Below are 114,472 nucleotides of genomic sequence, written 5' to 3' on the forward strand. Positions count from 1 at the left end.
TATGCATTTTCCATACGTAAACGTTCATTTTCCGCTTGTAAGGCTTCGATTGATCCTTCAACTACTGGTTTTATATTTTTATCTTTCATGGTTGGACGCCCCTTTTTCTTTGATTGTAGGGCATCCAATCCTCCTGTTTCATACGCTATTTTCCATTTCCGAAGTGTTTCATAAGACGGAATATTGAAAAGTGCCGCTGTTTCTCTGATAGATGTCCCGTGTTCATTCATATAATAAAGTACATCTAGTTTATACTGAGCTGAGTAGAATGTATAGCGCTTTTCAAAGGCCTTTTCACCTGAAGATTCATATCGTCTAATCCACTCGCGAAGTAAAACAGGAGTAACTCCTATAGATTTAGCAATTGTTTCTCCACTTTCTGAACCATCTAAATATCGTTTCACCGCTTGGATTTTTTCTTTTGAAGAAAATTTAGCCATAAAAAATGCACCTCCAATTGTTAGACCGTGTCTAACAATTGGGGTGCACTTCAGGGTGGCATAAGGCTTGTTCTTATTTCAATTTAAATACCATTGCTTCATATGGTCGTAATGTAATGTTTTCTATCGATACATTTTCTACATCATAATTGTATATTAATAACTCTAATTCACTATAAATAATGTCCTTAGGTAATTCGAATACACATTCATCTGCAGTGAAGTTTGCAATTACCAGAAGCTTTTCTTCTCCATATGTTCTTACATAAGCAAAAATAGAAGGGTTATTTTCTAGTATTAAATCATATGTTCCATACACAACTATTTCATTGTTTTTACGTAATTCAATCAATTTTTTATAGTAATAAAAAATTGATTCTTCATCTTGAATCGCCTGTTTCACGTTAATCTCTTTGTAGTTAGGATTTACCGCAATCCAAGGCTTACCCGTTGTGAATCCAGCATGTTCTCTATCATCCCACTGCATCGGAGTTCTAGCATTATCTCGGCCCTTTATATATATAGACTGCATCACTTTATCTATATCTTCGCCGCGCTCTATAACTTTTTCTTTATACATATTTAGTGTTTCAATATCTCGATATTCATCAATTGATTCAAATCGAACATTGGTCATTCCGATTTCTTCTCCTTGATAAATATATGGTGTTCCTTTCATCATATGAAGTACTGTCGCTAACATTTTTGCTGATTCAGTATGATAAGCCCCATCATTACCAAAACGAGATACAACGCGAGGCTGATCATGGTTATTCCAATAAAGGCTATTCCATCCTGTTTGTTCTAATGCTTTTTGCCACTTTGTTAAATTTTGTTTCAAAGTAAGGAGTGAGCATGGTTTTACATCCCATTTTCCACCTTCTCCTGAATCTAAATCCATATGTTCAAATTGGAATACCATTTGTAATTCTTCTCGTTCTTCTCCAGTATACAATTTAGCCTCTTCTGTCGTTACACCAGGCATCTCACCAACCGTCATAATATCATAATGAGACAATACTTCTTCATTCATTTCATGCAGATATTTATGAATGTTTGGGCCGTTCATAAAATGTTTATGACCTGAAACGTATCCCTCTTCATCCGTTTCAACAGCTGGTAAGCCTTCTTCTTTAGAAATAAAATTAATAACATCCATACGGAACCCATCAATTCCTTTTTCTAACCAAAACTTCATCATGTCATAAACATCTTGTCTTACCTTTTCATTATCCCAGTTTAAATCTGGCTGTTTTTTAGAAAATAGATGTAAATAATATTCATCTGTCATTTCATCATACTGCCATGCAGATCCACTAAAAGCGGCTCCCCAGTTATTCGGCTCTTTTCCTTCTTTTCCAGGACGCCATATATAATAGTCTCTATATTTATTATCTTGCGATTTACGTGATTCAATAAACCAATTATGTTCATCGGAAGTATGATTAACAACTAAGTCCATCATAAGTTTCATATTACGTTTATGCATTTCATGTAATAGTTCATCCCAATCTTCCATTGTTCCGAACTCGTTCATAATTTTACAATAATCACTTATATCGTAACCATTATCATCATTTGGAGATTCATAGACTGGCGATAACCAAATTACATCAATACCTAATTCTTTTAAGTAGTCTAGCTTCGCAAGAATACCACGAAGATCACCTATACCATCACCGTTACTATCCATAAAGCTACGAGGATAAATTTGATATACTACACTTTCTTTCCACCATTGTTTTTCCATTATGCTACCCCATTTCATCTATACTATTGATTCTTTTGTCTTTTTAAGGCGCAAACGTTTTCATTACTGAATGATAACAGATTCCATCCGAATTTAAAATAGCGCTTACAATATTTATTTTCTTTTTCTAATAAAACATGTGAAACTTATTATATATTCATAGGAATAATGAAAACGTTTTATTTTTTTATAGTGTTTTTATTTCTTTTTTGAATCTATTCGTTTATAATAAATTCAAAGAAAACGTTTGCATAAACTTTCTAGGGGGAAATATCATGGCAGAACTTAAATTAGAAAATATTTATAAAATATATGATAATAACGTAACAGCCGTAACAGATTTTAACTTACACATTCAAGATAAAGAATTTATCGTATTCGTTGGTCCTTCTGGCTGTGGAAAATCTACAACACTACGAATGGTAGCTGGACTTGAAGATATTTCAAAAGGAGAATTTTCAATTGATGGTAAGCTAATGAACGATGTTCCTCCAAAAGATCGAGATATCGCAATGGTCTTCCAAAACTACGCTCTTTATCCACATATGAGTGTGTACGATAATATGGCATTTGGATTAAAACTTCGAAAAATACCGAAAGATGAAATCGACCGTCGAGTGAAACATGCAGCTCAAATTTTAGGGCTTGAACAATATTTAGATAGAAAACCGAAAGCTTTATCAGGTGGACAACGTCAACGTGTTGCATTAGGTAGAGCAATCGTTCGAGACGCAAAAGTCTTCTTAATGGATGAACCCTTATCAAACTTAGACGCTAAACTACGTGTTGCAATGCGATCAGAAATTTCTAAATTACACCACCGCCTTGGCACAACAACAATTTATGTAACACATGATCAAACTGAGGCAATGACAATGGCCTCACGTCTTGTTGTTATGAAAGACGGAAAGATTCAACAAATCGGAACTCCGAAGGAAGTATATGAAACACCCGAAAACATTTTCGTTGGTGGATTTATCGGCTCACCAGCAATGAACTTCTTCCGTGGTACATTAACTGAAACCGATTTCGTTATAGATAATTCGTTAAAAATCAAAGTATCTGAAGGAAAAATGAAATTATTACGTGAACAAGGTTATGTAAATAAAGAAATCGTTTTAGGCATTCGCCCTGAAGATATTCATGATGAACTATTATTTTTAGAAGCTTCACAATCTACTACTTTCACAACAAAAATTGAAGTTGCTGAGTTATTAGGTGCTGAATCTATTTTATATATGAAACTCGGAAATCAAGATTTTGCAGCACGTGTGGATGCAAGACATACGTTTTCACCTGGTGATCAAATTAATCTTGCATTTGATATGAATAAAGCACATTTCTTTGACACTCAAACCGAACAACGTATTCGCTAATAAAATTATCTTTAATATAACATACAAAAAAACCGTCCACATATATTGAGGGCGGTTTTCATTATTATACTAGGGCTTCTACTGTATGAAATGATTGTCCTTTCGTGCCAATAATGCCGAAAATCGGTAAATCACTAAGCACCACTTCTTCTTGCTGTTTCATAAAAGATGACGTTAATTGTTTTATCTCTATCCAAACGTCATTAATACAAAGTACATTGGAATCGTTCTCTTGTTGGTGGGAAAAAATAGAATCTATTTTATACAAACCAGCATTTTGAAAAAGCATATCAATGCGACTGAATGCATTCAAAGTAACACTGATAACTCGTTGCCAATCTCCTTGCCTTTCCATATCATAGGATACAAAAAGCGCTTCTCCGCCTAGATTCGTAATTTCTTCCACTGTTGCTTGTCCACTTTCTTGATCAATGTCCGTCACAATTAATTTTGCGCCTTGTTTAGCCAACAAAAGAGCTGTATTACGTCCAATACCGATGCCACCGCCAGTTACGATAGCAACTTTTCCTGCAAGCTTCATGTTCATTACCCCTTCTATAAGTCTTACCGTCATTCAGTATACTCTTTTATTAGATTAGTCCGCAAGCAGGAAAAGTTCACTCCACAACTTGTAAGCGGTTACTTTTTTGTTTCTTTTTTTTTCTTACTATTATATTGATCAAAGGTTAAACCAATAAAAATAAGAATTCCCCAAAATATTAAGCTACCTCCAGTCATTCTAAATCCCCCTTTGTTATATAACGATATTATTTATATCTATTATATCATTCTCTTAATTTTCAATCTATTTAAAACGAAAATAGGATGTTTGAATTAGCTACCGCTTCTTTAAACATCCATCAATAATATGGAGGGTATTATATAGGAAATATCCGCCCTATATCAATTCCATTTATCTAATTTTCCAAAAAATAAGATAATGATGGAATTTTTCATGAAATTAAAAATAAGACTTTTTATATACAAACAATAAAAAGTCTTATTTCATTAGTAGCACGTATACTCTAAATATTAATTATACAAGACTCATCACTTTTGTCTTTGCAATTAAATCATGGAAGCCATAATTATCTTTGCGGAATAACATCATATATACATTGCATATTAATGGAACTCCAAGTAATAATATGCTTGGTAATAATAATACCAAAAATCGTATTATTAATGTTTGTAACGTTAGTTTTTCACTTGTTAACGAGATTATTTTTGTTCTTGTTACCTTTTTACCAAGTGTAGAACCGTTCCAAAGAAAAGGTAACAGAATAAAATTTATAGCCATTAATACGAAAACAAGTGTAAGGTCATATCTATAGTCACCTAAACTTATATTAAAACGATTAAAAATAGCACTATAGTTTCCTGTAATAATAGCTACTACTGCACCGTACGTAACCGAGATTAAAAACATGTCAATAAGGGAAGCACCTATGCGATTCATTACAAGCGCTGGACGATGCATCTTTAACTTCATTTTGTGTCGACTCCTTCATATCCTTCTTTACCCGTTTCATCGTACCACTTCTAAAAAACATTGTAAACTAGCGTTTCGCTTACTTTTCTTGTACAATGTGTTACAACAGCATTATAAAGGAGGTTCCCATATTGAAAAGATGGATAATCCTATTTGCCGCACTCTTATTAACAGGTTGCACAGGCAATACAAACCATTTAACCTATACAATTAACGATGAATATGAACTCATACATACTTCTGGAGATGCATTTGAACTTTTCCCATCGCAGGATGCTGTATATGCTACACAATACATCCCTGCAAAAATTACAGAAATTGCTTGGGACGATAAATACATTATCACAAAGCAAATTGAGGAAAAATTAGATCCAAATAATCCTGACGCAGCAATTACAAATAAAAAAAGTGAACATTATTGGATTATCGATGTAAAGCATAATAAACGATTTGGTCCTTATAATGAAAAACAATTTAACGAGCAAAAAGATGCTTTTAAAATTACAGTGCCTTTTCAAAGTGTAGATTCATATGTGAAAGAGCTAAAAAAACAGTCAGCATAACTTTTTATGCTGACTGTTTTTACTTAAATTATTATAAAGACACTTTATTTAGAGAGTGAAATATTAAAAGTTTGCGGTTCTTTAACAGCTTCATTTGTGTCTCCTGCTGCTAAATCATCTGTCGTAAACTTAATATCCTTTACTTTTTCTTTTCCATCATCAAGTATTAAACCGATAATTCCTTCTCGTGTCTCACCAGGCCTATAATCTTCCCTTGAAACACTCTTTGTACCAACGAGCGTATCTTCATCATATAAAAAGTTTTGAGTCGCTACATTAAAATGTTGTTTGTCATTTATAGCAACATCATTCATAGAGAAAAATTGCATGTTCTTATCTCCACTATTCTCTACCTTATATGTAATTTCAACATACCGAATCGTATCGCTAATCTCTGTTCCACTTAACGATGCATATAATTCAGCATCTTCTTGACTCACTTTATCTCCCAATCTACGCTTTACTTCTTCAGGAGTTAATGCAGTATACACTTTCAATGTATTTTTTGCCTCTTTGCTCATTTGTGATAATGAGATAACTTTAACATCTTGTACGTGAATTTTCATTGGGGCTACTTCAAATGTCTGATTCACAGAATGAATCTGTTCTAATTCAAATGTCCCCCACCCTTTTTCTTTCACTTTTTGTCCTACTTTTTTAAGCTCACGCCCACCATACTCTTTTGTTTCTGGAATAGATTCTTTCTTTTTAGGTTCTGCCTTCTTTTCTTCTTGCTGGAAGCAACCACTTAACATAAGAAGAAAACTGCATAAAACAAAAATACTTTTCCATGCTTTCATCATTTAATTTCTCCTAACACTATCATTCATTAATATAAATTAGTCCCTTGATTTGTAAACTATAGAAACAATAAGAAGTCCACAAAACGAACTTGTCAGTCCAGATACTATTATACCTCCTATTTGGAAAATATGAAAATAGGGGTCTAATAACGCGTGAACGATAAATATAATGGCCGCCACAACGATAGATGAAGCCCAATATTTCTTTTTTTCCGCAGTTAAACTAGTATCTTGATCAGTTTCCCTCCTATATTTCCATAGTACATATATTAGTAATAGTAGACCAAAACATGTACTCCCATGCTGTAAAAATTTATAAATTGGAATACTATATACTTCTTGCTGTAACAGCGGCATTTCCATAACAAAATAGCCTGTCTTATGAGTAAAAGCATCCCAAACGACATGCGTCACCATACCGAATAAAGCAGAATAGCAAAATACAAAAAAATTCTTCCAAGTATACAGCCCCCACTTCGCATCTACTACATATTTATAGTAACTAGCAAAAGGCTTAGGTAAATGTGTTATAAACGGTCCTTTTAAAATACGATGATATGCATATGCTAATAAAAAAACGAGTGGTAAATTCAAATAGAAGAAACCAGCCCATGTATGGCCAATAATACCGTATGGCCTAAAATATAAAAAATATTCAAAATCAGGTGCCATACTACCTAATATAAGAGCCGTCACCGAAATATAACTAGAATGTTTCTTAGCAAAAGGGAGCACAGCTGCTGGATGTGCGAATGTAAACGGCATATTAATACTCCTCTTCATATTTCCAATAGAATACATACTATCATAACGACATGAATAATCTCTATGCAATATTTATTTTCACATTGGAATATGATAGTTTAAATGTTATAATTCACATAAAATATTCAGAAAATAAGGGGGATCACGTGTCGTTAACACTTGTATTTTTTCTTGTTCTGTCTACCTTGTTTTTAAGTACATACATTGGCTTCTTTCTATGGAAGCACTTGAAAATTATAAAATATATGCCTGCCCTCTTTGGTTTTATGAGCGTTCTTTTCATTTTCATATGGAAGAGAATGACTTTCGGCTGGGAAGGTCTCGGTTTTGGCGCACTTCAATATACAGTACTATTAGCAAGTTGTATTACATTAGTATTTGCCGCTTTTTTAGAATCAAAATCCGTTATGAATTGAGGTTTATATATTGATTGACGTACCCTTTTTAAAAAATGTCACATTAAAAAAAGAAAATATCCCTAGCTTTTCCGCATATCCTTACTGTCTACCCGCTATTCGAACTTTGCAAACACTAGCTTTCCACCCAAATGTAACATTCATTATTGGAGAGAATGGGACAGGTAAATCAACATTACTGGAAGCAATTGCAATTGCTTTAGGTTTTAATGCAGAAGGTGGAACGAAGAATTTCCGTTTTAGCACAAACGATTCCCATTCATCTTTACATGAATATCTTCGAATTTCAAAAAGTTTCAATACACCAAACGACGGTTTCTTTCTTCGCGCTGAATCATTTTATAACGTTGCTTCTTATATCGATGAAATAGATGCTATAAAATCTTATGGCGGCGTTTCACTTCACGAACAATCACACGGCGAATCCTTCTTCTCATTATTTATGAATCGTTTTTCAGGACAAGGTTTATACATTTTAGATGAGCCTGAGGCAGCTTTATCCCCAATGAGACAACTTTCAATGCTCATTCGCATGCACGAACTAGCTGAACAAGGTTCACAATTTGTTATCGCAACGCATTCTCCCATTTTAATGGCTTATCCTGAATCTACTATATACTCTTTAACTCAAGAAGGAATTCACGAATCGACATTAGAAGAAACGGAGCATTACCAAACGACGAAACTTTTCTTTGAAAATCGCGATCGATTATTTCATCACTTATTTGAGTCATAAAAAAAGAGGCAGCAATCGCTGCCTCTTTTTTATAATGCTTCTATAAATAAAGCTACTCCAATACCGCCTCCAACGCATAGAGAGGCAATACCTTTCTCTAATCCACGTCTTTTTAATTCGTGAATTAAACTTACCGTAATACGAGCTCCCGTACAACCAATTGGATGTCCAAGTCCTACACCACTACCGTTTACATTCACTTTTTCACGGTCTAACCCTAACTCTTTCTCTACAGCTAGGTATTGTGCAGCGAAAGCTTCATTAATTTCAAGTAAATCTGCATCTTCTAATGACCAATCTACTTTTTCTAATCCTTTGCGAATTGCTGGTGCTGGTCCAATACCCATAATTTTTGGATCTACTCCCGCTACTGAATATCCAACAATTCGAGCTAACGGTTGTAAGCCTTTTTCTTTTGCTTTTTCTTCGCTCATTAATACTAGAACTGCACTTCCGTCATTAAGACCAGATGAATTCCCTGCAGTTACTGATCCGTCTTTACGGAAAGCTGGTTTTAATCCTGCTAATTTTTCAGCTGTAATATCTGCACGTGGATGTTCATCCTTCGCAAATACAACTTCTTTTCTACGTTCTTTTATTGTAATAGGAACAATTTGATCGTCAAAGTATCCAGACTCCATCGCTTGCAGCGCTAATGTATGACTACGAAGCGCAACTTCATCTTGTTCCTCTCTTGTAATTTCATATTGTTCAACTAAATTTTCCGCTGTTTCACCCATCATAATATGGTGAATCGGATCTTCTAAAACTTCCCACACCGTATCACGAATTTCTCCGTGCTGTAGACGTTGTCCCCAGCGGTGTTGTTTCAATGCATAAGGGCTCGAGCTCATTGCTTCTACTCCACCTGCAACAACAATATCACTTACACCTAATTGGATTTGCATTGCAGCAGACATAATTGCTTGCATACCTGAAGAACATTGACGTTGAATTGTATAACCAGTAACTGTGTCAGGAAATCCTGCCGCTAATGCAGCTGTTCTTGCCGTATTTGCTTCATCAGTTCTTTGAATACAATGACCTAAAATTACTTCATCAACTTCATGTGGCTCTACTCCGCCTCTTTTTACAGCTTCCTGAAGTACAGGAACAGCTAATTCTACTGGTGTTATATTTTTTAGTGCTCCTCCGAAAGTTCCAATTGGTGAACGAACTGCAGCTGTAATGACAACATTATGCATTTTGTACTTGCCCCTCTCTTATGTACCCTAGTAAGTTTTTAGGTGAAATTCCATAAGTTGTATGTCTAAAATTATCATACTATAAACATACCAAAAAATCAAAATATTTAATATAATAAAAATAGAAGGAATTAACCTTCTATTCTGTCAATGCGTATAAGAATTTTTGTAATATCTTCTCTGTCGTTTCATTCAATTTTGGTAACTTATCTACTGGAAAATATTGAAGTTCTAACCCTTCATGATCGAGCTTTAATTCTCCGCTTACATGATGTGCCTGATACAGATGAATCACATTAAAAATTTCATCTCCATTTGGATAACGGAAATAAACTTCCTTTCCTGAAAGAACGCCAAGAAATTGCATAATTTTCGCGTTTAGTCCCGTCTCCTCGAATAATTCTCTACGAGCAGTTTCTTCTGTCGTTTCTCCCAGTTCCATTGCCCCACCAGGTACGCCCCAATCATATGTATCTGAACGATATTGAAGCAATACTTCTTGATTATCATTTAATATAATAATTGCTGATCCTACTAAAATAAGTGGTCTCGTACCAACTACTTTGCGTAACTCTTCAATATACCCCAATATGTAAACTCCCCTTTCCTCACCCTTCCTTATCATAACAAAATTCTCTTTCTTTTGTTGCTGTAATTTTCAATAAAAAAGGAAGCTTCCACTTCCTTTTTTTACCGTTATCCTGCTATTTGCGGGCGGTAAGACCCCTACCTCAAAATTCAGCGAAAGTAAAGAAGTTAGGTGGGGATCGGGCTGCCCATAAAAGCCCGATTGGTGAGGGCTGATAATCAGTGGGGGATGAACAAAACCCCCACTGATTAAAGTTTCACTTTATTTCTTAAAGCTTTCGTATTTTACAACTTCAAAAGCTTCTTCAATTTCCTCATTATGATAATGGACATATGTAAAACGTCCTAATTCTACTAATCTAGCTATTTCTTGCAATGCTTTATGCTGATCATATGTTTCTTCAATTGTAATATGTACATAAAACTTCATTAATGGATGTTCATATAAAGGTTCTCCCACCTCTACATATACATCTTCAACCCCTTGCACAACTCTTACATAGCTCGCAAATTGATACAGAGCTTCTCTGTCTGAAACGATTTTTAATGTATACATATATTCTCCCCCTTTTCTTTACTATATCAAAAAGATGACCATACTACGTTATAGAACTATGAAATTTTTTCGACTTATAGTCTATATATTCGTGTAATAAACAAGGCGTTTATCCATACATAGGACCTTTCCCCCACATATATTATAGAAAGAATTTTTTCATTTGAGGTGTTCCTTATGAATTCATACGTTAATATATGTGTTTGCATTACTCCAGGCGCCGATATTTCTGACGACCGTATTGCAAAAGATTTAGCAGTTGCAGAATCAATTTGGCATCCCATTACATTTAAAATTAAAGAAGTAATTGTACTAAACGAGCTTTTCCGTTTTTCTAATCGGGAAATTAGTTATAAAAACTCCATTCAAAGTCAGGAAAAATTATCATCTTTTTTTCAAACTTGTGTTAACGAAGCTCCTGAATGCGACCTTTATATTTGTTATATTGGTAGTGATTATTTCAAAGAAACCGCAGTAATCGCTTGCGCTTACTCTCTAGCGAAACAACAACAACTTACTGGTTACATCGTTTTAACAAACTCAGCTGCTCCAATGAAAAATATATACACCCTCGCTCACGAAATTGGTCATATTTTATTTACAAGACGAATTCATGGAAAACTTACGCACGCAGATCCCCACTCTCCAACCGGTTCTGAACATCACCATTCACCATCGAACCTTATGTACCCTATAGTCCCTAGCCCTAATAACGTTCACATCAATTCATTATTAACAAATGAACAAAAAGCGCTCTCTTTACAAAGTCCTTTATTACAAAGAAAAAAACAGTAACGATATTGTTACTGTTTAAAACAATATATTCAAATCAACAAACCAGATTTCGGCTGCTAGAAATAAAGTGAAACTATAATCAGTGGGGGTTTTGTTCATCCCCCACTGATTATTAGTTGAACCAATCGGGCGTTTACGGGCAGTTGATCTCCCACCTAACTTCTTTGCTCCATCCGAATTTTGAGATGGGAGTTTTACTGCCCGTTAATGCGGGATAAAAACATACAACTAAAGATAAACGTAATCCCTCTAAAAATCCCTATATAATATTTCTTTGGAAATACTTTTTTGCATATCCAGAGCAGCCCTTTTCCTATTAAACCGAAGAACAAAACATAACCCGATGTGTCATCTAGTAAAGTATCGAAATAGTCATCATGTACCTTTTTCGAAAAGGTAGTATATAGCCCAAAAATCGTTAAACCTAAAAATACAATAGACAATATACCTAGAAATATACTTTGCATATTTGTTCCCCCCTTAATAAAAAATTCAGTTCGTGCACTATTAATATAAAGCTAGCTTACAGTTTTTTTCTCCTCATTTTGCAAAGACCATCGCATTAATACATACAAACTTCCGTACAGAAGTAAAGGCTCTAATATTCCCCAATATGGGTTTTGCTTCCCTAATTCTTTAAATACAAACATAATTAATAGCGGTACGATAACAGCTAATATTCCAATCCATCCAAGTATAAAAACTTCACCAATTAACAACATTAATAAGACAATTCCAGCTAGTATATAACTTTGCATAGTAGTTAATTGCAATACAGGTGTCCCATACCATTTATTCATAAACATTAATAATACTAGTAATAAAATTGGTAGCAAAGCTGCTACATAAATAATGCTAAATTCTTTTATTTTGCTTTTAAATGATGACATCTTAAAAGCAAAAATAATACACACAATAGTAATCATTAAAACAATTGGATACCCAATCAATTGTACATTCGTTAATGTAAATTCATGATTCGGACTTTCAAATAAAATATTTGTAAGTAACCAATATCCACCTATCCCAATTATCATTCCTAAAATAGTCTTTATACTCCCGCTTTTATCCTTCTCCATCTCTTTTGCCAATTCTTCCGCATACGCTTTTGGCGAATCACCAAATATATCACTTACCGTCTTTCCTTTTTTCTCACCTTCTATTAAATGTAGCTCTGCATCCTCTAAAAAAGCATCTACATCTCCTTCTTTAATTCCCTTCGTAATTAAATACACTTTCGTATCAATTAAAAACTTTTCTCCCTCTTTAGAAACTTGCATTAAAACCCCTCCCTTAATTAACCGTTTCTCTTCTATTCGCCTTCATCATAATTTCAAGGAAGATTAAAATAAACAAACTTCCGTATAAACATATAATTTGAAATAACATTGGCACGAGATCTTCCGATGTGAACGTTTTAAACACTAACATAATAGAAAGCGGAATAATTAAATATAAATTTTTAAACCATCCTTCAAAATATATATTTATAGCTACCGTGAGGATAAAGATCCCTCCAGCTAATATATAACTTTGGACTAGAGTCAACGTAAACATCGTTGTAGGATATATCATATCTAATATCGGAACTGCTCCTAATAAAAACATTGGCGCTATCATGACTAAAAACCACATTGAAAACCACGTTTTTGTAAAGCTTGTTACAAAGGTCATTTTACGAAGTAGAAAATTAGGACCCATTACAGCTACGATCAATGTAAAACTATAGCCAATACACTGAATAAGTGAAATCTGTAGAATTCCGTTATTCACTATTAAGATAGAAGCAATAATCCAAAACGATACGATATTCATTACCGTAAAACCAATTTGCTTCCACGTTTCCTGTCTATCCCTTTCCATTACTTTTACAAGTTCATTTGCATATTCTTTCGGTGAGCTTCCGAAAATATCTTCTACACTTTTTCCGTCACCCTCACCTTCTATTAAATGCAACTCTGCATCTTCTAAAAAGCTTTCAATATCGCTTTCTTTCACACTCTTTGCAGTTAAAAATAATCTCATATCTAATAAAAAATTTCGCGCTTCATTTGATAACATTATTTTTTTCTCCCCTTCCCTTCAAGTAGACGCTCTACACTACTTTGCATCGCTTCCCAGCGATCCATAAATTCATCCAGTGCTTCCTCGCCTTTTTCTGTTAATGTATAATATTTTCGCTTTGGACCAGATGGAGATTCCTTCATTACACTTGTTATTAATCCTTCCTTTTGTATTCGTATTAATAACGGATAAATACTTCCCTCACTCGCCATTGTGAAACCATACTTCGCTAATCTTTCACTCATTTCATAACCGTATATTTCACCTTCAGAAATAATAGCAAGTAAGCATCCTTCTAAAATCCCTTTCAGCATTTGACTTGTCGACATATTTCAAATCCTCCCACTATCTTGTTTTACAAGATAGATAAGCGTAAGTATCTTGCTTTACAAAATAGTATAGCAAACGCTACTTTGCAAAACAAGATAGCTAGCAATATTTTTCCAAATGTTTGCAGGAATTTTATTATCACCTCTCTAAATAGAGCAATAAGAGAACTTTTATTATGAAGGAGTGTTTTTCATCATGGTTACAAATCGAGTTGTCTTTTTAACAGGTGCTGCGAGCGGTATTGGTTATGAAATGGGAAGTGCTTTTGCCAAAGAGGGTGCTAAAGTTGTCATTAGTGATCGTCTTGAAGAACGTGCGAAAGAAGCTGCTGAACAATTGCAAAAAGAAGGCTATCAAGCCATTGGTTTAAAATGTGACGTTACATCTGAAGAAGAAATTACAGCAGCAATTTCTCAAACAATTACTCACTTCGGCTCATTAGATGTATTAATTAACAACGCAGGAATGCAACATGTTTCACCGATTGAAGATTTTCCAACTGATAAATTCGAGCTTCTTATTAAAATTATGCAAATCGCTCCATTTATCGCCATCAAACATGCCTTTCCGATTATGAAAAAGCAAAAATATGGTCGTATTATTAATGTTGCTTCGATTAACGGACTTGTTGGATTCGCTGGAAAAGCTGCCTATAATAGTGCGAAACATGGTGTAATTGGATTAACAAAAGTTGCTGCTTTAGAGGGAGCAACTCATGGAATTACTGTAAATGCTCTTTGTCCCGGATATGTTGATACCCCTCTTGTACGAAATCAACTACAAGACTTAGCAACTACGCGAAATGTACCACTTGAAAATGTTTTAGAAGATGTCATTTATCCTCTTGTACCACAGAAACGTTTGCTACAAGTACAAGAAATTGCTGATTATGCTATGTTTTTAGCGAGTGAAAAAGCAAAAGGTATAACTGGTCAAGCCGTCGTTATCGATGGTGGTTATACTGCTCAATAAAGTGAAACTTTAATCAGTGGGGGTTTTGTTCATCCCACTAATTATTAGCCTTCACCAATCGGGCTTTTACGGGCAGTTAATGCGGGATAAAAAATAAAGTTTGCTCTTCGCGAGCAAACTTTATTTTACTTTCTATCGCGAGGATCTTTCTACTTTAGTAATTGTTTAGGGAGTTTCTCAATTGCAACAATCACTCCGTCTAATTTATTTTCAATCCGATGGAGTAAATATAATGTTACAACAATTGGAAAGCCCACATTACCTATCATCCCGATCCACTCTTCCATCTTTCTCTCCTCCCTTCATTACATAAATAAGAGGAAACGAAGACTTAAGGCATAAAAAACAAGCTATTTTTTATTAGCTTGTTTTTTAACTACTCAGCCATACATTTCATTTTTCAGCATATAGATTGCTACCATGAAGATACAAATGGTCCTACACCTTGCTACCTTTCTTTGTTTTAAAACGTTGCGCGTGGTAGGAACAGGCACTTACCGCTCCTATACATAGCCAGTCCCTCTCGACCATTTAAAAACATGCTTTTCTACCGTTTTTTTATATAGCGACTGAGCAGTTAGCTTATTTTTTTAAATAATGATGTAATTTTTTGCTTATAATCTCCACGTAAAATACCTTTCTCAGTAATAATCCACGTAATTAATTCATGCGGTGTTACATCAAATGCAGGGTTAAATACAGGCGTTCCAAGTGGCGCCACTTGTTTCCCAAAAATTTTCGTAACTTCTGTTTCATCTCTTTCTTCAATGACAATTTCAGCACCTGTTTGTTTCGTAGTATCAAATGTAGATAACGGTGCTGCAACGTAAAATGGGATACCGAAATACTTTGCTAATATAGCTAAATTTAATGTTCCTATTTTATTAGCAGTATCACCGTTTTCAACGATTCGATCTGCCCCTACGATAATCGCATTAATTTCTTTCGTTCGAATTGCATGTGCTGCAGTATTATCCGTAATAAGCGTTACATCAATGTCTGCTTGTTTCAATTCCCATGTCGTTAAACGGCCACCTTGTAAAACCGGCCTCGTTTCACACGCATACGCATGTAAACGCACACCCTTCTCTTTCCCAATATAAAATGGGGCTAATGCTGTTCCATATCTAGCAGTTGCAATACTTCCAGCGTTACAAATTGTTAAAATTTTATCACCGTCTTTAAAACATGTTAAAGCATGTTCTCCAATACTTCGGCACACCATTTCATCCTCTTGCTGAATATGAAGCGCTTCTTCTTCTAATATTTTTTGAGCTTCTTTTATTGTAGTAATCTCTCGAATAGATTCTCTCATACGATCGATTGCCCAAAATAAATTGACTGCTGTCGGGCGTGATGTTCCTAAATAGTTACAATCTCTATTAAACTTCTTCTGAAACTCATAGATATTTATAGCATCGTATTTCTTTGCCGCAAGCGCCAAACCAAACGCAGCTACAATTCCAATTGCAGGCGCTCCTCGTACTTCTAACATAATGATACTTTTCCATACATCTTCAATATTCGTTAATGTTTTGTATTCAGTGAAATGCGGCAACTTTGTTTGATTTAATACTGCAATTGCATCGCCTTTCCAACTTACAGATCTCGGAATAGTAATAATTGTACTCATGCTTTTACGCCTCCAACTGTCTGTTGAAATAATGTTCGAAACAGTTGAATATCAGCACCCTTGGCTTCATATTTTATTAGTTCTCTACCTAAGGATAACGCTTGTTTTTTAGCTTGAATTCTATTTTCTTTATTTGCTATCCCATCTAAATCCGCTACATGAGCTAAGCCAATTGTTCTACGAATCAGTTCACATCCGGCAAATCCGACGGCATCAGTAAAGATATTTTGCAAAATAATTGGTAACCATTGTTTTTCTTTCGTATATGCTTCTACACCTTCGCCAATCCATAACTTCGTAAAGTTTTCTACAAAATAACTCCATGTCTTTTCTATATGGAAAAATAGTACACTTCTCTTTTCTTCTTCTCTAGATAAAGCATTTAATAATAGATTTGCAATAAATTGACCGATATCAAATCCAAATGGACCGTACGTTGCAAATTCTGGATCGATCACTTTCGTTTCAGAAGGTGATGAAAAAATACTACCAGTATGTAAATCACCATGAATAAGCGCTTCTTTTCTCGTTAAAAACTTATATTTATATTGTGCTACTTTTAGTTTTAAAGTTTTGTCACTCCAAAGTTCATCAATCACTGACTGTAAATCTGACTCATAATCATTCGTATCATAATGTCCAAACGGATCCGTAAAAACTAAATCTTCTGTAATTTTACTAAGGTCTGGATTTACAAATGTACCTTCTAGTACCCTTTTCTCTTCTGACTGTAAACCGAAATCTGAAGTATAAAACAAAACATGTGCTAGAAAACGACCGATATGCTGGGATAAAAGTGGATATCCTTCTCCATCTATTAATCCTTTTCTTGTAATTGTTAGTCTTGATAAGTCTTCTATTACTGTAACTGCTAACTCTTCATCATGACTGTACACTACCGGAACATAATCTGGCACATACTTCGCAAAAATTTGTAATGCTTTACTTTCAATCGTCGCTCTTTTTATAGACAGTGGCCAGCTCTCACCAACTACTTTCGCATATGGCAGTGCTTGTTTTATTATAATAGACTTCTCTCCATCATCTAATTTGAACACGTAATTTAAATTTCCATCTCCAATTTCATGACAAACTACATTTGCTTTCTTTTCAAAATAACCGTGTTCTTTCGCATATTGTATAGCTGTTGTTTCAGTTAATGAATAATATCCCATCGTCTTCTCCTCCTTTTCATTCAGAGGTTTTTCTAAAATAGAAAAACCCCTTTCCACAAAGAAAGAGGTTTGAAGTTTATCTTCTCCCCTCTTATCTGCCAGAAAGTTTACTTTCTGCTGGAATTAGCACCGTGCCTTTTGGCGTCATAAACGCCCCATTTCACAATGGTATTACGGTCGGTTGCTGGGCTTCATCGGGCCAAATCCCTCCACCTGCTCTTGATAAGAGTTTTATAATTTTTAGAATTTTTAACTTTATGATGAAGACTATACCAAGAATAAAAATCACTTGTCAACATTTTATTTGTATAATTCTGGACGACGATCTGCAAAAACTGGAATTCCTTTACGTACCTCTTTAATTTTCTCGAATTTAAGTTCTCCAAATAAAATTGATTCCTCTTCATTTGCCTCTACCACAACTTCACCCCAAGGATCCACAATTAGAGAATGACCTGCAAACTCATTATTCGGATCCTTTCCTGCTCTATTGCACGCAACAACATAACACTGATTTTCAACTGCTCTCGCCTGTAAAAGCAAACGCCAATGTGCTAAACGTACTAATGGCCATTCTGCTACAACAAATAAAACTTTTGCACCTTTAGCAGTATGAACGCGCATCCACTCTGGAAAACGAATATCATAACAAATTGTACCAGCACACTCTACATCATCTAACTTAAATTCACCTGTCTCATTACCAGCAACTAAATATTTATGTTCATCCATCAGCTGAAATAAATGTACTTTACTATATTCATTGACTAGATTCCCTTCATTGTTTACAACATACATTGTATTTGTAACCCCTTGCTCTGTTTGCTTTGCTATGGAACCACCAACAATATGTACACCATATTGCTTCGACCATTCTTTCAACTTTTCTTTCGTTTCTAATCCATCCGTATCTGCAATTTTAGAAAGTCTCGTTAAATCATATCCTGTTGTCCATAGTTCTGGTAAGACGATAACATCTGGTCTTTCTTTCATCGCTTCACTTATTTTTTTTTTAGCGTTCTCAATATTTTTTTCTACATCTCCAAAGACAATATCCATTTGAATACATGCGACTTTCATTTTTTCAGCCCCATTCTCATTTTTTTCTTTACAAAATACTGGAAAGATTATATCATTTGTCACTAGAATTGTAACAACTTTCAAAAGAGGTGGAAAGTATGAAATTATTTCAACCTTCTGAGATAGTAACATCATTGCCAACACAATTTTTCGCTTCACTTGTTGCAAAAGTTAACAAAGTCGTTGCAGCTGGTCACGATGTTATTAATCTAGGTCAAGGTAATCCAGATCAACCAACACCGCAGCATATCGTTAAAGCTTTACAAGATGCTGCTGAAAAGACCATTCATCATAAATATCCGCCATTTCGCGGACACGAAAGCTTAAAAGAAGCCGTGGCAACATTCTATCAACGTGAATATGATGTAGTAGTAAATCCAAAAACTGAAGTTGCTATTTTGTTTGGCGGAAAGGCTGGATTAGTAGAATTACCAGTTTGTTTTACAAACCCTGGTGATACTATTCTCGTTCCAGATCCAGGCTATCCAGATTATTTATCAGGAGTTGCTTTAGCAAAAGCACAATTTGAAACAATGCCGCTTATTGCAGAAAATAATTTTTTACCGGATTATACAAAAATTGATGACTCTGTTGCGGAGCGAGCAAAGTTAATGTTTTTAAACTATCCAAATAACCCTACCGGTGCTACTGCATCAAAAGATTTTTTTGATGCAACCATTCATTTTGCTAATAAACATAATATATTAGTTGTTCATGATTTCGCTTACGGTGCTATCGGATTCGATGGTCAAAAGCCTGTTAGTTTCTTGCAAGCAGACGGCGCTAAAGATACAGGTATTGAGATTTACACTTTATCGAAAACTTTCAATATGGCTGGATGGCGTATTGCTTTTGCAGTAGGAAATGCAAGTGTCATCGAAACTATTAACCTATTGCAAGATCATATGTATGTTAGTATTTTTGGTGCAGTTCAAGATGCTGCCCGCGAAGCACTATTAGGCTCGCAGTCTTGTGTGGTAGATCTTGTTAATAGTTATGAATCTCGGAGAAATGCTCTTATTTCAGCTTGTCACTCAATTGGTTGGAAAGTAAACATTCCAACAGGATCATTCTTTGCATGGCTTCCTGTTCCAAAAGGATATACATCTGAGCAATTTTCTGACATTTTACTAGAAAAAGCACACGTTGCAGTTGCTCCTGGTGTTGGATTTGGTGAGCACGGCGAAGGGTATGTCCGTGTTGGTCTCTTGCATACAGAAGATAGATTACGAGAAGCAATTAATCGAATTGATAAATTAAATTTTTTCAAAAAGTCATTGACAACATAAAAAATATCTGACAAAATTCAGTTATCTTAAAAATTTAAACATTTCTAAATACTTCTTATCAAGAGCAGGTGGAGGGACGAGCCCGACGAAACCCGGCAACCGATCTACAATTGTAGACACGGTGCTAATTCTCGCAGCGTTACGCTGACAGATAAGGAGCTGGTTGTAAAAAAACCTCTCCTTAGCTGAGAGGTTTTTTTATTTAACTAGGAGGTTATAACAATGAGCGGAATTATAGCGACATATTTAATCCACGATGATTCTCACAACTTAGAAAAGAAAGCAGAACAAATTGCAATCGGTTTAACAATTGGTTCATGGACTCATTTACCACACTTATTACAAGAACAATTAAAACAACATAAAGGCAATGTCATTCATATTGAAGCGTTAGACGAACAAGAACATATTAACTCTTACCTTGGCAAAAAAGTATCACGTGGACTCATTAAAATTCATTATCCATCGCTGAACTTTAGCCCTGACTTACCAGCCATTTTGACAACAACATTTGGAAAACTTTCGTTAGATGGAGAAATTAAACTAATTGATTTAACATTCTCAGACGAATTAAAGAAACAGTTCCCTGGACCAAAATTTGGAATTGAAGGCATCCGAAACCTTTTACAAGTTCAAGATCGACCTCTTCTAATGAGTATTTTCAAAGGGATGATAGGACGGAATATTGGATATTTAAAAACTCAACTACGCGATCAGGCAATTGGAGGCGTAGATATTGTAAAAGATGATGAAATTTTATTCGAAAACTCATTAACACCACTTATAAAAAGAATTGAATCTGGGAAAGAAGTTTTACAATCTGTATACGAAACTTACGGGCATAAAACTTTATACGCAGTAAATTTAACAGGTCGAACTTATGATTTAAAAGAAAACGCGAAACGTGCGGTGGTAGCTGGAGCAGACATTCTTTTATTTAATGTATTTTCTTATGGATTAGATGTACTGCAAGCACTTGTAGAAGACGATGAAATTCCAATTCCTATTATGGCACACCCTGCTGTAAGTGGCGCATATTCATCATCGAAACTATACGGTTTCTCTTCTCCATTACTACTTGGAAAATTACTACGTTACGCTGGTGCTGATTTCTCTTTATTCCCATCACCATACGGCAACGTTGCATTAGAAAAAGAGGAAGCTCTTCTCATTACAGAAGCATTAACTGAGGAAGACCACTATTTCAAGAAAAGTTTTTCTGTTCCATCTGCTGGAATTCATCCTGGTTTCGTTCCCTTTATTTTACGAGATTTTGGTAAGGATGTTGTTATTAATGCCGGCGGCGGGATTCATGGGCATCCAAATGGAGCTCAAGGTGGTGGCAAAGCTTTCCGTGCTGCAATTGAAGCTACTTTACAAGGTAAACCACTCCATGAAGTGGATGAAATAAATTTGCATAGCGCACTACAAATATGGGGAAATCCTTCTCATGAGGTGAAATTATGAGTATTCAAGTATTTTGTGATTTCGATGGTACGATTACAAATAACGATAATATCATGTCCATTATGGAAAAATTCGCACCACCAGAAGCAGAGGAAATAAAGCAAAAAATTTTATCGCAAGAACTTTCTATTCAAGAAGGTGTTTCTCAATTATTTCGATTAATACCTATTAATCTACACGATGATATTATTCAGTTTTTACAAGAAACTGCTGAAATCCGTACAGGTTTTCATGAATTCATACAATTCATTAATGAAAATAACATTTCCTTTTACGTTATATCAGGTGGAATGGATTTCTTCGTCTATCCACTCTTACAAGAAATAATCCCTAAAGAACAAATTTATTGTAATGCAACTGACTTTTCAGGAGAATTTGTTGAAGTGAAATGGCCGCACCCTTGTGACAAGCAATGTCAGCATAGTTGTGGTCTCTGTAAATCATCATTAATTCGTAAACTAAGCTCTAAAGATGATTTTCATATTGTGATTGGAGATTCTATTACTGATTTACAAGCAACAAAACAAGCAGATAAAGTATTCGCCCGTGACTTCCTTATTACAAAGTGTGAAGAAAATCGTATTGCTTATACACCGTTTGAAACATTTCACGATGTTCTAGCTGAACTAAAACATTTGTTGGAGGTGAAATTATGAAACAACTTTTTCGTCAATGGTATGACTTAAGTGAAATTAAAAAAGAATTAACAACTCGGAATTGGTTTCCAGCAACGAGTGGAAATATTTCTATAAAAGTCAGTCATGATCCCCTTACTTTTCTTATTACAGCAAGTGGCAAAGATAAAACAAAAACCACTCCAGATGATTTTTTATTAGTAAATCATCAAGGAGTTCCCGTTTTAGAAACTGAGTTACGCCCTTCGGCAGAAACAATATTGCATACACATATTTATAACAATACGAACGCCGGGTGCGTACTTCATGTTCATACAACTGATAACAATGTCATCACAAATTTGTATAGTGATGCAGTCACCCTTCAAAATCAAGAGATTATTAAAGCTCTTGATATTTGGGAAGAAGGTGCAACGATTAACATTCCTATTATCGAAAATGATGCCCATATCCCGACGCTTGGAGAGAAATTCCGAAAGCATATACAAGGAGATTCAGGAGCAGTATTAATTCGAAACCATGGCATTACCGTATGGGGCCGTGATAGCTTTGATGCAAAAAAAAGATTAGAAGCTTATGAGTTTTTATTCCAATTTCATATAAAATTATTATCAATTCAAGGAGGCGTTTCTAATGGCGCAAATTCGTATTCATGAGGAAAATACTCGTATTGAAAATGAAGTAGAAGTATCAAACTTTCTACAAGGAGAAGATGTTTTATATGAGAAATGGAATATTTCTAAACTTCCTACTCATTTAAAAGAAAATTACTCCTTAACAGATGAAAACAAAGCTGAAATATTAACGTTGTTTTCAAAAGAAATTGCTGATGTTTCAGAGCGCAGAGGTTATAAAGCATATGATGTGATTTCACTTTCAAATAGCACACCTAACCTTGACGAGTTATTAATTAATTTCCACAAAGAACACCATCATACTGACGATGAAGTTCGCTTTATTGTCAGCGGTCATGGCATCTTCGCTATTGAAGGAAAAGATGGTCGATTCTTTGACGTTGAACTCGAGCCTGGTGATCTTATATCTGTGCCTGAAAATGCAAGACACTATTTCACCTTACAAGATGATCGCCAAGTTGTAGCTATTCGTATTTTTGTTACAACAGAAGGTTGGGTTCCAATTTATTAAGGTAGCTAGTTGAATAAAAGAACTTGGAACCCCTTTTCCAACCTTTTATTCACTCTACATATATACATCCTCCTATGGACCAGGCTTATTTCATAACATTGAAGTAAGCCTGATTTTTTATTTACTAAAATGATTTGTCCCTTTCGTTTGTTCAAATCAACTATATCGAATCACAATTCCACTTTATCAAGTACATTCCGGAATATTTTTTGAACATTTATTGAACTTTTTTTGAATTTTTCTGAAAATTCTGTTTTACGTATGATATACTACAACTAATAAGAAGGAAAATAATATTGCAAACAGAGGGGGATAATCATGAGTTTACTTATCGCACTTATACTAGGAGTTACATGCGGAGCTATTCCTGTCATTTTAGGAGCTATTATGGAAGAATTAGAAGTTGGTGTTTTAGGTTTTGTTGCATCATGTGTAAGCGCTTTATTTTTCGGTTTATATGGTGCTATTCCTGTTTCTATTCTGTGCGCATTTTATATACTACGCCACGCTCGTGCGAAACAGCTCGGCCCTAATCACATTGCCCAAGTTATTCCATTCCCTATTGAACGATGCCGCCGCGCTTCCAGCCTATAAAGTGAAACTTTAATCAGTGGGAGTTTTACTGCCCACAAATAGCGGGATAAATTATCCAACTTAAATATTATGCCTGCCTAAATAAATAAAAAGTCCTCAAATGAGGACTTTTTATTTATTTTCTTCTAGAAATTGAAACAATTCTTGCAAATGAAGTGCATCTTCACTGTAGCTAACGGATACATGACATGTCCCTTCAATCTCAGCATGCATATAAAGGACAATTCCATCCCGATCATATTTCAATGCCAAATAAAACTCCATTTCCTCTAACATCTTTTTCGAGCTTCGGATAACATAATGCCCTTTCTCATCTCTTCCATATTCAAAATCTGGTCCAAAATCGTATTTTTGTTTAAAAGCTTCTTTTTGCTTATCATTAATCTGTACACAAGTTGCTCGCTGCACAGCATCAATCATCTCGTCAAACTTTTGGAGATCCATTCCATTTACCCCCTTATATACTTTTTGTATAATACTTGTGTTCCGCTATTCTCTTTTCCATCTGCGATTAGCTCTTCATACAATTCCTTCGCTAGGGTTAAACCCGGTACTGGTAATTGTAATTTTTCAGCTTCATCTAAAGCAATCTTCATATCTTTCATAAAATGCTTTACATAAAAGCCAGGTTCAAAATCTCCTTTTAACATTCGAGGAGCTAAATTACTTAATGACCAGCTACCTGCTGCTCCTGTCGAAATACTCTCTAATACTTTATCTGCATTAAGTCCAGCCTTTTTCGCATATGCTACCGCTTCACATACGCCTATCATGTTAGAAGCAATTGCTATTTGATTGCACATTTTTGTATGTTGTCCACTCCCAGCAGGGCCTTGCAACTGAATATTTGTTCCTAGTTTTTCAAATAGAGGTAAGCAAATATCATATATTCTGTGCTCTCCACCAACCATAATTGCTAGTCTTGCTTCTTTAGCCCCAATGTCCCCGCCAGATACTGGTGCATCTAATGTATATATATTCTTGCTTTTCGCAACTTCATTAATACGTTTTGCCAATGTTGGTGTAGATGTTGTAAAGTCAATTGCTATCGTACCTTCATTTGCATGTTCTAAAATTCCATCAATCCCAAAGTACACTTCCTCTACATCATGAGGATAACCAACCATCGTCATAACAACATCAACTTGCTTTACTAACGCTTTCGGTGTATCACACCAAGTCGCACCCTCTTGCACTAAAGAAGCTGCCTTCGCTTTCGTTCTATTATATACATATACTTTATGACCGCCTTGCATTAAATGATGTACCATACTTTTTCCCATTACACCAATACCGATGAAACCTATTGATAAATTTTTATTCTCCATCTTCTCATCCCCTTTGTTCTAATAAATCATTTACCATCTTCCGAAATTCCTTATTAAAATCATCATCCAAACTATTCTTCACATTTGAGAATAAAATAACAAACGTTCCTTTTTCTTTATTGAAATTATTAAACGTATTCCAACCAGATAATACACCATGGTTATGGAAAAAATCAGGATATATGTAAAAGCTAAATGCATATTTCCTCTCTGCTGAAGGTGTAAACATCGCTTGTATGCTTTGTTCAGAAAGAAGCTTCCCATTTATAATCGCTTCATCTAATTTTTTCATATCCCCTACTGTCGTATACATCTCACCCGATCCATATAACCAGTCCATTCCTAATTTTTGCGCTGGTACAAGATCTTGGTCTTTCTTCACATAACCCTTCGTGAAGCTTTTATCTCCAGGTACCATATTTCCCATACCCGATTCATGCATCTCTGCTTTTGTAAATATATTCTCCTTTATGTAATCTCCTAAAGGCTTTTTCGATATACTTTCTATAATAAAAGCAAGCACCATATAATTATAATCTGTATACCTCCAACCTGTTCCTGGAGGAAATTCTACATTTTGACGTCCAATCCAATTAATTAACTGTAAACGGGAGGCTGCATTCACATTTCCTTTGGCATGTTCAGGCAAACCAGAGGTATGTGTTAATAAATGATATAACGTGATATTTTTATCTGCTGGAAATGAAGGAATGTATTTATTTACATTATCTTGGATATTTAACTTCCCTTGTTCTTGTAACTGTAGAATGGATGTAGCAACAACTGTTTTCGTAATAGAACCGATACGATATTTTGTTTGAGGCGTATTTTCTATTTTATTTTGAACATCAGCATATCCATATCCTTTATTCAATATAACATGCTCTTTATCTGTCACCAAAACGGTCCCATTAAATTGCTTTCCTACTAAATACTGATCTAACTTTTGAGATATACTAGCATAATCAATTTTTTGTACTTCTTCTATATTATCCTGTACCTCTGACTCAATAGCAGGAGTTACCTTTGTTGTTAATACTGCTTGTTCCTTTGGATCGGGACTATAGAGAAAATAGTATACTCCGCCGCAAACTACAGCAGACAGTGAAGCCATAACCATTATTTTTTTTATCATATTGTTCCTCCGTAATTACTTCATGTGAACTACCCACCACTTAGTCTCTCTTGCGAGCTTACTTGAAGTGGGAGCTTCTCGGTTAAAATGGTCCCCCATATTCTATTATCAAGTAATAAAAAAAAATCGCAACAATTTGTTGCGAAAAATCACATTTTTTCTTTTCTATATATACATACTTGATTTTTCCCATTTTTTTTCGCTTCATATAACGCAATATCCGCTCTTTGCATTAACTCTTCTCTTGTAATCCCTTGCTCATATAACGCAACTCCAAAACTCGCTGTTAATTTCGAAATTCCAGAGAAATGCTTTGTTTCAATGAAAAATCGCAATGATTCCGCAACTTGAAACGCTTCTTTTTCTACCGTATTTGTCACTAATATTATAAATTCCTCTCCTCCCCATCTTGCAAATACATGTTGATCTTCAACTTTAGATTTCATAAGATCTGCAAGTTGTACTAATGCTAAATCGCCAAAATCATGACCATATGTGTCATTTACTGATTTAAAATTATCTATATCAAACAAAATAAGTGCAACTTTTTCATCATTACGTAATACATTCTCCCACTCTGTCTCCAATATTTGTTGGAATTTCAAGCGATTATATATTTCTGTCAATGAATCTATCATAGCCAATCTTTCTTGCTCTTGATAGATTTCATCTAATTCTGTAATCTCTGTGCATTTTACTATAAATCGCGATAAATCTTCTGGTAATGGTGTCGCACGTAATAGAAAAGTAAATGCTTCTCCTTCATAATTGTACATTTTAATTCTTCTTCCATTTGATAAAGTATCATCCAGCCATGTTATATCGTGAGTCGTCGAATAATATCCGTTCTCTCTAATAAGATGTTCTGCAAACACTAAATGTTGTTCACGATACGTAAATAAATTATCATGTCCGAAGAATTGTAAAAAATTCGTATTACAATCAACAATCTCATCATCTTCTACTATAAATAATAAATCATTTTGAAAATCAAACATCGTTTGAAGCAATTCCTGTTGTAAACTTACTTGTCGCACTAAAGAAAGCTGATATAAACTCTTATTCACTTCCTCTAGTACTACTTGTGGGGTTACTGGTGCTATAACAATATTACGTATTCCTAACAGTAGTAAATCTGCAAACTGATTGTCTATCAGTTGATCCCAAATGATAATGAATGTACTCCGTGAATCATATATATTCTTTATATATTTTATTTGAGCAAAATCTGTTACATACATAATTACAATATGCGGTCTAGTTCTATGAAACAATATTTCTCCTTCTTCAAAACTATTTGCTATAAACATACATTTTGGATGGACATTTTCTATCGTTTGTTGATGTGTACATCCATCTTCTATATAAAGGACATTCAACTGAAGATCTTGTAATACATTTTGGAAAACAGTATTCTCTAATAAAAAATGTAGTATGTTCATCACTAGTCTTCACTCACTTCATATATCTTGTTTTACTGAATTCCTCACAATCATTTTATAAAAAATTGTTCTCAAAAAAATTCGATTAGTGAGGGATACATATTAACAAGCTAATTGAGAATGTTATCTTCGCCTTTTTACTCAATAAATTCCTTTTTTAGTGTATGATTGTAGGAATTGTATCGTTTGTATGAATGCCCTGCCTTACTATTTAAAACTTGACAATTAAAATAAAGGTATTATATTCTTAAATTCAATAACTTACAAAATGTAAGTAGAGTATATTACATTTATTTCATATTAAGTTGATATGTAATTTGGAGGATATATAATGACAAACAACGACTTTTTTAACGTTTTATATGAACGCACATCTACACGTGCATTCAACCCTGAAAAAGAAATTTCATCTACAGAGTTACATGAAATTTTAAAAGCATCTGCGCAAGCACCTTCTGCTTGGAACTTGCAACACTGGAAATTCCTTGTTTTCCAAGGCGAAGATGTACAAAAACGATTACACCCAATTGCTTATAACCAACAACAAATTCTTGATGCTTCTGCCGTAGTCGCTATTTTAGGTGATTTAGAGGCATATAAAAATGTTGAACCTGTTTACGGTCCAATTGTAGAACAAGGATTTATGAAAGCAGAGGCAAAAGAGCGCTTAGCTAAAAATATTGAATCTGCATATACTCGTGAGCAATACCCACGAGATGCTGCCTTTTCAAATGCTGCTTTAGCAGCAATGCAACTTATGCTTGCTGCTAAAGCAACTGGCTGGGATACTTGCGCAATTGGTGGTTTCAACCCACAAGCACTAATGGAAGAATTTAATGTTTCATCTCGTTACGTACCAATTATGCTTATTACAATTGGTGAATCAACTTTAAAAGGTCACCCTGCACCGCGCATGAGCGTAGAACAAGTAAGTGAATGCGCGAAATAATAAAAACGAAGGTAATTTCATTACCTTCGTTTTTTTATATTCTGTCACACATCCGTAATATTACAATGTATTATTCGACATCTATACATAGAGAAATTGTAATTTTTACGCTATCACCATAAACAAATATGGCGTTTTGTGTCGAAATTTGTTAAAGTATTGAAATATAACCGTGTATTTTTGTTACAATTGTGATACAATGATAACAAATAGATAACAAGAGAGGGATTTTCATTGAGTTCATACGGAAGCTTTATCGCACTTTTGAGTTACATAGTAACTGTACTACTGCTATATTTTATTGGCGATGCTGCAAACATATCAGTGTTACAATTCCCTAAAGAAGAAGCGTTACAATTAGAAGCAGAAAAACATACTGCACGATCCATTGCACCACTACTCTTAGCTCTTCCTGTATATATCATCGTTTTATATAAAAGTAAAAAAGTGTAAAGGCTACCTAATTCATTCATTTCGGTGGTCTTTACATTTTTTTGTGACATTTCCCCTATTTTAAACATCATTCCATACTAAATACCCATCTAGTCATTTAAAATGAGAAAATCCCCTAGAAAAATTTCCATTATCTGTCCAGTCACTAACTACCGAACTTACATAGATTATAAGTGTGAAGGGGGTGATGAGGATTATGTTTGGATCATTTGGATGCTGTGATAACTTTAGAGACTGTCATCATCGTGAAAGAGAGTGTGACCATCGCGACCATCGTGACCATCGCGAGAAAGAGAGAGAGGTAAAACCACAACAAACAGCTGTATGTAACGTACTTGCTAGCATTTCAGTTGGAACAGAGCTTTCTCTTTTAAGCATTAGAGGTAACGGAACATTCAATAATGTAATTTTTGAAGGTTTCGCTAACGGTGTTGCTCTTTTCTCTGCTTTAGCTCGTAATGACAAAGACAACAAAGATAACAATAAAGACGATAAGAACAATCAAAATCGAAATACTTTTACTGGCATTTTACGTGTTTGCCCAACTGATATCGTTGCAATCGCTATCTAATTCTGTTCTTTATCCTCAATAGCCGCAAAATAAGATTTACTTTTCTCATAGAAAAAACCTGAGACCGATTTCAAATCGACTCAGGTTTTTTTACTATTATATGCTTTTAACTAATTCAACAACTTCTTCAGCAGTTGACATTGTTAATGCTTTTTCTGCTAATGTTTCCATTTCTGCTTTTGACAACTTGCTTAGTTGTGTTCTTGCAGGAAGAATAGATGTTGCACTCATACTGAACTCATCTAAACCTAAGCCTAATAATAATGGGATAGCAAGTGCATCTCCCGCCATCTCACCACACATACCAGCCCATTTGCCTTCTTTATGAGCAGCATCGATAACCATTTTTACAAGACGTAAAATAGATGGGTTATATGGTTGGTATAAGTAAGCTACACGTTCGTTCATACGGTCTGCAGCCATTGTGTATTGGATTAAGTCATTTGTTCCGATAGAGAAGAAATCAACTTCTTTTGCGAACTGATCTGCTAATACCGCTGAAGCTGGAATTTCAACCATCATACCAACTTCAATAGAATCAGAAACAGTTGTACCTGCTTCTACAAGTTTTGCTTTCTCTTCTAATAAGATTGCTTTCGCTTGACGGAACTCATCAAGAGTTGCAATCATTGGGAACATAATTTTTAAGTTACCGTATACGCTAGCACGAAGTAATGCACGAAGTTGTGTACGGAACACATCTTGCTCATCAAGACATAAGCGAATTGCACGGTATCCTAAGAATGGGTTCATTTCTTTTGGTAAATGTAAGTATGGAAGTTCTTTATCTCCACCGATGTCAAGTGTACGAACAACGACTGGTTGATCTTCTTTTACACCTTCAAGAACTGCTTTATACGCTTCGAACTGCTCTTCTTCTGTTGGAAGATTGTCACGGCCCATGTATAAGAATTCTGTACGGTATAAACCAACGCCTTCTCCGCCATTATCGATAATACCTTGTACATCATTTGGTGTTCCGATATTAGCAACAAGCTCAACGTGATGTCCATCACTTGTTACAGTTGCTTGGTCTTTTAATTTTGCCCATACAACTTTTTGCTCTTCAAATTTCGCTTTCTTTTCTTCAAAAGAACGAAGAGTTTCTTCAGATGGGTTTACAATTACTTCTCCATCTAAACCGTCAATGATTACGATATCGCCGTTTTGGATTTTCTCCATAACAACTTTCGTACCAACAACAGCTGGAATTTCCATAGAACGAGCCATAATTGCAGAGTGAGATGTACGTCCACCGATATCAGTTGTGAAACCTTTTGCATACTTACGGTTTAACTGAGCTGTATCAGATGGTGTTAAATCTTCAGCAATGATGATTACTTCTTCAGAAATTGTACCAGGGTTTGAGAAGTTAATTCCTAGTAAATGTGCAAGCACACGTTTTGTTACGTCGCGAATATCCGCAGCACGTTCTTTCATGTATTCGTTATCCATGTTTTCAAACATAGAAATAAACATTGATGCAACTTCATCCATTGCAAATTCAGCATTTACTTTTTCGCCATTTACTTTATCTTTTACTGGATTTACTAATTCTGGATCATTTAATACTAATAAATGTGCTTCAAAGATAGCAGCTTTATCAGCACCTAGCTCAGCAAAAGCATGGTCCTTAATAGCTTCTAGTTCAGATTTTGCTTTCTCAAGCGCAGCGTCTAAGCGTGCAATTTCAGCAGCTTCATCTGTAATTGATTTCTTTTCAATGTTAAATTCAGGATTCTCAAGTCTGAAAGCCTTTGCAATAGCAATCCCACTTGATGCAGCGATCCCTTGAATGTTAAGAGTCATTATTCTCCTAATCCTTCGTTTTTCATAGTTTCTTCGATAGCTGCTAGTGCTTGAGCTGCATCATCACCATTTGCAGTGACCTTAATTTCCGCGCCTTGTTGAATTCCTAAAGACATAACACCCATGATTGATTTTAAGTTAACGTTTTTTCCGTTATACTCTAAGTTGATGTCAGAACCAAATTTGCTTGCAGTGTTTACAAGTAGAGTTGCTGGACGAGCATGAATTCCTGAGTCGCTAGTTACTTTAAAGATTTTTTCCATGATAATTTATCTCCTTCAAATACAGTATTTTTTTAGTTGTATAGACGTGAGTACTACATCATCTATTGTATATAATAGGCGATGTTCGGTCAACCACATCGCCTATTATAATTATAAACATTTTGCGTCAAATTCCTACTGAATGTCAATAATAGCGTTTTCGCCCTTCTTAACATTTCCATCTTTTTTCAATTCGACTTGTTGCCCTTGTTGTAAATTCGTAAAGACGATTGGTGTAATAATAGATGGTGCATTTTCTTTTACAAATGCAAGATCTACTTTTAATAATGGTTGTCCTTGCTTCACTTTATCACCTTGTGCTACAAGCGCTTCAAAGCCTTCACCATTTAATTTTACAGTATCAATACCGAAGTGGATTAAAATTTCTTTTCCGCCTTCAGACTGAATACCAATCGCATGTTTTGTAGGGAATACATTTACAATCTCACCATTAACCGGAGAAACTACTGTTCCTTCTGTTGGCTCAATCGCAAATCCATCTCCCATCATTTTCCCTGAGAATACTTGGTCAGGTACTTCTGTAATCGGTAAGATTTTCCCTTCAATTGGTGAAACGATTGTTTCATTTTCATCAACCTGTTGAGGAGCTTCTTCCACTTTTACAGGCGCTTCTTTTTCCACATGAGGTGTACGACCTGACATAATATCATGAATTTGTGATTTTAATGTGTCAGATTTCGGTCCGAAAATAGCTTGAATGTTATTTCCAACTTCAAGTACACCGGCTGCTCCAAGCTCTTTTAAGCGGTCTTTATTTACATTTTTTTGTTCGTTAACTTGAACGCGTAAACGAGTAATACAAGCATCTAACGAAGCAATGTTTTCTTTACCACCAAGTGCTACTAATACTTCACGTGGAAGTTCTCCTGCTTCTGTTTTCCCTGCGCCTTCATTAGCATTCGCTACTTCACGACCAGGTGTTTTTAAGTTCCATTTACGGATTGCGAAACGGAATCCGAAGTAGTAAATAACTGCTAGTACAAGACCAACAATAATTACCCACCACCATGCCGTACGACCTGGTAGTACACCGAATAATATGAAGTCAATTAAACCACCAGAGAATGTCATACCAATTTTAACACCTAAAATTTGCATTGTCATAAATGATAGACCAGCGAATACTGCATGAATTCCGAATAATACTGGTGCTACGAATAAAAATGAAAATTCAAGCGGTTCTGTAATACCTGTTAAGAAAGATGTTAATGCAGCAGATCCTAAAATACCAGCTGCTAATTTTTTATTTTCCGGACGTGCTTCATGGTACATTGCTAAAGCTGCTGCTGGAAGACCGAACATCATGAACGGATACTTACCAGTTGTAAATGTACCTGCTGTTAATTCTACGCCGTCTTTTAACTGTGCCATAAAGATTTTTTGGTCACCACGGATTAATTCGCCAGCTGCATTTGTATACTGACCGAATTCGAACCAGAACGGTGAATAGAAAATATGATGTAATCCAAATGGAATTAATGAACGTTCGATTAAACCGAATATAAATGCTGCTATCGTTCTATTTGCATCAATCATTTGATGTGAGAACGTATTTAAGCCACCCTGAATGTATGGCCAAATGAAGCACATGATAATACCTACTACTAAAGAGAATGTTGCAGTTGCGATTGGTACGAAACGCTTGCCTGCAAAGAAACCTAAGTATGATGGTAATTCAATGTTAAAGTATTTATTATAACAATATGCCGCTACTATCCCGACGATAATACCACCAAACACTCCTGTTTGCAGCGTTGGAATTCCTAATACGTTTGCATATGCTGGATCTGAAAATCCAATTTTCACTGGATCTGTTCCAGTGCTTGTTACTTTCACTAGTTTATCTACTTCTAAGAACACACTCATCGTTTTGTTCATAATTAAGTATCCGACGAACGCTGCTAAACCAGCTACTCCGTCTCCACCAGCTAAACCGATCGCTACCCCAACTGCGAATAATAGCGCAAGGTTAGCGAAAATAATATCGCCAGATTGTTCCATAATTTTTGCAACCATTACGAACCAATCTGCTTTTAAAGCAGGGATAACATTTGTTAGTTGTGGATTTTGAAATGCATTACCAAATCCAAGTAAAATACCTGCTGCCGGTAAAATCGCTACTGGAAGCATAAGCGCTTTTCCGACTTTTTGAAGAACACCAAAGATCTTCTTAAACATGGAAACCCTTCCTCTCTTATCTATATTGATACTTTTCGACAAACGCCAAAAAGGCATGAGGAAAAAAAAGATAGAACGATAGCTATACAAAGGGTAGTATGTCCCTTTCTTTAGCTTACATTCCCAACTTTTCTCCACTCATGCCTGATCGAATCAGTAACACGTGTCAAAAATAGGATTACGTATAAGTTCACTATAATTAAAGCAAACGTTTTCGTTATTTACCTTAATGTGTTTGTCGAATTTTGTATAACTTTGCAATAGTTATTATACATAACTATTGTAAGCGATTCAATCATTTTTTTTAACGTTTTCATTTTAGACAAAAATATATGTCTTTTTACACATGTTCTGCTTTCACTAATCGTTGTAAATGCATCGTTAAATAAATACTCTCCGCTTCATAAACAGGAAGTTGTAATTCGTTCTGCATTACTTTGACTAGCTTCCATGCCAAATTGTAACAAACTGGATATTCTAATTTTAATAAATCAGCAAAACTTTGTGCTTCTTCTACTTTTTCTCCTTTTTTCACCCGTTCAATAGCATATTGTAAATGGCGAATAAGGCGTAAATAATGAATGCTTTCTTGGTCTAATGTAATTTGTAGGTTTGTCTCAATTAAAGACACAAGTTGTGCAATAAGACGAGAATTTTGATTAACAGAAGATAAATCAGAGTTTGTAAGCGAGCTATAAATATGGAGTGCGATAAAGCCAACTTCTCCTTCTGGCAATGTAATTTGCAAACGAGAATTTAAAAGTTTCACAACTCCTTCAGCAATTTCATATTCTTCTGGATATAGCATTTTCGTTTCAACTAAAAAAGGATTATCTATTGTAAGTCCTTGTTTCAGCCTTTTAATTGCAAAAGAAATATGATCTGTTAAAGCGATATGAATATGTTCATTTAATGGAGACTCCGCTTTTTCTTGAATGTATAACATAATATCATTCATCAATTCAATTAGCTTTTCACTCACATGCGGCACTAAAAGTTTGTATTGTTCTCGATCACGTTCATTTTTTAAAACAAACATTTTCTCAATTTGTTCTTGCTCCAACACATCTTCAGCCTTTTTTCCAAATCCAATTCCTTTACCGATCACTACTACTTCCTCGTGTTCAGGATGGCTAGCAATGATGACATTATTATTTAAAACTTTTTTAATTTCTAGATAATTACTCATATAACACCACCCTCGTACTTAAATAGCCTACTTTTATGTTACAGAACATTCTTCTTTGTCGTCAATGTAAAACATCTACCATTTGATAAAAATTCATTTTTTAGACATGTTTGTATATGATGCGTATAATGTAAGAGCAACTGTACATAGAAAGGAGATAGCAACATGATTAAAATGTTTGTAAGTGATATTGACGGTACAATGATGCAACATGGAGGTCTGATTGATGAACAGGATGTTGCGGCACTTCGCAGTCTTGCTGAGCAAAATGTTATTCTTTGCTTCGCTTCTGGACGACTTGATAATGAAATCTCAGACTTAATGAAAGCTGTAAATACAAATTTCCATCGTATTAGTGTAAATGGTGTGTTTGTATACACTAATGAAAATAAGCAACTATTATCCGCAAATTTTGATTCCAGCATTCTTCCTGATTTACTAGCTATGACAAATCAAGACCCTTATTTCCGTTATGTAAGTGATGAGCATAATTACTATATTGAAGAAAAGACACCTTTTATTCATGAACTCGAAAAACAAGTAGCAATGACTTCTGTTGAAGAGCCAAATTTATTACAGAAAATCGATGATACAATTTTTCCAAATAAAATTTCTATCGGTGGAACAAAAGAAAACTTACAACTCCTTCAAAAAAAGATCGATGAAAAATTCCATGGAAAAGTTAGTACTTTCATTTCAGCTGAACAATGTTTAGATGTAATGCCACCAAATATTAGTAAAGGTTCTGCTATTTCTGTTTTATTACAAGAGTTTCAAATACAACCAGAGGAGGTTGCATGCATAGGGGATTCTTACAATGATATTCCAATGTTTTCTTTAACTCCTCATAGTTTTGCTATGTCTCAAGCTGATGATGCGGTAAAAGAGCACGCTCACTATGTAGTAGATGCTGTCAAAGATGCCGTTAACCAAGTACTTGTTTATAATGAAGAAGCAAATAAAAATACGACTCGATCCTTATAAGGATGAGTCGTATTTTTATTTCTTTACATGTTGAAAACATCAAAGTTCACTGTACTTCACAAACTGAAATATATTACTTGTTACGTGCGATGTTCGTAATAAACTTGTAACGATCCCCACGATAAATACATTTCACATACTCTAACGGTAACTCACCTTCTGAATATGACCATTGACGCATTACAAGTACAGGCGCCTTTTTAGGAATATGCAGATGTTCAGCTTCATTATCCGTTGCAATTGAAGCTTCAATTGATTGAGTAGCGCGAACAAGCTTAAAGCCCAGTTTTTTCTCTAAATGTTCATATAAAGATTGTTGTAATATTTCTTCGTTAATATCTTTCACAAGAGTTGGCGACAAATATGTCGTCTCAAATGCAATCGGTTCGTCATCAGCTAAGCGCGTACGCCTCACTTCATAAACCGATTCTCCCTCTTGTATTCTCAGCCGGTCTGCTATTTTAGCAGTAGCTGGAACTAGGCGGAAACTTAATAACTGGCTGCTCGGTTTCATACCACGAGAAATCATATCTTCTGTGAATCCCGTCATTCCTTGCAACTTTTGCTCCACTTTCGGAAGTTGGACGAACGTTCCAATCCCACGTTTCCGGTATAAATAACCTTGTTCCACTAAGTTATTAATCGCCTGTCTGATTGTCATACGACTCACTTCGAACTTATCACAAAGTTCATTCTCAGATGGAATTTTATCTCCCGGCTTCCATTCGCCTTCCTCAATTAGCTGTTTCACCCACTCTTGAATCTGATAATAAATCGGAAATGGTGAATACTTGTCGATGTTCATCAGCAATCGCCTCACTGCATAAAGATAGAGCTTCTGGATCTGCGATTACGGTTACATTCGGATGACGTTGTAAAACTGTAGCAGGACACGCTTCACTATATTCACCTTGCAATAATTCTTTAATAGCTTCTGCCTTTTTAGATCCCATAGCAACAAGTAGAATTTGTTTCGCTTTCATAATACTTCCAATTCCCATTGTAATCGCATGAGTCGGCACATCTTCTTCATTTTCAAAGAAGCGAAGGTTTGCTTGGCGTGTAGATTCTGTTAATTCTACAATGTTAGTTGGAGAATTAAATGGTGTTCCTGGCTCATTAAATCCGATGTGACCGTTTTCACCGATTCCAAGAATCTGTAAGTCAACTGGGTTAGCTACTAGAATGCCTTCATAACGCTTGCACTCTTCCTCTAAATCACTTGCCATCCCATTCGGTACATAAGTTTGTTTAAATGGAAGATGATCAAACAACTGTTCTTGCATGAAATAGTGATAGCTGTTTTTATCTTCGTGTGGTAAATTTACGTACTCATCTAAGTTTACAGTGGTTGCATGACTTGTATCAAGTTTATTTTTTCGCATTTCTGCATAAATACCTAATGGAGAGCTTCCTGTAGCCATTCCTAAAGTTGGATTTTCTTTTGATTTTACAACCTCTTTAATTAACTTATAACCTGCTTCTGCTAATTCTTCTGGAGTTTTTACAACAAGAATATTCATCTAATTACTTCCCTTCCTTCATATGAATTCCTAAACGAACCGTATCATATACATGTAATTCTTCAGTCATAACAACAAAGTCTGCATCTTTACCTACCGCTAACGCGCCTTTATTATTTAATCCAAATTCTTCTGCTTGGTTAACTGATGTCATTAACACTGCCTCCTCGATTGAACATCCTGTAAATTCAATTACATTTCGGAAAGCTTGATCCATTTTTAAAATACTACCAGCTAACGTTCCATCTTCTAATCGGGCACTGCCATCTTTTACATGTACTGGCTGTCCGCCAAGCTCATATAATCCTTCTTCAAGACCTTTTGCACGCATTGCATCTGTAATGACACTTACTTTTTTCGGTCCTTTTAATTTATATGCTAATTTCACCATATCAGGGTGAATGTGAATACCATCTGTAATTACTTCAACCATTACATCTGGATTTAATAACACATGACCAACAACTCCTGGTTCACGATGATGTAATCCACGCATTTGATTGTATAAATGTGTTGCATGTGTAATTTTTCTATTTTTCAGTTGTGCATCAATTGCATCTGTATGCCCCATTGTGCCAACAACACCTGTTTCAGCAAGATACTGTTCAAACTCTAACGCACCTTCTTCTTCCGGTGCATATGTTACTAATTTAATTAAATTACCGCTTGCTTCCTGCCATTGTTTAAATTGCTCGATACTCGCAGGAACGATATGTTCAAGTGGTTGTGCACCCGCACGTTTTTTTGAAACATATGGTCCTTCTAAGTGAATATATTCGAAATGTGCTCCTTTGTCTTTCGCTTCCTTCGCAGCACTTAGCGCCGCTTCAATCGCTTCTGGAGCTTGTGTCATTGTTGTTGGGAAGTAAGTTGTAACTCCTTCTTTTAACATTTCTTTACCAAGAGTTACTAATCCATCGCTATTTGCATCCATCGCATCAATATCGTATCCACCATGAATATGAACATCAATCATACCTGGAATTACAATCTTTCCTGCCACATCTAACACAGTTTCATTTTCTTGTGATACATATTGAGCCATCAAACCAATTTCTTTAACTGTTTCTGTGTAACGAATAAATCCGTTTTCCACTACTTCTTTACCTGTATAAATTTCGGCATTGATGACAACTTGCGTTTTCATTTTCATCGACCCTTTCCCATGAAATACCTACTTATTATTATTACCTTATTCGCCTAATTCCATCTTAATATACACACAAGTAGTTGTCTATACATTCTAATGAAATTTCCTCTTCGTTCAGCGAAAAAAGGAAATTGATTTCTTTTTCATTCTAATATATATTATCCATTTTTACCAAAATGGATAATAACCTCTTATATAATTAGTTACTTAAGTAATGGCATAAGACCGCTTGCCCCCATAGTAATATGTTCACCATCTGTTTCTATTTCCACAGTTCGCTTGTTTGTTCCATATATCATTATACCACGCTGTTTTAATCGTCTTACTACACTCTGATGAGGATGCCCATACGGATTTCTACTCCCGTACGAAAGAATAGCGAATTGTGGATCTACTTTTTTTAAGAATGTTTCACTCGTTGAAGTATACGAGCCATGATGCCCAACTTTTAATACATCTGCATGTACATCAAATTGCTTTAATATTTCATTTTCCGTCCGTATATCAGCATCACCCATTAATAAAAAGTCCGCTTTACCATATCGAATCTTTAACACAATTGAGGACTCGTTATTCTCGTCTTTCGATTTACCATTGTTTAATACTTGTATAGAAACATGTGGATCTAACGGTATATATTGTCCTTCCTTCACTGAAATGAAAGGTATGCCCCTTTTTTTAATATTATTCCGATACGTATGATAAGTAAATGAACTATATGTTTTTCCACTATCTAATACGAGTGAAACCGGCATTTGTTCTACAATTGGAATAAGCCCCCCTATATGGTCCATATCAGGATGAGTACTTACAATCACATCTAAATGATTAATTCCTTTTTCAATTAGTTTTTGAATAATAACCTCTCCTGCTTCATAAGGGCCCCCATCTATTAACATCGTTTGACCATTTGGCAATGTAATAAGTGTCGCATCACCTTGTCCAACTTTTAAAAAACTCACTTTCATTTTACCAAAATGTTGCCGATGCATATGTATAGAAGACGCAGTATGAATAGACATCATATATCTTTTAGCCGATGCGCTGTTTAACGAAAAACATAATAAAACAGAAACCAACAATAGAATACTCCGTACACCTTTCATAACTCGTCTCCTTTTTTCATTTAGTATGGCACGCTCTGTAATTGATATACAAAAAAAGCTTAGCAAAATGCTAAGCTTTTATTTTGATAATTCCTGTAAAGAACCAAAGAATAAATCTGCTTCATTCATTTGTTCATTTTCTTCCGAAAGAGGTGGTAAATCATCTAATGTTTTCAATCCAAACGTATCTAAAAATTCTTTCGTCGTTCCGTATAAAATAGGGCGCCCTGGTCCTTCCGCTCTTCCCGTTTCTTTTATAAGTAAGTGTGAAACTAACGTTTGTAATGCCTTGTCCGTTTTCACACCTCTAATCTCTTCCATTTCTGTCCTTGTAATCGGTTGACGGTACGCAACGATTGCCAACGTTTCAAGAGCTGCTTGAGAAAGTGAAGCCGCGGTTGGAGTATCTATTAATTTTTGATAGTACGAAGCATGTTCTTTCTTTGTTGCAAAACGATACACTTTTGCATATTGTACAATTTGCAAACCGCGATTCGATCCTTCGCATTCTTTTTGCATTTCCTCTATACTGTTTATTACTTCTTCCACTTCAACTTCCAGAACTTTAGCTATCTGTTCCGGATAAATCCCTTCGTCACCTGCAACAAATAAAAGCCCTTCAATAATCGATTTTTGTTCTTTTCTATCCATTTTACGAACTCCTTCCTCCTATTTCCCATAAAAAACACACATAAAAAAACCGAATCACAGTAAATGCGTTCGGTTCAATATTTCTTCTCTCGTTCCAAACGATACATTAAAACCTAACATGAGATAAAATATTTCTATCCCATCTTCACATCAACTCTATACGGATTTATTAGAGCTTGATACGAAAATTTCATCAAAATTATGTTCCTGCTCAATTATGATTTGTTGATTTTTCATTAGCTCAAGAACCGCTAAAAATGTTACAACCATTATTTCACGTTCTTCATCAGCAAACAAATCATAAAAGCTTTGACGACCGCCTCTTACTTCTAACTGTTGTAGAATATCAGTCATTCGCTGTGCAATTGGTATTTCTTGGCGAGTAATTCGCGTTGTTACGGGGGTTTTTGCTTTTTTACGACGCATTAGCTTTTGAAATGCCGCTAACATATCATATAACGTAACATCAAGAGGTAAGCTTGTCTCCTCTTCTTGTTGAAATGATGTAAAATCAATTGGCGGACGTGTATATAGCTGTGCTCTTTCTTGTTCTCTTTCTTTTAACTCAGTAGCAACTTGCTTATATTTCTTATATTCAATTAACCTCTCCATCAACTCTTGACGAGGATCATCTATAAAGTCTTCACCGTTATCAGGTACATCTTCTTCTTGTTTCGGTAACAACATTTTACTTTTAATTTGTAATAACGTTGCAGCCATTACTAAATACTCACTGGCAACATCTAATTGTAATTCTTTCATCGTATGGACATAAGATAGATATTGCTCTGTAATTTTCGCTACAGGAATATTATATATATCAATTTCGTAACGATTTATTAAGTGTAACAATAGATCTAAAGGCCCTTCAAAAGCCTCTACTTTAAAATTATACTGCACAAAGCATCCCACCACATTTTTTCTATAACACCATAAGTATAGAGCATACTCATGTTCTATCCAACCTTTTTAAGAAATTTAATTAAAAATAGACCTATGCCCATGTCATAATGCCCACCGCTTCATATGATAACAATGTAGTAAGAACAATGTAGGAGGTCAAAAAACTATGGGTCACGTTGATTGCGGTTTTAGCGGTGGGTTCGCATTACTTGTTGTACTGTTCATTTTACTAATCATTGTAGGAGCAGCTTGCTTCTGCTAATAGGACGCAATAAAGCGACTAGGGATATTTCCCTAGTCGCTTATTGTTAATATTTCTATGATAAACTGTACATATAACCGTTAGACAGGAGCGAATAAAATGTATCCTACCGAGTACATACAATTTTTAATTCATTTTCACGGAGACTATGATTATTTTGAATGTCATGAAATATTAGAAGAGTATTGGAAATTAAAACCTAGAGGAGAACGCGACAATTACTTAGTCGGTCTCATTCAAATTGCTGTTTCCTTATACCATCACAGACGATCCAACTGGAATGGTGCAGAGAAGATGATAAAAAGCGCAATAGCACTTTTAGAAAAGAACAGTACATCTTTACATCAATTAGGAATAGATCATAAACAACTTATGTTCTTATTAAATGAAAGATTACACTCTATCCACAAAAAGGAAATTTTTGCGCCATTATTTTTACCCTTATTAGACGTATCGTTAGAAAAACAATGCATACAGTTATGTAAGAAACAAAACCTCTCTTGGAAAGATGTGAACGTCATTCCTGGTGAATACATCATAAGTAAGCACACATTGCGTGATCGAACAGAAGTCATTTCTGAGCGACACGAGCAACTACAAAAAAGAAAGCAGAGATAATAAACTACTTATCCCTGCTTTCATGAATGTATATTTTGTTCAAGCTCTTTACACTTTTTGCAAAAACTTGCTGTTTGCTCATTTCCGCAAATTGTAAACTCAAGAAATTTACTCTTAAGCTCTTGAACCATCTTCGTCCCAATCCCCATATGACGGTGAGACGGATTCACGCTCAAATGCTGAATTTCCAATACCTGATCTTCTTTTTTTATAATCCCCATTATCCCAACAAAATCTTCATTTTGTTTCCACAAATACAATTGCCAATCCTCTTTCGCTTCATATTCTTTCATTGTCAATTGTAATGTTTTTACATCTTTTTCAGTTGGCATAAATGAAAGAAGCCCCATTGCAATTTTTTCATAACTTTTTTTAAAACGAATTAACATAACCCTTATCCCTTCTTACAAAAGTTACAAACTATTTATCCCCTCAATCACTCTTTTCATATCACATTCATTCTACAATATTTTTACCAGAGTGAGAAGGGGCTGAAACAACTTGATAATCATACAAAGCGTTAAGAAGAAAGTCAAATATATGTTTCCACGCTATTTCTTTCTATTACACCGCTCAAAAAAGAGACAATACTATATAGGAACTAAAAGGAAAATCCCTTTCTCATCACATTTCACTTATTAACCACTTTTGAACAAAGTAGTTCTACCAAAAGCAATATGTTAAGAGAAATACATTTATTGAAGCATATAATTCGTACTCCATCCTATGTATTTTGTTAAAAGTTTGTTCTCATGAACAATATAATTTAACGTTAGTAGCCGTCCTATTTGTGTCATATACTTTAAAATATATACCAATCCCTGTTTATAGGAAATAAAAAAAGAGAGCAAAATCGCTCTCTTTTTCTCATAACTTATTCTTCCCAAACTTTAACTTCTTTCATTACATCGCCTTGACGCATGTTTAATACTGTTTCAATACCGCTTGTTGCTTTACCGAATACAGTATGTACGCCATCTAAATGCGGTTGTGGCTCATGAACAACAAAGAATTGGCTACCACCTGTATTACGGCCAGCATGTGCCATAGAAAGTGAGCCAACAAGATGTCTATGAGGATTTCCATCAGTTTCACATGGGATAGAGTAACCTGGGCCACCTGCACCTGTGCCTGTTGGGTCTCCACCTTGGCTTACGAAGCCAGGAATAACGCGGTGGAATGTCACACCATCATAAAATCCTTGCTCTGCTAATTTTTTAAAGTTTTCTACTGTTTTTGGTGCCTCTTCTGGGAAAAATTCTAAATCGATTTTTTCGCCATTTTCCATTAATATGTATCCTAAAGTTTTCATATGTATATGTCTCCTTTCAACTATCTCAGCACTATATTACCATATTCATGACGAGAAACAAAAAGAATCCGACAATCTGCATGCTTCTTTTTTGAAATGTGGAAGAAGCTAGGTGACAAATAAGAAAAATATACTATAATAACTGTGTTGCCCGAAAATTTAAGAAAGAGAAAGGGAGCGATTTTTCGTGAAAACGAAATTACTAGCTCTGCTATTAGCTGTAGCCGTATTTATTATGCCAACAGCTTCATTTGCAGACATCATTGAGGGAGAATCAATTGTTACACTAGGAGAAAACTTATCTGAACAACAGAAACAAGATCTTTTGAAAGAAATGAAAGCACCAAAAGATGCACAAATTATTACTGTATCTAATGCGGAAGAACATAAATTTCTAGAGGGCATCGTTCCAAAAGCGCAAATTGGTACGAGAGCAATTTCCTCTTCTATGATTACATACACAAAACCAGGGTCAGGTCTCATTGTACGCTCAAAAAACATTAATTCGATAACAGATGCAATGTACACAAATGCACTTATTACAGCAGGTGTGAAAGATGCAGAGATTCAAATTACTGCACCATTTAAAGTTTCAGGAACTGCTGCTTTAACAGGTTTAATGAAGGCCTATGAAACAACATCAAACAAAGCCATTCCTGAAGAAGTAAAAAAAGTAGCCAATGAAGAAATGGTACAAACAGCCCAGCTTGGTGATAAAATCGGCGAAGAAAAAGCAGTTCAACTTGTTGCAAAAATTAAAGAAGAAATTGCAAAAGAACAGCCAAAAACCACTGAAGATTTACGTTCATTAATTAAAAAAATTGCTGATCAACTTGGCATTACATTAACAGATGAACAGTTGGATAACTTAGTATCGTTATTTGATAAAATGAAAAATCTTAATATCGATTGGAACCAAGTTGGTAGCCAATTAGAAAAAGCAAAAGACCATGTGTCTGCCTTCTTAGGATCTGAAGAAGGGCAAAGTTTCCTAGATAAAGTAAAAGATTTCTTCTCTAGTATCATTGATTTCGTTAAATCTTTATTCAAGTAAAAAAGAAGCTCGCCAGTGACGAGCTTCTTTTTTATACAAGTAACGGTAATTTCATAATAGCTTCTTCAACCGAACGGACAACATGATTTGCTTTCTCCTTCACATACGGATGAGCATGATGGAGGGTGAAGGAGTGCGGGGTTACTTCAAACATAGAAATATCATTGAAAGAATCTCCAATACATGCAACTTCATTTGCTTCAATTTGTAAATGTTCCATTAATCGCTTCAGAGCGCTTCCTTTACTTACACCTCTTGGCATAATGTCAACATATCGCTTACCCGATATAAAGACTTCTGCTTCGCTATGAAATGTATCTCTCAACTCTTGATCTAATGCTACAATTTTTTCTTCTTCGCCAAAAACAAATAATTTCGCAGGATGTACAGTCTTCCCAAATTCCTCTTCTAACTCTTCTATTTCAGCAATATGCACTCCCATATACTCTTCAAAAGTATGGTGATGTTCATTCTTCCTTTTTGTATATCGCTGCTCATTTGCACAAACAATATCTGCTAGTCCCTTTTTATGTATATATCGATATATTTCCTGGGCAACCCCATCTTCAAAACTCGATTCATGAAATACTTTTCCATCCGGTAGTATCATTGTCGCTCCATTTAAACTAGTTGTGTAATACGGGAACGAAAACCTTTTTACCGCCTCATCAATTCGGTGAGTAAAACGGCCAGAGGCAAAACAAATATTTGTCCCGTTTTCAGCTAGCCAACAAAGCGCTCGTTCATCTTCTTTTTGCATATCATTCATATTGTAAACGAGTGTATCATCTAAATCACTTACAAATAGTTTAATCATGTCCTCTTCCCCTTCCATACACAATATCTACTCTAATTGTACAAAAAAAATGTTTGATTTTTGTTAAAAAAACAATAAATTTTCAATAAAAAATAAGCGGAGCATAATCCCGCTTATTTTTGTCTTCGCACATTTTGAGGTCTTACAATACTTGGACGCACTTTTAAACTAGACATAGTTGGACGGAGTAAAATTTTCGTTAACGCGCCCCAATCAAACGGTAAAAACGGCCATAAATACGGTGTTTGCAAGCTTTTTATAGATGTTAAAAATAGAATCAATATCGTCATTCCAATGACAAATCCCATTTCATGAAATATACCCGTCAAAATAATAACAAATAATTTTCCAATCTTATTCCCAAGCCCCAACTCATAACTTGGCGTAGCAAATGATCCAATCATAGAAACCGCTACATACAAAATAACTTCTGGTACAAACAAACCTACATCAATTGCAATTTGGCCAATTAATATGGCAGAAATTAATCCTGCTGCAGACGACAATGATGTCGGTGTATGAATAGCAGCCATCCTTAAAAATTCGAGTCCGATTTCCGCCATCAAAACTTGTAATAAAATTGGTAAATGTGTCATCTTATTCGGTCCAATGAAAGCAAGGCTTTCAGGCAAAAGAGTTGGATCAAATACAAAGACTAACCAAAACGGCAATAAGAATAACGAAAATATAACACCTAAAAAACGTACCCAACGTAAAAATGTACCTACAGCGGGATTTTGTCTAAACTCCTCTGCATGCTGTAAATGGTGGAAATATGTTGTTGGCGTAATCATAACACTTGGTGATGTATCAACGAGCACTAGCACGTGTCCTTCTAATAGATGATTTGCTGCTACATCCGGCCTTTCTGTATATCGAATAAGCGGGAAGGGATTATAGCTTTGCTTGACTACAAATTCTTCTACTGTTTTATCCGCCATCGTAATCCCGTCTACATCAATGTTATTTAATTCTTGTTTTATAATCTTTACTAAATCTGGGTTTGCAACATCTTGTACATATGTAATGCAAATATCCGTTTGCGATCTATCCCCTACTCGAATCATTTCATTTCGAAGACGTGGATCGCGTATCCTTCTACGAATTAACGCTGTATTTACAACGATATTTTCAACAAATCCATCCCTTGCACCGCGCACTACCTTTTCTGTATCTGGTTCTGTCGGTGTCCGCCCTGGATAACTACGAACATCTATTGCGAACGCTTCCGTTTCACCTTCCACAAATATAACAATGAGTCCTGATAATACTTGGAGCATTACATCATCCATCGTTTTTACTTTACTTACTTGTTGATGAATTAAACGATTCTCTAAAAGCTTTACTGTATCTTCTTCTACATCCCTTATTTCATTTGTATCCACCGCTTCTTCTAAAATAGGGATAATATAATTCGTATCACAAAGTCCATTTACAAATAACACACCAATTTCTTTATTTAAAATTTGAAATTTACGAATACCAACATCGTATGTAACACCTAGTCCAACTGTTTGCTTTAAGTAATTTTCATTATCACTTAAAAAAGATGAAATCGGGATATTCACTTTTTTAGGCTTCGTCATAAAACCCACTCCTTTCCAAAATTAATTGAATCGCTTTTCTAGTAATAGGTGATCCTCTCTCCCATTCATCATTTCCACACATCTTGCCAATATCACCGACCCCCACAATGACAGGAACATTCAGATCATCTAAACAATAAATCGTATCCCCACTAATCCTGCCAATGTCACCATCTGGGAGTCCAAATTTATCAACGCCATATTCTGTCAAATTCCCATTCCGATCTACACTTACATCTACACGCGCCCATTCCCAATGATGTGTATTAGATGCTACCGCTAAAATACCCAGTACATCAACTTGTTTATGTGTTGCGACATACTTTAACGCCTTTTCACCAGATCCTTCTCCTATAAATCCGCTGTCATCAAACATGACAAATACAGGGTCATATGGCGTTTGCATAATAAGCTCAACAACTTTCTTCCCTGTCAATTTGGTCGGATTACTTTGCGATGCTGAAATACACCTTCCCCCAAATTCCTTTGTTAACAGCTCAATTGTCCGCTTTGCATATTCATCTCCATCTGTGACCAAAACAACCCTTCGTCTCATTTGATTTATCCTTTCGGTTTACATATAAGTGCAACAAAAAATGAAAATAATATCGCTGCTGAAATCCCCGCAGATGTTAAGCTAAACATACCGATTCCAATTCCTAAATATCCATGTTTTTCTGCCGCATGCATTGCCCCATGCAATAGTGAGTGTCCAAAACTTGTAATAGGGACTGTTGCCCCAGCACCTGCAAATTTTATAAGCTTATCGTACAATCCGAATCCGTCTAAAATAGCTCCGGCGACTACAAAAGTTGCCATTAAATGTGCCGGTGTTAACTTTGCGAAATCTAGCAGCACTTGTCCAATTACACAAATAGCTCCTCCTACAAGAAATGCATATACAAAATCCACAATTCACTCTCCTTTAACGCTTTCAAACACAACACCATGTGCAATCGTTGGAATCGTTTCCTTCTGTTGCATCATCATGGGGCTTAATAGAGCTCCAGTTGCAACGACAAAAATTCTTTGTAAATTCCCTTTTTGCAGTTCACGCAATAAATGGCCGTATGTTACAACAGCTGAACAAGCACAACCACTGCCCCCTGCAAACACTTCTTCTTGATTCGAATTGTAAATCATTAATCCACAATCGTTGTATACATGCCCAAGATCATACCCTTCCTCAAGTAAAAGTTGTTTCGCAATTGGTGTCCCAACAGCTGATAAATCACCAGTAACAATAAGGTCATAATCAGCTGCACTTCTTCCCAAATCTTCAAAATGCTGTTGAATTGTATGAGCAGCAGCTGGTGCCATCGCTGATCCCATATCTAAAGGATTAGCAATTCCTAAATCTTGTACTTTGCCGATTGTTGCTGCTGTTATTTTAATTGCACTCTCCTCATTGCTAATCAATATTGACCCTGCTCCAGTAACAGTTGAGTTTGCTGTCTCTGGCTTTTGTCCTCCGTATTCTGTTGGGTAACGAAATTGTCTTTCAGCCGTCGCATTATGACTACTTACTGTCGCTAAGACACGATTCGCAAATCCACCATCTATAAATGCTGATCCAACCGCCAAAGTTTCCATTGACGTCGCACAAGCACTGAACATCCCTAAAAAAGGAATACCACAATCTCGAGCAACGTAATTTGCTGTCACTGTTTGGTTTAATAGATCACCTGCTAAAAAGAAATCAATTTGTGATGGTTTTATATTTCCTTTTTGCAGTGCTTGTTGAATCGAGTCTGACATTAACCTTCGTTCAGCAAGTTCCCAGTTTTCCTCTCCGCAATGTAAGTCAGAATATGAAATATCAAAATCCTTTCCAAGAGGGCCTTCAGCTTCTTTCGGACCGACAGCAGTACCAGTTGCATTCACGAAAATATCATTTTGAAATACCCACGTTTGTTTTCCTGTCAATCTCATACCCACCCCTCCTTTAAGACATTAAAATTTGAAATGTATATCTTATTAATCCGATAATGTATGCACCGACGACTCCAAACACAATGACACTTCCTGCAAGCTTAAACATGTTAGTAGCGACTCCTAGAACAATCCCTTCACTCCTATGTTCTAGTGCGGCACTCGCCATAGAATTCGCAAATCCAGTAACTGGTACTGCTGATCCCGCTCCAGAAAACTGCCCAATTTTATCATATACACCACACCCTGTTAAAATCGCTGATAGTAAAACAAGAGTTGCAACTGTCGGATTTCCTGCCTCTTGTTCACTAAAGTGAAAATAATGTATATAAAATTTCATCAATATTTCTCCGACTGTACAAATGAGCCCACCTACAAGAAATGCCTTCACACAATTTAGCAAATAGTTTGGCTTTGGATGGTACTCCTTCACTTTATTTATGTAATCATCTTTCAGTTTTCGCCTTGTCATATATATTGCCTCCTACTTTACGAAATAAATCCAGTGAAACAATGAGCCTATTACTTTTCCAAGTACAAGAGCAACGAGTAAAACAACAATTTTCCCCTCTACCCCGACTCGTTTCGCTAAAATAGGTAAAACATTTAATACTTCTGTTAATGCCGCAGCAAGCATTCCAATGAATGTGCCACAAAATAACCCTAATATTACAAGCCAATATTGCGATGTTTGAAATGTAATGTTTTTCAAACTACACCAAGCCCCAGTTAAAGTACCCGCAATGACAGCCCACTCAAAATATTGAATATGCTTTCCACTTCTCGTTAATTGAGCTAAGCGCGGGATAATACCGAGAACAGCTAAAAAGGCAACATATCCGCTACCTACTGCAATCCCGCCAGCTAAACCAATTAATATAACAAACCCACATTCAATCATCGGCAAGTTGTTTCGTGTTATCCTTGTTTTCATTAACAATTACATATTGATCAAGCGACTGCTGATATTGAAACATCTCAACTTCTAACGGACTAGGCTCTTCATTAATTCGCTTTTGAAATACATGATTAAAAAATAAAACCATACCTAATCCAAGACCTACTGAATATGGAACTTGAAATAATAGTGGTTGCTCCTTAAACTCTCCAGTAATCATGTAATATAACCGTTGATGTACTTGTTGCATACTTACATCCTCATGGAAATAAATTATTGCAAGGGCCGCTCCAATGAAAAGTAACAACCATACAAGTCCAAAGAAAATTGGGGGTACTTTCTTTTTTTCATATATAATTTCAACAAGAGTTTGTCCAGAACCCAGTAAATTAATTTGTACATGAGATGCTTTTTGTTGAATAATCTCAATTACTTTCATGACATCAATTACAACATGCGTCTTATCATGTGCTGTTATTTTGTAGACTATCTCATTTTGTAACGACTCAACTACAAAAGAATCTCCGGCAAGTTGAGCAACATCGCTCAGCTTTACTTCATACGTAGAAGACACTTTTAAGCGATTGCGCATTTTAATATAAATTGTTCCTTCCAATTTCCATTCACCCCTTCACTCTTCCTCGTAGTTGTAGTATGGTTATTGAATTTTTTTCTAATACAATTTTTTCATAAAAAAACATCTGTACCGCTTCGGTACAGATGTTTTTTAGTTTATGCCTTTTTCTTAAATAAATTTGCAATACTTAATGCAAGTCCTCCCCAAATGACTACCATACCTATAACCATCATCATAATCGCTGATCCACTCATCATGAAACACCTCGGTCCTTCCATTCTTTTTCAAGCTGGACAGAGTCTGAATGTATTTGTGCATTCCATTTCTTCAGACTAATGACTAGTGCAACTATAAGAAACGCTGCCGCTATCGACCAACCATACGTTACAACAAACTCTGTTGGATAACCTCCGTAGTTCTTTTTAATGTTTTGGATTGTACCATCAATTAACATATACCCTAACATAAGTGGAGTAATAACGAGTAAACTCACTCTCCAAAACGTTCCTAACTTTATATCAGATACAAAGTTTGCATGATTTTGATAAACTGGTAAACGGCGCAAGATTAATCCTATTGTAACTACTTCAACGAGTGCAATTGTAATCAATCCAAAATTGTTAGCGAAGTAATCAACAACATCTAGGAACATAAGTCCACCACGTGTTGCAAAAACAAGAGAAACTAATACTAATAGCGTTCCCATAATTCCAATCGTCTTTTGACGACTCAAGCTGAATTTTTCAGATACAGCGGCAAAGCATACTTCTGCAAGTGAAATGAGTGATGTAATTCCAGCAACAGTTAGAGATAAGAAGAATAATACACCAAATAACGGCGACATCGGTAACTCATTAATAATTTGCGGGAATACTACAAATGCAAGTCCTACACCAGCACTAGCTACTTTATCAACCGGTACCCCCATGTTATTCGCCATAAATCCAAGAGCTGCAAAGACACCAATACCTGCCAATAATTCAAATCCTGAATTTGCAAATCCTGTAATAAAAGCATTATTTGTTGTATCTGAGTTTTTCGGTAAATAACTAGAATACGTAATCATAATTCCGAATGCTAAAGATAAACTAAAGAAAATTTGACCGTAAGCAGCAAGCCATACTTTCCCATCAAAAATACGACTCCAATCTGGTTTAAAAAATGCATCTAGCCCCTGCATCGCACCTTCCATCGTCACTGCACGAACAACGATAATAAGGAACATAACAACTAGTAAAGGAATAAAAATACGGTTAACAACTTCGATTCCTTTTTTAACTCCTTTAAACGCAACACCAAGCACAATAATCCAAACGAGAGCTAACGGAATTAATACTTCTGGTACGAGCCCCCCGAATTGTCCTGGCTTATCTGCAACATGTAAATATTCTTTAAATAAAAATGATTGCGTGTCTTTCCCCCATGCTCCAGTAATTGCAAAGTACGTATACGAAATAGACCAAGCAATGATTACAGCGTAATATGTTGAAACAATAAATGTCACACACATTTGCCACCATCCAATAAATTCAGCACGTCGATGAATACGGAAGAATGTAAGTGGCGCCGAACCACGATGACGATGCCCAAGAGCAAACTCGAAAGCTAACAATGAAATACCCGTCGTTAATAATGCAAATAAGTACGGTAAAAAGAATGCGCCTCCCCCGTTTTCATACGCTGTATAAGGAAAACGCCATATATTCCCTAGTCCAACAGCGGAACCGATTGCTGCAAAAATAAATCCAGCCCTGGTTCCCCATTGTTGCCTCGTTTCCATGTTTCCTTCCCCCTTTGTGACAAGTTCATACTTGGATTATAGTTTAAATTAACTAAATTATCAATAAATTCTGTAAATTTTTTATCGATAGTTGGAATCTTCTCCTTTTCGTGACAATAAAAAAAGATCGAATAGATAGCTATTCATCTATTCGATCTTTCATCTGTTTTAATATTTTCTTTTCAAGTCTTGAAACTTGTACTTGCGAAATGCCTATGCGCTCCGCTACTTCTGATTGGGTTTGGTCTTTATAATAGCGCAAATACACAATTAGCCTTTCTCGTTCATCCAATTCTCTAATTGCTTCTTTTAAAGCAATTTTATCAAACCATTTCGTTTCCGATTGATCTGCAATTTGATCTAAAATAGTAATTGGATCTCCGTCGTTTTCATACACAGTTTCATGTATCGACGAAGGAGCACGACTCGCTTCTTGCGCCAGAACAACTTCTTCCGGCGTTAGTTCAAGAGCCTGTGCTACCTCATTAATCGTTGGAGCCCTTCCAAATTCTTTCGAAAGCTCGTCTCTCATCTTTCGGACTTTGTTTCCTGTTTCTTTTAAAGATCTACTTACTTTCACTGATCCATCGTCACGTAAAAATCGTTGTATTTCACCGATAATCATTGGAACTGCATATGTTGAAAATTTCACGTCGAAAGATAAATCAAATTTATCTACCGATTTTAAGAGTCCAATACATCCAATTTGAAATAAATCGTCTGGTTCGTATCCTCGATTAAGAAATCGCTGTACAACCGACCATACGAGACGCATATTACTTTGAACGATTGTATCTCTCGCTTGTTGATCTCCATCTTGACTTTTTTGAATTAACGCTTTTAGCTCGTGGTCCTTTAACTGAGGTTTCTTCTTCTCATTTCTGACCTCTATGTCCATTGGCTATTCTCCTTAATTGCATAGAGCGTTACTATTTGATAAGTATTTTGTCAAATGGATTGTTGTCCCGAAAGATTCGTTTGAAATAACTTCTACTTCATCCATAAAATTTTCCATGATAGTAAATCCCATTCCGGAACGCTCTAATTCAGGTTTAGTTGTAAAAAGGGGTTGTCTTGCTTCATCTAAGTTAAAGATACCAATCCCTTCATCTCGAATCGTGAGTTTCACCATCGCTTCTTCCAAAATCACTGAAATATAAACAACACCTTCTGCATTTCCTTCATACCCATGAATAATTGCATTTGTAACCGCTTCTGACACAACTGTTTTAATCTCTGTTAGTTCTTCCATCGTCGGGTCTAATTGCGCAATAAAAGCAGCTACCGTAACACGAGCGAATGATTCATTCTGACTTAACGCTGAAAATTGAAGGTTCATTTCATTTCTCATCTACGCCACCCCCAACGTCGCGAGCGCATGCGCTTCACTTTCTTCTAAACGAACAATTTTGAATAGACCTGACATTTCAAATAAACGTTTAACGGGCGGTGAAATTGCACAGACAACCATCTCTCCACCTAATCCCTTTACATGTTTATATCGGCCTAATATAACGCCTAAACCAGAACTATCCATAAATGTTAAGTTCTCTAGGCTCAAAATAATATGATGAACACCATGTGTCTCAATCATATCTGTGACTTTCGTTCGCAACTCTTCAGCAGTATGATGATCTAACTCGCCCTCTAGCCTCACACATAAGACGTCACGTTTTACTTCTAAATGCATGGAAAGACTCACACGATTTCCTCCTTATGCTCAAACTTTACTCATTAACATAAGATTTTCGTGATATAAAATCAGAATCCTTCCTACTGACAAAAGAAGAACTATTTCGTCATAAAGTGAAACCTTTCAGCAATTATTTCAGTAAATACGAACAGAAAAACATCAAAATTTCCGCCGCTATTTTGATGTTGAAAACATCCCAAAACTTCTTTTAAATAACTCCCACCAGCTCGCTGCCTCAACATCTTCTTTCGCTACAATTGTTTGTTTTAATAAAACATCTTTATCTCTTTTAATAACAAGTGTCCCAAGTGCATCACCTTTTTTAATCGGTGCCTTCACTTTCTTTTCAGCAATCACTTCTTGTTTAACTTTGTCCATATTTTCGCCCTTCTTCATAAGAAGAGACACATTGTCTGACGCAACTAAATCTACTTTTTCTTCCTTACCTTTTCCTACTTGTACAGTCTTAATTTTCTCACCACGTGTATATAATTTCTTTGTCATGTATTGTCCAAATGCATAATCAAGAAGCTTCGTTACTTGATTGTTCCGCTCTTTTGATGTAGGTGCTCCCATTACAACTGAAATAACACGCATACCATTTTTCTCAGCCGATGCCGTTAAACAATATTTCGCTTCTGTCGTAAAGCCTGTTTTCACTCCATCTACTCCAGGATAAAAACGTACTAGCTTATTCGTATTAACAAGCCAAAACTTCTTATCCGTATTTTCACGTAAATAGTCTTCATATTTACCTGTGTATTTTCGAATAAGTGGATACTTCATCAACTCTTTCGCCATAATAGCCATATCATTCGCTGTAGAATAATGATCTTTCGCCGGGAGACCTGTCGGATTTTGAAAATGTGTATTTTTCAATCCTAGATCTTTCGCTTTTTTGTTCATCATATTTACGAAACCTTCTTCTGAACCAGCGATATGCTCAGCTACTGCAACAGATGCATCATTTCCAGATGCAATTGCAATGCCCTTTAACATTTCATTTACAGTCATCTCTTCCCCAGGTTCTAGAAAAATTTGTGATCCGCCCATTGAAGCTGCGTGTTCACTCGCTCTAACTTTATCGTTTAGTTTTAGTTTTCCTTTTTCAACTTGTTCCATAATTAATAGCATTGTCATAATCTTTGTCATACTAGCAGGTGGTAACTTTTCATTCGGATTTTTATCAAACAAAACTTTACCTGTATCTTGCTCAATTACGATCGCTGACGACGCTTGTTCCGCTAACTTCGGCGTGGTTTCTTCTGTTTTTTCCTGCTTCGTTTTCTCAGATTGTGCGAAACTAACTGAAGTACCAGAAAGCAATAACATGAAACAAACAAGTATTCCAAAAACTCGCTTCATGACTAACCCTCCATTCTATATCAAACTTATTTTTTCCAATTTATACATTTTTAATACCATATTTTTCTATTATTTTCAGTTGACAAATAAATTCATTGCCTATATTGTATTAAGTGTATTACACGTAGTAGTACACTTAATACTCATTAGGAAGGAGACATTGCTCTTGCATATTCAACTTGATCCAAGAAGCAACACTCCGATATGGGAACAAATTGTTCAAAATATAAAAGAGCTCGTACTAAAAAATATGTTAGCTCCAAGTGATAAACTTCCTTCTGTACGCGAGCTTGCTTCTTTGCTCGTTATAAATCCAAATACAGTAAGTAAAGCTTATCAAGAATTAGAGCGACAAGGGATTATTGAAACATTACGAGGAAAAGGAACATTTGTAGCCCAATCGATTACCCCAACATTAGACGAAAGGAAAATCGCTATGGTTGAAAAGCAATTTCATCAATTATTACTAGAAGCCTCTTATCTTGGGATTACGAAAGATAAAATTCACGATTGGATAGATTCATACTATAAAGAGATTGGAGGAAATACAGATGTTGAAAGTGACAAACTTGAAGAAAACAATTGATAACCAAACGATTTTAGACGATGTTTCTTTCACATTACAAAAAGGTAGTATCGTCGGATTGCTCGGAAGAAATGGCGCAGGGAAAACAACTTTATTACGAACGATGGTCGGCATTTTAGACCCCGATGAAGGAACTGTTACATATGATAATACAGATATTCATATGCATCCTGAAATTAAACAAAAAGTTGTATACGTTCCAGACTCTACTAACATACTGAACGGATATACAGTGAAGGAAATCGTAAAGTTTTATAAAGCGGTTTATACAGCATTTGATGAACAGTATTTTTATGGAATATTAGAACGTTTTAATTTACCAAACAAACGTATTCGTAGTTACTCAAAAGGAATGAAAGCACTGCTTGCGATCATTTTAGCTTTCGCTGCAAAAGCAGAATATGTCATTTTAGATGAACCGACAAACGGACTTGATCCTATCGTTAAAAGACAGATTCTACAATTTCTCGTTGAAGAAGTAGCAGAAAAAGAAATTACAATTTTCATCTCCACTCACCATTTAGATGAAGTTGAAAAAATTGCCGATACAATCATTATTTTAAAAGGACATACAGTAGATTCTATTACATCACTAGATGATGCAAAATCACGATTTGCCAAAATACAAGTTGCTTATGAACGTTCATTACCTCAAAAACTAGAAAACTTAAGCAATATTAAAATATTAAACCAAACAGGAAAAGTATATACAATCTTAATTGAGGAAAATGTGGCTACAACACTGGAGAAGTTTTATAAAGAGCAACCAATACTCATTGAAGAATTATCAATGTCACTTGAAGATGTCTTCGTTACGACACTTGAGGAGGATGGGTATGTTTCATAAGGCGTTGTGGATGTGGAATTGGAAGCGCGGGAAATATGCTGTTTTACTCTTTTTCTTGAGTACACTTTATATTTTATCTTTCGGATACTATAAAGCAGCTCAGCAACAACTTGCTAATTATTATAAATTGCATGAAAAGGGAACATTCTATTACTATTATTCTTTTTGGTCAAATACAAGTAATAGTTTTTGGCTAACTATTCTTATTATTTGCTTAGCTTGTCTATTAATAGGATGGGAACGTAGCAACCAATCTAACACTCTACTTATGACAATGCCATTTACAAGAAAAGATATTTTCTTCTCCAAATGGACTTTCGGTTCATTCTGGATTATAGGATCTCTCCTTGTAAACTGGATTCTTATGTACGTTATTTATAGAACAACCATTCATTTTGATTATCAATCATTTAGTCCGTTCCATCGATACTTTCTTTATGCGATTGTTTCTTATGTTGCAGTATATACAGCTGCACTATGCATCGGTACTTTTACTGGAAGCATCGTTTCGCAAGTCGCTTTTTGTATTCCATGGCTATTAATGGGACTTACATTTACGTCATTATTGTACAATTTTACAATAAACTCTTTACATACTACAGATGCTAGAAATACCAACTTGTATCAACAACTTGATGAAATCAATCACAAAACAAATATAGTTGCACCGATATATAATTTTTCAATTTATTACCAATACAATCCAGAATTACGTAAAATAGAAAATGATCCGACTACTTTAAGAAATCCAGCATCTTATACTTATTATTCAGCTAAATCAATGTTAGTCCCTATTTTGTATACAATATTTTACTTACTCCTTGGCACATACTTATATACACGATCACCTAATGAAAACACTCAAAAGATATTTATTTTCCAAAATCATTTACGGATGTGGATATGGGGGACAACCATTTACTTTGCATTACTAGGCGGCTATAAAATAACTCAATTTAGTTTCTTATTTAACTACTATATCGGTTTGTTTCTCGCTGGAATCATTACTTATGTTGTATTATCACGCCTAACAAATTATAAAGTCTTTTAAAGGAGAGATCCTATGTTTCAAAAAGCAATATGGCTAAGAACGTATCAACAAAGTAAATATGTTGTATGGCTGTTTTGGTTCGTTAGCTTCTACAATTTGTCATACAAATACTATATAACATCGATTGAACAAGAATACCTTCTGAAGATGCCAAAAGAAGGGGAATATGTATATCATTACAATTTTGGTTTATCACTTATGGACCCTGTCATCTTTCAAGGTAGCGCACTTATCATTCTGGCCTGTACGTTAATCGGTTGGGAAAGGCAAAATAACTCCATTGATTTCCTTTGGTCTATGCCTTTTAAACGTTCCCACCTTTTTATGACAAAATGGTTGTTTGGTACTTATAACATTGTAGCAGCTGTTAGTATAAACTGGGGACTATTTGCTATTATGAAAAAGTTGACTTTTCATAATAAATATCAAGTATTTTCCCCATTTCATTCTTATTTTATATACATGTTAATTGTATTAATTGCTATTTATACACTTGCCTTGTGTATAGGAACAATAACTGGGAATGTTATTTCGCAAGGATTTCTCACTGCAGCTATATTCATGTTCCCATTATTACTTCCACCACTTATCTCGGGAGTCATCGCTGTTCACTCAAATGTTGACTTTCATGAGAACAATGGCAATATGCATCGTGTTATGGAAAACATACGGATTTCTGGTCCAGTAGAAGAGTTTACTATTCGCTTTAATTACGATCCTCAAAGCGCTTTTACTGATGAGGATGGAGTGCGTCATAATGAACCAAACTTTACAAAAATCCCTTCAGCAAAATTATTGATTGCACCTATCACATATATCATTATTTTATTACCACTCGGTATATATTTATATGTTCGTTCAGTCAATGAGCTAAATGGAAACTTCCTCCTATATCCGAAGTTACAAAAAATAATTATGAGCATTGGTATTTTCGTTATAGGAATAGTTGGTGGTTTAGTCTTAAGTGGAGACAAATCATTACTTAATTTTTACATTGGACTTTTTGGATCAAGCATAATTAGCTATTTTCTTCTATCCAAACTATTGAAATGGAAGTTCTCTTGGAACGCTAAATAAACTCATCATTATCACAATTTTGTACTGGAGGGATTACATGTTTCATAAAGCTTTATGGCTCCATCATTACAAGCAAAGTAAGTACATTCTTTTACTCTTTTCTTGTAGTAGTTTTTGGTTTTTACCTATTAGCTACTTTAATGATTTACAGGTTCAACCAAACGAAGATGGCTATTTCTACTATAGTTTAAATGGGGATACTCTTATCATCCCCTTCATTCCAATTTTCATATTACTCGCCTGTTCATTAATCAGTTGGAAAAGACAAAATCAAACAGACTATCTGTTATTTGCAATGCCATTCACGAGAAAAGAGCTTTTTCTTTCTAAGTGGCTGTTCGGGACAATCGCAATTCTATTCATAATGAGTCTTAATGGCATCTTAATTTATTTCATCCTAAAGATTAATCTTTTTAGCCAATACCAATCTTTCGGGCCAATGCGTACATTATTATGGTATGTTACCATTACATGGATTGCGATTTTTACAATAGCTATTTTTATCGGAACAATTGCTGGGAATGTTATTTCACATAGTATATTAAGCTTAGTTTTCATTATATTACCATCTGGATTAGGCATGTTACTTTTTCATTTTGCTTGGATTCACACAAATGTATCTACAACTGAATTTTCCCTTAAGAAAGCGAATTATGCATCATATATAGAGAATATTGAAGTTTTTGCACCTACTAATAATACTTATATATCTTATACATTTAATCCAAAAGTAAAAGAAGTAGACATTAATAATTTAAAAGAATCAGTTAAGGAGCACCATCAATTTCAACCTATCTGGAAGCTTATCACTCCGATTCTATATATTCTCATCCTTTTACCATTAGGAGTATTTTTATATGATCGGACCCCAAATGAAAATAACGGTAAAATATTATTATTCACTAAACTAAATGGTTTATTTATACCGTGTGTTACAATATGTTTTGCTCTATTAGGAGGCCGGATAACAGGTGGAAAAAGTGATCCGCTATTAAGTTATTACGCTGGGTTCATAATAATAGGACTATTTAGCTATATAATACTTCACTATTTGATAAATAAAAAATTTTTACTTCATACGAAATAACCTCCTCACTAAAAGGAGGTTATTTCACATTCTCTCTCCTATCTCCATACACCCTCTCTTCTTTCATCCCAAATCCATCACCATTTTGCACAATTTGCTCTGTCGGTGCGACTACACTTTCAGCAATTTTCCATTCCCCGCGCTCTTTCAGAAATACTTGTAGAAAATAGTTCATGCCATTTAACTGATATGCATTTTCTTTTTTCACATTATAGTGCACCGCAATGTAGTACACTTGAATGTTTTCTTTTCCTGCTTTTGATACGTATTGCGATAATCTCGGAATATACATAGATGCTTTCTTAAACGGTAATTGCTTCGCTTTAATGAGCGATGAACTTGTTACATTACGTAATGTGTCCTGATTACGAATATTATCGCTATGATGAAATAATACTGCATTTTGCATAGAACGAACCCATAATTTCGAATATAAGACAGTATTATCGTTTTCAATGTACTTTACTTCTTTTTGCACCACTTGAATAGGGGTATCGGCGTACGTAAATGTATTAAAGCAGAAAAGGCTTCCAAGTAAAACGGTAAGTGCCGCAATATATTTCATAATCTTTCCTCCGATCTTTTTAATTAAAGTATCGGAGTTTCAAAATATTTTTATTCAAAAGAAAAAGGATAGGAAAGCTCTCGCTTCCTATCCTCATTTATTATAATACGCGGCCAAATAGTTCTAAAACCATTTCTATCTCTTGGTCGCTCCAACCTTTAAATTTCTCTTTATAATATTCTTTACGCACAGCTTCAAGTTTTTCAGTTACTTCTCGTCCGTTTTCTGTAATTTCTAAGTATACGATACGACGGTCTGAATTTGAACGTTTTCTTTCAACAAATCCTTTTCGCACGAGACGATCTGTTACAGCTGTAATATGACTGGAGGTTACGTTTACTTCACTCGCAATTTGCGAAGCCATCTGTGGACTTTTTAAAAATAACGCACGTAATACAGAGAATTCGTTATATGGCATATGCTCTGAAAAACGTGTATTAATATCATTTTGTAATAAACGTATCATCTTTCGAAATGATGCAGATAAATCTAAAATCAGTGTTTCTCTATTTTCGCTCACTAGCCTCGTCCCTTTTTTATCATATTTACAAATATTATAATCTATAAATACCTATGTTGTATATGCTTTCTTCCCTCAACATTCTCATTTATGTAACTTTTTTCATACGATTTTCTTTTTTGTTCACACATATACATGTAAAAAAGGATGGTGAGCATAAATGCAAAGTGGAATGAATCCGTATTTACATAATATCCGTACGACAAATACTGGTAAAGAAGCTACTATTACTGTACAAGGAGAAGGCATTATAAAAGCAAAACCAAATGTTGTCATATTAACACTGGGCATTCGAACGGATAGTAAAAATGTAAAACAAGCGCAAGAAGAAAATGCAGTGCAATCGAAACAATTGCTTGATGCACTCAAACAGCTAGGTATTGCCGATAAAGATATAGAAACCATTTCTTATACGATTACGCCTCAATACGAATATGTAAATGATAAAGCATTACTACAAGGCTACCGTGTGGAGCATTTGTATGAAATTACCGTTTTAAATGTGCAAAAAGCAGGGGAAGTATATGATATAGCCGTTTCGAATGGTGCAAACGTAGCAAAAGGATTACGTTTTCGAATATCTCATCCAAATAAATATTATGAGCAAGCTCTCATTCAAGCTCTGCAACAAGCAGTAGACAAAGCTCGTACAATTGCGAGTACCTACAATTTAAATATTAATCCTGTTCCCCTCTCATTCGTTGAAGAATCTGTCCAATTACCACGGGAGATCGCATCATATGCTACTTTGCATGCGCAAGCGGCTCCGCCCATTCAATCAGGAGAACTAGAAATCATTTCATCTATCCGGGCAATTTTTACGTATTTATAAATAAATTCATTTATAAGTAACCGTTATCATTTTCGTTGTTGTAAAAACATGATGTTCTGATATAATAAAGGACGGTGAGCTCTTACATAAGAGATATCACGGGTGGGAGAGGGATATGAAAAAGAAGGTTTAACATGAAAGGAATACTTGAAAGAACATTTAAATTAGACTTACACCAAACATCACCAAAACAAGAAGTTTTAGCTGGAGTCACGTCATTTTTCACAATCGTTTATATTATGATTGTAAATGCGTCAATCTTATCAGATGCCGGCATTCCTCTTGAAGCAGGAATTTTGGCAACTGTTTTCAGTTCATTTGTCGGATGTCTACTTATGGCATTTTGGGCAAATGCACCTGCTATTCTTGTCCCTGGTATGGGTGTAAATGCATTCTTCACGTACACTGCTGTGCATACGCTCGGTTTAGCTTGGCAAGAAGCATTGGCAGCTGTTTTTATCGCCGGTATTATTTTTGCAATTGCTGCTTTTACACCAATTGCTCGCGTGCTTTCGGTATCGATTCCAAAGTCATTAAAGGAAGCGATCACTGTCGGTATCGGGTTGTTTTTAGCTTTCATAGGCTTGCAAAAAGGTGGTTTAGTCGTTTCGCATCCTAATACTGCTGTTGCAATGGGGAAATTAAGTAGTCCTGTCGTTCTTGCAACACTACTTACTCTTATTGTGGCACTTGTGCTATTTGTTCGTAACGTACGTGGAAACTTTTTATGGACGATTGCAATTGGAACTGGTATTGCATGGCTGTTTGGTCTTGTTGATACGAGTCAAATGGGAAATAGTTCGTTTTCATTCGCTAATTATGGCGATGTGTTTGGAGCTATGTCATTTGGGAAACTTTCTTCCTTACCATTTTGGATTGCAACATTCTCCTTAAGCATGGTGCTTATTTTTGAGAACATGGGACTACTACACGGTTTATTAGAAGATGATCGTAAATTCCCACGTGCTTACCAAGCAAATGCAATTTCAGCAATGACATGTGGTCTATTTGGCACAAGCCCTACCGTTTCAACAGTAGAGAGTGCCGCAGGTATTACTGCAGGCGGAAAAACAGGTCTGACGTCTATCGTTACAGGGTTGTTATTCTTCGCATCACTGTTTGCGCTTCCGTTTGTCAAAATAATTCCTGATAGTGCCATTGCACCAATCTTAATTATTATTGGCGGTCTGATGATTACAAGCATTCAACAAATTCCTCTGAACGACTTTTCAGAAGGATTTCCAGCGTTTTTAATTATCGTTATGATCCCGCTCACATATAGTATCGCTGATGGCATTGCGTTCGGATTTATTGCTTATCCTATCTTGAAAGTTGCACTTGGAAAGCGTAAAGAAGTCGCACCGTCCATGTATATTATTACATGCTTATTCTTAGCCATGTTCGTATTACACGCTATTGGCTAAGAAAAAAACACCGAGGAAATCCTCGGTGTTTTTTTACTTAAACCAACCTTTTTTATAAAACCAAGCCATCATTCCGCCGCCAATTAATGCCATTAAAATTAAGCAAATAAAATAACTATACTTCCCGCCAAGCTCTGGCATATGTGCGAAGTTCATGCCGTATACCCCTGCAATAAATGTTAACGGCATGAAAATAGTTGAGAAAACAGTTAATGTTTTCATAATATTGTTCATATGGTGGGAATTCAATGAAAAGTAACTATCTCGAATATCTGCCGTCAATTCACGGCTCGCTTCAATCATCTCTGTCAGTTTAAGCAAATGATCATGTATGTCTTTAAAATAAATTTCATGATCGCTTATACCGTAAAAACGAGTTGAATTTAAAATGCGATACAATAAATCACGCATCGGAATAATCGTACGCCTTAGCTTAGATAAATCTGTCCGAATATCAAATACCTCTTCTAGCACACTTCCTGCTGTCTCACCCGTTAAATTATCATCAATTGCATTTAAATGGTCTTCAATGTAATATACAGGTGCGAAATAATCATCTACAATTTGGTCAATAATTGTATGTGCTACATTTAAAGGACTCTTCTTAATACGTTTCTTCTCACCGAGCGTTTTCCATACTCTTTCAATCGCATTATTATGAGAGAAGTGAAAAGAGACTATATATCGATCACTAACAAATAAATCGATTTCATGCGGTTCTAATCCGTCTTCTCCGAATGCATGGAGAACTAAAAAGTTATATCCATCATAAAAATCTACCTTTGGCCTCTGTACATACTCTACACAATCTTCAATTGCAAGGGGATGGAATTTGAAGTGATCTTGTAAAATATATGTATACTCCTCTTTCGTCGGCTTATATAAATCAAGCCAATACCATACGATGTTTTCTTGTCTCGTTTCTTCTAGCGACACATCATATAAAACTTCATTTTTTTTCGTTATTGCACAAATTCTAATCATAATTTCACCCTTTACTATTATAAACAAAAAATAGTAAAAAAAGCCAAGGAGAAATCTCCTCAGCTTTTTTTATTACTTCGTTACAATACCGTGTACTAAAGTTGGTGCATCTACGTGATCTTTAGCGATTTTCATGTTCTCATAAATTTTCGCTTTTACGTCTTCAACATTTTCGCGGTTTGCGTAAATTGTAACAAGAGAGTCACCTTTTTTCACGCTATCGCCTACTTTTTTGCGAAGCATTAGACCAACTGCTAAATCAATTTCAGACTCTTTCGTTGCACGCCCTGCTCCTAAAAGCATTGCTGCTGTTCCGATTTCATCTGCAACGATTTCCGATACGTAACCGTCTTCTTTCGCTTCCACTTCAATTTTAAATTGTGCTTGTGGCAATTTAGAAGGATCATCAACAACAGATGCATCGCCGCCTTGCGCGGATAAGAACGTTTTAAATGATTCTAGCGCTTTACCATTGTTCATTACTTCAATTAACTTTTCACGTGCATCTTCTAAAGATGAAGCTTGTCCAGCAAGGTACACCATCTGACTTCCAAGTGTTAAACATAACTCTTCTAAATCTTTCGGTCCCTTACCTTGTAATGTATCAATTGCTTCTTGTACTTCTAATGCATTACCAATTGCTTCACCAAGCGGCTGACTCATATCAGAAATAACCGCCATCGTATTACGACCAACGTTATTACCGATGCGTACCATTGCTTCTGCTAAACGCTTTGCATCTCCATCCGTTTTCATAAACGCGCCTGCTCCAGTTTTTACATCAAGAACAATTGCATCTGCACCAGCAGCAATTTTCTTACTCATAATTGAGCTAGCGATAAGAGGAATTGAATTTACTGTTGCAGTTACATCACGAAGCGCATATAACTTTTTATCAGCAGGTGTTAAGTTTCCACTTTGACCAATAACAGCGATTTTATTTTCATTTACAAGACGCATGAATTCATCATTTTCAATTTCCACATGGAATCCTGGTACTGCTTCTAATTTATCAATTGTACCACCCGTATGTCCTAGACCTCGTCCAGACATTTTCGCAACTGGTACACCTAAAGCAGCTACTAATGGACCTAATACAAGTGTCGTTGTATCACCAACTCCACCCGTTGAATGCTTATCTACTTTTACCCCTTCAATGGCTGATAAGTCAATTGTATCACCGCTATTTACCATTGCCATCGTTAAATCTGCACGTTCTTGATCATTCATATCTTGGAAGAAAATTGCCATTGCAAATGAACTCATTTGATAATCTGGAATACTACCATTTGTATATCCTTCAACGATAAAGTTAATTTCTTCTGTCGTTAATGCATGTCCATCACGTTTTTTTGCAATTAGGTCCACCATTCTCATTGTGAAGTCACCCCTTCATTTGTTTTACAATTGCTTTTACTAATGCTAAGAAATTAGCTTTAACACGTTCTGTCGTTTCAATTACTTCATCGTGGTGAAGTGGTTGATCTAAAATACCAGCTGCCATATTTGAAATACAAGAAATACCTAGTACTTTCATACCTGCATGACGAGCTACAATTACTTCTGGTACTGTTGACATACCAACTGCATCTCCGCCAAGTGTACGAAGCATACGAATTTCAGCAGGTGTTTCATATACAGGACCTGTCATTCCAACATATACACCTTCTTGTACTTTAATATTTAAATCTGCTGCAACTTGTTTCGCCATTTCGCGAAGTTCTGGCGTATATGATGTAGACATATCAGGGAAACGTACACCCATTTCAGAATCATTTGGTCCGATTAATGGGTTCGTACCCATGAAGTTAATATGGTCTGAAATTAACATAAGATCGCCTGGTTCAAATGATGTATTTACACCACCAGCTGCGTTCGTTACAACAACTGTTTCTACACCTAGTTCTTTCATAACACGAACTGGGAATGTTACTTTTTGCATATCGTATCCTTCATAGAAATGGAAACGTCCTTGCATTGCTACTACTGTTACACCTTGAAGTGTACCGAATACAAGTTGACCTGCATGTCCTTCTACAGTTGAAACTGGGAATTCAGGGATTTCACTGTATGGTACTGTTACTGCGTTCTCGATTTCATCTGCTAATACACCTAGTCCAGATCCAAGGATTAGTCCTACTTGTGGTGTCTCTTGAAATTTCTCTTTTAAGTATGAAGCTGATTTTGTAATTAGTTCACGATTCATCTGTTTATCCCCCTATTTCTTTAGCTCGTTTAAGAAGCTTGTTCCATGTTCTGGCATTTTAACATTAAAGTTTTCTGCTACAGTTGCACCAATATCAGCAAATGTTTGACGAAGTGATAACTCTTGTCCGCCTTCTTTCATGCTTGGGCTATATGCTAATAACGGTACATATTCACGTGTATGATCAGTACCAGGATGTACTGGATCATTACCATGGTCTGCTGTAATTAATAATAAATCATCTTCTTTTAGTTTTTCGAATACTTCTGGAAGACGTGCGTCATATTCTTGTAGAGCTTCTCCGTACCCTTGTGGGTCACGGCGATGACCAAATAAGGCATCAAAGTCAACTAAGTTTAAGAAGCTAATACCTGTAAAGTCCATATTTAATGTATCTACAAGCTTGTCCATTCCATCCATATTTGATTTCGTACGAAGTGATTCAGTTACACCTTCTCCATCATAAATATCAGCAATTTTACCAATAGCAATTACATCATAATCGCTATCTTTAAGTTCATTCATTACTGTGCGACCAAATGGTTTTAATGCATAGTCATGACGATTTGGTGTACGTGTGAAGTTTCCTGGCTCTCCAACGAACGGACGAGCGATAACACGTCCTACCATGTACTTCTCATCTAATGTTAATTCACGTGCGATTTTACAAATTTTATATAGCTCTTCAAGTGGTACTACTTCTTCATGAGCTGCGATCTGTAATACACTATCAGCAGAAGTGTAAACAATTAAAGAACCTGTTTCCATTTGTTCTTGACCAAGCTCATCAAGAATCTCAGTTCCAGAGGCTGGTTTATTACCGATAATTTTACGACCTGTCTTTTCTTCTAATTCATCAAGTAATTCTTTCGGGAATCCTTCAGGAAACACTTGGAATGGTGTATCAATGTAAAGGCCCATGATTTCCCAGTGACCTGTCATTGTATCTTTACCTGTAGATTTCTCTTGCATTTTTGTATAATATCCAAGCGGTTTCTCTACTTTAGAGATTCCTTTCATTTCACGAATATTACCAAGGCCTAATTTCACCATGTTTGGCATGTGTAATCCATTCATATGTTCAGCGATATGACCAATTGTATCAGAACCTAAATCACCAAACTGCTCAGCATCCGGTGCTTCACCGATTCCCACAGAGTCCATTACGACTAGGAAAATACGTTTATATTTATTCATAACTGCAACCTCCTATATGTTCAGTTCTACTTCTTGTAGTATGTTCAAAACGCTATAAAGTGAAACTGTTATCAATGGGAATTATCTTTCGTCCTCATTATTAAACAGTACTGCTTTAAATCATTCTCTAACTTTTTCGTTTTACTTTCAAACGAACCAAAAAACTTCTAGGTTTTTCCAAGTCAGATGTCAGACATCTGATATTGATATCATAACATGTTTACGCTTTCTTTTTAATACATTTTCGTAGAATTTCTCATTTTCTTTACCCTTCTATTGTAATCCATTCTGCAAAGAAGTGCTAATCATTTCATGACTTATTTCCTAAAATAAAAAGCAGCTCTAAAGAGCTACTTTTTATTTTACTTCTACTGTTTCTTCTTTATGTTCATGTAGTTCACCTTTTCTTACATGAACTTTCACTTTATAAGCACCATTCTCTTTGAAAGTATGTTTACTTTCATACTCCCCTTTATTCCCTTCTTTCGCCGGAATAAATTCGTGTTTTTCAACGCCGTCTTTCCAAATCTCAAGTTGTACTTCAGCACCAGTTAACGCTTCTTCTTTTTGTTTTAAATGAACTTTCATTGTTGACTCAGCATTTGCTTTAATATCACCAGCCATAAGATGTATCATCGTATCACTTTTATGATCCCCATGACCTTCTTCTTTTTTCGCATCTTCAACTTTTGCATTTCCCACAGCCACTTTTACTTCTGGCATAACATGCATTTCACGTGCATTTGTATGAGCAATAACATGATATACTCCATCCGTTTCGAATGTTTTTTCTACAGCATAAACCCCTTTCCCTTTATGCTTACCATCTAGCATCTCGCGCTTCTCGTCGCCATCTTTCCAAATTTCAAACTTTACATCATCAGCATCTGTTACTTTTTCTTTTCCTTGTGTAACAAGTGCTTGTACTTCTGTTTTTTCACCTGGTTTAATTTCTTTCGGATTCGTTTGAACTGCTACTTTTACAGCTTCAAGTTTTTGTTCTTTTTTCGGTTCTTCTTTGTTTGTATTACAGCCAGCCAATGCTAGCATCGCGATAAATAATGTAATAATAAGTTTTTTCATCTTCATTTCCTCCTTCATACTTTCCTTAGTATAGAGGAAATACATTGTAATATTCTAGTCTTCTGCTGAAAACAATGTACGAAATGTTTGTGAAGTTTCTGTGAAATGGTTCACTCTTCTTAATCTATGAAAAAAGAGCATAGTGACTATGCTCTCGGGTGAAACTGTTTATATACATCTTTTAATCTAGTTTTTGAAACGTGCGTATAAATTTGTGTCGTCGAAATATCTGCATGTCCAAGCATTTCCTGTACAGCACGTAAGTCTGCCCCATTTTCTAATAGATGCGTAGCAAAAGAGTGACGCAACGTATGCGGTGTAAGCTCTTTTGCTATATTCGCTTCTTTCGCTAGCCGTTTTAAAATTTTCCAAAATCCCTGTCTCGATAATCGATTACCATGATGGTTTAAAAAGAGCGCATCTACTGCTTTTTTACCCATCAATTCTCTTCTTCCTTTTTCAATATACTTTTGAATCGCTTCTGTCGCTAAGCTTCCTAGTGGAATAATTCTTTCTTTGTTCCCTTTCCCGATACAGCGAACAAATCCCATCGTTAAGTGCACATCTTCTAAATTTAATGCAATTAATTCTGAAACACGAAGTCCTGTTGCATACAACAACTCTAACATTGCCTTATCACGAATCCCAAAAGCACTTGCAGTTTTCGGTGTTTGAAGCAATGCTTCCACTTCGTCGATTGATAATACTTTTGGTAATTTTCGTTCCCCTTGTGGCGTTTCAATATGTACCGATGGGTCATGCTCTACTGCTCGTTCACGAAGTAAAAATTGATGAAACGAACGAATCGATGCAATATGACGCGCCAATGTTTTTGAAGATTTCCCGTTTTCTTTTAAATGCTGCAAAAAGTTAACAATATGCAAGCGTGTCACTTCATGAAACGTCTTCGTTTGTTCTACATTTTGCAAATACTTCACATAGCTTTTTAAATCGCGTTCATAAGATACAACTGTATTTTTCGCTAAACCTTTTTCAACAATCATATAATGAATAAAATCTTTTAATTGATCTTCCAATCTACACTACTCCCCATTTTCATAGAAAAACATCATTCTATTTACGAAAGCATCCTTTTCCGGCTCCTCATTCCCTGATACTTTTTCTACAGTCTCTTCTTTTGGCTTTTCATAACGATGGTAACTTTCATATTCTTCATTTATCCATAGTATAGCGAAATAAAACAAAATCGTACAACTTGTAAATAATAAAAATACTTTCATCCCATCAAAAGTTAATTTTAAAGCTCGGCGCATTGTAAATTCCTCCAAAATATAAGTTATTACAACATATGCCAAGCTTTCACCAATTTATACCTTATTCAAATAAAAAACCTCTTCCTAGTTAAATAGGAAAAGGTTATTTTTCATCCGTTTCATTTTCTTGACAATTTTTACAAATCCCATGGAATGTTAAACGATGATCTTTCACCTTAAAGCTCCAGTCTCGTTCCACTTTATTCTCCACTTCACCAAGTAAATCTTCTTGTATTTCTTGTACAGCACCGCATTGTGTACAGATTAAATGATGATGGAAACGCTGTGCACCTTCTTGGCGTAAGTCATAACGCGAAACACCGTCTCCAAAGTTAATTTTATCGACAACTTTCAACTCAGACAATAACTCTAAAGTTCGATAAACGGTTGCTAATCCGATCTCTGGCGACTTTTCTTTTACAAGGAGGTATACATCTTCTGCGCTTAAATGATCTTCTTCATTTTCTAGCAGCACACGAACTGTTGCTTCACGTTGTGGTGTCAATTTATAGCTCGCTGCATGTAATTGCTTCTTAATTCGTTCAATTCTTTCTTCCATTCGGTACTACTCCCTCCTCGCCACTCTTACACCATTATATCAGAAGAAGGGCTCCTGTCAAAAGAAAAACAATAAAAACAAATTGATAATTATTCTCAAAAAGTATTTATTGTTTGTTAATAGCCTCCACAACTTCTTTCATTAAAACTGGTGATGCATACACTTCGACACTGGAAGCAATAGCTAATACCGCTCCAATCACGAGAAAAAAGCATGTATAGCGAATTAATAACGGTAATAGTGGCTCAGTTATTTTCCGAATAAATTGATGCCTAATCATGCGTAAGGAAAAGCTTGCAGCAATTGTTGTCATTACGAGAAATACAGGAATTATAATTAAATTTTGTGGCAATACAGATACAAATGCTAATAATAGTCCATTCCATCCGTGCTGACTTACTAAAAAACCTACTGTAAATCCAACAACTACCCCTTTTAAAAATAGTAAGATAAAAATGAGCGGCAACCCAATAATTGAAATCCCCAAAATCCAAATAAAGCCGATATATTTTAATTGCGAAAAGTAACTTTCTCGAAACATTTCGCCTGCGACAGCAAATTCTCCTTTAGAAACTTGTCCAAAAAAACGCTGTAAATAAAATGATAAATCTTGCTTTTGGTTTATTTGTAAACTATTCACAAGAATCGCTCCAAATATTACTCCCATCAGTAATAAAACCGCATTAAATATATATAGTGAAGAATTTTCCTGTATGTGAGACATTACACGGTCTTGCCACGTTTTTCGCCACATTTTCCTTCCCTCCGTTCACACTCTTACTAAAAATGTATGAAAGAAAGAAAAAAAGTATGACGAATTAGCATTGAAATTCCGCTCTACTTTGCTAAACTAAAAAGTAGAGAATAGGAGGGATTTCTCTTGAAACCATTATTATTAGATTTTCCAACATTATTTCAAACTGAGCGCTTGCAAGTGCGTAAGCCGTTTCCAGGTGATGGAACAGAAGTATATGAAGCAATCCAAGCTTCGCTAGAAGACTTATTACCATGGATGCCAATTACAGCTGAAACAGAAGAACGTGCTGAAGAAATTGTTCGCGAAGCTCACGGACAGTTTTTACTTCGTGAAACACTTGATTTCCACTTATACGATAAAGTATCTGGTACATTCATCGGAGCTATTACACTCAAGCCTGAAAACTGGGATATTCCAAAGTTTTCACTTCACTTTTGGCTACATAGCGCTTATACAAAGCATGGCTATATGACAGAAGCCATTAAAGGTGCGATTCAATTTGCATTTGATAAACTAGGTGCTAGAAGAATTGAAATTCGTACTGATGCAACAAATATAAACGCATGTAACTTAGCAGAACGTCTAGAATTTATTTTAGAAGGTACAATGGAAAATGATTTCCTAGCACCCGATGGCAGCTTACGCGATGCACGTGTATATGCAAAAATCAACTAAAAACACTCGCCTTAGGCGAGTGTTTATTTTTGTAATTGTAAATATTGTACTGCAAACATCGTCTTAGCATCATGTATGCGAAGGTCTTTCATAAGATCAATCGCTTCTTCTAATGACACTTCCATTAATTCCACAAATTCATCTTCATCTAAAGCTGCTTTATTTTCTTTTTGTTTTAATCCTGTCGCTTTATATACATATAAAATCTCATCTGCAAAACCAGGTGATGTATAGAAAGATGTAATAAGCTCCATATTTTCACATACATATCCTGTTTCTTCTTCTAATTCACGAACTGCTGTTACCTCTGGCTTTTCCCCAGGTTCTAACTTCCCAGCAGGAATTTCCACAATTGCCTTTTCGAGAGCTTTACGATACTGCTCAACGAGTACAATTTTCCCCTCATCAGTAATAGCAATAATAGCAACTGCCCCAGGGTGATTTACGATTTCACGTTTACTCATTTCTCCATTTGGTAATACTACATCATCAACACGAACTTTTATAACTCTACCATCAAAAATCGGTTCAGTTTTTACTGTTCTTTCTGCAAGATTACTCATACTACTTCATCTCCCTGTTCTATTTCCTAATCGTTCTTCATACATTTTACCACATTGAAAGGAGCGTGATAGAAATGAAAGTTTACATTTTACCAAATCGCGTCACTTTAGTCGGCAAAGCATGGCAAATTCGTCATAAGCTAAAACAATATGGAAAAGAGTATACAACTGTACAAGAGTGGATTACAGCAAATAAAAAGTAAACGTTTGTCAACCTCCTTCCCCTTTCGTACAATAAAGGTAAGGAGGTTGACCTATGAAAAAACGTCAATTAGGAAACTCAGATTTATATGTTACGGAAATTGGATTTGGCTGTATGTCTCTCGGTGCATCTGAGGCTGAAGCTATGCGTATTATCGATGAGGCAATCGATTTAGGAATTAATTTTTTTGATACAGCGGACTTATACGATTATGGATTAAATGAAGAATTTGTTGGAAAAGCTCTGAAAGGAAAACGCGACCAAATTGTTCTTACAACAAAGGTTGGAAATCGATGGACAGAAGAAAAAAACGGTTGGTCTTGGGATCCTTCTAAAGCTTATATAAAGGCCGAAGTAAAAGAGAGTTTACGTAGACTTCAAACAGATTATATTGATTTATATCAACTGCATGGCGGGACGATTGAAGATCCTATAGATGAAACAGTTGAAGCCTTTGAAGAATTAAAAAAAGAAGGGATTATTCGTCATTATGGTATCTCTTCTATACGTCCAAATGTCATTCGTGAGTATGCAAAACGTTCAAATATCGTTAGTGTATTAATGGAGTACAGCCTTTTAAATCGTCGTCCTGAAGAATGGTTCCAGGCGCTTAACGAATATCAAATTAGTGTCATCGCACGCGGACCACTTGCGAAAGGCATTTTAACTAACAACAATGCAAGCAAGATAGAAAGAGTAAAGGAAAAAGATTACCTCTCCTATTCTTATGATGAATTACATACAACACTCGCGAGTGTAAAAGAAATTATAGGAGAAAAATCTTTAACTGGATCGGCCATTCAATACTGCTTACATAATGAAGCTGTTGCATCTGTTATACCTGGTGCAAGCTCTATTCAACAGTTGCAAGAAAATATACAAGCTAGCCAACAGTTATCTTTAACGAAAGAAGAATATGTACAACTTCAAAAGATTGTTAAGTATGATTCATATGCTTTGCATCGCTAAAATATTGATACCGATAAAAGCAAAAGACTGCCCCCAACACTAGGCGGCAGTCTTTTTTTATAACGTATCATATTTATCAGGATTCGTTCCTACATGTAAATTACGATTTAACGTATTAATTTGATCCATCTCTTCTTCAGTTAATGAGAAATCAAAAATAGTAAAGTTCTCTTTAATACGAGATGGCGTAACAGATTTAGGAATAGTCACAATCCCACTTTGAACATCCCACCTTAATATAACTTGTGCAGGTGACTTTTCATATTTTTTAGAAATAGCCTGAATAATTGGATGCTGGAATACTTCGCCGCCTCTCATTAAAGGACTCCATGCTTCCATTTGAATTTGCTCACCTTGACAGAAATCACGCAATTCAAATTGCGCTAGCATTGGATGAAGTTCAACTTGGTTTACCATCGGCTTCACTTTGCAATTTGGTAATAACAGTTCTAAATGATGTTTATGAAAATTAGAAACACCAATGGCACGCACTTTACCTTCTTCATATAGCTTTTCTAGAGCACGGTACGTATCAACATACTTCCCTCTTATCGGCCAATGGATTAAATATAAATCTACATAGTCCATTTGTAATTTCTTTAAACTTTTTTCAAACGCCTCGAGCGTCTCCTCGTACCCTTGATCGTCGTTCCAAACTTTTGTTGTAATAAACAAGTCTTCTCGCGAGATTCCAGATTCACGAACCGCTTCTCCGACACCGCTTTCATTTTCATATACAGTTGCTGTATCAATCGAACGGTATCCAACTTCTAATGCTGTTTTTACTGCTTGTTTAACCTCATTGCCTTCTTTCACTTTATAAACGCCTAGACCAATCATCGGCATTTTCACACCATTATGAAGTGTAGTTGTTGGAATATGCACAGTCTTTCTCCCTTTCATTGTTACATTTTTATAAACCACAACTTTATTTCAACAAGATTCATCCAAAAAGTCAAAACATACGTACAGTTTACATAATACTTTTATACACATTTAAAAAAATAACGTGAACTCAGTCATTCACGTTATTTCCTTTCCATTCTTTCGCTTTTTCATCAACATTACGTACAAACTCATTTTTTCCTTCCGTATACATCGTGCCATCATATGTATATTTTTCCGCTAGTTCTTTCTTTAAATTTGCATATGCCTCTGCTTCTTCGCAATGAGCCATCATGTAATCACGAAACGATAAATGCCTTGTAATCTCAGGATTCCCTTTTTCAAATACGTGCAAATGATACGAGCGTTTCTCCTCAGTTCCATGAATAAAAAAACGACGACCTGAAGTACCATTTTCCCCTTTCACGATGTAACCAAGCTCTTTAAATCGCTCATTCCAATGATCTACTCTGTCGATACTCTCTACTTCCATAATCATATCTATAATTGGTTTAGCTGCTAGTCCTGGCACTGACGTACTTCCAATATGATGGATTTTTACCGTTTCTGGCATCGCCGATTTTAATCTTTCGGCCTCCATTTGAAATTTCTCACTCCAATGATTTTCATACGGAACGACTACAATTTTCCTCATTCTAACTCCCCTTTTCTTACAAACTCGTCAAAAAAATGATCAGCGGCATTTCACTGATCATTTTTTTATTATTTAAAGTCTTTCCAAGTAAGGCTACTTTCACTTAACAGTTCTTCAAATGATTTATTCTTTTCACGTTCTTTTTGTTCCTTACGCTTTCTTTCTTGTTCTGCTGCCTCTTTTTTCTCTTCTCTCACTTGCAACTCTTTTTTCTTATTCTTTAATTGTTGCATTAACGAATCGTTCAATTGATCACCTAGTGTAAGTGATTCTTTCTCTGGTTGATTCATTTGAGAGTGTCTTTGTGTTTGTCTTTGCTTCTTTTTCTTCATACTATTCACCTTTTACTTTTTTCTCCATTATAGAGGATACATGATGAAATCGACAATAAAAAAGGTTCCCTACTCTATTATTTATCTTTTGTAAATATGTTAATTTTTCGAAAAAACTAAATTTTTATATAGATATAATCCTAGTAATCTATTAAAATTATGTCGTATGATGTCAGATTATAAAAAAAGGAGAAATTAATTATGTGGAAAAAAATTATTCCTGCTGTTGCTGTTTTAAGTACTATTACTTTTTCAAGCGTATTCGCCGCTCCTCCATCTCAGACTCCTGCCGAACAAAACCGATACATAGACGTACAAATGCTTGGTATTAATGATTTACATGGTCAACTAGATACTGTAAAAAAAGTTAACAATAAAGAAGCTGGTGGCGCTGATTATTTAGCTACTTATTTAAAAGAACGCAAAAAACAAAACCCTAATACACTTCTCGTACATGCCGGTGATATTGTCGGAGCCAGCCCACCAGTTTCCGCATTATTACAAGACGAACCAACAATTGAATTTTTAAATGACTTAAAGTTTGATGTTGGTACAATTGGAAATCATGAATTTGATGAAGGCATTGATGAAATGCGACGCCTCATTTATGGTGGATATCATGAAAAAACAGGGAATTTCAAAGGAGCAAACTTCCCTTATGTCGCTGCAAACTTCTATAATAAATCAACTGGCCGCTTATTTTTACCACCATTTACTGTAAAAATGGTAGATGGAGTTCCTGTAGGATTCATCGGAGTTGTTACAACGGATACACCGAATGTCGTTATGCCAACTATGCTAAAGAATGTACAAATTACTGATGAAGTAGAAGCTATTAATAAATCTACTCAGCAATTAAAGCGTCTCGGTGTTAAATCTATCGTAGTCCTTGCACACGTTGGAGGTACAACTGATGACACTGGTGTAACAAACGGTGACCTTACTCGCATTGCAAATGAAACAGATCCCGAAGTTGATGTTATTTTCGGCGGACATAGTCATACGTACGTAAATGGTACTGTAAATAATAAACTTATCGTGCAAGCGAACTCTTACGGGATGGCTTTCTCTGATGTAGATGTAACGATTGATAGAAAAACAAAAGATATTGTGAAGAAAAAAGCTGAAGTTATTACAACGTACCATGAAGGTGTAGAGCCTGATAAACAAGTAAAACAAAAGTTAGATCAATATAAAGAAAAAATCGCACCTCTTGTAAATGAAGTAGTCGGAAAATCCACAGCACCTATCGACCGTAAACAAAACGATGCTGGTGAATCTACACTTGGAAATTTAGTTGCGGATGCCCAGCGCCAAACTATGCAAACACAAATCGCTCTTATGAATCCTGGTGGAATTCGTAATGATCTAGACGCTGGAGATATTACATGGGGCGAATTATACGGCATTCAGCCTTTCGGAAACCAATTAATTAAAGTAGATCTAACAGGTCAAGATATTCGTGATATATTAAATCAACAATGGCAAAAAGGAGCAACGAGAATGCTTCAAATTTCAGGTATTCAATACACTTGGGATGCAAATAAACCAAATAACGAAAAGGTTACGAATATCCGTTTAACAAATGGTGAAGAATTAGTTCCCTCTAAAACGTATAGCGTAGTTGCAAATGCTTTCCTAGCTTCTGGCGGTGATGGATTCGTATCCTTTAAAAATGGAAAAAATGCTGAAACTGGTCCAAACGATTTTGAAGCATTAGTCGATTATGTAAAACAAGTGAAAGAACCAATTCAGCCGATTATTGATGGACGTATTCAAAAAAACAATTAAATACTATTCAAACTAGTGCGTGACACTCGAAAGAAGAAGCTCCTTTTATATGCAAGGAGCTTCTTCTTTTAGAGTCATACGTATTGTCATTCTTCTAGTACAGTAAAGGATACGCACATAGCCCCTTGTTTCTTCGTAGTATATAGAAAACTATAATGGGAAGATTTGTATGTATTTCTATCAAACAATGACGATACATTGTATCGACAAACACATTCGTAGTATTAAGAAAGCAATTAATGGAGAATATAGCGCCATTCATTTTTATGCTAGATTAGCTACTTTAGCTCCAGACATAAATGAACGAACTCAAATCCTTGAAATTCGGCAAGATGAGCAACGAACAGTTGATTTTTACTTAGAAATTGCTGACGAAACGACAAATCAACAAGTGAAAGAAACATTTCGGCGCGCAGCAGCTGATGAACAAAATCATGCCGTTTGGTTCCTATATTACTTTTCGAAACAAAACAAAAAATGAAATAAAAGAAAGGATACACGCTCTTATATGGAACATAGTATCCTTTCTTTTATTTCTCTGGATACGTTTCATGATTAACATCATACCGTTGCAAAAATTCCTGTAGTGCTTCTTCTACAATTTTAGACTTTTGAATCCCTTTTGATTCCGATATAACATCTAGTCTTGCTAATACTTCTATATTAATCGAAAAGGTTCGTTTCTTTTTCTCTGTGCTCTTACTTATAATTTGAACACTTACTTCTTCTCTTTTTCTTAGCAATTCATAAATGCTTTGTAATTGTTCATAAATTAGTAATTGATAGTCTGTTTTTGCATATTGAAGGGCAGTAGCTTCTTGGATTTGCAAATGACGTGGCTCTTCGCCATCACCTATAAAGATACGTTTTTTCTGCTCTCCATCATATTCATATCCAATCACCCTTAATTTCTTTGATAATGTATATGGGCTCATTTCAAGCCGTTTCGCTATAATAGCGATTGATTCGCGTCTATTTAAAGAATCAATAATTTCTCCAATCGTCACATTCTCCCTCCTCTCTTAATCGCCTAAACTTGAAATCAAACCAGTATGTTATGATACAATGATTTTCTAGTAGTATATGCAAAAGAAAGAGCCTGTGCGATTCATACCATTTAAGAAAAGGAGGTTTACATATGCTTTTTCGTAGCCACACCCCTCAGTTTTACAACGAAAAGAAGCAACTAATCCCTAACAGTATCGCTACGATAGAAAGCGTTATGATTAATGACCGGAAACAATCTCTCCTTATACGCGGCCAAAACGTGGAACAGCCTATTTTATTATGCTGTCACGGCGGCCCTGGTATGGCACAAATCGGCTTTATTCGCCATTTTCAAAAAGAGTTAGAAAAACACTTTATCGTTATTAATTGGGATCAGCGAGGGGCAGGTAAATCCTTTTTATGGCGGGACATCCAAACAAATCTTACGATTGATCAATTTTTTTCAGATGCAAAAAAGGTTATTCAATATCTTCTCAAACGCTTTAATAAGCAAAAACTATTTCTCGCAGGTCATTCTTGGGGAAGTATTATCGGACTACAAATCGCTAATCAATGTCCCGAATATATAGAAGCATACATCGGCATCGGTCAAATCGTACATATGAAGCAAAATGAAGAATTACTATATCAACATTTAATTAGCTCTGCCAAAAAACATGACCATAAAAAGGCATTAGCTTCTCTTTTAAAATTAGGGAAACCACCCTTTTTAGATACGAGACGCCTCATTATTCAAAGAAAGTGGCTTGGTACATTCGGAGGAGCAATCCAAAATGGATCTTCCTTTTCTTTCATACGAAAAGGCTTCTTTTCTCCTGAATATACGCTATTAGATTGGTTCAAATTTCTCGCAGGAAATTTAAAATCCGGAGTTTTATGGGAAGAGATGCTGACAATCGATTTCTTTTCATCTATTTCAAGTTTATCTATTCCTGTTTATTTTTGTTCTGGTCGCTATGATTATCAAACTCCTTATGCACTCGTTCAACAATATTGCGATATCATTCAAGCTCCTATTAAAAAGATGATTTGGTTTCCAAACTCGGCACATTCTCCAGATTTAGAAGAGCCTGAGTTATTCGCTAAATCTTTACAATCAATTAAACAAGAACTATCTTTTCAGCATTAATAACAAAAGGCGCTTTTACATTTCATAGAAAACATTTTATAATGATATGTCGCAAGTATATGTCACTACAAACACTTGCTTGCCTTAACAGAATAAAAATTAGGGAGATTACATTTATTATGAACGCTGTACTCATCGCAGTAGCAGTCATGCTACTGCTTAGTTTGTTACGTGTCCAAGTCATTGTCGCCATTATCGTTGGAGCTTTAACAGGCGGACTTATCGGCGGACTCGGTATTTCAGAAACAATTAGTACTTTTACAGCCGGTCTTGGGAACAGTGCTCCTATCGCATTAAGCTACGCAATGCTCGGTGGATTTGCTATTTCCCTTTCAAAAACAGGACTTCCTGATGCAATGATCCAATCAGCTTTAAAATGGATCGGCAACGAACAAGACACGAAAAAACAAGTCTATTCTAAAATACTTATATTATTTATCATTTTAACAATGGCTTGTTTCTCACAAAATATTATCCCTGTTCATATCGCCTTCATCCCAATCTTAATTCCAGCACTTTTAAAAGTATTAAATGAGCTGAGGGTGGATCGTAGGCTTGTAACATGTCTTATTACATTTGGGTTAATTACCCCTTACATGTGGGTTCCAGCAGGGTTCGGAAAAATTTATCATGACGTATTGCAAACAAATGCTGCGCAAAGCGGTCTTACATTTGATGTCGCACTTATTCCAAAAGCGATGACTATTCCAGCAATCGGTATGATTATCGGATTATGTGTAGCGGTTTTCATTACATACCGAAAACCACGTACATATGAAACAGAACAAATTCATTCTGCACAGAATGAAATCGTTCCCTATACGAAAAGAAGCATTACTTTGGGTTTATTATCAATACTCGCTACATTAACTGTGCAATTAGCAACAGAATCAATGATTTTTGGTGCTTTAGCAGGTATTATCGTCTTATCAGTTAGCGGTAGCCTCCCTCTTAAAGAAGCCGATGCTATTTTAACGAGTGGAATGCGTATGATGTCCTTTATCGGATTTGTTATGATTTCTGCCGCTGGATTTGGCGCTGTTCTTCGAAAAACTGGACATGTTGAATCTCTTGTGCAAACGAGTGCACATATAATCGGAAATAATAAACCGCTTGCTGCATTTCTTATGCTCATTATTGGACTTCTCGTTACGATGGGAATTGGCTCTTCCTTTTCAACCATCCCAATCTTAACAACAATTTTCGTACCATTATGCGTCCAGCTCGGATTTAGTCCCATGGCTACAATCGCAATTATCGGTACAGCTGGTGCACTTGGTGATGCAGGTTCTCCAGCATCTGATAGTACACTTGGACCAACGTCCGGTTTAAATGCTGATGGTCAGCACCATCATATATGGGATACATGTGTCCCAACATTTCTACACTATAATATACCGTTACTTATATTCGGCTTTATTGCCGCAATTACACTATAAAAGGTGCGTTTTAAAAACGCACCTTTTACTTTGTTGTTTCTCTCTCAATGCACCTAAATTCTGTTTCCACTTCTTCTTGTCGCACTTGTTTCTTCTTTATTTTTCCTATTAACTGTTGAAAAGCTATTTCCCCATTTTCTTCGATATAACTTCCAATCGTCGTTAATGATGGACTTATCCATTCACCCTCTACACTCCCGTTAAATCCAATGATTTGTAACTTACCTGGTATATGAATATTAAGAGTTTTCGCCGCCCTGATTAGCTCAATAGCGACCTTATCACTTGAAGCTACAACCCCATCTATGTATGGATGCTTTTGTAACAATTCAAGAAACTGTTGATTCGTATACCCTTGTACAATTTCCTCTCGATAAGAAAGTCCTTCTTTCCAAGCAGTATCTAGAAATCCTGCCACATGCTCTTCCATTTCTTCACTCTCTACTCCCTCACCGATATAAGCAAGAAACTGGCAGCCTTTCTCTTTTAATAAAGAAACAGCTTTCTGTCCACTTTCATAATAGCTCATAAGAGATTGTCGTTCTTCAAGCACAGCGAAAGGAAGTGAGATTTCTCCTATACTTCGAAAAACAGATTTCGTCATTATAACGCCTGCAATGTTATTTTGTTCCAACATATCTATGTATCTATTCTTATTTTCTATATTACAAACTATTACTTGATACCCTTCTTTGTATGCTATTTCCTCAACGAAACGGAGCAAAGTGATGTATGATGGATTATGCAAATTATCTACAAGTAATGCAATCACCGTTGAAGGCTGTTTAAATAAAGGCTTTGCTGTAGCATTCGGTCTATAATGTAATTCTTCAATTGCTTTTTTTACTTGTTTGACCGTATCTTCATGGACATATCCTTTTTCGTTAATGACTCTTGAAACGGTTGCGACTGAAACACCGGCCAATTTTGCAACATCACGTATAGTTGCCACATCGTCACCCCTTAATATGGTAATAGATTACAATTTTAAATTAAACCAAAATATAACATTCGTCAAGGTTATTGTTTTATATTTCTGAAAATTGTTACACAATTTCCACTCTACTCAGAAAATATACTCCAGCTGAATTTCATGTGAAATCGCGATATTATCATAACCAATAAACGGAATTTCTTTCTTTATTTTTCGTGCTTCCTTTACCGCATCAATATACAAGTTCGTCATCATGAAGTTATGTTTTTGATAAAAACGAAGTGCGTTCATATTATCATTCGTCGTAATAAGCCACACCTTTTTACATTCGTTCTCTTTTGCCACTCGCAATACACCATCCACCAGTTTTGTACCAATCCCCTTCCCTTCCTCAAAACTATTTAACGATACAATTTCACACATGTTTTCTATCACTTTATATGTTATAATTCCCACTATTCTGTTATTTCTAAGTGCAATAAAACCAGGTAATTCTTCTAATTGATGTACTCTGCCTCGCGAGACCATCATTGAGCTTCCCCAGTTTTCACACATAAAATCCTGAATTGCTTCTTTCATTTCTGGTGTGATTTTTTGTATATGAACCATACACGATTTCTCCCCTTTTCACATCATTGTGATACAATGTTAGTGTATCACATGTAGAGGTATTTGGAGGATGAGGTAAAGTATGAAACGTTTTTTTACAGCATTGTTTACTATACTAGGTGCACTAACTGCGATTGGGATTTTCTTTACAAATAAAGTTATGTACTTGAAGAAAAAAACAGAGGAAGAAGTTTTAGAACGCGAAACGAAAAAGCATTTTCATTTGGACGATTTTAAGGCTATTCAAAAAGAAGAGGTTCACATCCCTTCTCAATTCGGATACGAACTTCACGGATATTACATGCCAGCTGGTCATTCCAATAAATTTATGATTTTTTGCCACGGTGTGACTGTAAATAAAATGAATTCCGTTAAATATGCAAACTTATTTTTAAATAGAGGATATAACGTATTTATTTATGATCATCGCCGTCATGGTAAAACCGGTGGTAAAACAACAAGTTATGGCTATTATGAAAAACATGATTTAAAGTCAGTAGTTGACTGGCTAAAAGATCGTTTCGGAACGAATATTACACTCGGAATTCATGGTGAATCTATGGGTGCTGCAACTATTCTTCAATATGCAGGACTTGTAGAAGATGGTGCTGATTTTTATATTGCTGATTGTCCTTTCTCTGATTTTTATGGACAGTTACAACATCGTTTGAAAGTTGAGTTTCATTTGCCAAAATGGCCTTTATTACCTTTAGCAAATGCCTTTTTAAAAGTTCGTGATGGCTATACAATTCGTGAAGTTTCACCAATTGATTGTATAAAAAATATTAACAATCCGGTTCTCTTTATTCATAGTAAAGATGATGACTATATTTTATCTGATATGACGAAATCACTTTATGAAGCGAAAGAAAATAATAAACAGCTTTATATTGCAGAACATGGTGCACACGCTTGCTCTTATAATGAAAATAAAGAAGAGTACGAAGATGCCATCGATCAATTTTTAAACACATATGTAAAAGAAACAAAAAACAGGCTTGCATAAGCCTGTTTTTTTACTGCGCTAAAACGTCTGTAACTTGTTCCATATTTTCAGAAATCCACTTTACTGCCTCGTCTAGCGTTGGGAATTCCGTCGTTTGAAAAGTTACCTCATCTTGAAGTAACCAAACATCTTTCGGTTCTTGTCCTACACCTGCGATTGACCAATGAAGTAAACTATATGGATGATTATCATTCAAAAATGATGCCCATGTGCGCTCATTTGCAATATTTTGTAGTGTGTGTAATTTTTTATCCATCTTTCGTCACCTTACTCTAGTCAGTTATAAAAACTATTATAACACTCTCTTCTCTTTCAAACAAAGTGCTCTTTTTATCCCGCATTAACGGGCAGTAAGACTCCCACCTCAAAATTCAGCTTAGGCAAAGAAGTAAGGTGGGAGATTAACTGCCCGTAAACGCCCGATTGGTGCGGGCTGATAATCAGTGGGGATGCCCCCACTGATTAAAGTTTCACTTTATATTGTCAAGTACTCTCCCTAATTATATGATGAGAGTAAGCGTTTGGAAAGGAGGGATAACGTTGGCAAAAGTACAAATTAAAGTGAATGATAATGGCTCTTTTCGCGTTACAGGGGACGTGGAATTAGTTGACTCACAAGGGAATGTATTCCCAGCAAAACCAGCATTTTCTTTATGTCGTTGTGGTTTATCAAAAAACATGCCTTATTGCGATGCTTCGCATAAAGGCAAATTCGAGTCTGTTGTTAGAGCACCAGAGGCAGAATAAATATTTAAAGAGCATGCACATTTATTTGTGTATGTTTTTTCTTTTGATCAAAGCCTATACAGCCCTTCCCCTTTCAACATTTCTATTACTTTCGTCCCCATTCAAATCGGCATATATTTTCAAACAATTCTTCACATTCGAACATTTTTTACTATGCTTTTTTCTTTTTTGTGCTATAATGTGAGCAAACAACATCCTTCGGGGTCGGGTGAAATTCCCAACCGGCGGTGATGAAGCGATAGCTTCTAAGTCCGTGACCCGTTTTCAACGCGAAAACGGTGGATCTAGTGAAACTCTAGGGCCGACAGTATAGTCTGGATGGGAGAAGGATATGTTTTCTAGTAATTTTATATAGCGAATACACTTTTATTTCAGTATGCATATTTTTAAAGTTTCATTTTGAATCTTTATATATGTTTTATTTTGTATACTTATGTTTCTATACTGAAATAAAAAGATACGACTAGCGTTGAAAGAATTTGATATTTTGCTAGGTTTTTTCCTTATGCCAAAATATCAGTCATCGTTAGGTTTCTTTCCTATACTTTCGTATTCGAACTATATTTCTAGAAATCACGTCTCCCAAACCCCAAGGATATAAAATCCTTGGGGTTTTTTGATTTTTTCAGGAGAGGTGAAAAGAATGACAGATCAAGAATATATGAGGATTGCCTTGCAGTTAGCACAAGGAACATCGGGACAAACAAGCCCAAATCCTATGGTTGGTGCCGTTGTTGTTAAAGATGGAAAAATTGTTGGAATGGGTGCCCACATGCGTGCTGGTGAAGAACATGCTGAAGTTCATGCTCTTCACATGGCTGGTGAAAGAGCAAAAGACGCTACCGTTTATGTAACACTTGAACCGTGTAGCCATTTTGGAAAAACACCCCCTTGCTGTGAATTACTCATTGAAAAAGGAGTTCAGCGTGTTGTAATTGCTACTCTTGATTGCAATCCACTCGTTTCCGGCAATGGAAAAAGAATATTAGAAGAAGCTGGAATTAAGGTGACTACTGGTGTTCTTGAGGCGGAAGCCACTTTATTAAATCGATACTTTTTTCACTATATGAAAACGAAACGTCCCTTTGTAACAATAAAAACAGCAATGAGCTTAGATGGAAAAACAGCAACTGTAACCGGTGAAAGTAAGTGGATTACAGGCGAAGAAGCACGCGCTGACGTTCACCAATATCGTCATATACATGATGCTATTCTAGTCGGTGTGAATACAGTTCTAACTGATAATCCACACTTAACAACACGAATTCCAAACGGAGGTAAGCATCCTATACGCGTTATTTTAGATACCCACTTACGAACGCCGCCATCTTCTCATGTCATAACAGATGGCTTAACTCCGACATGGATTATTGTCGGTAAGGATGTAAACAAAGAGAAAATAGCGTCTTATGAATCTAACAATATAGCTGTATTCCAAATGAAAACACAGCAAATTGAAATACAAGATGTCCTATCCCTACTCGGTGAGAAACAAATTCTTTCTCTGTTCGTTGAAGGTGGTCAAACGGTGCATGCAAACTTCTTAAAAACAAATAGTTTTAATGAAATCGTGACCTATATAAGCTCGAAATTAATTGGTGGAAAAGATGCACCCACCTTATTTGGCGGAGCTGGTTTTTCGAAGTTACAAGATGCACTTTCCTTAACAATTCAAGAGATGAAACAAATCGGTAATGATATAAAAATTGTTGCAACCTTAAAAAGCGAGGTGACGGAATGTTTACAGGAATCGTAGAAGAGTTAGGAACGATATCAAGCGTGACTCAAAGTGGTGAAGCAATGAAGCTAACTATTAGCGCAAAGCAAATTTTATCGGATGTCAAATTAGGTGATAGTATCGCAGTTAACGGCATTTGCTTAACAGTAACTACTTTTACGACTACTTCATTCACTGTCGACGCAATGCCTGAAACAATGAAAGCAACATCACTTCGTATGCTAAAGCCAAGTGCCAAAGTGAATTTAGAACGGGCGATGGCTGCAAACGGACGATTCGGTGGACATTTCGTCACCGGACATATCGATGGCATCGGTACGATTTTAACTAAAAAACAACATTACAATGCCATCTATTACAAAATAGCAATTTCTGATGAATTACTACGCTATTGTTTGCATAAAGGATCCGTTGCTGTTGATGGCACTAGCTTAACAATATTTGATATAGACGAATCTTCAATTACAATTTCACTCATCCCCCACACAGTAAGCGAGTCTATAATCGGAGAAAAAAAAGCCGGGGACATCGTAAACATTGAGTGTGACATGATTGGAAAATATATTGAACGCTTTATCTCAAAGCCCGCAAAAAGAACTGGTTCAATGACCGAAAGCTTTTTACAAGAAAACGGATTTCTATAAGGAGGAAGCACAATGTTTCATCGTATTGAAGAAGCTCTAGAAGATTTAAAACAAGGAAAAGTTGTTATCGTATGTGATGATGAAAACCGAGAAAATGAAGGCGATTTTATTGCTTTAGCAGAGTACATTACATCAGAAACGATTAATTTTATGATTACACACGGTCGTGGTCTCGTTTGTGTACCCATTACGGAGGAGTACGCAGAACGTCTACAGTTAGAACCAATGGTATCTCATAATACAGATTCACATCACACTGCGTTTACAGTGAGCATTGATCATGTTTCTACAACAACAGGGATTAGTGCTCATGAACGTGCAACTACGATACAAGAATTGTTAAACCCTGCATCAAAAGGCGCTGATTTCAATCGCCCTGGACATATCTTTCCATTAATTGCGAAAGAAGGCGGTGTACTGCGCCGTGCTGGTCATACAGAAGCCGCTGTCGATTTAGCCAAACTTTGCGGAGCAGAACCAGCTGGAGTCATTTGCGAAATTATAAATGAGGACGGTACGATGGCACGTGTACCTGATTTACTAGAGTGCGCAAAACAATTTGATATAAAAATGATTACAATAGAAGATTTAATTGCTTATCGCCGCCATCACGAAACACTTGTGACGAGAGAAGTGGAAATTACATTACCTACAGATTTCGGTACTTTCCATGCAATTGGCTATTCTAACTCATTAGATATGAAAGAACATATCGCGCTCGTAAAAGGTGATATTTCAACAGGCGAACCTGTACTTGTACGCGTTCATTCAGAATGCTTAACAGGAGATGTATTTGGTTCGTGCCGCTGTGATTGCGGACCACAGCTACATGCTGCACTTGCTCAAATTGAGCGTGAAGGAAAAGGTGTTCTTCTCTATATGAGACAAGAAGGACGAGGCATTGGCCTTCTGAATAAGCTTCGCGCTTATAAGTTACAAGAAGAAGGGTTAGATACTGTAGAAGCAAATGAAAAACTTGGGTTCTCAGCTGATCTTCGTGATTACGGTATTGGCGCTCAAATTTTAAAAGATTTAGGCTTACAAAGTTTACGATTATTAACGAATAATCCACGAAAAATTGCTGGCTTACAAGGTTACGATTTAGAAGTAACCGAGCGTGTACCGTTACAAATGCCAACAAAAGAAGAAAATAAAACGTATTTACAAACGAAAGCAAGCAAATTAGGACATTTACTAAACTTATAATTAAGGGAGAGATACATTATGGTATTCGAAGGTCATTTAGTTGGTACAGGATTAAAAGTTGGGGTTGTTGTTGGACGTTTTAATGAGTTTATTACAAGTAAGTTACTTGGCGGAGCTTTAGATGGATTAAAGCGTCACGGTGTAGAAGAGAATGATATTGATGTTGCATGGGTTCCTGGTGCATTTGAAATTCCTTTAATCGCTAAAAAGATGGCCAATAGCGGAAAATATGATGCTGTTATTACATTAGGTACAGTAATTCGCGGTGCTACAACACATTACGATTACGTTTGTAATGAAGTAGCAAAAGGTGTTGCGTCTTTATCACTACAAACGGACATTCCAGTTATTTTCGGTGTATTAACGACAGAAACAATTGAACAAGCGATTGAACGTGCAGGTACAAAAGCTGGTAATAAAGGATATGAATCGGCAGTTGCTGCGATCGAAATGGCTCATTTATCAAAACAATGGGCTTAAAAAAGAGGCTACGGCCTCTTTTTTTATTTTCTCACCTTTTTTCGTACATCTTCTATTAATTCATCCATCGTTTTTCCTTCTGTTTTTATACGAAGAGCTTGTGCTGTTCTCCACACATTTTCTCTCTTTTCCGCTTCTTCTATAATAGAAATTTCCTTCCTCACTTCTTTTAAATCTTTTCCTTCTGTTTCAAGCCCAAAATGTTCAGCTTTCGTTCGAAAATGCTGTTCAATTCTTTGTTGCATTTCTTTTTGTTCAGGATTTTCAGCCGCCTTAACTGGATCAGCACTTATCGCTTTTATTAAAATCAGACAGGTCATAATAGTTAATATGTATTTGTACATGTAAAATCCTCCAACCCGATATAAATTACATTTTTACTATGTACAATTAGGGCTTGGAAAATTCGTCCACAAAATTATTTTTCTCGTCCAAAAGTGACTACTATCAAGCGTTAATGGACTTTTATTACATTTTATTTACAAAAAAAAAGCAACCCCTTTAAAGAGTTTGCTTTTCATCTATCTTATAGCGCACATTCTTCAATCTCAAATCCTAAATCTTCAATCATACCCCAGTCCGCAGTCGGCTCTTGTCCAGCTGTTGTTAAATAGTCCCCGACAAAGATAGAGTTTGCTGCAAATAAACCAAGTGGCTGTACAGAACGTAAATTAAGTTCTCGACCACCTGAAATACGAATTTCTTTTGTTGGATTTACAAAACGCATCATCGCCAACACTTTTAAACATTCTACAGGTGTTAATTCTTTTTGTCCTTCAAGCGGAGTACCCTTTACAGCAACAAGGAAATTACATGGAATAGAATCCGCATCTAAACGTTGTAATTCAAATGCAATTTCAGCGCGCTGTTCAATCGTTTCTCCCATTCCGAAAATTGCTCCAGAGCATGGAGAAATACCGGCTTGCTTCGCTTTTTGGACTGTATCAACACGATCGTCATACGTATGCGTTGAACAAATGCTATCATAATTGTTGGCATGCGTATTTAAATTGTGATTATAACGATGCACACCAGCTTCTGCTAACTGACCTGCTTGATCTTCATTTAAAAATCCTAAACAACAGCAAATTTTTAAATCTGTCGTTTCACGAATTTCCTTAACTGCTCCAATAACGTGATTTACTTCTTTATTCGTCGGACGACGACCAGATGCAACAATACAATATGTACCTGCTTTACGACGAATTGCTTCGTGCGCTCCTTCAACAATTTTCTCTTGTGTTAACCATGCATACTTATCAATCGGTGCTTCTGAAATAATAGACTGTGAACAATACCCGCAATCTTCAGGACATAATCCAGATTTCGTATTTATAATCATGTTCAACTTTACTTTCTTACCAAAATGATGATGGCGAATGATGTAAGCTGCATTCATAATTTCTAAAACCTCTGTATCATCAGCTTCTAATATTGCAATTGCATCTTCTTTCGTAATCATTTTCTCTTCTACTACGTCGTATGCAAGTTTTTTCCAATCCCTTTTTGTTTGTACTTGTTTCATTTCATCTCTTCCCCTCTTTTGTTATATACGTAAATAAAGCATGATATGTTGCCATTATCCCTTCTTTTCCCGTGAAGTCTCTTTCGTATATACGAAGCATCGTACGAAAGAGTGAAGGGCTTTGACAGTAAGACTCTTCATTACTATTGGTTGCCCCTACTTTTCGAATAGAATGTAGAAACTCCCTAACTTCTGTAAAGCTTTCTATGTAACACGTTTCAGAAACATGTACATTTCCTAATGGATTTTTGCATATATTCACTAACTGTTCTTTCGAAACGAATCGTTGTCCTATTGAAGTACAATTGTGTATCCCCTTTTCTTTCTTAGCACGCTGAAAAGACGTATGCAATTCTTGAAAAGTCGTATTACCAAACGTGGAAAATAATAATATTCCTTCTTCAGACAAATAGTTAAATAAATTTTTCACTGTCTCTTTTAAATCATTAAGCCATTGAAATGTAGCATTTGAAATGATGACATCATATGGATTTTCTAATTTTAATTGTTCAATATCTTCACATCGAAACATCACATTTCCCAAACTTTTTCTAGTTTTCGCGACTGCAATCATCTCATCAGCAAAATCCACAGCTGTAATATGAGCTTTCGGAAATAAATTTGATAATTGCTCTGTTACATATCCTGTCCCGCATCCAAGTTCTAAAATACGTATCGATGATGTTTCACTATATCGTTCCTTCAATGTAGAAAGTAACGAATGCGCCATCTTTTTTTGTACATTTGCATATTGATCGTAGGATACAGCCGCCCCGTTAAACCGTTTTTGCAGTAACGTTTTGTTGATCATGTCGTACCCCCTCTACAAATTGAATAATTTCATTTGCGCAATATTCAAAATTCGTTACACATAATGCATGCCCAGCACCGCTTACTACTTTTAGATTGGCATTCGTATTATTCGCCATACTATGGGCTGCAGACAATGGACATATTACATCCTGCTCTCCATGAAGGAGTAACAGCGGGGCTTTCATATCTATTACTTCATTTCTCATATCTGTTTCTATTAAATAATCTAAGCCTAATTGTAAAGACTGAATCGAGTCTCCTTTAAACTTCTTCGCTATCTCTTCAAAACTCGTATTCTCCCTCAGCTCACTTTTTGTAAACATATTTTCATAGAAACGCTTCAAAGTATCTTCTTTTTTTCTCGTTAAATTCTTTTTCATACGTTCTACATGCAAGGAATTCCATCCACTTGTATAGTCACTTGTATTGGTAAATTTAGCGGTACCACCAATTAGTACCATACCTTGGGTCTTAATCTTTTTATAAGCTTGTATTGCCGCTAACGCTCCTAGTGACCATCCAACTAAAATTACATTTTCATCCTGCGCTACATCTATTATTCGCCCCGTAAATTCACTTTGTTCTTTCACGTTACGCCAATCTATACATTGAACAGAATATCCTTTAAAATACGGCAGAACCAAAGTCCAAACACCTTCTTCCATTCCCCATCCTGGAATAAAAATAAGCTTTAGCTCTTTCATACTAAAAACCCCTCTTCTTTGCCAATGCGTATAATATGCTGAATAGCCCATTTTAAATCGGCTATTGTATGTTGTGACGTAACTGCAAAACGGACTCGAGAACTACCAACTGGAACAGTCGGCGGACGAATTGCAATGGCTGCGATACCTACCTCTTGTAACCTTTCACTAAACCGTAAAGTATTTTCATTTGACCCAACTACAATCGGTACAATATGAGTTGAGCTATTCCCAATATCAAAACCAGCTTCTTGTAAATGCGTCCTGAAATATGCACCATTCTCTATAAGTCGCTCTCTTCTTTCGTTATCTTCTTTCACAATTTCAATTGCTTTTCGGATCGCCCCTAATGTTCCTGGTGGTAAAGCTGTAGTAAAAATCAAGCTTCTCATCATATTTTGTAAATACTCTATATAAATGGAATCACCCGTTAAATACGCACCATAACACCCTAAAGCCTTACTAAACGTCCCCATATGTATATCAATTTTTTGAGCAATATCTTTTTCTACATGAGATAATCCTGCTCCACCGATTCCATATATTCCACTTGCATGTGCTTCATCAACTATAATGATCGCCCCGTATTTCTCTTTCAGCTGAACTAAGCCTCTCAAATATGCAATATCTCCATCCATACTAAAAATCGTATCTGTTACGATTAATTTTCTCTTTTCTGGTGACGCTATTTGCAACATCTTTTCTAAATGATCCAAATCATTATGACGATATCTTTTATGCTCTGCTCCGCTTAATATAATTCCATCAACAATACTTGCGTGATTTAATTTATCACTAAAAACCATATCGTGACGACAGGCTAAAGCAGATATAGCACCTACATTTGCTATATACCCGCTATTTACGATTAATGCTCTTTCAGTACCTTTCCAATCACATATACTTCTCTCAACCTCTTCATACAGTGGATAATTTCCTACAACGAGACGAGATGCTGTCGCTCCAGTTCCATATTTTCTCGTGCAGGCAATAGCAGCTTCTTTCAACCTTTCATCTCCAGCTAACCCTAAATAATTATTTGATGCTAAATTTAGCATCCTTTTCTCATTTCGAATAAGCCAGGTCTCTTCCGCTTTCTCTGTTACATGTAAATTACGATACTGCCCTTGCTCCTTTAATTGTTCTACTTTAGATTGAAGATGCGTGCGCCACATTTGATTCATTTTGGATGAGCTCCTCTAATTTTGAAATCATAATATGTTCTTTTACCGATTCCAATAATTCTCCCCTTGTAAACTCACCTTCAAGGAATGGTAATAAACCTAAAACAGGTACTCCACTTAACTCCTCAATCATTTCTTTGTTTTCTTGCACTCTTTCTTTTTCACATTCTTTACAACCAGACAAAATTACACCCGCTACTGTTAAACCGTGTGCCTTTGCATAAGAAATTGTTAAGACAGTATGATTAACTGTCCCTAGTGTCGGACGCGCTACTACAATAAGAGGGAGCTCTAATTCTTTTGCAAAATCAATCACTAAAGCGTCTTCTGTATATGGGACGGCAAGCCCACCAGCTCCTTCTACCAATAGGCTATTAAACTCTTTTAGTAGTTCATTATAGTGAGCAGTAATTTCTTTTAACATTACCGTCCTTCCAGCTCTTTTCATAGCAAGTCTCGGAGCAAGTGGTTCTTCAATGGAATAAGGACAAATTTCGTCTTCTTTTGTCGGTACACCCGATAATGCTTTTAATCTTGCTGCATCACCCTCAGGATTTGATGCAACATGTCCACTTTGCAACGGTTTATATACACCAACATTATGTCCACGCTCTCGAAATATACCTGCCAATGCTCCTGTCACTACCGTTTTGCCAACTTCTGTATCCGTTGCTGCTATAAAGAAACCACTCATTACTCTCCCTCCGTAACATCCGAGATTGCTTTATATAAAATGCGTAACATCTCATCAATCTCAGCCACCGTAGATGCAAGAGGAGGCATAAATACAATCGTATTACCGAGTGGTCGCAATATCATGCCCAGCTCTCTTGAACGTTTACATACTTGAACGCCGACTCTTTCTGTCCATTCAAACGATTCTTTCATTTCCTTATTCTTCACAAGTTCAATACCAACCATTAGCCCACACTGACGAATATCTCCTACGTGCTTATATTCATTAAGAGCTTCTAATTGTGCCTCTACATATTCTGCTTTATGCGCAACATCTTCTATTAAATTAGTTTTTTCATATAGTTCTAAATTTGCAATTGCTACGGCACACCCTAACGGATTCCCTGTATAACTATGACCATGGAAAAACGTTTTTTGTTCTTCATAGCCTCCTAAAAAGGCATTATAAATTTCATCTGTCGTTACCGTAATTGCCACCGGTAAATAACCACCTGTTAAACCTTTTCCGGCTGTTAAAATGTCTGGCGTCACATCCTCGTGTTCACATGCAAACATTTTCCCGGTACGCCCAAATCCAGTCGCTACCTCGTCTGTAATAAATAATACATTGTATTTTGTACATAAATCGCGAAGCCCTTTTAAGTATCCTTTTGGCATTGTAATCATCCCACCAGCACCTTGCATTAATGGCTCCACAATAATAGCTGCTACTTCTTCATGTTTTTCTTGTAGCATTTCTTCCATTTCTTCTAAATGTTTCTTTACAATTTGTTCCTTATTATCTCCATAAGGAGAACGATATGTATATGGATACGGCATTTTAATTGCCTCAAATAATAGTGAACTATACACTTGGTGAAACAAGTCTATTGCTCCTACTGAAACAGCACCTATCGTATCACCGTGATATGCTTCTTTTAATGTAACAAATCTTTGTTTTTTCGGTTTTCCTTTATGCTGCCAATATTGAAAGGCCATCTTAATTGCAATTTCAACGGCGCTAGAACCAGAGTCTGAATAGAATACTTTCTTCAAACCTTCTGGTACAACTTCAATTATTTTTTCTGCTAATAAAATAGATGGAACGTTAGCAAGTCCTAGCATAGTAGAATGAGCAATTTTATTTAATTGCTCACGAATTGCCTCATCTAGTTCCGGTACTTGATGCCCATGAACATTTAACCAAATAGACGAAACACCGTCCCAATATTCATTTCCATTTACATCGTATAGCTTTCTTCCCTCTCCACGTTCAATAATGACAGGATCTTCTTCTAAATAATCTTTCATTTGTGTAAATGGGTGCCATACGTAATCTTTATTCTTCTTCGATAATTCTTCATATGTATAAGACGATTTTTCACTCGTGTTACTATTAACAGCCACAATTGTCACCCCTAATGTTAACTTATTTATAAATATAGTTAACATTAAAAACAAATGACTGTCAATTATTTTTAAATCAATCAGTTCTCAAAAAAGAACAACTTATCATACGATAAGTTGTTCTACTTTCCATGTTGTATCTTTCCAATTTCTAAAATAATCTCTTCATCTTTTTTTCCTTCTGTATCAATTCCAAGTTGCTTAGCATGCTCAATTAACAAATCATGGCGCTGCTCAAATCTAGCGTTATCTACTTCTTTTGTAACCTCTTCTTTTGTTTTCCCCTCAGTAGAAACTCCTAGTTTCGTAGCTGCTTTTTCCATCGATTTCTTCTCTTCAGTTTCTTTCACTTTCTTCACTTCTGACTGCTGTATTTGCTTTTGTTTCGACTGCTCTGATTCAGCTGCAAAAGCTGTGTAAATTCCAGCACTTCCGCCAACGACTAGTAAGGTGGTAAAAAGAATTATTTTTTTCTTCACTCTTTCCTCCCCTTTCAAATTCATTATAACGCACATTTTTACAGTATGAAAAACATTTCTCCTTTATTTCCCTAAAAAAATATCGAATGTTTTTATTGACATGTATGATGAATATATGATAAAAATTTAACTAACATCATATGAATCGGCGTTGATAGGATTTAGTAGTATTTCGTTTTCTGATTTCAGAGAGCTGGTGGTCGGTGCGAACCAGTACAGAGCGATTTATGAATTACCCCCTGGAGCTTCTTTTACGAAACGTGAGGAGTAGTGAAAGACGGTTTAGACCGTTATGTCTAAAGAGTGGTGAAATGAAACTGTTTCACAATTTAGGGTGGTACCGCGAATTTTTCGTCCCTGCATATATTGCAGGGGCGTTTTTATTTTATGAGCGCATATCATATGACCCTTTATTTTGTGATACATTCCTTTCACAAGCTAGGGTGGTACCGCGATTTCTTCGTCCCTGCATAATTATATGCAGGGGCGTTTTTTTATCCAATCATTTCCGTATCATATTGAGATGTTGACAATTACCGGTAATTTGTCACAAAATTCTAAATTTTAGAAGGAAATATACAATATTGGCGAATTTTATATAAAAAAGAGCTATTTTAAATTACTTAGGAGGGAAAAACAATGGTTTCAAAAATTGAATCTGTTCTTTTAACATTATTTATCTTTTTCTGTATTGGCTTTAGTGTTATCAAATTAGAAGTTTCACCACACATCCCAATTTTATTTGGTATCGTTCTTTTATTAGCATTTGGATTTATGAAAAAAATCTCTTGGTCTACTATGGAAAAAGGAATGATAAGTAGTGTTTCAGCTGGTATTCCATCTATTTTTATTTTCTTACTTGTAGGCGTATTAATTAGTGTTTGGATCGCAGCTGGAACAATTCCAACTTTAATGGTATACGGATTCCAACTTGTATCTCCTAAAATTTTCGTTCCTACTGTTTTTGTTGTTTGTGCAATTGTTGGAACGAGTATCGGTAGTGCATTTACAACTGCAGCAACAGTAGGGCTTGCCTTTATGGGAATGGGTAGTGCTCTCGGATACGATCCAGCTCTGATTGCTGGTGCAATTATTTCTGGTGCATTCTTTGGAGATAAAATGTCTCCTTTATCTGATACAACAAACTTAGCTCCTGCTGTAACGGGTGTAGATTTATTTGAGCATATTCGCAACATGCTTTGGACAACAGTTCCTGCTTTCATTATTGCTTTTATCGCATTTTTAATTTTAGGAAGCGGCACTAGTGGAGACGTTGACTTCACAAACTTTATTAGCACGTTAGAAAAAAACACAACGATTTCTATCGTTACACTTATTCCAATTTTATTACTGTTCCTATTCGCATTTAAAAAAGTTCCAGCAGTTCCAACATTGCTTGCAGGAATTGTGGTAGGAATTATTATTCTCTTTATTTTTAAACCTAGCACTTCTTTAGCTGATTTAATGAAAATTATGCAAGATGGTTACGTTTCTAAAACTGGTATAAAAGATATTGATAGCTTATTATCTCGCGGTGGTTTACAAAGTATGATGATGTCAATCGCTCTTATTTTCCTAGCTCTTTGTATGGGAGGATTATTACAAGGAATGGGTATTATAGCACAGCTGATGAATATCATCTCTAGCTTTGTAAAAACTAGTACACGCTTAATTATTTCTACCGCTTCCACTGCAATTGGTGTAAACTTCTTACTCGGCGAGCAATACCTATCAATCGTTTTAACAGGACAAGCATTCGCTAACAAATACGATGAAGTCGGTTTAGAACGTCGTAATTTATCACGAGTACTAGAAGATGCTGGTACAGTAATTAATCCGCTCGTACCATGGGGTGTAAGTGGCGTATTCTTAACAAACGTCCTTAGCGTTCCAACAATCGATTATGTTCCATACGCAATCTTCTGTTTAGCTTGTCCAGTCGTAACTATTATCGTTGGATTTACTGGATTCGGTCTTTCTTGGAAAAAAGAAAAAGCAGTACCAGTTTCATAATATACACATAAAAAAGGATTACCATAATTGGTAATCCTTTTTTTGTACAATACTTTACTATCTATTTGCTTTCTTTCTTCTAAATAACATAAGTAAACCTGCTCCTACAAACGCAAGTCCTGCTCCAATTGTAGAAGTGACGCTTGTACCTGTTTTCGGTAAATCACGTTCATCTTTTTCAGCTTCTTTATTTTCACTTACAGTTGTTGTTGTTTCTTTTGTATTTTGATCATCTTTTGTAGTTTGTCCAGATCCAGCATTGTTTCCATCTTGTTTTGGTTCATTACCATTATTACCTTCTTCTGTTGGTGGTGTCGTTGGATTTTCTCCATTACCTCCATTATTACCATCACCTGTTGGTGGTGTCGTTGGAGTCTCTCCACCAGTTTCCTTATCATCATTCTTCTTCGTTATATCAATTGCATATTTAGCAAATTCATTTTCAGATGGTCCAACGTATGAGATTTTTCCATCTTTTTTTATATACTTTTGTGCATTTGGTGAAGAATCGAATGTTGTATTTAATTTATCTGCAACAATCGGTTTAAACGTCCAATTTTTATCTGCTGCTGGATCAATAATTGGTGTTTCTTGCATATATTTCACAATGATTTGACGTGTTTCATCTTGTGATTGGTATACAACTTCCCCTTTACTTACACCTGGGAACGTTTGGCTACTTCCACGATAGTTATTTGTAGCGACGATGAACTCTTGATTATCAGCTACTGGCTTCCCTTCATACGTCATATTTATAATACGATTCGTATTTGCATTTACAACTTTTCCATCTTTATCGTATTTCGCCGGTTGTGTTACATCAATTTCGTATTTTAAGCCATCTAAAATATCAAAGTTATATGTAGGATAGCCTATATTTACTAACGGCTGTTCTTCTGTTTTCTTTGAATCAATTTGATTAAACTGACCTGCAGACATTTCAAGCCATTCTTTCACTTGTGCCCCATTTACTTTTACAGCATATAACGTATTTGGATATACATATAAATCTGCCACGTTTTTAATTGCTAACGTTCCAGCTGGAATATCCGTATAATATGTAGCACCGTTTCGGCCACCCGCTTTAAATGGTGCTCCTGCAGATAATACTGGAATTCCTTTATATTTACTATATTGTCCGTTTTCAGCGAATAGCTTTTCTACATACCATTTTTGTGCATTTGTCACAAGTTGTACAGAAGGATCATCTTGTACTAATGAGAAATAACTATTAATTGGCGCTGTCGTTTTTCCTACAGCTGTATTCACATAATCAATTGTCGCTTGATGATCATCTTTAATTTCATTAACTAATCTTTGATCGGATTGTACTAATGGATTCCCTTTACTATCAGCAATCGGACGAAGTTGCGGCTTCGATTGCTCTTTTTGTATTTCCCATTCTCCGTTTACCTTTTTCAATTGCATATCAATAATACCTAGGTTACTTCCAAAGACACCAGGCATTACAACTGGAACACCATTAAATACATCCTTCATTTCAGTATGTGAATGTCCCATTAATACTGCATCTACACCAGGAACTTCTGTTAAATAATACGACGCGTTTTCCATGCCAACGTTGTATCCACTCTTATCAACACCGGAATGCGCTAGTGCAACGATAACATCTGCACCTTCTGCTTTCATTTTTGGCACCATTTTCTTCGCTGTTTCAACTATATCTTTTGCTTTCACTTTTCCTTCTAAATTCGCTTTATCCCAGTTCATAACTTGAGGTGGAACAAATCCCATTACGCCAATTTTCACTTTTTGTTTTTGACCTGATTCATCTTCTACTTCTTTTTCAAAAACATGATATGGTTTAAAGTAGTTTTGGTCGTTCTCTTCATTATTATCTTTATCATCCTTATAGACGTTCGAGTTAATAACCGGGAACTCTGTTTTACTAATTACTTTGTTTAAATAGTCTAAACCGTAGTTAAATTCATGATTCCCAAGAGAGATGACGTCATACTTCATTAAATTCATTACACGATATAATGGATGTGTATAACTAGGATCCACAGGCTTCTTCGGATCATTTATTTTATTCGCTACATAATCTCCAAGCGGTGTCCCTTGTAATGCATCCCCATCATCAAATAAGACAGAGTTCTTCGCTTCTTCACGTGCTTTATTAACAAGTGTTGCAGTTTGCACGAGACCTACTTTATTATCTGTTTTCGTTTGATAATAATCGTAATTCATTAAGTTAACGTGAATATCTGATGTTTCTAAAATTCGTAAGTTAACTGTACTCTCCCCAGCTTTTTCCTCTGCATGAGCTGTTGTCGGCAACACTTGCGGTGCTATAACGCCAATAGCAAGTGTTGCTCCAGCTAGCATTTTTTTTGACTTTTTCACAAAAAATCCCCCTTATACAATTACCCCAAAATAATGAAGTGAATCTCTATCAGTCTCTAACCACATACCTTTTTTCTTCTATTAGAGCGATAATCTTCACCTTATCTGACATTATCATATCTAAAGTGCTTTCATATCGTCAATATTTTTTGACACACTTCTACAAATTTTCTGTAAAGTTTTCATAAATATATAATATGCCCTTACATTGCTTATACTGCTGAATATGATACAATTACCAATTACAAGGAGGATGAATTTATGAAAAAAGTCATCTTAACAATTGTTTGTCTCCTCCTTCTAATCATTTCTTATTCTAATTTTGAAAAGAACGATGAGACAAAACAAAAAGAAAATGAAAGAAAAACAGAAAAAACATCTGCTCCCAGCTGGATTGATAAGCAAACGAATGATTCCTTTTATCACCTCGTATTAGGTGATTCACTTGCAAAAGGATATGGATCTACACAAGGGGGATTTGCCGAATTAGCTTCTAAACAATTAGAAGGACAAATTCATAAACCAATTACGGTAGAAAACCTCGGTGTAAATGGTCTCACTACAGATCGTCTCGTTAAAAAAGTCCAGTCAGAAGAAGTTCAACAAAAAATTAGGGAAGCAAATATAATTACTATTAATATTGGAGGAAATAATTTATTCCGCTTAAATCGTGATGTAGGTGTTATAGATGGTATTAAAATGTTAAATAAAGAAAAAGCCCGTTTTGAAACGGATGTAAAAAATATTGTAAAGACCGTTCGAGATCAAAATCCGAATGCTTTACTCATTCTATCTGAACTCTATAACCCTTTACAACTTGATGACTCCATCGCAAGTTATGCAGATATGTTTTTAGATGGTTGGAATGATTCTATTTATTCTATTTCAAAAGCACATCAACCATCGATTGTTTTACCAATTCGCAAATTAATATCTAAGGATAAAAAAGATTTACTATTTGACCAAGTACACCCAAATGATAACGGTTATACGATTATTGCCAATACATTTACAAAGCAAGTGTTATCCTACAAATATTAAGGCTACCATGAAACAATTCTATTTTTATACCTTGTCTTTTTTGTTACAATGATAGTGGAAGGGGGCCGTTATATGGAATCACGCGAGTGGGAACGTATTGTTGATCATCTTCTTTCGCTAGTGCCTCTTTTTTATCGCAAATTTATGCTTCCTGGAGAGTTTTCTTCTCAAAGACATATGCCGCCATCACATACGCAAGTGTTACTGCTTTTGCATGAAAATGGTACATTAGCAGTTTCAGAAATTGGCAAGCGGCTAGCGATTTCACGGCCTAACATGACCCCTCTATTAAACAAACTTATTCAAGAAGAGCTAATAGAGCGTCATTATAGCGAAAAAGATCGAAGGGTCATTTTAATTTCCCTAACAACTGAAGGGAAAGTGTTAGTAAGTCAGTATCAGCAATTCATTTTAGGCAAACTAAAAGAAAATTTTCAAACATTATCTGAGGAAGAGCGTGAAAAGCTCATTTATTCTCTTAAAACCATTCAAAATTTAATTTTGAAAACAAACGCATAAAGCTGCTTCTAAATAGAAGCAGCTTTATGATTCGTAATAATTACCATAGTATACATTTGAATACGGCCATGTCGTTAAATATGGTTTTTGTTCTTGCGTAGGCTGTTGTTGTGGTATTTGTGGTATTTGTGGTATTTGCTGTAATTGTTGTTGTCGATATAACTCGTATTGTCTACTCATATCATAAACCGGATAATAATTTACATATGGGTATACTTGCGGTACGTAATAATAATACATTCATTCTCTCCCCCTTTTTCTTAAACATATTCAAAGGAGAAAATGAATGTGACATTCTTTATATTTGAACAAGTGGTTCTCTCACTTGTTTCTTTCTTTTCTTCAAACGTAACTTACGATTCTTTTCATATAAATAATGCACAACGAAATATGAAATTACCCCACACACAATTCCTATTATCGTCATACCAATTAATACATATACTTCACTCTGTAATAAGCTCTTTAACATCGTAAAAATATGGCTCGAAAACAAATCTGATATCGTAAATGGTTCATGATGTATTTTCTGTACATGAAATGGGTAAATCATTTTTCCTAGCGCATAAGCAAACGGAAATAAAAATACTGGGAGAAACGATATTTTCCCAATAATATTACCAATGACTGCGGCTGGAAAAGATCCTTTTGCTAACCTTACAATTGGATAAAATATTAAATATACGAGCGATGCCGTATAAATCACCAACATTTCTAAACCAAATCCAATAGCAAAACCTAGCGACACTTTCTTTGCTCCTTCTGGCGATCGAAGCAACTTAAAATATTGAAACTTTAATATTCTCCACATCCGCTGAAAAAACGAATATGTTTTCTTAGTTGTTTTCAAATTCATCATCTCTTTAACTATATTTTTTTATCTAGTATGTCCTTACATGATATGAAAAACAAATTTAGTTTTCTCTTTTTATTATAAATGATATAGAGATAATTAACTAAATATACATCCGACATTTCCATATAAAAAAACCTCCCTTTTAGGAAGGCTCTTCTATATTTTTAAATAAACTCACTAATAAAGCTTTTTGCGCGTGCAACCTGTTACCAGCTTGTTCAAAAACGATAGACTGTGGCCCATCTATAATCTCTCCAGTTACTTCTTCTTCACGATGAGCAGGCAGGCAGTGCAGGAAACGATATGTTTGCTTTGCATGTATAACAAGCTCTTTATTTACTTGGAAAGGCTGGAATAAAGTATATTTTTCTGCTTCTCCTTCTTGGCCCATACTCATCCAAACGTCAGTATAAATAAAATCTGCTCCACTTACCGCTAATTCAGGATTATGCAAAATTTCAATTTCAGCCCCTGTTTCATCAGCAATCGCTAATGCTTTTTTAACAATTTCTTCATTCGGCTCATACCCTACGGGAGTTGCAACAGTCATATTCATTCCGACTTTTGCACTCGCTAGCAATAGTGAATGACATACATTATTCCCATCACCTACATAAGCTAATTTAACTCCTTTAAACGTATGAACTTCTTCATATATCGTCATTAAATCTGCCAATGCTTGGCAAGGATGATGATCATCAGTTAAACCGTTAATAACTGGGATACTGGACTCTTTTGCAAGCTCCTCTACATCCGCATGTGAAAATGTGCGTATCATAATTCCATCAATATAATGAGATAGTACTTTCGCAGTATCTGAAACCGTTTCTCCTCTGCCAATTTGCATCTCTTTTCCACTTAAAAACATTCCATGTCCTCCGAGCTGTACCATTCCTGCTTCAAAAGAAACGCGAGTACGGGTTGAATGTTTATCAAAAATGAGACCTAATATTTTCCCTTGTAATAAAGGCTCCTGCTTGTTCTTTTTTAAATATATAGCGAACTCAATTAAAGAAATGATTTCTTCTTGCGTCAATTCTTCTAACGTTAAAAGATCTTTCGTATTTAATTTCGGTACTTGTACAGTTGACATGAAATTTCCCCCTTATATTATTGATGCATTTTTTGTACAAACCACTCTTTTTATCATATATATTGCCTGTTCTAGCTCTTCATTCGTTACAATAAGTGGTGGTAATAGTCTTATAACATTAGGCCCTGCTTGTAATACGAGAAGTCCTGCTTTTTCTAGTTGTTCTATGACATTTGCAACCTCATGCTTGCATTCGATTCCAATCATAAGTCCCTTACCACGAATATTTTGAACACATTCAACGTGTCGTAATTCTTCTTGCAATTTCTTTAATACGTACTCGCCCTTTTCCTGTACCTCTTTAAAAAACGATTGTTCCTTAATGAATTGCAATACTTCTTTCGCTGCAGTCATAGCAATATAATTCCCACCGAAAGTTGAACCGTGTGACCCGGCAGTAAAAGAAGAACCTAGTTCTTTTCGGCCAATCATCGCTCCAACTGGAATACCATTCCCAAGCGCCTTTGCGATGGTAACGATATCAGGAATTATTCCCATTTGCTCATAAGCGAATAGTGTTCCTGTTCTGCCTATTCCAGTTTGTACTTCATCTATAATAAAAAGAGAATTGTACTGATTACATAGTTTTTCAATTTCCTTCAAAAAGGATGGATCAGCTAATATTACTCCTCCTTCTCCTTGAATAACTTCTACCATTACCGCCGCAACTTCTTCATTCATTACTTCCTCTAATGCTCGTATGTCGTTAAATGGTATATGTAAAAAAGACGGAAGTAATGGACCGAATCCTTCTTTCACTTTATCTTGCCCTGTTGCACTCATCGTTCCAAATGTTCTCCCGTGGAAAGATTGCTCACATGTTACTACGAGAGATTTTCCAGTATGCTTACGTGCTAGCTTTAAAGCCGCTTCATTTGCCTCCGCCCCGCTATTACAAAAAAACACATGATCTAATGCTGTATCTTCTGTTAATAATGATGCGACCTCTTCTTGTAAGGAGTTCGTAAATAAGTTAGATATATGCCATATATTTCTAAGTTGCTTTTCTACTGCCTTTACAACCGTAGGATGACAATGTCCTAAGTTACATACTCCAATACCAGAAGTGAAATCTAAATATTGCTCACCACTTTTATCAATAACTTTCGCCCCATTGCCCTTTAGAAATTCAATTTCTCTTCTTCCATATGTTTGAAAAAGATGGCTTGTCATACGATACTCACTCCTTTTGTTACCGTAGTTCCAACACACTCTCCTGTAACCTCAGTAAAATCCTTTGTACCATTTACGATACTAGCCTTTTTCACTCCCATTTTTAACGATGTAAGTGCCGCCTGTACTTTCGGAATCATTCCACCTGTAATGACGCCTTGTTCTATAAAAGTAAGAATTTCATATTCATCCGTTTTCTTTACCAATCTTCCTTCGTGTAATACTCCATCTACGTCCGTTATAAAAATGAGTTCTTTTGCGGATAGTGCGGCTGCAATTCCAGCTGCAGCGGTATCTGCATTTATGTTATAAACCTCATTACCATTTATCCCAATTGGGGCAATGACAGGAATATAATTCATATCTATCAACCCTTTCAATAGGGCTGTTTCTACATAACTTACTTCTCCTACATATCCTATCGCTTCGCCAACAGGTTGAACTTGAAGTAAATTACCGTCACATCCTGAAAGCCCCACCGCAAGTAAATCATGTTTTTGTAAATTCATTACGAATTTTTTATTCGTACTTCCGCATAGCACCATTTGAACAACATCCATAACCTCTTTCGGCGTTACTCTTAATCCATCTTTCTTTTCTATCTCGATATTAGCGTCTTCTAACTTGGCATCAATTTCTGGGCCACCGCCATGGACAATAACAACCTTATACTTATTTTGCAATTTCTTTATACAATCAAAAAAGACACTATTTAATCGATTCAACATGCTACCGCCACATTTAACTACAATATAATCACTCATCTTCTCTCTCCTTATGTACGATAACAAGCATTTATTTTCACATATTCATAACTTAAGTCGCAGCCCCAAGCTGATCCCGTTTCATCTCCTAAATGTAAACACACATCAATTTTTATTTCATGTTCTTGTAATTTCTTTGTCATTTCCTCTTCAGAGAACATTTGAGGCTCACTATTTTTTAATACGGCGATAGATTGAAGAGTGATATCAATTGTATTTGGGTTAATAATTACTTCACTCTGTCCAGTACTACTAATAATTCGTCCCCAATTTGGGTCTTCACCGTATATCGCTGTTTTCACAAGACTGGAACCGACTATTTGTTTTGCAATTTTCTTTGCTTCTTCATTTGTTCTAGCCCCTAACACGTTTACTTCTATTAACTTCGTAGCACCTTCACCATCTTGTGCAATTTTTTTCGCTAAATCTTCACATACCTTTTGTAAAGCAACTACGAAAGTTTCCCAGTCTTCATGTTCCATATTCATCGTTTTCGTTTCTGATAATCCACTTGCCATAGCGATGACCATATCATTTGTAGAAGTATCTCCGTCCACCGTAATTTGATTAAACGTATGATTCGTAATTTGTGATAATGCTGTTTGCAATACTTCATGCTCTATATTGGCGTCTGTTGTAATAAAACTAAGCATCGTTGCCATATTCGGTTTGATCATCCCTGATCCTTTTGCGACCCCAGCAATGATCACTGCTTCCCCATCAATTATCATCTCATAGCAAGTTTCTTTCGTTATAAGATCTGTCGTTAAAATTGCTTCACAAAAAGAATAAGCTTCACTTACTTCCTTTGTTGGCACAAGAGATTCAATTCCCTTTCGAATGATATCCATCGGTAAAGGTACTCCAATTACACCTGTTGAAGCGACTGCGACGTACTTTTCTTTTACTCCAAAGTGTTCCGCTCCTAATGTTCGCATCTCATAAGCATCTTGCAATCCTTTCATCCCCGTACAAGCATTTGCATTGCCGCTATTTACAACAATTGCTTGTAATTTCCCTTCTGCTGCTATGCTATCCTTCGTTACTTGCAACGGCGCTGCTTGTATTTGATTTGTTGTATACACAGCGGCACATGATGCTGGCACCTCACAAACGATTGCACCCATATCCTTTTTCACCTTTTTCAGACCATTTGCAGTACCGATTGCCAAAAAGCCTTTTGGTGTAACAATTGAACCATTTGCTAATTTTGTAATAGACGATGCTTTAATCATAATTTCCCCCTTATGGATAAAGCGGCATATGCTGTAAACCCGTTGTCTCTTCTAGTCCCGCTAATAAATTTGCATTTTGAACCGCTTGCCCTGCCGCACCTTTCATCATATTGTCTATAACAGAAACGACCGTAACTCTTTCTGTTCTTTCATCGTAAGCTATCCCAATATCACAATAATTTGAGCCCCTTACTTCTTTCGGACTTGGAAATTCTCCTTGCGAGCGAACTCGAACGAAAGCTGAGTATTCATACGTTTCTTCATACAACTTTTGAAGTTGCTCTATTTTCATTTCCTTTTTCACTTTCGCATAAAGTGTAACCATAATCCCTCGTGATATCGGTATTAAATGTGTACTAAACGTGATTGGCTTCGTTTCACGATTCCACTCTGCAAGCATTTGCTCAATCTCAGGAACGTGCTGATGCTGATTAACTTTATAAATGTGTAAGTTATCGTATAACTCAGGAAAGTGAGTCATTGTTGTTGGCGTTTTGCCCGCTCCAGATACTCCTGATTTCGCATCAATAATAATCGAAGCTTCTTCAATCATGCCGCTACGTACTAACGGCGCTACCGCTAATAATGCAGCTGTAGCAAAACATCCTGGGTTTGCAATTAAATTTGCATTTTGGATCTCAGGCCTTTTCCATTCACTTAATCCATATACTGCTTTCCTAAGAAGTTCTTCCTGTGCAGCTGGCCTTTTATACCACAATTCATATAACGAGGGATCTATCATACGAAAGTCTCCAGATAGGTCAATTACTTTTAAACCTACTGCCAATAATTTTGGTGTTAACTCTGCCGATACTCCCGCTGGGGTTGCTAAAAATACAATTTCAGCTTCCTTCTCTATTTTCTCCGCATCAATTTCTTGTAACGTATGGACAAGAACATTTCGAAAATGCGGGTATACATTTGTTATAAATTCACCGACTTGTGAAAAAGAATGGAGAGATGCTATCGAAAAATATGGATGTTGCTCTAATAACCGAATTAACTCAATACCTCCATATCCAGTTGCTCCAATAATTGCGACTTTCATAAGCTCCTCCTCATATCTATTCTTTAAATTAAGTTTGATTATAATATTGCATAATTATAAAGTCAATTAAATATTTATAATTTTTAAAAACTTCAAAATATTAATCTTGCTATAAAAGCAATATACACAAGTGGATTTTTATGCAAAAATAGTGCATAGTAGTATTTTCATTTCACTTCAAGTACAATAAAACAATACATGTATACATACAGGCGGGGAAAAACATGAATAAAAAATTAATTGAGAAAATGATTATAAAAAGTTTTCGGCAATATCAATGTAATCCTGTTTCAAAAGAGGATCAGGAAATGCTAATTAAACATATTCAAATGATAATTCATTCAAATACTGAAATTGATGTATACGAGGCTGTTGAGGATATCGTTTACGATTATGTGACTGGAAAATAAAAAATAGGAGATTTCCATATGGAAATCTCCTATTTTTTACTTAATGATTTGCCTGCAACGCGTTCAAATAAACCTGGGAATAATGCGTAGAGCTTTGGCCCCATTCCCATCCACTTCGGCAAGTTTACTTCACGTTTTTTCGTTTGCATCGTCTTTACGATTTGTTCTGCTACATATGTTGGTTTTAACATGTAACGTCCCATATTTTTCACATATGTACCTGATTGATCGGCTATTTCAAAAAAGTTCGTTTCTATCGGTCCTGGGTTAATTGCTGTTACATACACATTTGTGTTAGATAACTCCATACGTAAACTATTCGTAAATCCTAATACAGCGTGTTTTGTTGCTGCATAAGCACTCGACTTCGGAGTTGCAATTTTTCCAGCCAATGAAGCAATATTAATAATTTGTCCTTCGTTCCTTTTTACCATATTAGGTAATACCGCTTTCGTACAAGCTACTAATCCAAATACATTTACTTGAAACATATCCTTTACTTCATCCATTGAAGCATCTTCAAACGTTTTAAAGATACCAAACCCAGCATTATTTACCAATATATCAATACGTCCTACTTCTTGTAATACCTTTGAAAAAACAGATTGTACTTCCGTTTCTTCACTTACATCTAATACATAGTAATAGCAAGGCGTATTATACGTTACTTTAATTTTGTCTGCTAATGCTTGTAGCTTCTCTTCTGTTCGAGCCATTAATACCGGCGTCGCCCCTTGCTCTGCAACCTGCATTGCAACTTGCTCTCCAATTCCACTAGAAGCACCTGTAATGACGATTACTTTTTCTTGTAAACGTCCCGTCATTGCTGTCACCTACTTTGCATAATAAATCAATTGTTGTGAAGATTCATCAATCATCACCTGTTGATTATATGCTAAAAAGTCTAATTGTCCAACAGTTTCTGAGATAGTAAGTGGTAATTGCTCTTTATATAATACCGGAAATAGTTTTACACACACCTCAAATGCTGTCATTGGCTTTTCCTTTAATAGTTCAAGCACTTTAAAAGCACGTGTCTCTTGCTTTTGTAATCTTGTTTCAATAAGTTGTTTCACATTCAGAACATCTTCCCCATGCCCTGATAAAATCCGTGAAATATTCATTTCACTTAAACGTTTTAACGTTTGATTGTACTGCAATAAAGGATGCGCTCTTTCTGTTTGCCCTTCATATGGTGGTTCTAATATTGGATTTGAAGAAATATGACTAATGAGAGCATCCCCACCAATTAATATTCCATCAGATTCTCTATATAATGAAATATGAGTGGAAGCATGACCCGGGGTTTCAATCACTGTAAATCCAGGTAACGAATCTATACGATCTCCCTCTCTCACAGTATGTGTTAACGATCTATTACAAGAATATTTAAGTGTCTTCGTCGTCAATAATGCCTCACCATTCAGAAATACTGCTGGAACGCCGAACTGCAAGGCTGTCTCTTTAAAAAATTCATGATACCTCTTTAAAAATTCAGCATTTTGTGTAATCCACGGTTCATTCCAAGGATGTCCGATAATCTTTACTTTTTCAGAAAATGTATTTAAAAGTCCGCAATGATCCGCATGGTGATGCGTAATCACTACCGTTTCAATATCTTCTATCTTATATCCTAATGCACCTAATTGACTTTCTAGTGCTTTCTTTGCTTCTTCTGTATTTGTCCCTGTATCAATTAACGTTAATGTTTCTCCCTCAACTAAAAACACATTCACTGTCTCAACTGCAAATGGAACAGGAATCTCCATTCGATGAATCGCCGTCATGCTTAGCCCCCCTGTCTTTTTCCGGTTCAAAAATGAATACCTCTTCAGTTTACAACTTCCCTATAAATTTGTCATTATTTTCAGATAAAAAGAGGTCTTTTCCATAAAAAAACGAATGTATGTACATTTATAAGTATTTCTAACCAAATTTAAAGGAGGCACATCATGTCTATGCAAAACATTTCCTTTCTCGGTGCAGGCTCTATTGCCGAAGCGATTATTGGTGGCTTATTAAACGCAAATGTTGTTAAGGGAGAACACGTCACTGTAAGTAATCGTTCTAACGAGACAAGATTACAGGAGTTACACAAAAAATACGGTGTCAAAGGTACACATAATAAAAAGGAATTACTTGCTGATGCAAATATTCTTTTTCTAGCTATGAAGCCAAAAGATGTCGCAGAAGCGGTTATTCCTCTTAAAGAATACATAAATAATGACTTGCTTATTATTTCGTTATTAGCAGGTGTTTCTACTCATTCAATTAGAAACCTACTTCAAAAAGACGTTCCGATTATTCGTGCAATGCCAAATACATCTGCAGCCATTTTAAAATCCGCTACCGCTATCTCACCTTCAGAACACACAACGGAGGAACATATTCGCACTGCAACATCTTTATTTGAAACGATTGGTCTCGTCTCTGTTGTAGAAGAAGAAGATATGCATGCTATCACTGCATTATCTGGAAGTGGACCAGCTTATATTTATTACGTGGTAGAGGCACTGGAAGAGGCAGCAAAAAAAATTGGTTTAAAAGAAGATGTTGCAAAATCTCTTATTCTTCAGACGATGATTGGTTCTGCTGAAATGCTAAAAGCAAGCGAAAAACACCCTTCTATTTTGCGAAAAGAAATTACTTCTCCTGGCGGAACAACTGAAGCAGGTATTGAAGTATTAAAGGAGCATAATTTTCAACAAGCATTAATCTCATGTATTACACAAGCAACGAAACGATCACACGATCTTGGAAAAACATTAGAAGAAATAGCAAAAGAAAAATAAAAAACGGAGCTCAACTTTATTTGAGCTCCGTTTTTACTTTAATCATATGATATGCTTTTAGTTATTACTCTTACCAAAAATCTCTTCTTGCAAACGACGACCTGTCGGTGTTGCTGCAAGGCCACCTTCTGCTGTTTCACGAAGTGCTACTGGCATCGTTTGTCCAATTCTAAACATCGCCTCAATGACTTCATCACATGGAATTGTACTAGTTACACCAGCTAATGATAAATCAGCTGAAATCATGGCATTCGCAGCTCCTGCTGCATTACGTTTTACACAAGGTACTTCTACAAGCCCTGCAACAGGATCGCATACTAAACCAAGCATATTCTTTAATGAAATCGCCATCGCTGTAGCTGCTTGATCTTGTGTTCCACCAGCCATCTCAACTGCTGCTGCAGCTGCCATTCCACTTGCTGAACCTACTTCAGCTTGGCAACCTCCTGCCGCGCCAGAAATACAAGCATTATTCGCAACAACCATACCGAAAGCTCCTGCTGTAAATAAAAATTCAATCATTTCTTCACGTGTAGGCTGTAATTTTTCTTTCAATGCAAACAGTACACCTGGCACTGTTCCAGCAGAACCTGCTGTTGGTGTTGCACAAATGATTCCCATCGCTGCGTTTACTTCATTTGTCGCAACTGCTTTACTCACTGCGTCCAAAATTGTATCCCCAGATAAGCCTTTTCCGCTCTTCATATACTCTCGAACTTTCACAGCATCTCCGCCAGTTAAACCCGTCGGTGATTTTACACCACGAATACCACGTTCTACTGCTTGTTCCATCACGACTAAGTTCTTTTCCATACCAGCAATTACTTCTTCACGTGAAATACGTCTTGTATCCATTTCACATTGAATCATAATTTCTGCGATTTTTACATTTTTCTCTTTAGCTTGCGCCACTAGTTCCGCTGCGTTCCGAAACATGGTGTGTCCCCCCTGCAATTAATCCATAATAGTTACTTGGCAAATATTTTGTTGTCCATTTATTTCTTCAATCACTTCATCTGCTAATAATTCATCTGTTTCAATGACCATAAGCGCTCTTCTTCCTTTTTCCTTACGAGAAACACTCATTGTACTAATGTTAATCTCATGCTTAGCAAGAATTGAAGCTACAGCTGCGATAGCACCAAAGCGATCGTTATTTACAATAAGTAGTGCTGGACTCGTGCCTGTTAATTGAAGATCGAATCCGTTTAATTCTACAACTTCAATTTTACCGCCACCAATTGAGCAAGCAACAACTTCAATTTCCTCTTCACCTTTATACAGACGAATTCTCGCTGTATTTGGATGCGGAGCATTTGCATCTTCTTCAATGAATTCCACTTCAATCCCGCGTTCTTTTGCAATATCTAACGCACTTGGAATACGTAAATCATCTGTTTCAAATCCTAGTATTCCACCGATTAGCGCTACATCCGTACCGTGACCACGGTATGTTTTTGCAAATGAACCATATAATGAAATGCTAACTCTCTCTGGTTCATGACGAAACAGCTGACGAGCAACTTGCCCCATTCTTGCCGCGCCTGCTGTATGTGAACTTGATGGACCAATCATAACCGGACCAATAATATCAAACACTGAGCGATACTTCATCATAACTCCCCCTAAACCTCTATGAAAAAATTATTTACTATTCTATTAAGCTACCGAATCGGTTGCTGTTCCAGTCGTACCACGAATTTGTTCCGCTGTAAGAATTGGATAGTTTTTGAATAACAGTGAAGCAATATATCCTGAAATAATACCAGTTATAATAATAAATAAGAAACTTAGCATTACCTGCATTTAAAAATAATATAAGATAGTCCACAATAAAGTCTGGTAGCAATCCAAAGTTTAACACAGAACCCCTTACAAGCATAGCATAAACAAGTGAAACTCCTATTGCTTTCATACCTTTTGATATTTTAAAGCTAAAAAATGAAAAAAGACTTAGTACAAATAATAGTAATATCCTTCCTATTATAATTTCCATGTTGCTCTCTCACGATTTAGTCAACTTCGCTTGTTATGACAAATGGCTAAAACGCATGTAGCCTACAATAAATTATAATCTGCCCTCATTATAGCTTATTTTTAATAAAACGCTTACTTTTAATGAATTTTAAAAGTTCTGAATAAAAATCCATTTTTGCTACTTGTACCACTCGTATGTCGTCTGACTTATATAACAGTTTTTCTAAATAATCGGTATTATGTATTTTTCTCCTCTATCTTCACATCATTAAAACTTTCTGTGTCATCCTATATAAAAATAAAATGATAACAGTTTTATTTTTAATTTTTTTAGAAATAAAAAAAATGGCAACCTATCGTCACCATTTTTTCACAACATTATTATCTTTCTACTGGAAATGATTTTAAATCCGTAGCTATTTCTGTATTAGAAAATAGCTCTCTTGCCTCTTTCAATAATTCCTTATATGTATCTCCTTGATAACGAGAACTAATATGAGTCAATATTAAGCGTTTTGCATTTGCCTGAAGTGCAATACTCGCAGCTTGCTTAGATGTGGAATGAAAATAATCATACGCTTGTTGTTCATCTTCTGCCGCAAAAGTCGCTTCATGAACAAGTACGTCAGCATCTTGCGCAAGCTCTCTACTCGCTTCGCAATATCGTGTATCGCCTAAAATTGTAATAACTCTTCCTTTTTGAGGTGGGCCAATAAAATCTTTTCCATCTAACACTGTGCCATTCTCTAATTCAACTACTTCACCATCTTTTAAGCGTTTAAAAACTGGACCAGGTTTCACACCCATTCCCAGTAACTTATCCACTAAAAGAGCTCCCTGTATATCTTTCTCTACAATTCGATATCCGAAGCATTCAATTCCATGTGATAACCTTTTTGTTTCTACACAAAATTCATTATCCTCAAACACAATACCTTCTTCCGTAATCTCAACGATTTCAAGTGGATATTTAACATGTGTCGTACTTACTAATAATGCCACTTCAATAAATTGTTTAATTCCTTTTGGTCCGTACACTGTTAATTTTGTTGTTCCACCTTGAAACGAACGGCTACCCAATAAACCCGGCAATCCAAAAATATGATCGCCATGTAAATGCGTAATAAATATTTTTTCAATGCGGCGTGGACGTACAGACGTATGTAGTATTTGATGTTGCGTCGCCTCGCCACAGTCAAATAACCAAGTCTGTCCTCGTTCTTCTAACAACTGCAAAGCAATTGCTGAAACATTCCTTCCTTTCGAAGGAACACCTGCACCAGTCCCTAAAAATACAAATTCCACTTTCTTTCCTCCAGCTCTTTATATAATCTATCTTTCATCTTACGGAATGTTATTTCAAATGGCAAATTGAATTTGTATAACCAATCATCTAGACAACTATATAACACGAACGTTATACTTAAAAAATTTAGATATCGTTCGTATTTTGTGGTAAAATGATTGTACTACATTTTAAGGGAGCGTTTTATTATGAAAGAAGTATTTCGTTTACAAACTGATTTTTCATCTTCATTTGATCGCTGGGTAAGTTCTTTCGTTTCTGATCACCCAGCACAATTAGAATGGACGACTTTAAAAGAATTAATCCATGAATATACAACATCACATACAAATGAGACGTTACCAACATATATTTCTTCAGCTTTAACATATTACGCACAACGCGTTTCAACAACAAGTAACTCAGAAATTGTTATTTTTGAAAATCCTACAATCTCATAATCTATAATAAAAAGCACTGTAATCAGTGCTTTTTATTTATGTTCATTAAAGTATTTATTTTCCCGCCTTATTTCAAAAAACTCCGCTTATTTCCTACTATATAGCCATCATAAATCTATTTGATTTTTCAAAAAAAAATAGATTAAAAAGATATTGAACATACAGAGGAGA

Annotated in this window: 134 protein-coding genes, 1 pseudogene, 3 riboswitches and 1 other annotated feature (1 of these 139 cut by a window edge); of the genes and pseudogenes, 46 read left to right on the forward strand and 89 right to left on the reverse strand. The window is 35.7% G+C overall.

Annotation, left to right across the window (positions count from 1 at the left end; translation table 11 throughout):
- Both SB773_RS04475 and malL read right to left on the reverse strand, forming a co-directional pair.
- Positions 1-440 (reverse strand): helix-turn-helix domain-containing protein (locus SB773_RS04475; protein WP_410588789.1); only part of this gene is annotated, 440 nt, incomplete at its 3' end.
- A 73-nt stretch (positions 441-513) separates the two neighbouring features.
- A complete protein-coding gene (malL, locus tag SB773_RS04480) occupies positions 514-2,190 on the reverse strand; it encodes an oligo-1,6-glucosidase (protein WP_410588791.1) in 1,677 nt (558 codons plus the stop codon).
- Between the two features lie 275 nt (positions 2,191-2,465).
- On the opposite strand from malL, the gene SB773_RS04485 reads away from it, so the two are divergent.
- Positions 2,466-3,566 (forward strand): ABC transporter ATP-binding protein, encoded by a 1,101-nt coding sequence (locus SB773_RS04485; protein ID WP_410588793.1) that lies wholly within the window; start codon positions 2,466-2,468, stop codon positions 3,564-3,566.
- Positions 3,567-3,630: 64 nt separating this feature from the next.
- On the opposite strand, the gene SB773_RS04490 is transcribed toward SB773_RS04485, so the two are convergent.
- From SB773_RS04490 to SB773_RS04500, 3 genes are all read right to left on the reverse strand, one after another.
- Positions 3,631-4,140: an SDR family NAD(P)-dependent oxidoreductase gene (locus SB773_RS04490; RefSeq protein ID WP_410588794.1), complete on the reverse strand. Its 510-nt coding sequence runs from the start codon at positions 4,138-4,140 to the stop codon at positions 3,631-3,633.
- Positions 4,141-4,205: 65 nt separating this feature from the next.
- Positions 4,206-4,304: a hypothetical protein gene (locus SB773_RS04495; protein WP_002128904.1), complete on the reverse strand. Its 99-nt coding sequence runs from the start codon at positions 4,302-4,304 to the stop codon at positions 4,206-4,208.
- Between the two features lie 298 nt (positions 4,305-4,602).
- On the reverse strand, positions 4,603-5,058 hold the full coding sequence (locus SB773_RS04500) for an RDD family protein (protein WP_410588796.1): 456 nt from the start codon (positions 5,056-5,058) through the stop codon (positions 4,603-4,605).
- Between the two features lie 131 nt (positions 5,059-5,189).
- On the opposite strand from SB773_RS04500, the gene SB773_RS04505 reads away from it, so the two are divergent.
- Positions 5,190-5,621: a DUF3997 domain-containing protein gene (locus SB773_RS04505; protein ID WP_410588798.1), complete on the forward strand. Its 432-nt coding sequence runs from the start codon at positions 5,190-5,192 to the stop codon at positions 5,619-5,621.
- Positions 5,622-5,665: 44 nt separating this feature from the next.
- Here the strand turns inward: SB773_RS04505 and SB773_RS04510 are convergent, their stop codons facing one another.
- Both SB773_RS04510 and SB773_RS04515 read right to left on the reverse strand, forming a co-directional pair.
- Complete coding sequence (locus tag SB773_RS04510; protein WP_002066932.1) at positions 5,666-6,424, reverse strand: hypothetical protein; 759 nt, start codon at positions 6,422-6,424, stop codon at positions 5,666-5,668.
- Positions 6,425-6,460: 36 nt separating this feature from the next.
- The gene (locus SB773_RS04515) at positions 6,461-7,189 is read right to left on the reverse strand and encodes a DUF4184 family protein (RefSeq protein ID WP_410588801.1); all 729 of its coding nucleotides are present in this window, start codon (positions 7,187-7,189) and stop codon (positions 6,461-6,463) included.
- 146 nt (positions 7,190-7,335) lie between these two features.
- Here SB773_RS04515 and SB773_RS04520 point away from each other — a divergent pair, with 146 nt between their 5' ends.
- Entirely contained in the window at positions 7,336-7,605 is a 270-nt protein-coding gene (locus tag SB773_RS04520) for a hypothetical protein (RefSeq protein WP_105589698.1), read from the forward strand.
- Positions 7,606-7,615: 10 nt separating this feature from the next.
- A complete protein-coding gene (locus tag SB773_RS04525) occupies positions 7,616-8,341 on the forward strand; it encodes an AAA family ATPase (protein ID WP_410588803.1) in 726 nt (241 codons plus the stop codon).
- 29 nt (positions 8,342-8,370) lie between these two features.
- On the opposite strand, the gene SB773_RS04530 is transcribed toward SB773_RS04525, so the two are convergent.
- From SB773_RS04530 to SB773_RS04540, 3 genes are all read right to left on the reverse strand, one after another.
- On the reverse strand, positions 8,371-9,546 hold the full coding sequence (locus SB773_RS04530; RefSeq protein ID WP_002128911.1) for an acetyl-CoA C-acetyltransferase: 1,176 nt from the start codon (positions 9,544-9,546) through the stop codon (positions 8,371-8,373).
- Between the two features lie 139 nt (positions 9,547-9,685).
- A complete protein-coding gene (locus tag SB773_RS04535) occupies positions 9,686-10,135 on the reverse strand; it encodes an NUDIX hydrolase (RefSeq protein ID WP_012261633.1) in 450 nt (149 codons plus the stop codon).
- 261 nt (positions 10,136-10,396) lie between these two features.
- On the reverse strand, positions 10,397-10,690 hold the full coding sequence (locus SB773_RS04540; protein WP_002088390.1) for a DUF3928 family protein: 294 nt from the start codon (positions 10,688-10,690) through the stop codon (positions 10,397-10,399).
- Between the two features lie 177 nt (positions 10,691-10,867).
- Here SB773_RS04540 and SB773_RS04545 point away from each other — a divergent pair, with 177 nt between their 5' ends.
- Positions 10,868-11,485, forward strand: coding sequence for an ImmA/IrrE family metallo-endopeptidase (locus tag SB773_RS04545; protein WP_016120760.1), 618 nt, complete (start codon positions 10,868-10,870; stop codon positions 11,483-11,485).
- 194 nt (positions 11,486-11,679) lie between these two features.
- On the opposite strand, the gene SB773_RS04550 is transcribed toward SB773_RS04545, so the two are convergent.
- Genes SB773_RS04550 through SB773_RS04565 form a run of 4 tightly spaced genes read right to left on the reverse strand, consistent with a single transcriptional unit; the run spans position 11,680 to position 13,878 of the window.
- Positions 11,680-11,952: a hypothetical protein gene (locus tag SB773_RS04550; RefSeq protein ID WP_044442785.1), complete on the reverse strand. Its 273-nt coding sequence runs from the start codon at positions 11,950-11,952 to the stop codon at positions 11,680-11,682.
- A 51-nt stretch (positions 11,953-12,003) separates the two neighbouring features.
- Positions 12,004-12,765, reverse strand: coding sequence for a DUF1129 domain-containing protein (locus tag SB773_RS04555; RefSeq protein WP_410588807.1), 762 nt, complete (start codon positions 12,763-12,765; stop codon positions 12,004-12,006).
- A gap of 13 nt (positions 12,766-12,778) precedes the next feature.
- Positions 12,779-13,546 carry a DUF1129 domain-containing protein gene (locus SB773_RS04560; RefSeq protein WP_410588809.1) on the reverse strand — a complete coding sequence of 256 codons (768 nt, stop codon included), beginning with the start codon at positions 13,544-13,546 and terminating at the stop codon, positions 12,779-12,781.
- Positions 13,546-13,878, reverse strand: a complete 333-nt coding sequence (locus SB773_RS04565) for a PadR family transcriptional regulator (protein WP_410588811.1) — start codon at positions 13,876-13,878, stop codon at positions 13,546-13,548. The genes SB773_RS04560 and SB773_RS04565 overlap by 1 nt, the downstream gene beginning before the upstream one ends.
- Before the next feature lie 196 nt (positions 13,879-14,074).
- Between SB773_RS04565 and SB773_RS04570 the strand changes: the two genes are divergently transcribed.
- On the forward strand, positions 14,075-14,851 hold the full coding sequence (locus tag SB773_RS04570) for a 3-hydroxybutyrate dehydrogenase (RefSeq protein WP_113735424.1): 777 nt from the start codon (positions 14,075-14,077) through the stop codon (positions 14,849-14,851).
- 149 nt (positions 14,852-15,000) lie between these two features.
- Here SB773_RS04570 and SB773_RS04575 read toward each other — a convergent pair whose 3' ends face one another.
- The 4 genes from SB773_RS04575 to SB773_RS04590 form a co-directional block, all read right to left on the reverse strand.
- Complete coding sequence (locus SB773_RS04575) at positions 15,001-15,138, reverse strand: YvrJ family protein (RefSeq protein ID WP_002066967.1); 138 nt, start codon at positions 15,136-15,138, stop codon at positions 15,001-15,003.
- Positions 15,139-15,428: 290 nt separating this feature from the next.
- Complete coding sequence (gene mtnA / locus SB773_RS04580; RefSeq protein WP_410588813.1) at positions 15,429-16,484, reverse strand: S-methyl-5-thioribose-1-phosphate isomerase; 1,056 nt, start codon at positions 16,482-16,484, stop codon at positions 15,429-15,431.
- Positions 16,481-17,659, reverse strand: a complete 1,179-nt coding sequence (gene mtnK, locus SB773_RS04585; RefSeq protein ID WP_002131201.1) for an S-methyl-5-thioribose kinase — start codon at positions 17,657-17,659, stop codon at positions 16,481-16,483. The genes mtnA and mtnK overlap by 4 nt, the downstream gene beginning before the upstream one ends.
- Positions 17,660-17,747: 88 nt before the next feature.
- A riboswitch (SAM riboswitch) is annotated at positions 17,748-17,888 on the reverse strand.
- Between the two features lie 71 nt (positions 17,889-17,959).
- Positions 17,960-18,823 carry a carbon-nitrogen family hydrolase gene (locus SB773_RS04590; RefSeq protein ID WP_113735428.1) on the reverse strand — a complete coding sequence of 288 codons (864 nt, stop codon included), beginning with the start codon at positions 18,821-18,823 and terminating at the stop codon, positions 17,960-17,962.
- 14 nt (positions 18,824-18,837) lie between these two features.
- Here SB773_RS04590 and SB773_RS04595 point away from each other — a divergent pair, with 14 nt between their 5' ends.
- The 6 genes from SB773_RS04595 (at position 18,838) to SB773_RS04620 (ending at position 23,870) form a co-directional block, all read left to right on the forward strand.
- Positions 18,838-20,028 (forward strand): pyridoxal phosphate-dependent aminotransferase, encoded by a 1,191-nt coding sequence (locus SB773_RS04595; protein WP_410588816.1) that lies wholly within the window; start codon positions 18,838-18,840, stop codon positions 20,026-20,028.
- A 52-nt stretch (positions 20,029-20,080) separates the two neighbouring features.
- A riboswitch (SAM riboswitch) is annotated at positions 20,081-20,186 on the forward strand.
- Positions 20,187-20,250: 64 nt separating this feature from the next.
- Entirely contained in the window at positions 20,251-21,495 is a 1,245-nt protein-coding gene (mtnW, locus tag SB773_RS04600; RefSeq protein WP_002167727.1) for a 2,3-diketo-5-methylthiopentyl-1-phosphate enolase, read from the forward strand.
- Positions 21,492-22,151: a 2-hydroxy-3-keto-5-methylthiopentenyl-1-phosphate phosphatase gene (locus SB773_RS04605; RefSeq protein WP_060749680.1), complete on the forward strand. Its 660-nt coding sequence runs from the start codon at positions 21,492-21,494 to the stop codon at positions 22,149-22,151. Before mtnW ends, SB773_RS04605 begins: the two co-directional genes overlap by 4 nt.
- Positions 22,148-22,786 (forward strand): methylthioribulose 1-phosphate dehydratase, encoded by a 639-nt coding sequence (locus tag SB773_RS04610; RefSeq protein ID WP_002128926.1) that lies wholly within the window; start codon positions 22,148-22,150, stop codon positions 22,784-22,786. Before SB773_RS04605 ends, SB773_RS04610 begins: the two co-directional genes overlap by 4 nt.
- Positions 22,764-23,276, forward strand: coding sequence for a 1,2-dihydroxy-3-keto-5-methylthiopentene dioxygenase (locus tag SB773_RS04615; RefSeq protein WP_002088413.1), 513 nt, complete (start codon positions 22,764-22,766; stop codon positions 23,274-23,276). The genes SB773_RS04610 and SB773_RS04615 overlap by 23 nt, the downstream gene beginning before the upstream one ends.
- A 318-nt stretch (positions 23,277-23,594) precedes the next feature.
- A complete protein-coding gene (locus SB773_RS04620; RefSeq protein WP_002014891.1) occupies positions 23,595-23,870 on the forward strand; it encodes a hypothetical protein in 276 nt (91 codons plus the stop codon).
- 111 nt (positions 23,871-23,981) lie between these two features.
- On the opposite strand, the gene SB773_RS04625 is transcribed toward SB773_RS04620, so the two are convergent.
- From SB773_RS04625 to SB773_RS04640, 4 genes are all read right to left on the reverse strand, one after another.
- Entirely contained in the window at positions 23,982-24,314 is a 333-nt protein-coding gene (locus SB773_RS04625; protein WP_002014892.1) for a DUF3909 family protein, read from the reverse strand.
- Positions 24,315-24,319: 5 nt separating this feature from the next.
- Positions 24,320-25,198, reverse strand: coding sequence for an NAD(P)-dependent oxidoreductase (locus SB773_RS04630; protein ID WP_044442761.1), 879 nt, complete (start codon positions 25,196-25,198; stop codon positions 24,320-24,322).
- Between the two features lie 4 nt (positions 25,199-25,202).
- Positions 25,203-26,333, reverse strand: coding sequence for a serine hydrolase domain-containing protein (locus SB773_RS04635; protein WP_044442759.1), 1,131 nt, complete (start codon positions 26,331-26,333; stop codon positions 25,203-25,205).
- Positions 26,334-26,482: 149 nt separating this feature from the next.
- Positions 26,483-27,775: a GGDEF domain-containing protein gene (locus SB773_RS04640; protein ID WP_410588822.1), complete on the reverse strand. Its 1,293-nt coding sequence runs from the start codon at positions 27,773-27,775 to the stop codon at positions 26,483-26,485.
- Positions 27,776-28,106: 331 nt separating this feature from the next.
- Between SB773_RS04640 and SB773_RS04645 the strand changes: the two genes are divergently transcribed.
- From SB773_RS04645 to SB773_RS04655, 3 genes are all read left to right on the forward strand, one after another.
- Positions 28,107-28,724: a nitroreductase family protein gene (locus tag SB773_RS04645; RefSeq protein ID WP_410588824.1), complete on the forward strand. Its 618-nt coding sequence runs from the start codon at positions 28,107-28,109 to the stop codon at positions 28,722-28,724.
- 234 nt (positions 28,725-28,958) lie between these two features.
- Entirely contained in the window at positions 28,959-29,177 is a 219-nt protein-coding gene (locus SB773_RS04650; RefSeq protein WP_002088422.1) for a hypothetical protein, read from the forward strand.
- Positions 29,178-29,373: 196 nt separating this feature from the next.
- Positions 29,374-29,748 (forward strand): DUF3915 domain-containing protein, encoded by a 375-nt coding sequence (locus tag SB773_RS04655; protein ID WP_002192615.1) that lies wholly within the window; start codon positions 29,374-29,376, stop codon positions 29,746-29,748.
- 96 nt (positions 29,749-29,844) lie between these two features.
- Here SB773_RS04655 and ptsP read toward each other — a convergent pair whose 3' ends face one another.
- The 4 genes from ptsP to glcT all read right to left on the reverse strand — a co-directional run bounded on the left by ptsP (position 29,845) and on the right by glcT (position 35,208).
- Complete coding sequence (ptsP, locus tag SB773_RS04660) at positions 29,845-31,557, reverse strand: phosphoenolpyruvate--protein phosphotransferase (protein ID WP_113769793.1); 1,713 nt, start codon at positions 31,555-31,557, stop codon at positions 29,845-29,847.
- Positions 31,557-31,820 (reverse strand): phosphocarrier protein HPr, encoded by a 264-nt coding sequence (gene ptsH, locus SB773_RS04665; protein WP_002033915.1) that lies wholly within the window; start codon positions 31,818-31,820, stop codon positions 31,557-31,559. The genes ptsP and ptsH overlap by 1 nt, the downstream gene beginning before the upstream one ends.
- Before the next feature lie 135 nt (positions 31,821-31,955).
- Positions 31,956-34,019: a PTS glucose transporter subunit IIABC gene (ptsG, locus tag SB773_RS04670; protein ID WP_002014901.1), complete on the reverse strand. Its 2,064-nt coding sequence runs from the start codon at positions 34,017-34,019 to the stop codon at positions 31,956-31,958.
- Between the two features lie 340 nt (positions 34,020-34,359).
- Positions 34,360-35,208 (reverse strand): glucose PTS transporter transcription antiterminator GlcT, encoded by an 849-nt coding sequence (gene glcT, locus SB773_RS04675; RefSeq protein WP_002033914.1) that lies wholly within the window; start codon positions 35,206-35,208, stop codon positions 34,360-34,362.
- Between the two features lie 165 nt (positions 35,209-35,373).
- Here glcT and SB773_RS04680 point away from each other — a divergent pair, with 165 nt between their 5' ends.
- A complete protein-coding gene (locus SB773_RS04680; RefSeq protein WP_410588828.1) occupies positions 35,374-36,192 on the forward strand; it encodes an HAD family hydrolase in 819 nt (272 codons plus the stop codon).
- A 73-nt stretch (positions 36,193-36,265) separates the two neighbouring features.
- On the opposite strand, the gene phnF is transcribed toward SB773_RS04680, so the two are convergent.
- From phnF to SB773_RS04710, 6 genes are all read right to left on the reverse strand, one after another.
- A complete protein-coding gene (gene phnF, locus SB773_RS04685; RefSeq protein ID WP_078172874.1) occupies positions 36,266-36,997 on the reverse strand; it encodes a phosphonate metabolism transcriptional regulator PhnF in 732 nt (243 codons plus the stop codon).
- On the reverse strand, positions 36,927-37,715 hold the full coding sequence (gene nagB / locus SB773_RS04690; protein ID WP_002033913.1) for a glucosamine-6-phosphate deaminase: 789 nt from the start codon (positions 37,713-37,715) through the stop codon (positions 36,927-36,929). Before nagB ends, phnF begins: the two co-directional genes overlap by 71 nt.
- Before the next feature lie 4 nt (positions 37,716-37,719).
- Entirely contained in the window at positions 37,720-38,862 is a 1,143-nt protein-coding gene (nagA, locus tag SB773_RS04695; RefSeq protein ID WP_002088433.1) for an N-acetylglucosamine-6-phosphate deacetylase, read from the reverse strand.
- A 206-nt stretch (positions 38,863-39,068) separates the two neighbouring features.
- Entirely contained in the window at positions 39,069-39,971 is a 903-nt protein-coding gene (locus SB773_RS04700) for a ComEC/Rec2 family competence protein (RefSeq protein ID WP_002143023.1), read from the reverse strand.
- Between the two features lie 78 nt (positions 39,972-40,049).
- Complete coding sequence (gene scpB, locus SB773_RS04705; protein ID WP_002128944.1) at positions 40,050-40,622, reverse strand: SMC-Scp complex subunit ScpB; 573 nt, start codon at positions 40,620-40,622, stop codon at positions 40,050-40,052.
- A gap of 156 nt (positions 40,623-40,778) precedes the next feature.
- Positions 40,779-41,522, reverse strand: coding sequence for a segregation/condensation protein A (locus SB773_RS04710; RefSeq protein WP_002143025.1), 744 nt, complete (start codon positions 41,520-41,522; stop codon positions 40,779-40,781).
- 169 nt (positions 41,523-41,691) lie between these two features.
- Here SB773_RS04710 and SB773_RS04715 point away from each other — a divergent pair, with 169 nt between their 5' ends.
- Both SB773_RS04715 and SB773_RS04720 read left to right on the forward strand, forming a co-directional pair.
- Positions 41,692-41,787 carry a YjcZ family sporulation protein gene (locus SB773_RS04715; protein ID WP_000510194.1) on the forward strand — a complete coding sequence of 32 codons (96 nt, stop codon included), beginning with the start codon at positions 41,692-41,694 and terminating at the stop codon, positions 41,785-41,787.
- A 99-nt stretch (positions 41,788-41,886) separates the two neighbouring features.
- Positions 41,887-42,405 (forward strand): DUF309 domain-containing protein, encoded by a 519-nt coding sequence (locus SB773_RS04720; RefSeq protein ID WP_002167723.1) that lies wholly within the window; start codon positions 41,887-41,889, stop codon positions 42,403-42,405.
- A 20-nt stretch (positions 42,406-42,425) separates the two neighbouring features.
- Here the strand turns inward: SB773_RS04720 and ribT are convergent, their stop codons facing one another.
- On the reverse strand, positions 42,426-42,794 hold the full coding sequence (gene ribT / locus SB773_RS04725; RefSeq protein ID WP_000908403.1) for a GNAT family N-acetyltransferase RibT: 369 nt from the start codon (positions 42,792-42,794) through the stop codon (positions 42,426-42,428).
- Between the two features lie 485 nt (positions 42,795-43,279).
- Positions 43,280-43,717, reverse strand: a complete 438-nt coding sequence (locus tag SB773_RS04730) for a peptidylprolyl isomerase (RefSeq protein WP_000853785.1) — start codon at positions 43,715-43,717, stop codon at positions 43,280-43,282.
- 187 nt (positions 43,718-43,904) lie between these two features.
- On the opposite strand from SB773_RS04730, the gene SB773_RS04735 reads away from it, so the two are divergent.
- On the forward strand, positions 43,905-44,771 hold the full coding sequence (locus tag SB773_RS04735; protein WP_016100671.1) for a DUF1002 domain-containing protein: 867 nt from the start codon (positions 43,905-43,907) through the stop codon (positions 44,769-44,771).
- A gap of 31 nt (positions 44,772-44,802) precedes the next feature.
- On the opposite strand, the gene SB773_RS04740 is transcribed toward SB773_RS04735, so the two are convergent.
- The 14 genes from SB773_RS04740 to dacF form a co-directional block, all read right to left on the reverse strand.
- Entirely contained in the window at positions 44,803-45,606 is an 804-nt protein-coding gene (locus tag SB773_RS04740) for a Cof-type HAD-IIB family hydrolase (RefSeq protein ID WP_002067045.1), read from the reverse strand.
- A 95-nt stretch (positions 45,607-45,701) separates the two neighbouring features.
- Complete coding sequence (gene spoVAF / locus SB773_RS04745) at positions 45,702-47,174, reverse strand: spore germination protein SpoVAF (protein ID WP_410588833.1); 1,473 nt, start codon at positions 47,172-47,174, stop codon at positions 45,702-45,704.
- On the reverse strand, positions 47,161-47,730 hold the full coding sequence (gene spoVAEA / locus SB773_RS04750; RefSeq protein ID WP_193645000.1) for a stage V sporulation protein SpoVABEA: 570 nt from the start codon (positions 47,728-47,730) through the stop codon (positions 47,161-47,163). The genes spoVAF and spoVAEA overlap by 14 nt, the downstream gene beginning before the upstream one ends.
- A gap of 5 nt (positions 47,731-47,735) precedes the next feature.
- Complete coding sequence (gene spoVAE, locus SB773_RS04755) at positions 47,736-48,086, reverse strand: stage V sporulation protein AE (RefSeq protein ID WP_002192610.1); 351 nt, start codon at positions 48,084-48,086, stop codon at positions 47,736-47,738.
- A gap of 3 nt (positions 48,087-48,089) precedes the next feature.
- Positions 48,090-49,106, reverse strand: a complete 1,017-nt coding sequence (gene spoVAD, locus SB773_RS04760; RefSeq protein WP_002192609.1) for a stage V sporulation protein AD — start codon at positions 49,104-49,106, stop codon at positions 48,090-48,092.
- Positions 49,107-49,119: 13 nt separating this feature from the next.
- Positions 49,120-49,578, reverse strand: coding sequence for a stage V sporulation protein AC (gene spoVAC / locus SB773_RS04765; protein WP_002192608.1), 459 nt, complete (start codon positions 49,576-49,578; stop codon positions 49,120-49,122).
- A 12-nt stretch (positions 49,579-49,590) separates the two neighbouring features.
- Positions 49,591-50,007 (reverse strand): stage V sporulation protein SpoVAB, encoded by a 417-nt coding sequence (gene spoVAB / locus SB773_RS04770; protein ID WP_000568664.1) that lies wholly within the window; start codon positions 50,005-50,007, stop codon positions 49,591-49,593.
- Complete coding sequence (locus SB773_RS04775) at positions 50,000-50,620, reverse strand: stage V sporulation protein AA (RefSeq protein WP_410588837.1); 621 nt, start codon at positions 50,618-50,620, stop codon at positions 50,000-50,002. The genes spoVAB and SB773_RS04775 overlap by 8 nt, the downstream gene beginning before the upstream one ends.
- Positions 50,621-50,736: 116 nt before the next feature.
- Positions 50,737-50,835 carry a methionine/alanine import family NSS transporter small subunit gene (locus SB773_RS04780; RefSeq protein WP_000016829.1) on the reverse strand — a complete coding sequence of 33 codons (99 nt, stop codon included), beginning with the start codon at positions 50,833-50,835 and terminating at the stop codon, positions 50,737-50,739.
- Entirely contained in the window at positions 50,835-52,361 is a 1,527-nt protein-coding gene (locus tag SB773_RS04785; RefSeq protein WP_002014921.1) for a sodium-dependent transporter, read from the reverse strand. Before SB773_RS04785 ends, SB773_RS04780 begins: the two co-directional genes overlap by 1 nt.
- 139 nt (positions 52,362-52,500) lie before the next feature.
- Positions 52,501-53,259, reverse strand: a complete 759-nt coding sequence (gene sigF / locus SB773_RS04790) for an RNA polymerase sporulation sigma factor SigF (RefSeq protein WP_002014922.1) — start codon at positions 53,257-53,259, stop codon at positions 52,501-52,503.
- Positions 53,260-53,271: 12 nt separating this feature from the next.
- Complete coding sequence (spoIIAB, locus tag SB773_RS04795; protein ID WP_001243400.1) at positions 53,272-53,712, reverse strand: anti-sigma F factor; 441 nt, start codon at positions 53,710-53,712, stop codon at positions 53,272-53,274.
- Positions 53,713-54,063, reverse strand: coding sequence for an anti-sigma F factor antagonist (gene spoIIAA, locus SB773_RS04800; protein WP_002128957.1), 351 nt, complete (start codon positions 54,061-54,063; stop codon positions 53,713-53,715).
- Between the two features lie 165 nt (positions 54,064-54,228).
- Positions 54,229-55,419, reverse strand: a complete 1,191-nt coding sequence (dacF, locus tag SB773_RS04805) for a serine-type D-Ala-D-Ala carboxypeptidase DacF (RefSeq protein WP_002088461.1) — start codon at positions 55,417-55,419, stop codon at positions 54,229-54,231.
- 166 nt (positions 55,420-55,585) lie between these two features.
- Between dacF and SB773_RS04810 the strand changes: the two genes are divergently transcribed.
- From SB773_RS04810 to SB773_RS04830, 5 genes are read left to right on the forward strand one after another with little or no spacing between them, the layout of a single operon-like run.
- The gene (locus tag SB773_RS04810) at positions 55,586-56,005 is read left to right on the forward strand and encodes a GntR family transcriptional regulator (RefSeq protein ID WP_002033900.1); all 420 of its coding nucleotides are present in this window, start codon (positions 55,586-55,588) and stop codon (positions 56,003-56,005) included.
- A complete protein-coding gene (locus tag SB773_RS04815) occupies positions 55,971-56,852 on the forward strand; it encodes an ABC transporter ATP-binding protein (protein WP_410588841.1) in 882 nt (293 codons plus the stop codon). The genes SB773_RS04810 and SB773_RS04815 overlap by 35 nt, the downstream gene beginning before the upstream one ends.
- Positions 56,842-57,903 carry an ABC transporter permease gene (locus tag SB773_RS04820; protein WP_410588843.1) on the forward strand — a complete coding sequence of 354 codons (1,062 nt, stop codon included), beginning with the start codon at positions 56,842-56,844 and terminating at the stop codon, positions 57,901-57,903. The genes SB773_RS04815 and SB773_RS04820 overlap by 11 nt, the downstream gene beginning before the upstream one ends.
- 12 nt (positions 57,904-57,915) lie before the next feature.
- Complete coding sequence (locus tag SB773_RS04825; RefSeq protein ID WP_410588845.1) at positions 57,916-58,980, forward strand: ABC transporter permease subunit; 1,065 nt, start codon at positions 57,916-57,918, stop codon at positions 58,978-58,980.
- A gap of 37 nt (positions 58,981-59,017) precedes the next feature.
- Positions 59,018-60,067 carry an ABC-2 transporter permease gene (locus tag SB773_RS04830; RefSeq protein WP_241875755.1) on the forward strand — a complete coding sequence of 350 codons (1,050 nt, stop codon included), beginning with the start codon at positions 59,018-59,020 and terminating at the stop codon, positions 60,065-60,067.
- Positions 60,068-60,086: 19 nt separating this feature from the next.
- On the opposite strand, the gene SB773_RS04835 is transcribed toward SB773_RS04830, so the two are convergent.
- Positions 60,087-60,632, reverse strand: a complete 546-nt coding sequence (locus tag SB773_RS04835; protein WP_410588847.1) for a hypothetical protein — start codon at positions 60,630-60,632, stop codon at positions 60,087-60,089.
- A gap of 100 nt (positions 60,633-60,732) precedes the next feature.
- Entirely contained in the window at positions 60,733-61,152 is a 420-nt protein-coding gene (locus SB773_RS04840; RefSeq protein WP_060749666.1) for a MarR family winged helix-turn-helix transcriptional regulator, read from the reverse strand.
- A gap of 160 nt (positions 61,153-61,312) precedes the next feature.
- On the opposite strand from SB773_RS04840, the gene SB773_RS04845 reads away from it, so the two are divergent.
- Both SB773_RS04845 and SB773_RS04850 read left to right on the forward strand, forming a co-directional pair.
- Positions 61,313-61,984, forward strand: coding sequence for an SIMPL domain-containing protein (locus SB773_RS04845; RefSeq protein WP_002067033.1), 672 nt, complete (start codon positions 61,313-61,315; stop codon positions 61,982-61,984).
- A 134-nt stretch (positions 61,985-62,118) separates the two neighbouring features.
- Complete coding sequence (locus SB773_RS04850) at positions 62,119-63,408, forward strand: NCS2 family permease (RefSeq protein WP_002192601.1); 1,290 nt, start codon at positions 62,119-62,121, stop codon at positions 63,406-63,408.
- 33 nt (positions 63,409-63,441) lie between these two features.
- On the opposite strand, the gene corA is transcribed toward SB773_RS04850, so the two are convergent.
- From corA to spoIIM, 9 genes are all read right to left on the reverse strand, one after another.
- Positions 63,442-64,392: a magnesium/cobalt transporter CorA gene (gene corA, locus SB773_RS04855; RefSeq protein ID WP_002033891.1), complete on the reverse strand. Its 951-nt coding sequence runs from the start codon at positions 64,390-64,392 to the stop codon at positions 63,442-63,444.
- A gap of 72 nt (positions 64,393-64,464) precedes the next feature.
- Complete coding sequence (locus SB773_RS04860; RefSeq protein ID WP_410588851.1) at positions 64,465-65,769, reverse strand: pyrimidine-nucleoside phosphorylase; 1,305 nt, start codon at positions 65,767-65,769, stop codon at positions 64,465-64,467.
- 7 nt (positions 65,770-65,776) lie between these two features.
- Entirely contained in the window at positions 65,777-66,598 is an 822-nt protein-coding gene (locus SB773_RS04865; protein ID WP_001078443.1) for a purine-nucleoside phosphorylase, read from the reverse strand.
- Between the two features lie 12 nt (positions 66,599-66,610).
- Entirely contained in the window at positions 66,611-67,795 is a 1,185-nt protein-coding gene (gene deoB / locus SB773_RS04870; RefSeq protein WP_002192599.1) for a phosphopentomutase, read from the reverse strand.
- 357 nt (positions 67,796-68,152) lie between these two features.
- Entirely contained in the window at positions 68,153-68,884 is a 732-nt protein-coding gene (locus tag SB773_RS04875; RefSeq protein WP_087945154.1) for a FixH family protein, read from the reverse strand.
- 140 nt (positions 68,885-69,024) lie between these two features.
- Entirely contained in the window at positions 69,025-69,915 is an 891-nt protein-coding gene (xerD, locus tag SB773_RS04880; protein ID WP_002067028.1) for a site-specific tyrosine recombinase XerD, read from the reverse strand.
- 6 nt (positions 69,916-69,921) lie between these two features.
- Positions 69,922-70,152, reverse strand: coding sequence for a YqzK family protein (locus SB773_RS04885; RefSeq protein ID WP_002088473.1), 231 nt, complete (start codon positions 70,150-70,152; stop codon positions 69,922-69,924).
- Positions 70,153-70,255: 103 nt separating this feature from the next.
- Positions 70,256-70,711, reverse strand: coding sequence for a ferric iron uptake transcriptional regulator (gene fur / locus SB773_RS04890; protein ID WP_000392654.1), 456 nt, complete (start codon positions 70,709-70,711; stop codon positions 70,256-70,258).
- A 106-nt stretch (positions 70,712-70,817) separates the two neighbouring features.
- A complete protein-coding gene (gene spoIIM, locus SB773_RS04895) occupies positions 70,818-71,465 on the reverse strand; it encodes a stage II sporulation protein M (RefSeq protein ID WP_002014939.1) in 648 nt (215 codons plus the stop codon).
- A gap of 126 nt (positions 71,466-71,591) precedes the next feature.
- Between spoIIM and SB773_RS04900 the strand changes: the two genes are divergently transcribed.
- A complete protein-coding gene (locus SB773_RS04900; protein WP_002033881.1) occupies positions 71,592-72,143 on the forward strand; it encodes a GNAT family N-acetyltransferase in 552 nt (183 codons plus the stop codon).
- A gap of 23 nt (positions 72,144-72,166) precedes the next feature.
- Here SB773_RS04900 and SB773_RS04905 read toward each other — a convergent pair whose 3' ends face one another.
- Positions 72,167-72,706, reverse strand: coding sequence for an NUDIX domain-containing protein (locus tag SB773_RS04905; RefSeq protein ID WP_002014941.1), 540 nt, complete (start codon positions 72,704-72,706; stop codon positions 72,167-72,169).
- 74 nt (positions 72,707-72,780) lie between these two features.
- Between SB773_RS04905 and mciZ the strand changes: the two genes are divergently transcribed.
- Both mciZ and SB773_RS04915 read left to right on the forward strand, forming a co-directional pair.
- Positions 72,781-72,909, forward strand: coding sequence for a Z-ring formation inhibitor MciZ (gene mciZ / locus SB773_RS04910; protein WP_000870295.1), 129 nt, complete (start codon positions 72,781-72,783; stop codon positions 72,907-72,909).
- A gap of 53 nt (positions 72,910-72,962) precedes the next feature.
- Positions 72,963-73,877: an aldo/keto reductase gene (locus SB773_RS04915; protein WP_105589654.1), complete on the forward strand. Its 915-nt coding sequence runs from the start codon at positions 72,963-72,965 to the stop codon at positions 73,875-73,877.
- A 57-nt stretch (positions 73,878-73,934) separates the two neighbouring features.
- Here SB773_RS04915 and SB773_RS04920 read toward each other — a convergent pair whose 3' ends face one another.
- The 3 genes from SB773_RS04920 to SB773_RS04930 all read right to left on the reverse strand — a co-directional run bounded on the left by SB773_RS04920 (position 73,935) and on the right by SB773_RS04930 (position 75,749).
- Positions 73,935-74,762 (reverse strand): aldo/keto reductase, encoded by an 828-nt coding sequence (locus SB773_RS04920; protein WP_410589086.1) that lies wholly within the window; start codon positions 74,760-74,762, stop codon positions 73,935-73,937.
- Positions 74,763-74,892: 130 nt separating this feature from the next.
- The gene (locus tag SB773_RS04925; protein ID WP_410588857.1) at positions 74,893-75,417 is read right to left on the reverse strand and encodes a GrpB family protein; all 525 of its coding nucleotides are present in this window, start codon (positions 75,415-75,417) and stop codon (positions 74,893-74,895) included.
- Between the two features lie 68 nt (positions 75,418-75,485).
- Positions 75,486-75,749 carry a YqkE family protein gene (locus SB773_RS04930; RefSeq protein ID WP_002014945.1) on the reverse strand — a complete coding sequence of 88 codons (264 nt, stop codon included), beginning with the start codon at positions 75,747-75,749 and terminating at the stop codon, positions 75,486-75,488.
- 201 nt (positions 75,750-75,950) lie between these two features.
- Here SB773_RS04930 and SB773_RS04935 point away from each other — a divergent pair, with 201 nt between their 5' ends.
- Together SB773_RS04935 and SB773_RS04940 are read left to right on the forward strand one after the other, a co-directional pair.
- Positions 75,951-77,540 carry a bifunctional metallophosphatase/5'-nucleotidase gene (locus SB773_RS04935; protein WP_060749659.1) on the forward strand — a complete coding sequence of 530 codons (1,590 nt, stop codon included), beginning with the start codon at positions 75,951-75,953 and terminating at the stop codon, positions 77,538-77,540.
- A gap of 169 nt (positions 77,541-77,709) precedes the next feature.
- Positions 77,710-78,021, forward strand: coding sequence for a ferritin-like domain-containing protein (locus SB773_RS04940; RefSeq protein ID WP_410588860.1), 312 nt, complete (start codon positions 77,710-77,712; stop codon positions 78,019-78,021).
- 49 nt (positions 78,022-78,070) lie between these two features.
- Here the strand turns inward: SB773_RS04940 and SB773_RS04945 are convergent, their stop codons facing one another.
- A complete protein-coding gene (locus SB773_RS04945) occupies positions 78,071-78,547 on the reverse strand; it encodes a ribbon-helix-helix domain-containing protein (RefSeq protein WP_002014948.1) in 477 nt (158 codons plus the stop codon).
- 131 nt (positions 78,548-78,678) lie between these two features.
- Between SB773_RS04945 and SB773_RS04950 the strand changes: the two genes are divergently transcribed.
- Both SB773_RS04950 and SB773_RS04955 read left to right on the forward strand, forming a co-directional pair.
- On the forward strand, positions 78,679-79,677 hold the full coding sequence (locus SB773_RS04950) for an alpha/beta fold hydrolase (protein WP_002128974.1): 999 nt from the start codon (positions 78,679-78,681) through the stop codon (positions 79,675-79,677).
- Between the two features lie 119 nt (positions 79,678-79,796).
- Positions 79,797-81,116, forward strand: a complete 1,320-nt coding sequence (locus SB773_RS04955; RefSeq protein ID WP_002014950.1) for a Na+/H+ antiporter family protein — start codon at positions 79,797-79,799, stop codon at positions 81,114-81,116.
- A 25-nt stretch (positions 81,117-81,141) separates the two neighbouring features.
- Here SB773_RS04955 and SB773_RS04960 read toward each other — a convergent pair whose 3' ends face one another.
- Positions 81,142-82,068 (reverse strand): LacI family DNA-binding transcriptional regulator, encoded by a 927-nt coding sequence (locus SB773_RS04960; RefSeq protein WP_002014951.1) that lies wholly within the window; start codon positions 82,066-82,068, stop codon positions 81,142-81,144.
- A 114-nt stretch (positions 82,069-82,182) separates the two neighbouring features.
- Positions 82,183-82,659, reverse strand: coding sequence for a GNAT family N-acetyltransferase (locus SB773_RS04965; RefSeq protein WP_289404608.1), 477 nt, complete (start codon positions 82,657-82,659; stop codon positions 82,183-82,185).
- An 82-nt stretch (positions 82,660-82,741) separates the two neighbouring features.
- Here SB773_RS04965 and SB773_RS04970 point away from each other — a divergent pair, with 82 nt between their 5' ends.
- Positions 82,742-83,665, forward strand: a complete 924-nt coding sequence (locus SB773_RS04970; RefSeq protein WP_044442712.1) for an alpha/beta hydrolase — start codon at positions 82,742-82,744, stop codon at positions 83,663-83,665.
- A gap of 10 nt (positions 83,666-83,675) precedes the next feature.
- Here the strand turns inward: SB773_RS04970 and SB773_RS04975 are convergent, their stop codons facing one another.
- On the reverse strand, positions 83,676-83,921 hold the full coding sequence (locus SB773_RS04975) for a DUF2552 family protein (protein ID WP_002014992.1): 246 nt from the start codon (positions 83,919-83,921) through the stop codon (positions 83,676-83,678).
- A gap of 284 nt (positions 83,922-84,205) precedes the next feature.
- Between SB773_RS04975 and SB773_RS04980 the strand changes: the two genes are divergently transcribed.
- From SB773_RS04980 to ribH, 5 genes are all read left to right on the forward strand, one after another.
- Positions 84,206-84,412 (forward strand): CDGSH iron-sulfur domain-containing protein, encoded by a 207-nt coding sequence (locus SB773_RS04980; RefSeq protein ID WP_001151582.1) that lies wholly within the window; start codon positions 84,206-84,208, stop codon positions 84,410-84,412.
- A gap of 190 nt (positions 84,413-84,602) precedes the next feature.
- A riboswitch (FMN riboswitch) is annotated at positions 84,603-84,746 on the forward strand.
- A 309-nt stretch (positions 84,747-85,055) separates the two neighbouring features.
- On the forward strand, positions 85,056-86,168 hold the full coding sequence (ribD, locus tag SB773_RS04985) for a bifunctional diaminohydroxyphosphoribosylaminopyrimidine deaminase/5-amino-6-(5-phosphoribosylamino)uracil reductase RibD (protein WP_002138225.1): 1,113 nt from the start codon (positions 85,056-85,058) through the stop codon (positions 86,166-86,168).
- The gene (ribE, locus tag SB773_RS04990) at positions 86,150-86,794 is read left to right on the forward strand and encodes a riboflavin synthase (RefSeq protein ID WP_410588865.1); all 645 of its coding nucleotides are present in this window, start codon (positions 86,150-86,152) and stop codon (positions 86,792-86,794) included. Before ribD ends, ribE begins: the two co-directional genes overlap by 19 nt.
- Before the next feature lie 12 nt (positions 86,795-86,806).
- A complete protein-coding gene (ribBA, locus tag SB773_RS04995) occupies positions 86,807-88,000 on the forward strand; it encodes a bifunctional 3,4-dihydroxy-2-butanone 4-phosphate synthase/GTP cyclohydrolase II (RefSeq protein ID WP_410588867.1) in 1,194 nt (397 codons plus the stop codon).
- Positions 88,001-88,018: 18 nt separating this feature from the next.
- Positions 88,019-88,480, forward strand: coding sequence for a 6,7-dimethyl-8-ribityllumazine synthase (gene ribH / locus SB773_RS05000; RefSeq protein ID WP_000230892.1), 462 nt, complete (start codon positions 88,019-88,021; stop codon positions 88,478-88,480).
- A gap of 23 nt (positions 88,481-88,503) precedes the next feature.
- On the opposite strand, the gene SB773_RS05005 is transcribed toward ribH, so the two are convergent.
- The 8 genes from SB773_RS05005 to SB773_RS05040 form a co-directional block, all read right to left on the reverse strand.
- On the reverse strand, positions 88,504-88,824 hold the full coding sequence (locus tag SB773_RS05005; RefSeq protein ID WP_002088493.1) for a hypothetical protein: 321 nt from the start codon (positions 88,822-88,824) through the stop codon (positions 88,504-88,506).
- Between the two features lie 182 nt (positions 88,825-89,006).
- Positions 89,007-90,005: a biotin synthase gene (bioB, locus tag SB773_RS05010; protein WP_002014986.1), complete on the reverse strand. Its 999-nt coding sequence runs from the start codon at positions 90,003-90,005 to the stop codon at positions 89,007-89,009.
- A gap of 1 nt (position 90,006) precedes the next feature.
- Positions 90,007-90,816: a malonyl-ACP O-methyltransferase BioC gene (bioC, locus tag SB773_RS05015; RefSeq protein ID WP_012261666.1), complete on the reverse strand. Its 810-nt coding sequence runs from the start codon at positions 90,814-90,816 to the stop codon at positions 90,007-90,009.
- On the reverse strand, positions 90,782-91,522 hold the full coding sequence (locus tag SB773_RS05020; RefSeq protein ID WP_105589658.1) for an alpha/beta fold hydrolase: 741 nt from the start codon (positions 91,520-91,522) through the stop codon (positions 90,782-90,784). The genes bioC and SB773_RS05020 overlap by 35 nt, the downstream gene beginning before the upstream one ends.
- Positions 91,519-92,706 (reverse strand): 8-amino-7-oxononanoate synthase, encoded by a 1,188-nt coding sequence (bioF, locus tag SB773_RS05025; protein ID WP_002088498.1) that lies wholly within the window; start codon positions 92,704-92,706, stop codon positions 91,519-91,521. Before bioF ends, SB773_RS05020 begins: the two co-directional genes overlap by 4 nt.
- Complete coding sequence (gene bioD, locus SB773_RS05030) at positions 92,672-93,400, reverse strand: dethiobiotin synthase (protein WP_002192579.1); 729 nt, start codon at positions 93,398-93,400, stop codon at positions 92,672-92,674. The genes bioF and bioD overlap by 35 nt, the downstream gene beginning before the upstream one ends.
- The gene (bioA, locus tag SB773_RS05035) at positions 93,400-94,833 is read right to left on the reverse strand and encodes an adenosylmethionine--8-amino-7-oxononanoate transaminase (protein ID WP_105589701.1); all 1,434 of its coding nucleotides are present in this window, start codon (positions 94,831-94,833) and stop codon (positions 93,400-93,402) included. Before bioA ends, bioD begins: the two co-directional genes overlap by 1 nt.
- A 77-nt stretch (positions 94,834-94,910) precedes the next feature.
- Complete coding sequence (locus tag SB773_RS05040) at positions 94,911-95,267, reverse strand: hypothetical protein (protein WP_002192577.1); 357 nt, start codon at positions 95,265-95,267, stop codon at positions 94,911-94,913.
- Positions 95,268-95,409: 142 nt separating this feature from the next.
- Positions 95,410-95,629, forward strand: a binding site (T-box leader).
- A 277-nt stretch (positions 95,630-95,906) separates the two neighbouring features.
- Between SB773_RS05040 and nhaC the strand changes: the two genes are divergently transcribed.
- Complete coding sequence (nhaC, locus tag SB773_RS05045; RefSeq protein ID WP_105589660.1) at positions 95,907-97,280, forward strand: Na+/H+ antiporter NhaC; 1,374 nt, start codon at positions 95,907-95,909, stop codon at positions 97,278-97,280.
- 57 nt (positions 97,281-97,337) lie between these two features.
- On the opposite strand, the gene cpdB is transcribed toward nhaC, so the two are convergent.
- Positions 97,338-99,647, reverse strand: a complete 2,310-nt coding sequence (cpdB, locus tag SB773_RS05050) for a bifunctional 2',3'-cyclic-nucleotide 2'-phosphodiesterase/3'-nucleotidase (RefSeq protein ID WP_410588873.1) — start codon at positions 99,645-99,647, stop codon at positions 97,338-97,340.
- A gap of 261 nt (positions 99,648-99,908) precedes the next feature.
- Here cpdB and SB773_RS05055 point away from each other — a divergent pair, with 261 nt between their 5' ends.
- Both SB773_RS05055 and SB773_RS05060 read left to right on the forward strand, forming a co-directional pair.
- The gene (locus SB773_RS05055) at positions 99,909-100,688 is read left to right on the forward strand and encodes a GDSL-type esterase/lipase family protein (protein WP_044442694.1); all 780 of its coding nucleotides are present in this window, start codon (positions 99,909-99,911) and stop codon (positions 100,686-100,688) included.
- A 72-nt stretch (positions 100,689-100,760) separates the two neighbouring features.
- Positions 100,761-101,207, forward strand: a complete 447-nt coding sequence (locus SB773_RS05060; RefSeq protein ID WP_002129002.1) for a MarR family winged helix-turn-helix transcriptional regulator — start codon at positions 100,761-100,763, stop codon at positions 101,205-101,207.
- 24 nt (positions 101,208-101,231) lie between these two features.
- Here SB773_RS05060 and SB773_RS05065 read toward each other — a convergent pair whose 3' ends face one another.
- The 7 genes from SB773_RS05065 to argC form a co-directional block, all read right to left on the reverse strand.
- Entirely contained in the window at positions 101,232-101,447 is a 216-nt protein-coding gene (locus SB773_RS05065; protein ID WP_033731229.1) for a hypothetical protein, read from the reverse strand.
- A gap of 58 nt (positions 101,448-101,505) precedes the next feature.
- Positions 101,506-102,057 (reverse strand): DUF2062 domain-containing protein, encoded by a 552-nt coding sequence (locus SB773_RS05070; RefSeq protein WP_002167705.1) that lies wholly within the window; start codon positions 102,055-102,057, stop codon positions 101,506-101,508.
- 148 nt (positions 102,058-102,205) lie between these two features.
- Complete coding sequence (gene argF / locus SB773_RS05075; RefSeq protein WP_002014968.1) at positions 102,206-103,156, reverse strand: ornithine carbamoyltransferase; 951 nt, start codon at positions 103,154-103,156, stop codon at positions 102,206-102,208.
- Positions 103,157-103,168: 12 nt separating this feature from the next.
- Positions 103,169-104,329: an acetylornithine transaminase gene (gene argD, locus SB773_RS05080; protein WP_060749642.1), complete on the reverse strand. Its 1,161-nt coding sequence runs from the start codon at positions 104,327-104,329 to the stop codon at positions 103,169-103,171.
- Entirely contained in the window at positions 104,326-105,093 is a 768-nt protein-coding gene (argB, locus tag SB773_RS05085) for an acetylglutamate kinase (protein WP_044442690.1), read from the reverse strand. Before argB ends, argD begins: the two co-directional genes overlap by 4 nt.
- A gap of 11 nt (positions 105,094-105,104) precedes the next feature.
- Positions 105,105-106,328: a bifunctional glutamate N-acetyltransferase/amino-acid acetyltransferase ArgJ gene (gene argJ, locus SB773_RS05090; protein ID WP_002088515.1), complete on the reverse strand. Its 1,224-nt coding sequence runs from the start codon at positions 106,326-106,328 to the stop codon at positions 105,105-105,107.
- 10 nt (positions 106,329-106,338) lie between these two features.
- Entirely contained in the window at positions 106,339-107,376 is a 1,038-nt protein-coding gene (gene argC / locus SB773_RS05095; protein WP_410588878.1) for an N-acetyl-gamma-glutamyl-phosphate reductase, read from the reverse strand.
- A 224-nt stretch (positions 107,377-107,600) separates the two neighbouring features.
- Here argC and SB773_RS05100 point away from each other — a divergent pair, with 224 nt between their 5' ends.
- Entirely contained in the window at positions 107,601-107,786 is a 186-nt protein-coding gene (locus SB773_RS05100; RefSeq protein ID WP_002014960.1) for a YqzH family protein, read from the forward strand.
- A gap of 29 nt (positions 107,787-107,815) precedes the next feature.
- Here the strand turns inward: SB773_RS05100 and SB773_RS05105 are convergent, their stop codons facing one another.
- Complete coding sequence (locus SB773_RS05105) at positions 107,816-108,610, reverse strand: SDR family oxidoreductase (RefSeq protein ID WP_044442686.1); 795 nt, start codon at positions 108,608-108,610, stop codon at positions 107,816-107,818.
- 9 nt (positions 108,611-108,619) lie between these two features.
- A complete protein-coding gene (locus SB773_RS05110; RefSeq protein WP_002014957.1) occupies positions 108,620-109,573 on the reverse strand; it encodes an MBL fold metallo-hydrolase in 954 nt (317 codons plus the stop codon).
- A gap of 165 nt (positions 109,574-109,738) precedes the next feature.
- On the opposite strand from SB773_RS05110, the gene proI reads away from it, so the two are divergent.
- Complete coding sequence (gene proI / locus SB773_RS05115) at positions 109,739-110,578, forward strand: pyrroline-5-carboxylate reductase ProI (protein ID WP_002066991.1); 840 nt, start codon at positions 109,739-109,741, stop codon at positions 110,576-110,578.
- Between the two features lie 57 nt (positions 110,579-110,635).
- Here proI and sdaAA read toward each other — a convergent pair whose 3' ends face one another.
- The 4 genes from sdaAA to rnz all read right to left on the reverse strand — a co-directional run bounded on the left by sdaAA (position 110,636) and on the right by rnz (position 113,860).
- Positions 110,636-111,514, reverse strand: coding sequence for an L-serine ammonia-lyase, iron-sulfur-dependent, subunit alpha (gene sdaAA / locus SB773_RS05120; protein ID WP_060749639.1), 879 nt, complete (start codon positions 111,512-111,514; stop codon positions 110,636-110,638).
- Between the two features lie 18 nt (positions 111,515-111,532).
- Positions 111,533-112,192 carry an L-serine ammonia-lyase, iron-sulfur-dependent subunit beta gene (gene sdaAB, locus SB773_RS05125; RefSeq protein WP_060749638.1) on the reverse strand — a complete coding sequence of 220 codons (660 nt, stop codon included), beginning with the start codon at positions 112,190-112,192 and terminating at the stop codon, positions 111,533-111,535.
- Between the two features lie 45 nt (positions 112,193-112,237).
- The gene (locus SB773_RS05130; protein WP_158080567.1) at positions 112,238-112,384 is read right to left on the reverse strand and encodes a hypothetical protein; all 147 of its coding nucleotides are present in this window, start codon (positions 112,382-112,384) and stop codon (positions 112,238-112,240) included.
- Between the two features lie 552 nt (positions 112,385-112,936).
- On the reverse strand, positions 112,937-113,860 hold the full coding sequence (rnz, locus tag SB773_RS05135) for a ribonuclease Z (RefSeq protein WP_002014952.1): 924 nt from the start codon (positions 113,858-113,860) through the stop codon (positions 112,937-112,939).
- Positions 113,861-114,049: 189 nt separating this feature from the next.
- Here rnz and SB773_RS05140 point away from each other — a divergent pair, with 189 nt between their 5' ends.
- Positions 114,050-114,301 (forward strand): DUF3932 family protein, encoded by a 252-nt coding sequence (locus SB773_RS05140; protein ID WP_000665712.1) that lies wholly within the window; start codon positions 114,050-114,052, stop codon positions 114,299-114,301.
- Between the two features lie 152 nt (positions 114,302-114,453).
- Positions 114,454-114,472 (forward strand): annotated as a pseudogene (mgtA, locus tag SB773_RS05145) (magnesium-translocating P-type ATPase) (its annotated part continues 1,418 nt past the right edge of the window); the annotation flags it as partial.

Origin of the sequence: Bacillus sp. SIMBA_074 (genome assembly GCF_046534555.1) — a bacterium.
Taxonomy (GTDB): Bacteria; Bacillota; Bacilli; order Bacillales; family Bacillaceae_G; genus Bacillus_A; species Bacillus_A mycoides.

What these genes read in the sequence shown, in the direction of transcription:
- malL (WP_410588791.1), bottom strand. Translation starts at nt 2,190, where the DNA reads ATGGAAAAACAATGGTGGAAAGAAAGTGTAGTATATCAAATTTATCCT.
- SB773_RS04485 (WP_410588793.1), top strand. Translation starts at nt 2,466, where the DNA reads ATGGCAGAACTTAAATTAGAAAATATTTATAAAATATATGATAATAAC.
- SB773_RS04490 (WP_410588794.1), bottom strand. Translation starts at nt 4,140, where the DNA reads ATGACGGTAAGACTTATAGAAGGGGTAATGAACATGAAGCTTGCAGGA.
- SB773_RS04495 (WP_002128904.1), bottom strand. Translation starts at nt 4,304, where the DNA reads ATGACTGGAGGTAGCTTAATATTTTGGGGAATTCTTATTTTTATTGGT.
- SB773_RS04500 (WP_410588796.1), bottom strand. Translation starts at nt 5,058, where the DNA reads ATGAAGTTAAAGATGCATCGTCCAGCGCTTGTAATGAATCGCATAGGT.
- SB773_RS04510 (WP_002066932.1), bottom strand. Translation starts at nt 6,424, where the DNA reads ATGATGAAAGCATGGAAAAGTATTTTTGTTTTATGCAGTTTTCTTCTT.
- SB773_RS04515 (WP_410588801.1), bottom strand. Translation starts at nt 7,189, where the DNA reads ATGCCGTTTACATTCGCACATCCAGCAGCTGTGCTCCCTTTTGCTAAG.
- SB773_RS04530 (WP_002128911.1), bottom strand. Translation starts at nt 9,546, where the DNA reads ATGCATAATGTTGTCATTACAGCTGCAGTTCGTTCACCAATTGGAACT.
- SB773_RS04540 (WP_002088390.1), bottom strand. Translation starts at nt 10,690, where the DNA reads ATGTATACATTAAAAATCGTTTCAGACAGAGAAGCTCTGTATCAATTT.
- SB773_RS04545 (WP_016120760.1), top strand. Translation starts at nt 10,868, where the DNA reads ATGAATTCATACGTTAATATATGTGTTTGCATTACTCCAGGCGCCGAT.
- SB773_RS04550 (WP_044442785.1), bottom strand. Translation starts at nt 11,952, where the DNA reads ATGCAAAGTATATTTCTAGGTATATTGTCTATTGTATTTTTAGGTTTA.
- SB773_RS04555 (WP_410588807.1), bottom strand. Translation starts at nt 12,765, where the DNA reads ATGCAAGTTTCTAAAGAGGGAGAAAAGTTTTTAATTGATACGAAAGTG.
- SB773_RS04560 (WP_410588809.1), bottom strand. Translation starts at nt 13,546, where the DNA reads ATGTTATCAAATGAAGCGCGAAATTTTTTATTAGATATGAGATTATTT.
- SB773_RS04565 (WP_410588811.1), bottom strand. Translation starts at nt 13,878, where the DNA reads ATGTCGACAAGTCAAATGCTGAAAGGGATTTTAGAAGGATGCTTACTT.
- SB773_RS04570 (WP_113735424.1), top strand. Translation starts at nt 14,075, where the DNA reads ATGGTTACAAATCGAGTTGTCTTTTTAACAGGTGCTGCGAGCGGTATT.
- SB773_RS04575 (WP_002066967.1), bottom strand. Translation starts at nt 15,138, where the DNA reads ATGGAAGAGTGGATCGGGATGATAGGTAATGTGGGCTTTCCAATTGTT.
- mtnA (WP_410588813.1), bottom strand. Translation starts at nt 16,484, where the DNA reads ATGAGTACAATTATTACTATTCCGAGATCTGTAAGTTGGAAAGGCGAT.
- mtnK (WP_002131201.1), bottom strand. Translation starts at nt 17,659, where the DNA reads ATGGGATATTATTCATTAACTGAAACAACAGCTATACAATATGCGAAA.
- SB773_RS04595 (WP_410588816.1), top strand. Translation starts at nt 18,838, where the DNA reads ATGAAATTATTTCAACCTTCTGAGATAGTAACATCATTGCCAACACAA.
- mtnW (WP_002167727.1), top strand. Translation starts at nt 20,251, where the DNA reads ATGAGCGGAATTATAGCGACATATTTAATCCACGATGATTCTCACAAC.
- SB773_RS04605 (WP_060749680.1), top strand. Translation starts at nt 21,492, where the DNA reads ATGAGTATTCAAGTATTTTGTGATTTCGATGGTACGATTACAAATAAC.
- SB773_RS04610 (WP_002128926.1), top strand. Translation starts at nt 22,148, where the DNA reads ATGAAACAACTTTTTCGTCAATGGTATGACTTAAGTGAAATTAAAAAA.
- SB773_RS04615 (WP_002088413.1), top strand. Translation starts at nt 22,764, where the DNA reads ATGGCGCAAATTCGTATTCATGAGGAAAATACTCGTATTGAAAATGAA.
- SB773_RS04620 (WP_002014891.1), top strand. Translation starts at nt 23,595, where the DNA reads ATGAGTTTACTTATCGCACTTATACTAGGAGTTACATGCGGAGCTATT.
- SB773_RS04625 (WP_002014892.1), bottom strand. Translation starts at nt 24,314, where the DNA reads ATGGATCTCCAAAAGTTTGACGAGATGATTGATGCTGTGCAGCGAGCA.
- SB773_RS04630 (WP_044442761.1), bottom strand. Translation starts at nt 25,198, where the DNA reads ATGGAGAATAAAAATTTATCAATAGGTTTCATCGGTATTGGTGTAATG.
- SB773_RS04635 (WP_044442759.1), bottom strand. Translation starts at nt 26,333, where the DNA reads ATGATAAAAAAAATAATGGTTATGGCTTCACTGTCTGCTGTAGTTTGC.
- SB773_RS04640 (WP_410588822.1), bottom strand. Translation starts at nt 27,775, where the DNA reads ATGAACATACTACATTTTTTATTAGAGAATACTGTTTTCCAAAATGTA.
- SB773_RS04645 (WP_410588824.1), top strand. Translation starts at nt 28,107, where the DNA reads ATGACAAACAACGACTTTTTTAACGTTTTATATGAACGCACATCTACA.
- SB773_RS04655 (WP_002192615.1), top strand. Translation starts at nt 29,374, where the DNA reads ATGTTTGGATCATTTGGATGCTGTGATAACTTTAGAGACTGTCATCAT.
- ptsP (WP_113769793.1), bottom strand. Translation starts at nt 31,557, where the DNA reads ATGACTCTTAACATTCAAGGGATCGCTGCATCAAGTGGGATTGCTATT.
- ptsH (WP_002033915.1), bottom strand. Translation starts at nt 31,820, where the DNA reads ATGGAAAAAATCTTTAAAGTAACTAGCGACTCAGGAATTCATGCTCGT.
- ptsG (WP_002014901.1), bottom strand. Translation starts at nt 34,019, where the DNA reads ATGTTTAAGAAGATCTTTGGTGTTCTTCAAAAAGTCGGAAAAGCGCTT.
- glcT (WP_002033914.1), bottom strand. Translation starts at nt 35,208, where the DNA reads ATGAGTAATTATCTAGAAATTAAAAAAGTTTTAAATAATAATGTCATC.
- SB773_RS04680 (WP_410588828.1), top strand. Translation starts at nt 35,374, where the DNA reads ATGATTAAAATGTTTGTAAGTGATATTGACGGTACAATGATGCAACAT.
- phnF (WP_078172874.1), bottom strand. Translation starts at nt 36,997, where the DNA reads ATGAACATCGACAAGTATTCACCATTTCCGATTTATTATCAGATTCAA.
- nagB (WP_002033913.1), bottom strand. Translation starts at nt 37,715, where the DNA reads ATGAATATTCTTGTTGTAAAAACTCCAGAAGAATTAGCAGAAGCAGGT.
- nagA (WP_002088433.1), bottom strand. Translation starts at nt 38,862, where the DNA reads ATGAAAACGCAAGTTGTCATCAATGCCGAAATTTATACAGGTAAAGAA.
- SB773_RS04700 (WP_002143023.1), bottom strand. Translation starts at nt 39,971, where the DNA reads ATGAAAGGTGTACGGAGTATTCTATTGTTGGTTTCTGTTTTATTATGT.
- scpB (WP_002128944.1), bottom strand. Translation starts at nt 40,622, where the DNA reads ATGGATAGAAAAGAACAAAAATCGATTATTGAAGGGCTTTTATTTGTT.
- SB773_RS04715 (WP_000510194.1), top strand. Translation starts at nt 41,692, where the DNA reads ATGGGTCACGTTGATTGCGGTTTTAGCGGTGGGTTCGCATTACTTGTT.
- SB773_RS04720 (WP_002167723.1), top strand. Translation starts at nt 41,887, where the DNA reads ATGTATCCTACCGAGTACATACAATTTTTAATTCATTTTCACGGAGAC.
- ribT (WP_000908403.1), bottom strand. Translation starts at nt 42,794, where the DNA reads ATGTTAATTCGTTTTAAAAAAAGTTATGAAAAAATTGCAATGGGGCTT.
- SB773_RS04730 (WP_000853785.1), bottom strand. Translation starts at nt 43,717, where the DNA reads ATGAAAACTTTAGGATACATATTAATGGAAAATGGCGAAAAAATCGAT.
- SB773_RS04740 (WP_002067045.1), bottom strand. Translation starts at nt 45,606, where the DNA reads ATGGAAGGGGAAGAGGACATGATTAAACTATTTGTAAGTGATTTAGAT.
- spoVAF (WP_410588833.1), bottom strand. Translation starts at nt 47,174, where the DNA reads ATGACGAAGCCTAAAAAAGTGAATATCCCGATTTCATCTTTTTTAAGT.
- spoVAEA (WP_193645000.1), bottom strand. Translation starts at nt 47,730, where the DNA reads ATGAGACGAAGGGTTGTTTTGGTCACAGATGGAGATGAATATGCAAAG.
- spoVAD (WP_002192609.1), bottom strand. Translation starts at nt 49,106, where the DNA reads ATGAGATTGACAGGAAAACAAACGTGGGTATTTCAAAATGATATTTTC.
- spoVAC (WP_002192608.1), bottom strand. Translation starts at nt 49,578, where the DNA reads ATGACAAGGCGAAAACTGAAAGATGATTACATAAATAAAGTGAAGGAG.
- spoVAB (WP_000568664.1), bottom strand. Translation starts at nt 50,007, where the DNA reads ATGATTGAATGTGGGTTTGTTATATTAATTGGTTTAGCTGGCGGGATT.
- SB773_RS04780 (WP_000016829.1), bottom strand. Translation starts at nt 50,835, where the DNA reads ATGAGTGGATCAGCGATTATGATGATGGTTATAGGTATGGTAGTCATT.
- SB773_RS04785 (WP_002014921.1), bottom strand. Translation starts at nt 52,361, where the DNA reads ATGGAAACGAGGCAACAATGGGGAACCAGGGCTGGATTTATTTTTGCA.
- sigF (WP_002014922.1), bottom strand. Translation starts at nt 53,259, where the DNA reads ATGGACATAGAGGTCAGAAATGAGAAGAAGAAACCTCAGTTAAAGGAC.
- spoIIAB (WP_001243400.1), bottom strand. Translation starts at nt 53,712, where the DNA reads ATGAGAAATGAAATGAACCTTCAATTTTCAGCGTTAAGTCAGAATGAA.
- dacF (WP_002088461.1), bottom strand. Translation starts at nt 55,419, where the DNA reads ATGAAGCGAGTTTTTGGAATACTTGTTTGTTTCATGTTATTGCTTTCT.
- SB773_RS04815 (WP_410588841.1), top strand. Translation starts at nt 55,971, where the DNA reads ATGTTGAAAGTGACAAACTTGAAGAAAACAATTGATAACCAAACGATT.
- SB773_RS04820 (WP_410588843.1), top strand. Translation starts at nt 56,842, where the DNA reads ATGTTTCATAAGGCGTTGTGGATGTGGAATTGGAAGCGCGGGAAATAT.
- SB773_RS04825 (WP_410588845.1), top strand. Translation starts at nt 57,916, where the DNA reads ATGTTTCAAAAAGCAATATGGCTAAGAACGTATCAACAAAGTAAATAT.
- SB773_RS04830 (WP_241875755.1), top strand. Translation starts at nt 59,018, where the DNA reads ATGTTTCATAAAGCTTTATGGCTCCATCATTACAAGCAAAGTAAGTAC.
- SB773_RS04835 (WP_410588847.1), bottom strand. Translation starts at nt 60,632, where the DNA reads ATGAAATATATTGCGGCACTTACCGTTTTACTTGGAAGCCTTTTCTGC.
- SB773_RS04845 (WP_002067033.1), top strand. Translation starts at nt 61,313, where the DNA reads ATGCAAAGTGGAATGAATCCGTATTTACATAATATCCGTACGACAAAT.
- SB773_RS04850 (WP_002192601.1), top strand. Translation starts at nt 62,119, where the DNA reads ATGAAAGGAATACTTGAAAGAACATTTAAATTAGACTTACACCAAACA.
- corA (WP_002033891.1), bottom strand. Translation starts at nt 64,392, where the DNA reads ATGATTAGAATTTGTGCAATAACGAAAAAAAATGAAGTTTTATATGAT.
- SB773_RS04860 (WP_410588851.1), bottom strand. Translation starts at nt 65,769, where the DNA reads ATGAGAATGGTGGACCTAATTGCAAAAAAACGTGATGGACATGCATTA.
- SB773_RS04865 (WP_001078443.1), bottom strand. Translation starts at nt 66,598, where the DNA reads ATGAATCGTGAACTAATTACAAAATCAGCTTCATACTTAAAAGAGAAA.
- deoB (WP_002192599.1), bottom strand. Translation starts at nt 67,795, where the DNA reads ATGAATAAATATAAACGTATTTTCCTAGTCGTAATGGACTCTGTGGGA.
- SB773_RS04875 (WP_087945154.1), bottom strand. Translation starts at nt 68,884, where the DNA reads ATGAAGATGAAAAAACTTATTATTACATTATTTATCGCGATGCTAGCA.
- SB773_RS04885 (WP_002088473.1), bottom strand. Translation starts at nt 70,152, where the DNA reads ATGCGCCGAGCTTTAAAATTAACTTTTGATGGGATGAAAGTATTTTTA.
- fur (WP_000392654.1), bottom strand. Translation starts at nt 70,711, where the DNA reads ATGGAAGAAAGAATTGAACGAATTAAGAAGCAATTACATGCAGCGAGC.
- spoIIM (WP_002014939.1), bottom strand. Translation starts at nt 71,465, where the DNA reads ATGTGGCGAAAAACGTGGCAAGACCGTGTAATGTCTCACATACAGGAA.
- SB773_RS04905 (WP_002014941.1), bottom strand. Translation starts at nt 72,706, where the DNA reads ATGAGTAATCTTGCAGAAAGAACAGTAAAAACTGAACCGATTTTTGAT.
- mciZ (WP_000870295.1), top strand. Translation starts at nt 72,781, where the DNA reads ATGAAAGTTTACATTTTACCAAATCGCGTCACTTTAGTCGGCAAAGCA.
- SB773_RS04915 (WP_105589654.1), top strand. Translation starts at nt 72,963, where the DNA reads ATGAAAAAACGTCAATTAGGAAACTCAGATTTATATGTTACGGAAATT.
- SB773_RS04925 (WP_410588857.1), bottom strand. Translation starts at nt 75,417, where the DNA reads ATGAGGAAAATTGTAGTCGTTCCGTATGAAAATCATTGGAGTGAGAAA.
- SB773_RS04930 (WP_002014945.1), bottom strand. Translation starts at nt 75,749, where the DNA reads ATGAAGAAAAAGAAGCAAAGACAAACACAAAGACACTCTCAAATGAAT.
- SB773_RS04935 (WP_060749659.1), top strand. Translation starts at nt 75,951, where the DNA reads ATGTGGAAAAAAATTATTCCTGCTGTTGCTGTTTTAAGTACTATTACT.
- SB773_RS04940 (WP_410588860.1), top strand. Translation starts at nt 77,710, where the DNA reads ATGTATTTCTATCAAACAATGACGATACATTGTATCGACAAACACATT.
- SB773_RS04950 (WP_002128974.1), top strand. Translation starts at nt 78,679, where the DNA reads ATGCTTTTTCGTAGCCACACCCCTCAGTTTTACAACGAAAAGAAGCAA.
- SB773_RS04955 (WP_002014950.1), top strand. Translation starts at nt 79,797, where the DNA reads ATGAACGCTGTACTCATCGCAGTAGCAGTCATGCTACTGCTTAGTTTG.
- SB773_RS04965 (WP_289404608.1), bottom strand. Translation starts at nt 82,659, where the DNA reads ATGGTTCATATACAAAAAATCACACCAGAAATGAAAGAAGCAATTCAG.
- SB773_RS04970 (WP_044442712.1), top strand. Translation starts at nt 82,742, where the DNA reads ATGAAACGTTTTTTTACAGCATTGTTTACTATACTAGGTGCACTAACT.
- SB773_RS04975 (WP_002014992.1), bottom strand. Translation starts at nt 83,921, where the DNA reads ATGGATAAAAAATTACACACACTACAAAATATTGCAAATGAGCGCACA.
- ribD (WP_002138225.1), top strand. Translation starts at nt 85,056, where the DNA reads ATGACAGATCAAGAATATATGAGGATTGCCTTGCAGTTAGCACAAGGA.
- ribE (WP_410588865.1), top strand. Translation starts at nt 86,150, where the DNA reads ATGTTTACAGGAATCGTAGAAGAGTTAGGAACGATATCAAGCGTGACT.
- ribBA (WP_410588867.1), top strand. Translation starts at nt 86,807, where the DNA reads ATGTTTCATCGTATTGAAGAAGCTCTAGAAGATTTAAAACAAGGAAAA.
- ribH (WP_000230892.1), top strand. Translation starts at nt 88,019, where the DNA reads ATGGTATTCGAAGGTCATTTAGTTGGTACAGGATTAAAAGTTGGGGTT.
- SB773_RS05005 (WP_002088493.1), bottom strand. Translation starts at nt 88,824, where the DNA reads ATGTACAAATACATATTAACTATTATGACCTGTCTGATTTTAATAAAA.
- bioB (WP_002014986.1), bottom strand. Translation starts at nt 90,005, where the DNA reads ATGAAACAAGTACAAACAAAAAGGGATTGGAAAAAACTTGCATACGAC.
- bioC (WP_012261666.1), bottom strand. Translation starts at nt 90,816, where the DNA reads ATGATCAACAAAACGTTACTGCAAAAACGGTTTAACGGGGCGGCTGTA.
- SB773_RS05020 (WP_105589658.1), bottom strand. Translation starts at nt 91,522, where the DNA reads ATGAAAGAGCTAAAGCTTATTTTTATTCCAGGATGGGGAATGGAAGAA.
- bioF (WP_002088498.1), bottom strand. Translation starts at nt 92,706, where the DNA reads ATGAATCAAATGTGGCGCACGCATCTTCAATCTAAAGTAGAACAATTA.
- bioD (WP_002192579.1), bottom strand. Translation starts at nt 93,400, where the DNA reads ATGAGTGGTTTCTTTATAGCAGCAACGGATACAGAAGTTGGCAAAACG.
- bioA (WP_105589701.1), bottom strand. Translation starts at nt 94,833, where the DNA reads ATGTTAACTATATTTATAAATAAGTTAACATTAGGGGTGACAATTGTG.
- nhaC (WP_105589660.1), top strand. Translation starts at nt 95,907, where the DNA reads ATGGTTTCAAAAATTGAATCTGTTCTTTTAACATTATTTATCTTTTTC.
- SB773_RS05055 (WP_044442694.1), top strand. Translation starts at nt 99,909, where the DNA reads ATGAAAAAAGTCATCTTAACAATTGTTTGTCTCCTCCTTCTAATCATT.
- SB773_RS05060 (WP_002129002.1), top strand. Translation starts at nt 100,761, where the DNA reads ATGGAATCACGCGAGTGGGAACGTATTGTTGATCATCTTCTTTCGCTA.
- SB773_RS05065 (WP_033731229.1), bottom strand. Translation starts at nt 101,447, where the DNA reads ATGTATTATTATTACGTACCGCAAGTATACCCATATGTAAATTATTAT.
- argF (WP_002014968.1), bottom strand. Translation starts at nt 103,156, where the DNA reads ATGTCAACTGTACAAGTACCGAAATTAAATACGAAAGATCTTTTAACG.
- argD (WP_060749642.1), bottom strand. Translation starts at nt 104,329, where the DNA reads ATGACAAGCCATCTTTTTCAAACATATGGAAGAAGAGAAATTGAATTT.
- argB (WP_044442690.1), bottom strand. Translation starts at nt 105,093, where the DNA reads ATGAGTGATTATATTGTAGTTAAATGTGGCGGTAGCATGTTGAATCGA.
- argJ (WP_002088515.1), bottom strand. Translation starts at nt 106,328, where the DNA reads ATGATTAAAGCATCGTCTATTACAAAATTAGCAAATGGTTCAATTGTT.
- argC (WP_410588878.1), bottom strand. Translation starts at nt 107,376, where the DNA reads ATGAAAGTCGCAATTATTGGAGCAACTGGATATGGAGGTATTGAGTTA.
- SB773_RS05100 (WP_002014960.1), top strand. Translation starts at nt 107,601, where the DNA reads ATGAATAAAAAATTAATTGAGAAAATGATTATAAAAAGTTTTCGGCAA.
- SB773_RS05105 (WP_044442686.1), bottom strand. Translation starts at nt 108,610, where the DNA reads ATGACGGGACGTTTACAAGAAAAAGTAATCGTCATTACAGGTGCTTCT.
- SB773_RS05110 (WP_002014957.1), bottom strand. Translation starts at nt 109,573, where the DNA reads ATGACGGCGATTCATCGAATGGAGATTCCTGTTCCATTTGCAGTTGAG.
- proI (WP_002066991.1), top strand. Translation starts at nt 109,739, where the DNA reads ATGTCTATGCAAAACATTTCCTTTCTCGGTGCAGGCTCTATTGCCGAA.
- sdaAA (WP_060749639.1), bottom strand. Translation starts at nt 111,514, where the DNA reads ATGTTTCGGAACGCAGCGGAACTAGTGGCGCAAGCTAAAGAGAAAAAT.
- sdaAB (WP_060749638.1), bottom strand. Translation starts at nt 112,192, where the DNA reads ATGAAGTATCGCTCAGTGTTTGATATTATTGGTCCGGTTATGATTGGT.
- SB773_RS05130 (WP_158080567.1), bottom strand. Translation starts at nt 112,384, where the DNA reads ATGCAGGTAATGCTAAGTTTCTTATTTATTATTATAACTGGTATTATT.
- SB773_RS05140 (WP_000665712.1), top strand. Translation starts at nt 114,050, where the DNA reads ATGAAAGAAGTATTTCGTTTACAAACTGATTTTTCATCTTCATTTGAT.